Genomic DNA, 115,343 nt, shown 5'->3' on the forward strand with positions numbered 1-115,343 from the left:
AGGGTGGTCTTGATCGGGCCAATGGTCGCTATCGTGGCATCCTTAGTGATGGCGTACTGCAGAGCAAGTTCGGCCTGCTTACCCAGCGTCAGCCGACAGAGTTTAGTTACGGCATTAGTGATAATAGCATTGCTTTGGCGGCGCATTGTTGGACAGCGACAGGGATGGATAATGCTGAACAAGGGTCGCTTTGTCTACAAGACACCTTGCGCTATTCGGCTAATGGCGGTAATGTTAACTTGGGCGTTCAGAACTTAGACACGTCGGTATTCTCGGCGGTGTTACCTGATGACATTCATTGGCAATCTACCTTAAATGGCAGGGTGCAGGCGAATTGGCAGCAGGGCACAAACCCTACTGTTAATGCGGTGCTGTATTCGGACAATGGTCGTGTGGGATTGGATCAAGACGGCGCCTATGTTGAGATGCCTTATGAGCGTGTCTCTGTCATCGCCCAAAGCGTTACCGAGGGGCTAAAACTACGCGCAGACATCGCAGGTTCAGCAGCGCGTGGTTATGCTGATGTGGTAATCGATGCATTTCAGGAGAATCAAAAGCCAATCTCAGGCGCATTGTTAATTAATGACATTAATCTTGCGGTATTAAGACCGTTTTTCCCGAATTTCCAAACCCTAACAGGTACGGCTAATATCGCAGGCGGTCTGGGCGGCACATTAAGCCAACCGCTATTTTATGGTAATGCCAACCTAAGTAATGGCGTTCTTGCGCTGGCAGGCGTGCCGATTAACCTAAGTAACATTAATGCTAACGCTCAGATTCGTGGCACAAATGCTGTATTGGCGGGTGATTTTACCGCAGGTCAGGGCGATGGCGAGCTGTCGGGCGAGTTTGATTGGTCTCAGACGTTGCAGGCGCGCCTTCGCATCTTTGGTGAGGATTTGGACGTGAGTCAGCCGCCACTAGTAACGGCCAAGATGACCCCTGATATTGAAGTGATCGTTCGTCCTTTTGAAAAATATATTGACATCCAAGGCGTTATCTCTGTACCAAGCGCCATTATTCGCCCACCTGAAGCGACGGCAGACATCGTGAGTGAGTCTGACGATGTTGCGGTGTTGGATCGCCGTGCTACAGGCAACGTTGAGCAAGTATTGGCGGTAACCGCGCCTTGGAGTATTAATGCAGACATCGGTCTTGACTTGGGTGATGACGTGACTTTCCGCGGATTGGGTGCACGCTTACCATTGGCTGGCGCTCTTCATATCACGCAGGCTGATCAAGGAGTGATGCGAGGATTAGGCGTGGTACAGGTATCAGAGCGCACTACCATTGATGGCATTGGGCAGAATCTTGAGCTGAATTATGTGCAGATTCGCTTTAATGGCGATGTTATGAATCCTAGATTGTCCATCGAAGCAGAAAAAGAAATCGAGGGTCGGACGGTCGGTGTGCGCATCAAGGGCACAGCCAATAATCCTGACATTACTGTATTTAATGATGCAGGCTTAACAGAACAGCAGGCGATGAACGCCATTGTGACAGGGCGCATTACCGAGTCGGCTGATAGTCAGATTTCAGAACAAAGATTCCGCTCGCAGGTCACCAATAACCTCGCTGCTGCAGGCTTGAATCTAGGCTTATCGGGCACTCGTAATATCACCAATCAGATCGGTCAGGCATTTGGTTTGGAGGGGCTTACCATCGATGCATCGGGCAATTCTGATGATACGAGCGTGATTGTGACGGGATATATCAGCCCTGATCTATACATCCGCTATGGCGTTGGTCTGTTCAATGCCGAATCTGAGCTGTCCATGCGCTACCAGCTGACGCGACGGATTTATATTGAAGCTGCTAGCGCGGCAGAGAATACTGTCGATATGATTTATCGATGGAAGTTTTAATACAAGATAATCGCACGGATTGACTTAAGCCAAAAACCAATAACACCGCGGATTTTGCGGTGTTATTGGTTTGGAGAAATGCTTTTACTGTTCTTTGGATCCATTGCGCCAAATGACTGTGCAACGGATCATTATCTATCATTAAGTGTTAAACGATTACTGTATTATTTGGTTAAAATGAGGCGATTGTTACGTGTCAAGCGCAGACGATATTCCTCACCTTGATGCTCAATGCGCACTTCCTTGGTCAGCGCGAACAGATTCTGAGAGTGCAGGGTTGGAAGTCGAGTGGTTTCGCGGTTACTGAAGTAGCGGGCGATTGTCGTAGTCATGGCGGTTTTCCTTTTGGTTGGTGGGTTGCGGGTTTTTTCCCGAGCCACTTTTGGCTTAAACTGTGGACATAAAGCGCTTGATTAATTAAAATTAAATACTTAAACAGCGCAAAATGATAATTCACATAATTTGTTTTAAAATTGCATCTGTTATTTATTTTTAAATAACAATAATTATCATTTGTGCCAATAATAGCAAATTTTTCAAAGATTGCAAATAATAATTTCAAAATTTGAGAATTTTTATCATATTTCTGACAAACGGTATAAAAATAATGACAAACGGTAATTTTAAAGTTAATCTGGATCTAGATTCAAACAAAACCACTCATGTTGCAGTGGCTGTATTTAGGCATGGTGATGAATTTTTGCTTGCTAGGCGACATACACATCAGCATCAGGGCGGGAAATTGGAATTCGTAGGGGGAAAAATAGAGCAATCCGAATCACCGATATCTGCTCTGATTCGAGAAGTTGATGAAGAGTTGGGCTTGGATATTCATGGGAATGTCATCACAAAGATGGGTCGCATTTGGCATGATTATGGTGATAAGGTGGTATGTCTGCACGTATATCAAGTGTTATTGACAGATGATCAATACATAGACTTTCGTGATCGGAAGTTGGGCTGCGATGGGCAGGAGATCGGATTCTTCAAAAGAGAGGATATTCTTAGCCAAAAGCAGAATTTCCCTGCGGCGAATGCTGCTATTTTAGCTTGGCTGACGTTGCCAGATACCATCACCATCAGTCATGAGTTGAGATATTTTAATAATAAAACCGGCTGGTTGGATTGTTACAAGAATCTGCCAAAAAATAGTACGCTTCTTGTACGAACTAAAGACTCTGATAACGAGGATTTGCTAAGGCTGTTGATAGCGGCGCGTACGGATTTAAGATTGGTTTTGTCGTTAGAAGATTGGCGGAAGGTCAAGGATGGTCAGAATCTTAGCCTCAATCAAATAATAGCCATTCGATTGACTCATCATGAACTGATGAATATTAATTTATCTGAATTGAATTTGCCGCATCCGCCCATCATTGCCAGCTGCCATGACATAAACAGCCTGATAAAGGCTAACGAATTGGCGAAACTACACCCTGTTATGGCGTTGCTATTATCGCCAGTCAAGCCAACTGCCACGCATCCTGATGCATCTGCATTAGGCTGGAAAGTCTTTGAGGAGCTGGCTGAAGTGTCGGACGTGCCTGTAATTGGTCTTGGCGGGTTAAGCCCTGATGACTTGTCAGATGCACATAAGCACGGCGCGGTTGCGGTTGCGGGGATCAGAGAATTTTTATAAAAAATAGCCATATTTTAAGATAAAATAAACCTTGTTAAAACACCCAAATTCATTTAAAATTCAGGTGTTTTGTTATAACTAATATTCCATTCATTTATAAAAGGATATTGCCATGAGCATCTATCAAGACCATCTAACCAAGCGCCAAAACCAAGAAACCCAAGCGACTGAGTTACTCGTCGCCCTTGCCAAACTTGCCAGTCAAAACGCAAATGTTTTGTTTTTTGGTGAGCGTGTGGCTCTGTCGGTATCGGACATCTTGGCAAAACACGCCAAAGCAGGTCTTGACGTGGCGGATACTCTTGCCCTAGCCAAAGACATCACAGCGATTAACACCACTGTTGATTTGGGACAAGCGGTTAAAGCAGGCAAAAAAGCCAGCGATTTTGCAAACGGTGCAGAGATACCTGCCACGGACGTGGTGCTATACGGCTTTGGGCGTATTGGACGCATCTTGGCACGTCTACTTATGAGTCGTCCTGCCTCTGATAAGGGCTTGCAACTAAAAGCCATCGTGGTACGTCCTGCTGGTGATGGCGACCTTGATAAGCGTGGCTCACTACTAGAACGCGATAGTGTGCATGGCTGGTTTGATGGCTCGGTGGAGATTGACAACGCCAATAGCGGTATCATCGTAAACGGTCGCTTTATCAAATTCATCTACGCGTCTGACCCTAGTGAGATTGACTACACTGTCCACGGCATTGATAACGCCATAGTGATTGACAATACCGGCAAATGGAAAGATGAAGCAGGGCTTGGTAAGCACCTAGCAAGCAAAGGCGTAAAAAAAGTGCTACTGACCGCCCCTGCCAAAGGCGACATCAAAAACGTGGTCTATGGCGTAAACCATGATACCATCGAGGGCGACACCATCGTATCGGCAGCGTCTTGCACCACCAACGCCATCACGCCAACGCTAAAAGTGTTACACGACACTTATGGCATCGTAAACGGACATATGGAAACGGTTCACGCTTTCACCAATGACCAAAACTTGGTGGACAACCACCACAAATCCGACCGCCGTGGTCGTGCCGCCCCCTTGAACATGGTCATGACTTCAACGGGAGCTGCGTCTGCCGTATCCAAAGCCATTCCAGAACTCAAAGGCAAACTCACAGGCAATGCCATTCGTGTGCCAACGCCCAATGTGTCTTTGGCGATTTTAAACCTAAACTTTGACAAAGCGGTTGGTTCTGCTGATGAGCTAAACGCTTTTATCAAAGGCAAGTCAGAAAGTATTGAATGGCAAGAGCAAATTGACTATTCAGACAGCCCCGAAGCGGTATCTACTGATTTTGTGGGTTCTGAAAAAGTGGCGATTTTTGATGCTAAGGCAACCATCGCCACTGACAACCGTGCAACCCTTTATGTATGGTACGACAACGAGATGGGATACAGCACTCAGGTTGTCCGTGTAGCGGAAGTCATGGCAAATAATGGCTAATTGCCAATCTGCCATCAAAAAACACGCTCAACATTTGGGCGTGTTTTTTTTATTTCGCCAATTTGGTCAAATATGGTGATTGTTGTCTTTGGTCGCATGATTACAGTTGAAGCCATTCGATAACTTTAATTATGCACATAAATCGACTAAATTCCAATCAGCAAGAGAAATGTGATAGAATACAGGATAATTTTATTTGAAAAAAGAGTTTAGTAATGCGTTTTATTGATGAAGCTGTAATCAGCGTGAAAGCAGGCGATGGCGGTAATGGTATCGTAAGCTTTCGCCGTGAAAAATTCGTCCCAAAAGGTGGGCCAGACGGCGGAGACGGTGGCAAGGGTGGCGATGTTTATGTGATTGCCGATGACAACACCAACACGCTTGTGGACTTTCGCTATACCCGTAAATTTGAAGCCAAACGAGGCGAAAACGGTCGCTCAAAAAACTGCTCAGGCAAAGGGGCGGACGATGTCTATCTAAAAGTGCCGGTGGGGACGACCATTATTGATACCGACCTTGATGTGGTGATTGGCGATTTGACCGAAGTGGGGCAAGTTGTGTTGGTTGCCAAAGGCGGAGACGGTGGGTTTGGTAATACTCGCTTTAAGACTTCTACCAACCAAGCTCCCCGTAAAGCAATCCCTGGTTTTGCTGGCGAAGCCAAAAATCTAAAATTAGAGCTAAAAGTTGTCGCTGATGTCGGTCTGATTGGCTTGCCGAATGCAGGTAAATCCACCTTTATCCGTCAAGTGTCGTCCGCTCGCCCAAAAGTGGCGGATTATCCCTTTACCACGCTTGTGCCGAACCTGGGCGTGGTGGACGTGGGAACGCATCAGTCTTTTGTGATGGCGGACATTCCAGGGCTTATCGAGGGTGCGTCAGACGGTGCAGGGCTTGGCATTCGCTTTTTAAAGCACGTTGCCCGTACTCGCAGATTACTTCATATCGTGGACGTAAAGCCCATTGATGAGTCAAATCCTGTGGACAATGCACGGATTATCCTAAATGAGCTTGAAAAATTCTCTGCTGAATTGTCCAAATTGCCCCAAATTTTGGTATTAAACAAAATTGACCAATTAGAAGATGATGAGATTGATGAAGTTTGTAATAATATCGTCAAAGAGCTAGACTGGCAAGGCGAGGTGTTTCGCACGTCTACCATTAGCGGACAAGGCGTGGATGAGATTAAATATCATCTGATGAACGAAATTGAAGAAGAGCAAGAGCGTGAAGCAGACGATGAAGAGTTTGCCAAAGCCCAAGCCGAGCGATTTGCCCGTCTAGAAGAAGAAGTTCGCCATAACACTGAAATCCAAAAAGAGGCCTACCGCGCCCGCCGTAAAGCCGAGCGTGAGGGCGTATCGGACGATGACGATGATGATTGGAATGATGATGACTACGATGTGGCGGTGGAATACGCGCCATACTGATGATGAGCTGATACAAGGAAATAGTATGGATGATTCGCCAAAACGTATCGTGGTAAAAATCGGCTCATCGCTTTTGACCAACAACGGTCGGGGGCTTGACCGCACCGCCATTTATGAATGGGCAAGACAAATCGCCATGTTGCATGCTCGTGGGATTGAAGTGGTGTTGGTGTCGAGTGGGGCGATTGCCGAAGGGGTGGTTCGTATGAACTTGCCCGAACGTCCAAAAAAGCTCCCTGCTTTGCAAGCCTGTGCATCCATTGGACAAATGGGGCTGATTGAGACATGGTGGCAAGCATTAATCCAAAAAGGTGTGCAGTCATCACAAATTCTACTTACTCATGACGATCTAGCCCACCGCTCACGCTATCTTAACATCAGCCAAACGCTCAATCAGCTCATTGATTGGCGAGTGGTGCCTGTGGTCAATGAAAACGACACGGTGAGCTTTGGCGAGATTAAATTTGGCGACAATGACACGCTGGGGGCGATGAGTGCCACGCTGGTGGGTGCTGATTTGTACATCATCCTAACCGACCAAGACGGCGTATTTACCGACAACCCACGCACCAATCCCAATGCCAAGCTCATCACCAGCGAGCGAGCCATGGCAGATTATCTGTTCGATGTCGCGGGCGATGGCGGTAAATGGGGATCGGGTGGTATGCTCACCAAAATCCGTGCAGGGCGCTTGGCGGCAATGGCGAACTGCCCGACCATCATCGCTAATGGTAAAGTTGAGAACATCATTACTCGTCTGGCGGATGGCGAGGCGATAGGCACACGATTGACAACCGACCATGCTGACCGCCTTATCGCCAAAAAGCAATGGCTTGCCACGCACATTCGTACGGCAGGCACACTCGTTATCGACGATGGCGCGGTTAAAGCGCTCACCGAGCAGCACAAATCACTACTGCCTGTGGGTGTGATAGAGGTTCAAGGTGATTTTGATATGGGCGATGTGGTTGAGATTGTGAACGCACAAAAGGTGCGATTGGCGGTGGGGCAAGTCGGATTTGATAGCCATCAGGCCAAACAAATCACCCAAAAACACACCGATGAAGTCCTACAAATTTTAAAATTAAACGAGAATGACAAAATCATCATGGTGCACCGTGATGACATGGCAGTTCTGTAATTTTGTTAATAACTTATTAAGCATTGGAAAAGATCATGACTCAAAATTTCCCAGCATTAAAGAATGACCGTCTACTGCGCGCCTTGCGTTTTGAGCCTGTGGATACGACGCCTGTGTGGATGATGCGACAAGCGGGGCGTTATTTACCAGAATATAAAGCGACCCGCGCCGAGGCTGGTGATTTTTTGAGCCTATGTAAAGATACGGCTCGCGCTACTGAAGTTACTTTGCAGCCGTTGCGTCGATTTGAGCTTGATGCGGCGATTTTGTTCAGTGACATTCTGACGGTGCCTGATGCCTTGGATTTGGGATTGTATTTTGAGACAGGCGAGGGTCCAAAATTTCAAAGAACCGTCCGCACAGAATCACAGATTGCTAATCTGCCCAAGCTCAACATGAACGACCTATCTTATGTGACCGATGCGGTAACGAGCATCCGTCATGCGTTGGGCGGTCAGGTGCCACTGTTTGGGTTTAGTGGCAGTCCGTGGACGCTGGCAACTTATATGATTGAGGGTGGTTCAAGCCGTGAGTATCGCCACGCCAAGGAGATGATGTACGCACGCCCTGAGCTGCTGCATGCACTGCTTGCCAAAATTACTGAAGCGGTGACAGAATATCTGAATGCCCAGATTGTCGCAGGTGCGAACCTTGTGCAGATTTTTGACAGTTGGGGTGGAGCATTGGGTCATCGCCAGTTCGCTGAATTTAGCCATGCCTATAACCGTCAAATCATCGCTAGTCTTAAAGCTAAACATCCTGATGTACCCGTGGTGATGTTCACTAAAGGTGGCGGTCTATGGGTGGACACTCAAGCTGACAGTCAGGCAGATGCGCTGGGCTTTGACTGGACAATGCCACTAGATAAAGCCCGAGCGGCATTGGGTAGGGATAAAGCAATTCAGGGCAACCTGGATCCCGCCACCCTATACGGCACGCCTGACAATATCCGCCAAGCTGTCAAGCAAATGCTGGGCGATGTCTATGGCGGCGGTATCCACACCGGTTATGTGGCAAACTTTGGACATGGCATCACGCAGTGGGCGAATCCTGATCATGCCAAGATTTTCGTTGATGCGGTGCATGAATTTAAATTGGGATAAACCATCGATAAGCTAAAAGTTTACAGATGTACTATTTTTTAGCTATTTTTAAAAAATCATGCTATAATTTGGCAAATTCATCCATGTGTTAAGGATTTTTTATGTTGTTAAAAGGCCAGCGTTTTGTGGTAACGGGCATCGCCAGTAAGCTTTCTATCGCTTGGGCGATCGCTGAGAGTTTGCATCGTGAAGGTGCTGAGCTGATCTTGACCTACCCAAATGACAAAATCAAAAAACGTGTTGACATGGCGGCAGAAGCCTTCGGTGCAACTGCGGTAATCGAGTGTGACGTAGGTTCTGATGCATCCATCGAAGCATGTTTTAATGAGATTAATCAGCTTTGGGGTCAGGGCGAAGATAGGGGTGTGAATGGCATCGTGCATGCGATTGGTTTTGCTCCTGCTGATCAGCTGGATGGTGATTTTACCAATGCTACCACGCGTGAAGGCTCTAGCATTGCGCACGACATCTCAAGCTATAGCTTTGTGGCACTTGCCAAAGCGGGTCGTGAACTACTGGCTGCACGCCAAGGTTCGCTACTAACCCTAACTTATGAAGGTAGCATCTCTGTATTACCAAACTATAACGTCATGGGCATGGCGAAGGCAAGTTTGGAGGCGTCTGTGCGCTATCTAGCAAGCTCATTGGGTGGTGAGGGCATCCGTGTGAACGCCATCAGTGCAGGTCCGATTCGCACATTGGCAGCCAGCGGCATCAAATCATTCCGTCGCATGCTAGACGTAAGCGAAAAAATCGCTCCGCTACAGCGCAACGTCAGCCAAGAAGAAGTGGGTAATGCCGCACTATTCTTACTGTCTCCTTGGGCGAGCGGTGTGACAGGTGAGATTTTATTCGTGGACGCGGGCTTTAATACCGTCGCCATCAGCGAACAAATCATGGTAATGGCAGGAGATGACGAATAACATTGTCTAAGTCATTCTAGGCGCAGAACTTATCATGGTTTTGCGCTTTTATTTTTGGCAAAAAATGATTAAAATAAGGATTTTTGCTGCTTTGTTATCATGATTGATAAACTTCCGACATGGGTGCTGTGCGGTGCGGTGGTGCTTGCTTTTTGTGCTGGCGTGCTGAACACCACAGCTCTCATGGGTTTTACACACGTCTCAGCCTCTCATGTGACTGGCAACGTCAGCTTGCTGTCAGTGACGATATTGGCAGGCGACTGGGCGAACATGAAGCTGTTTTTGATATCTATTGCGTCTTTTTGGATGGGGTCGGTATTAAGCGGTGTGATTATTGGCGGCAGTGAGTTGAATATTCATCGCAACTATGGCTATGCGATGTATCTGGAAGCGGTGCTACTTGTGGCAAGCCTGCTACTGTACATGAATGATAGCTATTTTGGTCAGATGATGATTGCGATGGCATGCGGCCTACAAAACTCCATGGTGGCAACCTATCACGGCGCAGTGGTGCGGACGACACACTTGACGGGTACGACATCTGACTTAGGTTCCATCGTGGGTAATTGGCTTGTTGGTCGCCGAGTTAAGCTATCACGCGTTTTACTGTTAAGTGCGCTGTGGTGGGGCTTCTTTATTGGCGGCTTCGTGGCAGTGATGATGTACCGAGCCTTTGGTTACTTATCCATGCTGCTGCCCATCAGCATTACCTTGTTCGCGGCGATCAGTTATCACCGCATGGAAGTGTGGTTTAAAAGTTCTGAGCGTCTCATTCGATTACAAGTCATTAAAAACAAAAGAAAAAAACGCACCAAATCCCTATAACAGCTCATTATCAGCATATTCATCCGCCTGTAGAATCTCGCCAAGTCCTGATGCGATGCGCTGGACATAATTGATGTCATTAAGCAGTGATGATGCCTGAACACCGATGAGTTTGCCTTGCCGTACCCGTTCAAAAATCATCTCGTAAAAATCTGACTCCTGCTCCGTGCGTTCAATAAAGCTTTTAATGGCAGCAGGGCGACTCTCGTCATCTCTAGGCAGTTCTTAGTGATGCAAAAAATCAATCAGCATCTCAAATACACGCTGTCGTAATGCCAGATAATCAGCATAGACAGTGCTGTCTGGTTCGGATAGGAATTTATGCATATTCTTCTGTAGGTGCTTACTGTCCTTGATGATCTCGATGACATAGAACGCACGCAGGTGCATGCGGCTCATTTCATCGCTCAGCTTTGGGTTATTCTCGATGTCCACTTTTCCCAAAAAATCAACAATCGCACCGTGCAAGGGTTTAATTTGCCAGCGATAGAGGGTTTTTTACGTCTTTTTCGGGTGGCTCGGTCGGTGCGGTCAGATGCATGGTGTTCCGATACAGTGCGTCTGGCGGCATGTACACCGCATGACGCACCAGCTCAATGCCTAGCTTGGTATAAGCCGTTGAATCTCTTGATTAGGGGCGCGCAGGGCGGTATCAGTGGCACGCAGCATGTTGTCTGCAAGATACCTCTGCTCAAGTGGCGTACGTGTGTCAGACAGGCTGTGGTCTTGGGCTTATTCGGGTAGAGCACGAACCAGGCGATTGGCAAATTTCTCCTTATATCGCCAAAACGCCAAGCAGGTTAAATATCGTATGAAATAAAGCCAGCTAAACAGCTCAGATAAATTCATTATCTTCGCCAAAAAGGCAACACCATAGGTTGATGGTAGCCACAATAGCAGCAAGATTAAGACGGTAACTGCATTAAAAATCAAATGGGCTAACGCCAATCTTTGTCCGTTTCTGTCGCTGCCAAGCATCCCGACCAGTGCGGTCGCACTAGAGCCTAGGTTTGAGCCGATGGCGATGGCAAAGCCTTGCGCAATGCTGATCTGACCTGCTGCCAATGCTGATAATGTTAGGATTGGTGTGGCGTGTGAAGATTGTAGAGCGCATGTCAATAAGAAACCCACCACCACGAAAATCAGCACTTCGGCAAAACCATGAACATTGATCTCGCTAAACGAAATGTCATTGGTGCTAGAAGAGCCGTCTTTGATGGTGTTAATTCCTAAGAATATGAGCGAGATACCAATGATGGCTTGCCCAAACGGCTTTAATCGCTTATCCAAAAAGCCCATCAATACGCCAAACATCAGCATCGGTAGGGCAAAGGCGTTGAGGCTTAGACTCTGCCCAGCGAAAGCAAGCAGCTAAGTACCGCTCGTCGCACCGAGGTTCGTACCAAAAATAATCGACGAGCCACCCGCAAGATCAATCATGCCACTGCTCAAAAAAGCAATGGTTAGTAATGATACAAGGGTGCTTGATTGTAAAATAAAGGTTGTACTCATGCCAAAGACAAAGCCTTTGATCGGGCTTTGGGTGGATTTTGCCATGAGTCGCTCAAGGGTGCCGCCAGTTGTCTGTTGTAAGCCCAGCTCAATGCACTGCATCCCAAACAAAAACAGCCGCCAAACCATAGCATAGCGTCAGCCACGCCTCGCTAAACCCGAACGAATAACCTAAAAACGCCAAGACTGACACGATGATCGCGTGGCGAATGTATTTGTTTTGCCAAAGCTTAGCAAGTAATCCTAAGACGGTTGGTTTTTGAGTGGACGTAAGCATACTTCAAAGGCTATCCACTTATTGTATAAAAAACCCATAAAAAAACAAGGATCATTGCCCTTGTTTTTTTGATAATCTGCCAAAGATTATTTTTCAGTCCAACGTTTTTGACTTTCGACGATGATTTTCTTGGCTTCGGCAGCATCGAAGAATCCTTCAACTTTGGTGGTGCCAGCTTTTTTAAGGTCTTTGTAGTGATTGAAGTGGAATTCTAGCTGTTTGATGAATTGCGCAGGTAGGTCTTCGATGCTGTTATAAGCATTGCCATTGTTGCGATCATCAGCTGGTACGACGATGACTTTATCGTCCACTTCGCCATCATCAACAAACTTCATCACGCCAAGCACTTTGGCTTTTAGGAAGATGCCCGTTGGCAGAGGTTGTTCGGTGAAGATCAGCGCATCTAGCTCATCGCCATCTTCGTCTAGGGTTTGTGGAATGAAGCCGTAGTTGCAAGGCTTGGCAAATGCAATCGGTTCAACACGGTCAAGCTCGAAGCAAGCCAATTCTCGGTTCCATTCGATTTTGTGGTTAGATCCCGCTGGGATCTCAACGACCACGTTGATAACGTCGCCATCAACATCGCCTGCGTCTAGAATTTGGTTAAAGTCTGCCATGATGCACTCCAATAATATGAATGAATAAGAATGAAAAACCTTGCTATTGTAATATCAAATGGCGCGAAGTGCAATTGCTCCTTTATGCCGCTTTTGAATATTTTTGATGAATTCGCGCATAAATTCTGGCGTGTCATTAGCATCAAACTTGCCAAAGCTTGCCAATTTCACCATACTCATGCCAGCATAACCGCAAGGGTTGATGGCATTAAAAGCTGATAAGTCATTGGTCAGATTAATTGCAATGCCGTGATAGCTGTGACCTTGCTTGACTTTAAAGCCCAGTGAGGCGATTTTACCAAGCATGTCATTGGTCTGGTTATAGATGTAGACCCCAGGCGCATCACGGCGGGCGCGTGCGATGAGCTCATCAGGTAGGTATTTGTTTACCACGTCTTCGATCGCTTGCTCGGCATGACTGACCAAGTCTCGCACGCCCATGCTAAGCGCGTGCAAATCCCACAGCCAATATACCACAAGTTGACCTGTGCCGTGCCAAGTGACTTGTCCGCCTCGGTCGGTCTTGATGATGGGTGTATCAGTCTTATATAGGATGTGTTCTTCTTTGCCTGCTTGACCTAGCGTATACACGTCTTGATGTTCAACGATCCACAATTCATCAGCGGTCTGACTGCCATTTTTTTTGGCATTGATGCGAGCTAGGGTGCGTTCTAGCATGGCGTCGTGCGTGGCATTGTATTCGGCATCTGGATGGGTAGAGATGGTTAGAGTATCAGATTGTAATTCTTGGGTGCTAAAGCTAGGCAAGCCCAAAGAGATGGCTGAGGTATTCATAGTTTAATTGGTAAAAATAAAATGTATTGTACTCTCATTCTTGGAATTTTTTAAGGTGAACTTTAAAAAAATCTGGTGAAATTTTGGATTAAAAAGATTTTTTTGAGAAAAATTCTCATAATTTTGTAACATTTCGCCCAAAAACGATGCAAATGAGCGGCTTTTTAGGTATGATAGCCGATATTTTGGGATTTATTTTGGAAAGCCATGAAAAGCACCGAACCAATCATTACTTCATTGTTGGATAATGACCTTTATAAATTCACCATGCTCCAAGCGATGCTGCATCAATTCCCGCAGACGCACGGGGTGTATCGTTTTCGCTGCCGCAATAGCGAAGATGCGGCTTATCCTTTGAGTCAGATTAAGGATGATCTAGAGGCTCAGCTTGACCTATTGTGTCAGCTGTCATTTAGTCAAGATGAGCTTGATTATCTGCGTGGGTTGAGATTTATCAAGTCTGATTTTGTGGATTATTTGGAGCTGTTTAAACTAAAACGCCGCTTTATCAAAGTATCAATCGATGATGAAAATCGTCTGAACATCGACATTGAAGGTCCGATGATTCAGGCGATGTTTTTTGAAATTTTTGTACTTTGTATCGTCAATCAGCTGTATTATGAGCATTTGAACGATCCTAATGCGCTAGCGCAAGGTCAGAAGCTGTTGGATGAAAAGGTGCAAACCTTAAAGCATTTTGAGATGCTTCAACAATCTGACCTTCAGAATCCGCCGTTCATCGTGGCAGACTTCGGCACGCGTCGCCGCTATTGCAAAGACTGGCATTACCATGTTGTGCGTACGCTGTCTAAGGAATCCCCGTCGATCTTTCGCGGCACATCTAATGTGTATCTTGCCAAGGAGCTTGGCATTACTCCGATTGGCACGATGGCGCATGAGTTCATGCAGGCGTTTCAGGCGCTGGACGTGCGTCTGCGCGATAGCCAAAAAGCCGCGCTGGAGGCGTGGGTGCGTGAATATCGTGGGGATTTGGGCATTGCCTTGACCGATGTGGTGGGGATGGATGCGTTTTTGGAAGATTTTGATTTGTATTTTGCCAAGCTGTTCGATGGTCTGCGTCATGATTCGGGCGACCCTTATGAATGGGGTGACAAGGCAATCGCGCATTATGAGATGCTAAAAATTGACCCAAAAACCAAAAGCTTGACTTTTAGTGATGGTTTAACGCTTCAGAAGGCTTGGGATCTACATCAGTATTTCAAAGAGCGCATTAAGACAGGCTTTGGTATCGGCACGAATCTAACCAATGATATGGGTTTAAATCAGTTAAACATCGTCCTAAAATTGGTGGAATGTAATGGTCAGCCTGTTGCTAAGCTCTCTGACAGCCCAGGTAAGACGATGATTCAAGACGATACTTATTTGGCTTACCTAAGACAGGTATTTGGTGTTAAAGAATGACGGATATTAGATAAATCAAAACACCACGCTCGGCAATCGGGCGTGGTGTTTTATTGTGGGAAAGGGTTATTTTTCTGATTCATCATCGAATGCTTCTGCCAATGCTTTTTCGACCGCAAGGATGCGCTCTTGGCAAATTTTATAGGCTTTGATGGATTCTTCGACAGTGGTGACTAGATTGTCAATATCCAGATCGTCTGTTTTTTCTAATTGCTCGGCGTTGGTTTTTAGGGTTTGGTAAGCATCTTTAAAGGTTGGTTTTTTTGCCATGAGTATTCTCTGTGTTTGGATGTCTTATTGTAATGGATAATTGGTGCTTTGTTAAGGGCGTCCTTATTTAGTGGAGTGATTAAATGCCTGTTAAAGATTAAATGATTGCAATTATATGCAGCCCTTGGCAAGAATAAAACTTGCCAAGGGTTAATCAATTAACTGACATCTACACACCAGTATTTGGTGCTGATGTATTCATCCATGCCGTATTTTGAGCCTTCGCGACCAAAACCTGACTGCTTCACACCACCAAAAGGTGCAACCTCTGTGGACAGCAGACCTGTGTTTTGGGCGACCATGCCATATTCTAGACCTTCGGAGACTCGCCAGGCGCGTGCATGATCCTTAGTATAAAAATATGCTGCCAAGCCATAGATGGTGTCATTGGCTTGCTTGATGACTTCTTGTTCATCATCAAAGACAAAGATGGGCGCGATGGGCGCAAAAATCTCCTCGTGAGCGATGTCCATGTCATCGGTGATGTCTGTGATGACGGTGGGCAAGAAACAAGTGTCATGCGTAGGATGGGAGGTGCCACCCGTGATGATGGTTGCGCCTTTGTCTGTGGCATCTTTGAGGAGCTTTTGAGTTTTTTCTAGGGCGCTTTGGTTGATTAGACAGCCAACATCTGTACTGGCATCAAGACCATTACCAACGGTTAAGCTTTCCACTTGAGCTTTGAATTTCTTGATGAATTCATCTTTGATATCTCGGTGGACATAGATGCGGTTTGCACACACGCAGGTTTGTCCCGCATTGCGGTATTTGGAGGCGATGGCGCCATCTACTGCCTTATCGATATCAGCATCATCAAAGACGATGAACGGGGCGTTACCACCAAGCTCTAGCGAGAGTTTCTTGATGGTGCTGGCGCATTGCTCCATCAGAACGCGACCAACTTCAGTAGAGCCGGTAAAGGAGAGTTTCTTGATGCGCTCGTCTTGGGTTAGGACTTTGCCGATTTCGCTGGATTTGCCTGTGATGATGGAAAGCACACCATCAGGAATGCCAGCTTGTTTGGCAAGGTGCGCTAAGGCTAGAGCAGAAAAAGGCGTCTGTGTAGCAGGTCTAACCACCATCGTACAGCCTGCTGCCAGTGCCGGCGCGACTTTTCGAGTGATCATCGCCGATGGGAAGTTCCAAGGCGTGATGGCAGCGCAGACGCCGATGGGTTGTTTTAGCACCACGTAGCGCAGGCTTTTGTTGGCGCTTGGAATGACATCGCCATAGATACGCTTGGCTTCATCGGCGAACCAGCGTATGAAGCTGTTGGCGTAATTGATCTCACCACGTGCTTCTTTTAGGGGTTTGCCTTGTTCTGTGGTCATGATGATGGCAAGATCATCAGCGTTGTCATCGATCAGATCAGCCCAGCGATGCAGAATGGTTGCGCGTTCGCTTGCGGTTTTGGCTGACCAGTCGGCGAGCGCCAGCTCCGACAGTCGAACAGATTCTTTGGTCTCGTCGGCGCTTAAACTAGGCACAGAACCGATGCGCTCACCTGTAAATGGGTTTTTGACTTCTAGGGTCTCGCCAGAGCTGGCAGACTGCCAAACGCCTGCGACAAATGCCTCTTGGCGAAATAATTTGGGGTTTTTTAATGATTTATTCATTACGACACCTGTTGGCTTTAAGTGTATTTAATTGGCGTTTTGCTTTTTTGATATGCACGCTACAACACAACTTAGCACCGTTTTTTGTTTTATACAAGTGCTTTATTGCTTTTATGTTCCGTTGTGCATGCGATGATTGGTGCAAATATAATGATTATTTAAAATGATATTAATGCAAGAAAACCTTTACATGACGGACTGATCAATACTTCTGTTTAACGATTTGTTTTATCGGTTCGCTTTTATCAATCTTATTTAGCGCTTCTTGAATCTCATCGCTGTCAGCAATGGGTTCTTCTTGGGTTAGGACTGCTTTGGGATGGTATTGAAATTTACCATAGACAGGGAAATGATCCGAGCCAACACTGGGCAGAACCTTAATCGTGTGCATCATAAAGTCATGACTATGGAAGATGTGATCAAGCGGCCAGCGAAATAGGGGGTATTTGGCATGAAATGTATTAAAAAATCCACGTCCTTTACGCGGGTCAAGCAGTCCGCTAATCTCTTGAAATAGCTGCGATGTGGATGACCATGCCACATCATTAAGATCCCCAAACACCAAAACAGGCTCATCCATGAACTCAATCTCGCGCCCCACCAATAAAAGCTCAGCATCCCTGCCCGTGGCAGTGGCTGACTCGGTTGGGCTTGGCGGCATGGGATGCAGGCAGTAGATGCGTAAATATTCGCCTGATCTAAGCTTTACTTTTGCGTTGATGGATGGGATGTCTTCGGTGACCCAATGGCGCACTTCGACATCTTCTAGGGTGAGCCTGCTGTATAGATGCATGCCATATAGATTATCCAGCGGAATCTTGACAGTGTGCTCATAGCCATCTTGTTCTAGCACGTCCATTTGGCTTTGCCACCAGGCATCGCTCTCAAGAGTCAGCACGATGTCTGGCTGATGATCGTGAATCTGTGTTAATAATAGGTGGGATTTTTTGTTGGAGGTTAGAACATTACAAATCAGCACGGATAGAGTTCTATCGTCTTCATTACCTTGATAAATCTGCACTTGTGGGCGAGCCAGCGGGGTGTAGGCGATGATTTGCGCTGTCTGATAAATTAAGCAGATGACATTAACAATGGCAAGCGCCCAAAACACAGAGCCAATGTGACTGGCAAATAATAGATTTAAAGGAATGCTGATTAGGCTGACGACCGCGATCTGCAGGCGTGGAAAATCAAAAATACGAAATACCCAATGATCGTGTTTAATCAATGGCAAAATCGTTGTGATGATTGGCACAAACATCACGCTTGTTAATATCCAGTCTGCTGCTCTCAAGATCGTCTCCAAATTGGTTTTTTAGTATAAACAAAGTTCTTGTGTTGGTAAAGTTAAATTAAAACGAGAAGTCCACCAAAACCATCAGTAACCTTACTTTAATTAGTCTGTCTAAATTAAATTGTCACAGTAATGATAAATTATTTTGCTAGTTGTAGCCTTTATGTTATTATAGCGTAATTACGTGCGTGTGAAACTATTTACGCGTAAGAATTTTGCATTGTTTGAGTGAATTTGCATAGAGCCATGGACGAATTTTACCCATGGTTATTTTTTAAGGAACGAATATGGTTCAATCAACTCAAGAAAAAGAGACTGATTTTTCGCTTAGAACCGACTATCAGCATAACGACGACCAAACGCCGCCATCTGGCAAGGTGCGCTCTGATGCGGTAAAAGGCATTGTCATTACGGCAATCGCTGCGATCATCGCATACTTTTTAGCAACGAGTATTTTGCCGTTTGAGCCATTGGTAAATAAAGGTCTGGCGCTTACTACCTTTATTGGTATTTTGTGGCTGACAGAAGCCATCCACATCACCGCAACGGCAATCTTAGTGCCAATGCTTGCCATCTTTATCGGCATTCCAGAATACAACACCACAAAAGCATTAACCAGCTTTGCTCATCCGATTATTTTTGTATTCTTTGGTGGTTTTGCGCTTGCTGCTGCCATGCACGTTCAGAAGCTTGACCGCAAGATCGCCTTTGGTCTTGTGGGCTTGGCGGGTGGTCATCTTGGTCGTGCGATTGTGATGATTTTTGCGGTAACTGCATTTTTGTCAATGTGGATCAGTAACACAGCAACTGCTGCGATGATGCTGCCGTTGGCAATTGGTCTATTGAGCCATGTTGACGTGAACAAAGATCGCAATACCTTTATCTTTGTACTTTTGGGTATTGCATACTCAGCGTCTATCGGCGGTATTGGTGCACTGGTTGGTTCACCGCCTAACGGCATCGCTGCCAAAGAGCTTGGTCTTGACTTCATGGGCTGGATGAAATTTGGTGTGCCAGTTATGCTGGTATCTTTGCCAGTTTTACTGGCTGTGATGTACCTGATTCTACGTCCAAACCTTAGTCATAAAGTTAGCCTTGTTTATGAAGACATTCCTTGGACAATGCCACGTGTGATGACCATTGTTGTCTTTACCATCACTGCGACTTCGTGGATCTTTGGCAAGCAGCTGGGCGAGATGTTCGGCTTTAAATCGCCAGATACAGTGATTGCACTGTTTGCTGCTGTGGCTGTACTGATGCTAGGTCTGGTAAGCTGGAAGCAAGTGTCTGATAACACTGACTGGGGCGTACTCATGTTGTTTGGTGGTGGTATTGCGCTATCAGGTATTATGAGAGACACAGGTGCGTCAGCAGTATTGGCTGAGCAGATTTCTGGCGGTCTTGCAGGATCATCAGCGATCATCGTGATTCTAGTGGTGGCTGCATTCATTATCTTCTTGACGGAGTTCACCAGTAATACCGCATCTGCTGCACTGCTTGTGCCACTGTTCGCACCTATTGGTACTGCACTTGGCTTGCCGCCAGAGATTCTTGTGATGGTGATTGGTATTGGTGCGTCGTGCGCATTCATGATGCCTGTTGCGACCCCGCCGAACGCGATTGTCATGGGTACAGGTCATATCAAGCAGGGCGACATGATGAAAGTCGGTTTCTTCTTGAACTTGGCTGCTGTCGCTATCGTAACCGTCATGGCGTATTTGCTTTGGATGTAATATCATTCAAACTCAAAAGACATCCCAAATGGGGTGTCTTTTTTTTATTGCTTGTTAGCCTTTGGTTGCTTTTGTGTAACAATGTATATCAAAGCGTAAGCTTGACTGACTTATCTGGGCTGTCGTGATATACTGCGCCAACTATTTTTGGCATGTTTAAGCTTTATTTTATTGTGATATTTATTGTCAAAATACCCATCTTGTGAGTAGCCTGTGCAAAAAATACCAACAATATTCCTAGCGATGTGCATACCGATGTTTTCACTGCTCGGTGCACCTGCGTGGGCGAATACCACTACCGATGATGTCGATAGCCTTCTACAAGCGTACGATCGTGCCGAATTTACGCAAACTCGTACCAAAGCCATCCGAAAACTTCAGGAGCGTGGCCATCAAGTTCACAGTATCGAACTGCAAACACACCATGGCGAACCCGCCTTTGTCAACCATACCTCAAAAAACGGCGTGCGTTATACTGTCACCTTAACCTACCCGAATCTAAAAATCGTCCAAGAGCGCCGCGCTAATTAAGAATTTATCTAAAAATACGACTCGATTTTTCTTGTAAAGCTCAATCAAACACCTGCCTGTCACATTTAGTTTTCATCAAAAGAAAATTATCCAAACCGCCCAAAATGTGTTAAAATTATGACAATTTGTCTAGTAGCTCTAGACAATTTATTGTTCAATATCAATCGGGGTCGGTATGTCTGATAAAAATCCAAAATTCTCTCGCATTCTTTTAAAATTGTCTGGTGAGGCCTTAGCGGGCGGCCGCGACATGGGGATTGATGCATCTATCTTGGATCAAATGAGCCTATCAATCGCGCACCTGCGTGGGCTTGGTGTACAAGTGGGCATCGTTGTTGGTGGCGGCAACCTATACCGCGGCAGTACCCTTCAAAAAGAAGGCTTGGTAGGTCGTGTTACTGGCGATCAGATGGGCATGCTGGCGACCGTTATGAATGGTCTTGCCATGCGCGATGCGCTGGTGCGCCGTAACATCAAGACACGCCTGATGTCTGCACTGTCTATCTCGACCATCGGAGAGCCTTATTCTAGCCGTGAGGCGATTCGTCACCTTAATAATGGCGAGGTATGTATTTTCGTTGCGGGCACAGGCAACCCATTTTTTACCACTGATACGGCGGCTTGCTTACGTGGTATTGAGATCGAAGCCGGTCTAATTCTAAAAGCAACCAAAGTCGATGGCGTATATGACAAAGACCCAAGCGTGCACGAAGATGCAGTCAAGTATGACAGCCTGTCATTCGATGAGGTGCTTGAGCGTAAATTGGGCGTGATGGATCTGACTGCGATCGCACTTTGTCGTGAGCACAATGTTCCTCTTCAAGTCTTTGACATGAATAAGCCAAATGCGTTGCTTAATGTCGTCATGGGTGAAGCTGAAGGCACGCGCGTTTATCACTAATTAGGTTTTGAGTATTGTTAATTTAAGGAAATTTATATGTTAGATGACATCAAAAAAGACGGTGAAAGCCGTATGCAAAAATCACTAGAATCATTGGAAAATGCCTTTGCAAAACTGCGCACAGGACGCGCTCACCCGGGTGTTCTATCAGGTGTGATGGTAAGCTATTATGGTTCTGACATGCCGCTCAACCAAGTGGCAAGCATCAACGTTGAAGACAGTCGAACATTATTAGTTCAGCCGTTCGATCGTTCAATGGTACAAGCTGTAGATAAGGCAATCCGTGAGGCAGATTTGGGTCTCAACCCAATGACTGCAGACGTGATTCGTGTACCAATGCCTGCACTGACTGAAGAGACTCGTAAAGACATGCAAAAAATCGCTCGTGCTGATGCCGAATCTGCTCGTGTGTCTGTACGCAACATCCGCCGTGACATGCTGGGCGACATCAAAAACTTGGTCAAAGACAAAGAAATCTCAGAAGATGATGAGCGCCGCGCTGCTGACGTTATCCAAAAACTAACCGATGATTTCGTTAAAACCATTGATACGCGCTTGGCCAAAAAAGAAAGCGAGTTGATGGAAGTTTGATAATTTTGGCTTAATTTTATACCAATAAAATTAAGCCGCAAGACTTATGCAAGTTATGATGATCGGCTTGGCTGATTTGATATAATATTGTGTAAGTCTTTGTTTTTATTATTTATCATAAAAAGTGTGATTATGTCTGATACCCATTTACCGCCGCTTAGCATCACCCCAAAGCACATCGCCATCATCATGGATGGCAATAACCGCTATGGCAAGTCCCAAAACTTAGCCACTGGGCAGGGTCATGTCAAGGGTAAAGACGCACTTGATCCGATCGTGGAGCATTGTCTGGAGCGTGGTGTGCAGGTGTTGACGGTATTTGCCTTTTCGTCGGAGAATTGGGCAAGACCTAAGGCGGAGGTGGATCTACTGATGGATCTGTTGGCGCAGACCATTCATGAGCAGATGCCTAGAATGCATAAATATCGCATTCGTCTAAAATTCATCGGTGAGCGTGAGCATTTAAGTGATAAGCTGGCTACACTGATGGCAGATGCTGAGCGTGAGACTGCGCAATTTGATGCGATGACATTGGTGATCGCCATCAGCTATGGCGGTCAATGGGATATTGCTAATGCTGCAAAAATCTTGGCGAAAGATGCTATTGATGGCAAGATTAATATTGATCAAATTGATGCTGACGCTCTTGGTAATCACATCCAATTATCAGACTATCCACCAGTGGATATGTTGATTCGCACAGGTGGGGATTATCGCATTTCTAACTTTCTTTTGTGGCAGATTGCCTACGCTGAGCTGTTTTTTACCCCGACGCTTTGGCCGGAATTTGGCTGTGATGAGCTTGATGAGATGATGCAGGCATTCGCCAATCGTGAACGTCGATTTGGCAAAACAAGCGAACAAATCGCCAGTGATGGACAACATATAAGGAGCTGACCGTGTGGCAACGTATTAAAACTGCCATTGTTTTGGTGTTGATTGTGGGTTTTGCATTATTCGCAAGCTCAAAGCCTATTTTTGTCATTCCTTTGTTGTCGTTCGGTGTGCTCATCGCTGCGCACGAATGGACGAAACTCATGCCAAAGTGGAAGCAGCCAATGCTGTTCGTGCTGATCGCATTGATCGTGACGATGGTGTCGATCTTTGTGCCGCAGACTTGGGCATTCTGGTGGGGTGCGTCGCTCATTATCTGGACGATGGCGTTACTGTGGGTGAAGCAGTACCCGAATAAAGAAAAATGGTATGGACGTCGCTTGGTCTATATGGGCGGCGTGATACTGACTGCAGCGATCACGGCCATGTATGGGCTTTGGCAGATGTCGCCTTGGTGGCTCATGTATGTGTTCTTATTGGTGTGGTGTGCTGACAGTGGTGCGTACTTTGTGGGACGTAAATTTGGTAAACGCAAGCTTGCACCTAATGTCTCTCCGAATAAAAGTGTCGAAGGTTTGATCGGAGGGCTTGTGACATCAGGTGTTGTTGCAGCCATTGTGGGTCAGTATTTGCAGTTATCTGGTGGTGCTTTGGCGTGGTTCTTGGCATTATCTGCGGTGACGGTGGCAGCGAGCGTGCTTGGCGATCTTTTTGAATCGATGTTAAAACGACGTGCTGGCATTAAAGACTCAGGCAATATCTTGCCAGGTCATGGTGGTGTCTTGGATCGTATTGATTCGTTATTGTCCGCTACGCCTGTGTTTGCGCTGAGTTTTTGGTCACTGCTTGAGATGGGTGTATTCACTGAAGTTTGGATAAGAATGCACATGGCGAGTTTATCGCAGATTTTATAATTTACTGCTTGCCGATACTATTTACAATTATAATAAAGAAAAATTAGCTAATATGAGTCAGCCAATGAATACAACACGAGAAAATCTTGCTGTGCTGGGTGCAACCGGCTCCATCGGTGACAGCACGCTTGAGCTTGCACGCTTGCATCGTGACAGATATCGTGTCTATGCCTTGTCAGGATTTAGTCAGATTGATAAATTGTTGGCGCTTTGCCAAGAGCTTCAGCCAGAATTCGTGTGTGTCGCGGCTGAATATGTGGATGAATTTCACCAAAAATTGAACCAGTATGATCTAACTACGACCGTGCTGTCAGGTGATGAAGGCTTGATTCGTATTGCATCAGAAGAAGCGGTGGATACTGTAGTTGCAGCGATCGTGGGTGCGGCAGGGTTGTCTTCAACGCTTGCGGCGGCGCGTTCAGGTAAGCGCATCTTATTGGCGAATAAAGAATCTTTGGTCATGGCAGGTCACTTGGTAATGACGGCGGCTAGAGAGTCAGGGGCGGTGATTTTACCGATTGATAGTGAGCATAACGCCATTTATCAATGCTTGCCCGCAGTGATTCAAATGGATAATCGTGCCATTCATGAGGATTGCCATGGCATAAAAAAACTATGGCTTACCGCATCAGGTGGTGGATTTTTGCATAAATCCATCGATCAGATGCGTCAGGCGAGCGTTCAAGATGCCGTTAAGCACCCGAATTGGTCAATGGGACAAAAGATATCCATTGATAGCGCCACCATGATGAATAAGGGGCTTGAGCTGATTGAGGCTTGTCACTTATTTAACCTTTCTGAGGATCGCATCAGCATCGTCATACACCCTGATAGTGTGGTGCATTCACTGGTAGAGTATGTTGACGGTTCATTTTTGGCGCAGCTTAGCAATCCCGACATGAAGACGCCAATTGCGCACGCGCTTGCTTATCCTAATCGCATGAATGCCAACGTTAAGAGTCTTGATCTGTATGATCTGTCTGCGCTGACGTTCATCAAGCCTGATGAAGAGAAATTTGTCAGCTTGGCACTAGCGCGTTTCGCTGCCAAGCGTGGTGTGGGCGCTTGCATCACATTAAATGCCGCCAATGAAGTTGCGGTTGCGGCATTTTTGGATGAGAAAATTCGCCTAACCGACATTGCAACCATTGTACGTCAGTGCTTAGAGGACTTAACATTATCGAGTCATTTTGATGATAAGTTTGAGAATTTGGACGAAATTTTAAATATGGATGATAAAGTGCGTCAGACGGCTGTACGTTATATAGATAAAGGCGTGACAGCATGACAATCATATGGATGTTCTTGGCGGCAGTATGCGTATTGGGTCCGCTCATCGCACTACATGAGTGGGGTCATTACATCGTGGCGCGATTGTGCGGCGTGAAAGTTTTGACGTATTCTATTGGCTTTGGTCCCAAATTATTCGGCTGGACAAGCAAAAAATCAGGCATTGATTATCGCATTTCTGCCATTCCATTGGGTGGCTATGTTAAGATGTTAGATGAGCGCGAAGGCAATGTGGATGTGCATGAGCGGCACTTAGCCTTTAATAATCAGCATCCGTTAAAGAAAATCGCCATTGTTGCAGCGGGTCCCTTGATGAATTTTATCATCGCGATTGGACTGTTTTTTGTGCTTTTTTTGCAGCCGAGCGAGCAGTTAAATACGCGCATTGGCAAGATTCTGCCTGATTCGCCAGCGTCTAGTGTGCTTGTGGTCGGCGAAAAAATAACCGCTATTGACGGTAAAGACATCACCACATGGGAAGAGGTGAATTATGCCTTGGCTCATCGGATGGGTGAGACAGGTCAGCTTGACATCCGTACTGAACAGGGTGGTAAATACACCCAAAAAAGCGTCCCGATTGCTGCATTCATGCAAGGCGAGCAAAAGGGGCAGGACGCCGTCACAAGCTTAGGTGCGCTGCCTTATCAGCCCGTGATTGAACCTGTCTTATCACAGATAGTGCCACAGAGTGCCGCAGCGCTCATGGGGCTGCAGGTGGGTGATAAAGTCGTCGCCATTGATGATAAGCCCATTACTAATTGGCTAGATGCCACGAGCATCATTCGTGATAATCCTGAGCAAATGCTGAATTTTGCCATCATCAGAGATGGCACGCCCATGAATGTCAAAGTTATGCCAAAAGGCGTCAAATCTGGCAATAAGATCATCGGGCAAATCGGCGTCAAGGTCGCTTATGATGGCAAAAGTAGCATTCCAAGCGACTATCGCACGACGATACACCACACACCATCAGAGGCGATTGCTAAGTCATTCATGAAGACCTATGATCTTGCTAAGATGACGGTTAATGCCTTAGGCAAGATGGTTACAGGGCTGATCGGCATTGAGAACATCTCAGGACCAATCACCATCGCTGAGGTGTCAAAGACGAGCTTTGAGATTGGTTGGCAGCAGGTGTTATCAACGGCAGCGATCATCAGCTTATCATTGGCGGTGATGAATCTTTTGCCGATTCCTGTGCTAGATGGCGGTCATTTGGTGTTCTACACTTATGAATTATTACGTGGCAAACCGATGAGTGAAAAGGTGCAAATGGCAGGTTTGCGAGTTGGCATGACCTTGCTTTTATGTTTCATGGTGCTTGCAATTGGTAACGATATCATGCGTTTATTTGGCTGATTGGTTAAAAATTGACATGCTAATGCCTAGATTGCATTATTTTTCATAAAAAGTGCGAATAAATCTCTTTTAGGGCTTGCCAAAATTGCTTTTTTCGCTTAATTTAGCACAATTATTTACACGCTTATCAAAAAATCATGGCGGTTTTTGCCAAATACCAATGTTTTTTGATGGCGTCTTATTCAAAGCTTTATTTTAAAAATTTCCAAAATTTGGAATTTATAAATCCAATATTTTAATTGTTTTACGTGGATATGGTTTATGCGTATGTTTAATTTTACTGGTTTTGCGACCACTTCGATAACTGCGGCAGTCATCATGGCAATGAGTGCCTCTGCTCATGCAGAAACTTTTATTGCCAATGACATTGCCATTGATGGGTTGCAGCGTGTTACTGTAGAGAGTTTGCAGACCACTTTGCCAATCCGTATCGGTCAGAGCGTTACCGATGAGCTGCTTGCAGACAGTATTCGTGCGCTGTACGCAACCGAGCATTTCTCGAACGTACAGGCTGATGTGCAGGGCGATCGCGTGGTATTCTATGTGACCGAACGTCCTGTAATCGCTGAGCTTAACTTTGAAGGTAATAAACTCATCCCAAAAGCAGGCCTTGAAGAGGGTCTAAAAACAACGGGTCTGATGGTTGGTAATGTACTTAAGCAGTCAACCGTAAACTCTATCGAAAATGAGCTAAAAAACCAATACATTTCACAAGGTTATTACAATAGCGACATCAAGGTTAAGCAGACTCAGCTTGATGGTAACCGTGTTAAATTGGACATCGAATTCATCGAAGGTAAAGCAGCTCGCGTTGTCGATGTGAATATCATCGGCAATCAGCACTTTAGCGATGAGACCATCAAGGATGAATTCGCACTAAAAGACAAAAATTGGAATCCGCTGTCAAAGTCTGATCGATATAGCCAAGAGAAACTAAATGCCAGCCTAGAAGCGCTACAGGCATTGTACATGAATGAAGGCTTTGTTCGTTTTAAAGTAGATAATTCTACGCTAAACATTGACGAAGAAAAAAATAAAGTCTTCGTTGAAGTTGCCTTAACCGAAGGTCAGCAGTATAACTTTGGTAAGACGCAGTTCTTGGGTAATGTGACTTATGACGTCGCTGAGCTTAATAAATTGGTAAATTTCAAAGAAGGCGAAACATTCTCACAAGCCAAGCTTGAAGAAGTGACCGCCAACGTCGCCAGCAAGTTCGGTGATGACGGTTATTATTACGCTCAAATCCGCCCAATCACGCGCATCAATGACGAGACGCGCACCGTTGATATTGACTACTATATTGACCCTGTGCGTGCTGTGTATGTTCGCCGCATTAATTTTAGTGGTAACATAAAAACCAAGGATGAAGTTCTACGCCGTGAGATGCGCCAATTAGAAGGTGCACTGGCTTCAAATTCTAAGATCCAGCTGTCGCGCGCTCGTCTGATGCGTACGGGATTCTTCAAGAACGTGACAGTGGACGTTCGCCCTGTGCCGAATACCCCTGACCAGGTGGACATTAACTATGTTGTTGAAGAGCAACCATCTGGTTCATCGACCATTGCAGCAGGTTACAGCCAATCGGGTGGTATGACATTTCAAGTGGATCTGTCTCAGTCGAACTTCATGGGAACAGGCAATCGTGTCAATGCGTCATTCTCACGTTCAGAGACGCGAGAAGTATATAGCCTGGGTGTGACCAACCCATACTTCACCGAAAATGGCGTATCTCAGAGCATCAGCGCCTATTCTCGTAAAACCAAATACGATAAGAAAAACATCAGTAATTACGTCCTAGATTCTTATGGCGCGTCACTGACTTACGGTTATCCAATTAACGAAAATCAGCGCATCAGCGGTGGTATTAACATTGATAATACCAAGGTTCGTGGTGGTCGCCAAATGCGAATCAGCAATGTTAAGCAGCTTTTGGATGATGGTGGCTCGATCGACACATCGGGTAGTGTAGCAAGCTTCTCAACAGATTACAAAACCTATAACGCCATGCTAGGCTGGAGTTACTCAAGCCTTGATAAACCAGTATTCCCAACCAAGGGTATGAGCCATAGCGTTGATCTGACCTTAGGCTTTGGTGATAAGACATACCAAAAAGCCGTCTATAACGGTAATATCTATATCCCATTCTGGAGGGGCAGCACGCTACGTGGTTATACACGTCTAGGCTATGGTAATAATTTGCCGTTTTACGAGAATTTCTATGCCGGTGGTTATGGCTCGGTACGTGGCTATGATTCATCTAGCTTAGGTCCTCGCTCGCAACCTTATGAAGTAGCAAGTGTTGGTAAGCGTTATGCGCTTGGGGAGAGCGTAGGTGGTAATGCGCTGGCTACCTTTGGTACTGAGTTGATTTTACCAATGCCGTTCAAGGGGGATTGGGTGGATCAGGTTCGTCCTGTGATTTTCTTTGAGGGTGGTCAGGTGTTTGATACCACAGGCATGGATAAAGAGACGGTTAACCTTAATGAGCTTACCAATGGTGCAGCCACCTCAACCAGATACCCAGTGCTTGAACAAGACAAAGATCTGCGTTATAGTGCGGGTGTTGGTGCAACATGGTACACACCGATTGGTCCATTATCTATCAGCTATGCCAAGCCAATTGGCAGCAAAGACGGTGATAAGACAGAGAAAGTTCAATTCCAAATCGGCAGCGTGTTCTAATGGCGAACATCGCTCAACTGATTGATATCATAGAACAAGTGCAGCCTGTCATCAATAAGGCTGCACTTAGTGCTAGTGAGGCATCTAAAGACATCACAGGTGTGGCGAATCTATTGGGTGCTCGTGCTGATGAAGTGGCATTTTTATCCAACGCCAAATATATTGATGATCTTACAAACACACGCGCAGGCATGGTGCTGATCAATGAAAAATTTATGAATCATGCGCCTACAGATGTGACTACTGTCATTGTCAAAGACGCATATTTGGCATATGCGACCATCAGTGGTCTGTTTGCTTATAAGAACATCGTTAAGCAAGCCATTCATCCCACCGCCATCATTGCAGACAGCGCCATCATCGCAGACGGTGTTGAGATCGGTGCGTATTGTGTCATCGGAGAGCGTGTGCAGATAGGTGCAGGAACGATCATTGGTCAGTCTGTGAGCATCGAAGACCACACAGTGCTTGGTGAAGACTGTCATATCGCACATCATGTGAGCATCGCGCATCATAGTCAGTTAGGCGATCGTGTTCGCATCCATGCAAATTCAAGCATTGGCTCAGAAGGTTTTGGCTTTGCGCCAAATCCCACCGCTCAAGGTCTAAAATGGCAGCGCATCGCACAGCTTGGTCGAGTGATTATCGGTGATGACGTACGCATTGGTAGTAATACTTGTATCGATCGTGGTGCGGTTGGTGATACCGTCATTGGCAATCATGTCATCATTGATAATCTGGTGCAGATCGCCCATAATGTCCATATTGGCGACAGTACAGCCATCGCTGCTAAGGTTGGCATCGCCGGTTCGACGCATATTGGACGTAATTGTATCATTGGCGGTGCTAGCGGTGTATCTGGTCATCTGGTGATTGCAGATGGTGTGACTTTGACGGGCATGTCAATGGTCACGGGTAATATCAAAGAATCTGGCAGTTATTCATCAGGCACGGGACTTCTACCGTCAATGCAATGGCGACGCGCGGCGGTGAGATTCCGCCAATCTGGTGAAAAGTAACCAGAGAATTGTCCATCAGCCAACCAAAACTTATTAATAATCATACTTAATATCTTAGGAAAAAAAACCATGTCAAACACCCATCTTGATGTTGATTTACTTAGCCAAGAAGATCTAGACGCGCTGTCAGAGCGCGGCGTTACTTTGCCACTCAAATACGACCAAATTAAGCATTATCTGCCGCATCGCTATCCGTTCATGCTCATTGATCGTGTTACAGCCTGCTCCCCGAATAACTGGATTACAGGCTATAAGAACATTACCATCAATGAAGAGCTGTTCAATGGGCATTTCCCTGACAACCCAATCATGCCAGGCGTTCTCATGGTTGAGGCGATGGCACAGATTTCTGGGATTTTGGGCTTTATTAGCGCAGGACAAACTTCTGAAAGTGGTTATCTGTATCTGTTCGCGGGTGTGGATAAAGTCCGCTTCAAAAGAATGGTCAGCACGGGCGATACATTAGTGATCCGCTCAAAGGCGACCAGAAGCATGCGTGACATTTATAAATTTGAATGTACCGCGCATGTTGATGGTGAGCTGGCTTGTAGTGCTGAGATTATGATTGCTCGTCAAAAAGTGGCTGACTTATAAGTCATTTGGTATTACAATAATGACATATAAGAACGTTAATAAAGTTTTGGGATAAGCATGAATATTCACCCAACCGCCATCATTGATGACTCTTGCATCATTGATGACACCGCCGTGATTGGTGCGTATTGCATCATCGGCAAGAACAGTAAAATTGGCGCGCACAGCGTCCTAAGAAGTCATGTTATCGTTGGTGAGAATACGACGATCGGTCAGTATAATGAGATTTATCAATTTGCCAGCGTTGGTGAGAATCCTCAAGATCTAAAATACGCAGGCGAAGAAACTTATCTTGAAATAGGCGACCATAACCGCATTCGAGAGTCTTGTACACTGCACCGAGGTACTGTACAGGATAATGCATTAACTAAGATCGGCAGTCATAACCTGCTGATGGTTAACACGCATATCGCCCATGACTGCATGGTCGGCGATCATAACGTACTGGCTAACAATGTGGGTGTGGCAGGGCATAGCCATATTGGCAACTATGTAATCATCGGCGGTCAGTCTGGCATTCATCAATTTTGCAAGATAGATGATTACAGCATGATTGGCGGTGCCAGCCTTATCCTAAAAGATGTGGCTGCATTCACCATGGTGTCGGGCAATCCTGCCAAAGTGCACGGCATTAATAAAGAAGGTATGCGCCGCAAAGGTTGGAGTGGCGACACCATCAAAGCGCTTGATGAAGCATATCACGTGATTTTCCGTTCTGGGATGATTCGCGATCAAGCGCTGACCGAGCTTGAAAAAATGCTACCCGCAGAGCCTAAGGTTCAGTTATTCATCGATTCATTAAAGAATAGTGGGCGAGGATTAACGCGTTAGGCTGATTTTAACGCACCGTCACACATAAAAACCCATAACTCGACGTTATGGGTTTTTGTATTTTATTTCTCTTGACTTTTTTGCGTTAATAAATCAGACTACGCTAGCAACATTATGGCAATGTTATGTACACAAAGCATTGTCTTGTATAGAAGTGGTGTCGGGCGGTATTGGCTTGGCATTCGTAGCCTTCCCTAAAATCGTCTCTAGCATGGATGAGGCAGGTACGATCATTGGTGTGTTGTTTTTTGCTTCGCTATTCGTGGCGGGCTTGACGTCGATGGCAAGTATCATCCAAGTGCCAATCTCTGCAGTTGAAGATAAATTTGGCTGGTCTCACAAGAAAGCCGTTACTGTAGTTGGTGGTATCTCTGCATTGATTTCTTTGGCGCTATTCTCAACCAAAACCGCGATCACTTTCGTTGACGTGATTGACCACTTCGCTAATAACATCGGCGTTGTATTTGGTGCAGTGCTGTCTATCATCTGGGTAACATGGCTAAACCGTGGCCTACTTGATAAGCTAATCCGTCATATCAATGGCATCTCAAGCATCAAGATTGGCAAAGGCTGGGCGTTCATGCTAACCGTCATCATGCCGATTTCATTGATTATCGCACTTCTTTTAAGTATTAAATCACTACTGACAGAAGGTTATGATGGTTATGACTTTGTGACCCAAGCAGTATTTGGCTGGGGTGTCGTGGCTGTGTTTGCCCTTGGTGCACTGCTATTGACAAAAACTAAAGGTCACAGCTCACATGATGCACAAAAAGGAGATTATCATGAATAGTACAGCATTGATGATTATGATTGTTGCTTTGTCAGCGATTTGGGATGGGTTGATTCTATCGGCCATCCATCTGGTAAAAAATCCTGACATTGATATGGATAAAGTGCCAAACGATCAGTAATTAAAATCAAAAAAACACACATCCAATTGAGCGTGTGTTTTTTATTGTGGGTGGATTGTAAGATGATAATAAGCTAAATGATTTATTTTAATGAAAGGGCAGGTGCTTGTAAACCTTGCTTGGCGTAAAATGTCGCCACAAATTCATCAAACGTCTCATTTTCTAGGCTTTCACGAATGCCTTTCATGAGATTTTGATAATAGCGCAAATTATGAATGGTATTGAGCTGGGCTGAGAGCATTTCGCCACATTTATGCAAATGGTGCAAATAGGCACGGCTAAAATTCTGGCAAGTGTAGCAGTCGCACTCGCTATCTAGGGGATTTTTGTCGTGGCGATGAACGGCATTTTTTATCTTAACCGCCCCCGTGCTGGTAAACAGATGTCCATTACGGGCGTTACGGGTCGGCATGACACAGTCAAACATATCCACACCCCGTCTTACCGCCTCCACGATGTCGGACGGTGTTCCCACGCCCATAAGATAGCGTGGCTTATCAGACGGCATACGGTTTGGTAGATAATTTAATACTTTTATCATCTCATCTTTTGGCTCACCCACCGACAGTCCGCCAATGGCATAGCCGTCAAAGGGCATGTCGGTCAAAGCGGTCAAGGACTGCATCCGCAAATCTTCGTACATACTGCCTTGCACGATACCAAACAGAGCGTTTTTGTTGCCCAGTTTGTGATGTTCCTCAAGGCAACGTTGCCCCCAACGGAGTGATAATTCAAGCGATTTTCGGGCGTCGGTGTACGTGGCAGGATAGGGCGTGCATTCGTCAAACTGCATGACGATGTCGGAGTTTAGGGAGTGTTGGATTTGCATGGAAATCTCAGGCGACAAAAACACCTTGGAGCCGTCCACAGGCGAACGAAAATGCACACCTTCTTCGGTGATTTTTCTCATCGCCCCTAGGCTGAACACCTGAAAACCGCCCGAGTCGGTCAAAATCGGCTTATCCCAACCGATAAACTCATGCAATCCACCAAACTCATCAATCACGCTTGTGGTCGGACGTAGCCACAGATGAAAGGTGTTGCCCAAAATAATGTCCGCCCCAATGGCGTGAATGTCTCGTGGGAGCATGCCCTTGACCGTGCCATACGTCCCCACAGGCATAAAGGCAGGGGTTTGAACTTCGCCATGAGCTAGGTGTACCGTGCCACGACGGGCTCGGGTTTTTGTGTCGGTTTTATGTAGCGTGAATTTCATGAATATCCGAATAATTAATTTTCAAAACTGGCTATTATAGCATAATTTGACATTGAAATAATGCTAGGGTATGCCGCTTTCTCGCTGTTTGATGTCATCAGAGCTAAGCTTGACATCATGGCGATTCACTCCGTCAGATTCGATGATGATCTGTGGGATGAAGCGAACTTGTAGGCTGATGGCTTTACCGTCTTTGAATCTGTGGTTAGCGATGTCTTGAATTTGTTGTTCAAGCTGTTTGACCTGCGCCTGTGTTGGCGGTGTGGTACCTTCTAGCACTAAGCGAACGGTTCGAGTGTCCTTATTTTGAGAGAAATTTTGGGACATGAGATGGTTTGGTTGATTTTGAAGGTTTTCTTCGATCAGTGCGATGCTTTGGCGTTCAAAGTTTTGCTCATTTAAAGTTTGCTTTAGATTCATTGACAGATAGCCGCCAATGAGCACAAGTGCAAGAAGTACCGCGCTGTTTCGTTTTAGGAACAATCCAATTTGACCAAGCTTACTGACGTCCTTATCATCAAGGGTGCGGCGAAATCCTGCAAACCACAGAACAAGCGCGTTGGTGAATTGGATGGCGAGCATGTTGGTAATGGCAAGTATCAGCGCGCCCATGGCAAGCCTTGCTTCGCCCGCTGATAGGAGGATGCCGCTTGCTGTCAGTGGCGGAACTAGGGCGGTCGCTACCGCAACGCCAACGACTGCCACCGATAGATTAGGGGATATCATGGCGTACGCACCTGCCGCGCCACCAGCTAAGGCCACTATTAGATCCATTGTTGTTGGTGCGGTTCGAGATAGAATCTCGGACGTCATCACGTTGTCAGGGTATAACAGTCCAAGCACCATACCAACAGCATAAATGACAAACACGCCGCCGAATAACGTCATTAGGGAGGTTTTTAATAATGACAGTCGCGCATCAATCGCGGCAAGGGCGGCACCGGTGATGGGCGATAGCATCATGGCGACCAGCATGGCGCCAATCACCACCGCGGGTGAATTGGCAAGAAGCCCATAGCCTGCGATGATGGCGGATAGACCATTCATGATAAAGAACATCTTGGTTGGTAGGGCGCCAGCCTCGATATTAATGCGTACGCTCTTGTGGTCTACGGTTTTTTCGCTGTGTTTTTTGGCAAGCATGGTGCGGACGATGTCAGCTTGTTTTTGCTTGTCATCGTCGCTTTCTTTCTCGCCATCAGATGTTTTGGTAGAGTCGCCTTTGTCTTTGGTGTTGTCTGTAACGTTTGAGAGTTTGGGTGGTTTATCAGCAGTCTTATTTGGCGTTGTTGCTGATTCTGTGGACTGCTTTTCGCTAAGTGTCGCTGCTTTATCGCCTTTACTGTCTTTGTCGTCAGTTTTGCTCTTTTTCTTAGGTTTGTGTTTAATTTCAAAGAAATTAATCGCGACATAGACCGACATCAATGGTGTGCCATCTGCATGATAAGGGGTGAAATCCATCTTATCATAGGCGGTATAAATCTCTTTGGCGTTGGCGTTGTTAGACAGTGCTTCATTGACTGATTTGACGATGTCATCAAGCTCATCGTCATCGATGCCTTGTTTTTTGAGTTCTTCAAGCTCGTCTTGACTAAACTCAATCTCATCGTCTTGGGTGTCTTTGTTGTCGCTCATGATGTGTTATTTTTTAGATGGGTGGTGGTTAAAAAAGAGTTATCAAGACTTATCCAAAATCATCGCATCGCCATAACTAAAAAAGCGGTATTTCCTATCAATCGCATGAGCATAGGCGTGTTTGATGTTATCCGTGCCTGCAAAGGCGGATACGAGCATCAGAAGCGTGGATTTTGGCAAATGAAAATTGGTAATCAGCCTATCCACCACACCAAAATCATAAGGCGGATAAATAAAAATCTGCGTATCGCCAGCGAACTCGGTAAGCTGTCCGTCCACACGGTACAAATGGGCAGTTTCAAGCGTGCGAGTTACGGTCGTTCCCACGGCGATGACCCTTCCGCCTTGTGCCTTGGTGGCGTTGATTTTGTCGGCAGTCACCTGTGGCAGGTGGGCGTATTCGGCGTGCATGATGTGGTCAGTCAAATCGTCTGCTTTGACAGGGGCGAACGTACCTGCCCCCACGTGCAAGGTTACAAAGGCAATCTCTACCCCTTTATCGCTAAGACATGCTAAGGTCTCATCATCAAAATGTAAACTGGCGGTCGGGGCGGCAACGCTTGCCTGCTTGGCAGGGTCGTGAAATACCGTCTGATAACGGGTGTCGTCCGTATCGTCTGCCGTGCGTTCAAAATAAGGCGGAATCGGCATTTGCCCATAACGCTCCAAATTCGCCAAAATCGGTGCATCAAATTGCAGGATAAACAAATTTTCCGCCCGTCCGCACATGGTCGCCGTCATGCCCCCGTCTGCCAGACTCACCATTTGCCCCACCTTTAACGCACGGCTAGAGCGTACATGACAATGGGCGATGTGATTGTCGTGGTCGGTAATGCGTTCTATCAATACTTCCACTGCTCCGCCTGTGTCCTTAACCCCAAATAGACGGGCTTTCATGACTTTGGTGTCATTAAGAACAAGTAAATCGCCTTTGTTTAACAAATCAGGCAAATCGGTAAAATTCAAGTCGGAAAGCGTGTCGCCTTGCACGTGCAACAGGCGAGAACTTGACCGTACGGCAAGCGGATAACGAGCGATGAGTTCATCAGGCAAATGGTAGTCAAAGTCAGTGGTAAGAAGTGGCATGTCTATTCTTCATGATAAAACTGTATATTTTATCAAAAAATCAGTGCACCGCCTACCGCTTTTGGATAATTTGAAAATGCCATATATAAGGCGTATCATATAAAAATAAAACTGCAAACATAAGGCACTCGCCATGCTCATGAATATCCAAAATACCGCCAAACGTCCCACGTCGCCTCACCCGATTTTAAATCTTGGATTTAGGATTTTCTTTGTGGGGTCGGCGCTGTTTGCAGTGGTTGCCATGCTGTTATGGCTTGCGATCTTACAAGGATTTGCGCCATTTAAAGGTGTAATAAATCCTTTTTATTGGCATGGTCATGAGATGGTGTTTGGCTATGCTTTGGCGGTGATTACAGGATTTCTACTGACGGCGGTCAAGACATGGACGAATCAGCCCATGCCTTATGGCTGGAAGCTTTTTGCGATATTTTTGCCGTGGGCACTGGCGCGTATTATGTGGGCGGGCGCGCATGCTGTACCAAGCAATGCCATGCTTGTGGTGGCCTTTGTGCTTGATATGCTGTTTTGGGGATTGACTTCGTTTGCTGTGATTAGAGCAGTTTGGGCAGCACGCCAAAAGCGCCAAATTGGCGTTGTTGCCAAGCTAACCTTGCTATACATCGCGCAGTTGGCATTTTATGCGGGTGTATTTACCAATCATCTGAGCATGCAACAAGTATCTGTATATGCGGCGTTATACTTGGTGATTGGGGTGGTTTTCACCATCGGTCGTCGTGTTTTGCCATTTTTTATTGTTAAGGGCATCAGTGTTAATAACGATGGTAAGTCGAATGGCATCAATGTGAAACAAAAAAATTCTGCGCTGCTAGACAGGGTGAATCTCGTGGGACTGTTTGGCTTTATTGTGTTTGATTTATTTGTCGTCATGCCGAAGGTTGCAGCGATTTTTGCTTTAATTTGCTTTATTGTTAATGCGCTTCGCCTCAAAAACTGGTATCATGCAGGCATCTGGCAAAAACCCTTGTTGTGGTCACTTGTCATTGCATTTGCAGGTATGACGGTGAGTATGTTGATTTTTGTGGTTTATCCGTTCATTGATAGCAGCATGAATCTGCATGCCTTGGGGCTGCATGGATTGGCGCTGTTCGGTGTGGGTCTGATGACGGTTGCCATGATGGCACGAGTGGCGTTGGGGCACACTGGGCGCAACATTCATCAGCCACCCAAGACAGTGGGCGCGATTTTTATATTGATGATTGTGTCAGCGCTCTGCCGAGTGTTGCTGCCGATGTTTGGCGGTGATTACATGACTTGGGTGCTGGTGTCGCAAGTGGCTTGGGTGTTGTCGTTCATGTTGTTCTGTGTGTCCTATGTAGGCATCTTATCGAAGGCGCGCGCTGACGGATTATTTGGTTAATCATTATAATAAGGCAAATCATGTTTAATATTTTTAAGAAAAATAAGTTCTCTCAGGCGGATGTGGATGAGAGCATGGCTGAATTTAACCTATACGGACAGCCGCTCAATCATCATGTGACAAGCAGCGAAATCGTCGGCGATGTGGTGAATTTATCACTAAAAATCCACAAAGATGCAGATCAAAAGCAGCTCGAGAACGTCTATCACGCGCTTCGCACGCGTCTGCACACGATCGGTGTTGAGGAAGTTAATCTAAATGTCGTACTGTCCGATACTGCGCCAGCCTCTAGAGATGGGGCGGCTCAGACCTATATTTCAACCGAGTCCAAAGAAGCAGAACCTGCCCCCGTCAAGCGTGCACCCACCCAAAGCGACATCGCGCCGCATCCACGCATTCGTCACATCATCGCTGTGGCATCAGGCAAAGGCGGTGTGGGTAAGTCCACTACGACGGTGAGCATCGCCCTTGCGCTTCAAAGACTTGGTAAAAAAGTCGGTATCTTGGATGCTGACATCTATGGACCATCCATTCCTGATATGCTTGGCATGGCAGGGGTAAAACCCAATGTTGAAAATGACCAATTCGTACCAATCGAGGCGGACGGACTTGCCATGCTGTCAATTGGTAATCTGATTGAGACGGACAATACACCGATCGCTTGGCGCGGTGTTAAGGCGACAGGCGCGCTGATGCAGATGTACAATCAGACCAATTGGCCAAATCTGGATTATCTGATCATCGACATGCCGCCTGGCACAGGGGACATTACACTGACTTTGGCGCAGCGCATTCCTGTCACGGGTGCGGTCGTAGTGACTACACCTCAGCATATTGCGTTACTCGATGCCAAAAAAGGCGTTGAGATGTTCCATAAAGTTAACATTCCCATACTTGGTATTGTTGAGAATATGGCGCTGCATGTATGTAGCCAGTGCGGGCATATCGATCATATCTTTGGCGCGGATGGTGGTAAGAACATGGCGACCATGTACGACGTACCACTGTTAGGGCAGATGCCCGTTAATGCGCACATCCGTGAGCAGATGGATAATGGCACACCAAAGCTCATCGGTTCTAGCATTGCGCACATCTATGATGACATCGCTAAGAACATCGATGAAGGCATTGGCAAATTCGCCAGAAGTCGCAAAGACGGTCGCATATTTTAACTGATGGCTGCATTGAATAACTTAAGCTTATCCATTATAATGACGGCAAATTAATGACAAATTCATACTGGGAAATAATATGTCCATTAAATCCGACCGTTGGATTCGCCAAATGGCAGCTGAGCATGACATGATCTCGCCATTTGAGCCGAATCAAGTGCGACACAACGAAAGTGGCGATAAGATCGTAAGCTATGGCACCTCAAGCTATGGCTATGATGTGCGCTGCGCCAATGAGTTCAAAGTATTCACCAATGTGCACTCTGCCATTGTCGATCCTAAGAACTTTGATGAGCGCAGTTTCATTGATGTGGTGGGTGATGAATGCATCATTCCACCAAACTCATTCGCTTTGGCGCGTACGGTTGAATACTTTAAGATTCCACGTGATGTATTGACCATCTGCTTGGGCAAATCCACCTACGCACGCTGCGGCATTATTGTTAATGTGACCCCGCTTGAGCCTGAATGGGAAGGACATGTGACACTAGAGTTTAGTAATACCACAAACCTACCTGCGCGCATCTATGCAGGCGAGGGTGTGGCTCAGATGCTATTTTTCCAAAGCGATGAAGTGTGTGAGACATCCTACAAAGACCGTGGCGGCAAATACCAAGGTCAAACAGGTGTTACTCTACCAAAGACCTAATGGCAACCTTAAGATTATAATGTTTACATATTTTATATCGTAATTGCCAAAAGATTGTTCTACAATGAGCAATCTTTTTTATTGTGTTTATTTATTGGAGAGATTATGCCTGACATTCGCATCGAGAAACGCCACAATTTTGACTTAGAAACGGCGCGCACTCAAGCCAAAAAATGGCTAGAAGAAGCTAAGGCGACTTTTGGGGTAGATGCCACCTACGAGCAGGGCATTGATACGGATACTGTCGCCATCAAAAAATCAGGTGTGGACGGGCGTGCTTTTTTGGATGCGGATAAGGTTATTTTTGAGGCGGATTTGGCATTTTTGGCGAAGCCATTAAAGGGTGTGATCAGTTCAGGCATCCAAGAAGGCTTGGATCGTTATTTTGCTTAAAGTATTTGAGTTTATAATCTGAATAATGATTAGGCTCACTATGTATCATAAACGTGTGCGGAGTATTTATGTATCGATGGCTGATGGCGGCTTTTGGTGTTATGGCGACAACGTCATGGGCGAATGAGCCGAGCTCTAACGTGGTCAATGATTCTATGGCGACTGTTGTCACCTATGATTTGCCTGCGGCCACACTCCCACAAAGCATCCGTGAAAAGATGGCGGTTGCAGGACTGTCTGATGATGAGGTGAGCTTTTGGGTTGAGCCATTAGATGGCGATCTTTCTAATACTGCCAATGCCAACACCAGACTTGAACCCATCATCCGCCATCGTGCTGATAAGCTGCGCACACCTGCCTCCACCCAAAAACTTGTCACGACATTCATCGCCTTGCACACATTGGGGGAGAACCATCGCTGGATAACGCGCGTTCATCCTAAAGGTGTGGTTATGAATGGCACGCTGTACGGTGACCTTGTGATTCAAGGGTTTGGCGATCCTGCCATGACGCATGATCGTCTGCGCGCCATGTTAAGACAGGTTGAGGCGAGGGGCATTCGACACATCCAAGGCGACATCGTCATCGATAACTCTGCATTCCAAGATGTTAAATTTAACATTAATGCCTTTGATGGGCAGGGAATGCGTGCCTATAATGCTGCGCCGAATGCTTTTTTGGTGAATTTTGGCACAGTTGAGATTGATGTGTTGCCATCAGGGCGTGATGAGATTATTCAGACGCCAACAGGTCAGACGACCAAGTTTATCCCAAGCGATCATCAAAGTGCTGCCTTGCAGGTACTGCCACCATTGGCAGATTTTAGTGCACCAAGTCAGGTCTCTGCCAATGATACACGCTGCTTAAGCGAAAATAAATTTCACCTAAATGATAAGAAGCTGACCGTATTTGGTGGTACGCGTGCTGATTGTGGTCGTCAATCGTATTGGTTGACGTTCAGCGATGCTGACACTTTGGCAATCAAGGCGGTAAAAGGAATATGGCAGTCGATTGATGAGAGGTTTGCAGGGCGGGTGCGTATTGATGATGTTGTAAGCCCTAGCATTGCTTGGTTAATTTATCCTTCCAAGCCTTTAAGCGAGCAGATTTATCTCATCAACCAACACTCTAATAACGTGATGACCGAGCAAGTGGCGCTGTCTTTGCCATTATCAATGGGGGTGGCAGGAGTGAGTGACCCAGCCTCTGACTATCCGAGTGCGCTTAACTTTATTAGCAAATGGTGGCAGACGCACCTAAGTAGCCAGCCGCCCATGATGAGCCGAGCATCGGGACTGTGCCGAGACTGTGCGATAACACCAGCAGCGATGGCTGAACTGCTTGCTTTCGCTTATCAGCAGCCGAATTTTGAAGTGTTTAAGGCTTCTTTGCCAATCGCTGGTCAATCTGGCACGATGATGTCGCTATCGGAGCGAGATCCTGAGCATCCTGCCATTGGGCATGCGCATATTAAGACGGGTACGCTGAATAATGTTAAGAGTCTGGCAGGCTACGTTATGGACACCCAAGGCAGGTGGTATGTGTTTGTTGGCATGATTAATGCCCCTGGTGCGGGATATAGTGATCATGCCACTGCGGTTTTGGATGAAGCGCTGTCTTATGTTGCGAAGCTTTAATAAAAAATCCAACCTTATAATTTAATGGTTGGATTTTTATTGCCTATTTGACTTTTACTGCTTGGACGAAGTTTCTTTGTTTTTTGGATTTTCTTTACTGTCCTCGATTGTTTCATCTAGTGTATCAGCTTCATCAGTCTCTACCTCTATAGCTTGGCATTCTCTGGGTGTGAAGATCGTTTGACCATGCTCATCACCAACGTATCGCCAGTGCCACGACTCTTCAGATACGCCGCTTTTTTCGCTATATTCCTTGGTAAAGGTCTGCTCCCAACCGTATTCATGGGCGTGCTCCATCAGCCATTTATAACCCTTGCCTTTGGCGAATTTGGCATCAATCGGCGCAAAATCCACCGCATAGCCTGTGTGATGCTCAGAGTAGCCTGCAGGCGATGACGTGTGATAGATGGTCTTGGGTGGTTGTTTTTGACGAATTTTGCGTTTAATGATGGTGTCTTGCAGTCTCACTGAGCGGAAAATTGAGCTGGGATATAGCGCAACTTTATCTTTAGCGGCAGCATTGACCAGAGTTTGCAGTGGCTCTTTGACGTCTTTGTGGATTAGCTTGTTTTCTTCATTTTTGCCACCATAGCCACTCCACACCAAATCCTCAGCAAAAATCTCATCATAAGAAAAATGCTGAATGCCTACCGCCAGCGCGTCAGGTGAGCAGATCGGACGTTCTGGTTTTTCTTCGTTGTCTTTGGCATCTTGGCTGTCTTGATTGTCTGTATTTTCTAAATCTGACGCATCAGATTCTGATTCATCAGAGCGACTTTCGTCCAGATCATCATTGTTGTTTTTGACAAGTTTATCTGGTGTGGCTTTGTCATTATCGGTTGTTGGCGTGACTTTTTTGCCATCTGTAATAACAAAAGCGTGCGCACTGCCTTGAATGACAAAACAAATCGACAGTGCAAGTAAGGAGAGTTTCTTTGACATATTAAATTGTGAATTATCTATAATTAAATAAAATAAATGCCCCTATTATAGCGGGTGAATCTGTGTATTGCGTGACAATTTGTTCATAAAATGTGATAAATCACACCTGTCTGCGAGTAGGTTCATTCAAGTTGTGCGCAAGGGCATAAAGCACCACCGTGGCGAATGCACCTTTAGGTAGTTCAAAATTTAGCTCTAGATTGCCATCGATCCATTGCCAATTCATATCACTGATTAATAATCGTGTGGCGCGTCTTGATGCTTTTACACCTACCTTTTGTAGGCCTTGGATGAGCGTATTGTATTTGACATCGTTAAATACTTGATTTTCAAGAGCGAGCGCATCGTCAGTGGCTTTATTATCGCCCATGCCATATAGCGAGATGGTAGGGTGAATGTCTTTGGCGTCAAGGCGGGCTCGTATCTCATCATCGAGTTGGGCGGTGAATACCGAGCCTGTACCGTTCAGGTTAAATACATCGCCTGTCAGACCTTTATCCCATGTGTGATTGGCGACCCTCAATGCCAAAATTTCATTAAACAAATGGCTGCGCGTGGCAGAGATGAGCATGCCATGACGTTCTAGGTCTTTTTTGTGGGGTTTATAGGGTTTGGCGCTGTTTATGATTTTATCAAAAAAATCCTGCGACTTGGTTAGATTACCGCCATCATGCCCAAATCGTTGTTCTCCAAAATAATTTGGCACCCCGTGAGCTGCGATGTCTGACAGCTGGGCCTCGATATCATCTACCTTGCCTTGCACGTCTCTTAAAGTAATCGTGAAGTAGTTGGATTTATGCGTGCCGCGATTTAATTTTCTGCCATGCCAATGACTTTGCAGAATCTCAATCTTCTCATCTTGTTGTAATTTATCAGCAATAAAATCGCCAAAATCCACACTGGGCGCAGTTTTCTTGGGCAAGCGTAGGCTGTACCATTGATGAGTCTCGGCGTGACGGTCTTTTAGCCCAGAATAGCCCACATCGCGCACAGGAATCTCCGCCCATTCAGACAGCAGACGTGCGACGAAGACGGTATTCATGTTAATCTTTTTAATATTCAGCCACAGATGCTCACCCGCACCATCAAAATCAATGTCCATACGTTCGGTGACGATAAAATCGGCAGGTGATTGTTTAAAAGTGGCGCTGATGATGGTGGGTGTTTTCATGGGCGGCTTGATGATTAAAATTTATTATTTGGAATAGTGGTTTATTAAAGTGGCTATTAAAGCATGAAATGATTTATTTGCCAAATTTTTTACTCCTTAAAAGTGCATTTTGGGAAATAAAAAAAATGAAAATCAACAAACCTATTGGCAAGCGCATAAAATGACTGCTGAGTCTGTCTAAGCGATTGCAAGTTTAAACCCTTTGTTTTAGAGTAAATAATTAGTAAGTGATTTAGACAGTTGCCCGCCGAATCTTTATCTTGACCGAGACATTAAAATATGTTTTTATAAAGGATAAAGAGTGGCTCTAAAAAAGGAAGTTTATTATGACGTTAAATTATTCAGCACCGCTAGATGAGATGCGTTTTACCCTAAAGGACGTGTTCGATGCCCCGACGTTTTGGAAAAATACACCCAGCCTGTCGCACATGGATACAGATACGGTGGACATGATTTTAGATGAGATGGCAAAATTTAGCCGTGACGTATTATTACCACTGAATCAGTCAGGTGATGATGAGAGTGCAAAATACTTAGGCGACGGCAAGGTCTCCACACCGAGTGGCTTTCAAGATGCATTCAAGCAGTACAGCGACATGGGCTGGATTGGCTTGGGCGGTGATCCAGACTTTGGCGGGCAAGGCATGCCAAAGATGGTGACCATGCTCACCGAGGAGATGATGTTCTCTGCCAATCAGGCGTTTGCGCTGTATCCGAACCTGACAGTCGGGGCGACGCTATGCTTGTTGGCTAACGGCAGCGATGAGCAAAAGGCGCTATACCTGCCAAAACTATACTCAGGAGAATGGTCTGGCACGATGTGTCTGACCGAGGCGCATGCAGGCACGGATCTTGGCATCATCAAGACGCGAGCCACGCCGAATGATGATGGCTCCTATGCGATCACAGGCACCAAAATTTTCATCACAGGCGGTGAGCATGATTTGACAGAAAATATCGTGCATCTGGTGCTTGCCAAGACACCGGATGCACCCGCTGGTTCTAAGGGTATTTCGCTTTTTATTGTGCCAAAATTCCTAGTTAATGACGATGGTGCATTAGGCGAGCGTAACGGCGTAGCAGCTGGATCGATTGAGCATAAGATGGGCATTAAGGCATCGGCAACTTGTGTGATGAATTTCGATAATGCCAAAGGCTATATGGTTGGCGCTGAGAACACGGGACTTGCCACGATGTTCGTCATGATGAACTATGAACGCGTCACGATGGGACTTCAGGGTCTGGGTGCAAGCGTATTGGCTTATCAAAATGCCGCCGCCTATGCCAAGGATCGCCTACAGGGCAGACATGATGATGGCATCAAAAATACCGATAAAGCCGCTGATCCAATCATTGGGTTCGGTGATGTGCGTCGCATGCTCCTAAATGCCAAGACCAATAGTGTCGCCTCACGAACTTTCGCCATGTATGTGGCGCGAGAGCTAGACATTGCCAAATTCAGCGACGATGCGCAGGCGAAATCAGCTGCCGCTGCCAAGGTTGCATTATTAACCCCGATTGCCAAGGCGTTTTTGACAGACATGGCGTTCAACGCCACCATCGACTGTCAGCAGGTATTTGGTGGTCATGGTTACATCAAAGAATGGGGTATGGAGCAGATCGTGCGTGACACACGCATCAGTCAGATCTATGAAGGCACGAATGGTATCCAAGCTTTGGACTTATTGGGCCGTAAGGTGGTTAAAAACAATGCGGTAGCGATCTTTGCGCTGATTGACGAGATTAATGAAGCTTGTCAAGATATTGATCACGCCATCAAGGATGCGACCATCTCGGCCGCCAAGCGTGTTAAATTCTTGACCGAGCAGCTACTGACTACTGCCAAGACAGACGCTCATGCCATCAATGCCTCAGCCGTGGATTATCTGCATACCGTGGGTTATCTGTGCTATGCTTATATGTATGTGCTTATCGCACGGGCATGCCAAGGCAAGCCAGGTGAGTTTTATGAAGAGCGCCTAAAACTCGCGGAATACTTTATCCAAAGGATCTTGCCAAAACTTTATGCACATGCCGACATGGCGCAGGCAGGCTCATCAAGCATCATGGCATTTGATGATGAGTTTTTTGTTTGACTGAATAAACTTAACAAAAGGGCAGAGCGATCTGCCTTTTTGTTTTGGATGCTTGATGATCATTTATGTTCACAAGTTAAAGGTTTTAGTTCACCATCAACCAAATCTACCAGCATCGGTTTACCGTCTTTATCAATCTTTCGATGAGCATAATTTGCCTGTGCATAACATTCTGCCAAGCCTTCAGCGAACAGATAACTGCTGGCGGCAGGGTAGAGTGAGGTGATGTAATTGTGTGAATTTTTGAGAATCGACGGTTGAAGATTGACTTGTTCTTCAGGCGAGAATTCTGCCTTGGTGAAGGCGGATTTGACCAATCTGTCCTGTTTGTCCTTTAGTATCCAAACTTTCACGCTGCTTTTATTATGGTATTTATCCTGATGAATGTTCATAAGCATCCCATCATGTCGGCTTATTGTGAGGCGTTATTATGTTATTGTATCATGATTTAAGGTTGACCTTTTTTTGATATTTTATGATGAGTCTACAGACGAAAAAAAACGCCCCGATTTACGGAGCGTTTTTTTAGATCAGAAATTATAGAGCTTGCACGTCATTTAGCAGTTTGGCTTGATGATTGATCAAAGCCTGTGGCATGCGCTCGCCTAGTTTATTGAATAGGTCTTTGTGATCTTGCAGTTCTTTAACCCATGCAGCCTTATCTTGGCTAGTTACTAGGTTGAACTGCTGTTCGCTGAAGTCTGATTCTGCCCAGTTAATGTCGTTGTAGGTAGGAACAAGACCGATCGGGGTAACAACAGCATTAGCCTTGCCTTCGCAGCGGTTAATGATCCATTCTAGAACACGCATGTTCTGACCGAAACCAGGCCAGACGAAATCACCATTCTCGTCACGACGGAACCAGTTCACTTTGAACATTTTTGGCATTTGAGTGCCGTGTTCAGCGGTTAGTTTTTCAAGTTTTTCGCCCATTTCTAACCAGTTGGTGAAATAGTCTGCCATGTTGTAACCAGCGAATGGTAGCATCGCAAATGGATCGCGACGAACCACGCCTTGAGCACCTGTAGCGGCAGCAGTGGTTTCAGAACCCATGGTTGCGGCTTTATATACGCCGTCCACCCAGTCAAGGGATTCAGATACCAATGGCACAGTGTCAGCGCGACGACCACCAAAGATAAAGGCAGAGATAGGCACACCTTCAGGGTTTTCCCATTGTGGGTCGATAGATGGGCATTGAGCGGCAGATACGGTAAAGCGTGCGTTTGCGTGAGAAGCTTTCTCTTCGCCTGTATGTTTTTCACGTTTCCAGTTGATTAGGTTTTCTGGTGCTTCTTTGGTTTTGCCTTCCCACCATACTTCACCATCTTCAGTCATGGCGACGTTGGTGTAAATAACGTCTGAGCCTAGGGTGCTCATGCAGTTAGAGTTGGTTTTGGTATTTGTTCCTGGTGCTACGCCGAAGAAGCCTGCTTCTGGGTTGATGGCGTAAAGTCTGCCGTCCGCCGATGGCTTGATCCATGCGATGTCATCACCCACAGTTTCAACTTTCCAACCTTCGTAGCCTGCTGGTGGAATTAGCATGGCGAAGTTGGTCTTACCACAGGCAGATGGGAATGCTGCAGCGATGTAGTGTTTTTTGCCTTCTGGATTAGTAACGCCTAGGATTAGCATGTGTTCAGCCAGCCAGCCTTGTTCACGACCCATCACAGATGCAATACGAAGGGCTAGGCATTTTTTGCCAAGTAGAGCGTTACCGCCGTAACCTGAACCATAAGACCAGATTTCACGAGTCTCAGGGAAATGTACGATGTATTTGTCATCGTTGCAAGGCCATGCGACGTCTTTTTCGCCATCGCTTAATGGCTTACCAACAGAATGCACGCATGGTACAAATTCACCATCTGTTCCTAGTACATCATAGACAGCCTTGCCCATGCGAGCCATCTTACGCATACTGACGACAACATAAGGGCTGTCGGTGATTTCAACACCGATGTGGGCAATGTGGCTACCCAGCGGACCCATGCTAAACGGCACAACATACATGGTGCGACCCGCCATGCAGCCATTAAACTTCTCATTTAAAATTGCTCGCATTTCATCGGGGGCTTTCCAGTTGTTGGTAGCGCCAGCGTCAATTTCTTGTTCAGAGCAGATGAAAGTGCGGTCTTCAACACGCGCTACGTCTGATGGATCTGAGAAGGCCAAATAAGAATTGGGGTGTTTTTCTTGGTTTAATTTCACCATGGTGCCGTTATCAATCATTAGATTGATTAGGCGTTTGTGTTCTTCGTCTGAACCGTCACACCATTCGATGGCAGCAGGCTTAGTAAGCTGCGCAATCTCGTTGACCCAGTTTACTAGGGCTTGATGACGGACAAATTCTGCAGCATTAACGATGGTAGTCATGTGATATCTCATGAAAAATAAAGAATTAACCAACCAAAAAGGCGGGTTTAAAAAGTTTAATCTTGCCGAAACGAGACGGCTATTTTAATCATAAAGAGCTGACAGTATCGACTGATTTTGTCTGGCATTGTTGTTAAAACAATATGACAGCCCTTAATTTTCTGCGTATTAAAACATATTTTGATACAATTGATAATAGATATTCATAAAATAAATTATGGTATTTCTATATTTTATAATTAAATGGGGGATTGGTAGGCCATACATTTAACCAATAAATTGTAAGAAAATTTAAAAACTTGGCTTGTTTCCAACCAACATATGACAAAGCCTAAATTTCGTTAATTTAGGCTTGCTAGAGTCATTCGCTTGGATAAGGACGCAGCTTGTCAGCATTTACCCAAGACTGCACCCATTCGTCAGGCGGCATGTTAATGTCGGATAGATTTAATGCGCTTAATACGGTTTTGGTGTCTATGGTCTTGCCCGTTTTGATGTTGGTGACGGCGGTGCGAAGCAGGGCGTGGCAGGTGCATTTACCCTTAACCCACATGGTCTGCTCAATATAGAACCAGCGTTCATCGACGGCGCACAGCCTGGTCTTCATGATGACGTCATCAAAGGCACGAATTCTCTTGCGATACTGGATGGTGCTACCTGCCACCACCAGCCCCCATCGGTTTTGGATGAGTTTTTTACCAAGCCCTGTACGAATGGCAAAATCTGTTCGACCTAAATCAAATAGGGTAAATATTCGCCCGTTATTCATCTCAAGAAAGTTATCGATGTCGTTTAAGCGTGCCTTGAAGTGATATTCACTGGTGTCGGTCAGATTCAGTGTGTCGCCTTGTTTGAAGTCGATTGAGCTTTTGACGATGGTTTTGGCAAGACGTAAAAAAGGATACATAAACAATTCCAAGTTCAAAAAGACAAACCAAAAGGCGATGATCTCGCCTTTTTTGGATTATGCTTTGTAAAAGTTGCGTTTTTTAGATTTGGGCTGCGCTGACGGCTGTCGCTGCTTGGGCGTTTTTTGTTACCGGTACGCTGTCTGCGCTTTTCTTCACGCTCATGGCGTTCGTGTTTTTGGCGACGAATTTCGCGAGATTTTTAGTGGTTTTTTGTGAATGCGTGCTTGTTTTTCTTTGGCGGCGGTGTTTAGACCTGTACCTATGCGTGGGCGCAATCCGACTGTCTCGATTAGTTTGCCGATCTCTTTGGCATCAAGTTCAATGAATCGTCCTGTGCGCAGCTCTTTTGGTAAAATTACCGTGCCGTAGCGAGTACGAATTAGGCGCGATACTTTAAGTTCTTGAGACTCAAACATACGGCGAACTTCACGCTTGCGACCTTCTTTGATCTTAACGTGATACCATTTATTGACGCCTGTGCCGCCGCCTTCTTTGATGTCATCGAACTTTGCCATACCGTCTTCTAGCTCGACGCCACGGGTCAAATTCTGAGAAATCTTGGGGGTAACTTCACCAAGCACACGCACGGCATACTCACGAGTTACTTCACTTGATGGGTGCATGAGGCGGTGCGCCAGCTCACCATCGTTGGTGAATAGTAATAGTCCTGATGAGTTGATGTCTAGGCGTCCTACCATTACCCATCTGTCGCCGGTTAGCTTGGGCAGACGGTCAAAAACAGTGGGGCGACCCTCTGGATCTGAAGCTGATGAAATCTCGCCCTCAGGCTTGTAATAAGCGATGATACGGCGGCGTTTTTCGCGTTCTGCCTTGATGTGTACTAGGCGACCATCGACACGAATCTCATCCATCGCGCTGGCACGATCGCCAAGCGTGGCTATGCTACCGTTGATAGAAACACGTCCTGATTTGATGATCTCTTCGAGTCCACGGCGAGAGCCTAGACCCATGCGGGCAAGTAGTTTTTGAAGTTTTTCGCCTTCTGGGCGTGCATTATCGGTGGGGGTTTCGATGATGTCTGGCGTGTCGGTCATGATGGTGTCCTGTGGTTGGAAAATAACATTTCACAATGTTAAAAGATCAATGATAAGACTTTTGGGTTAAATTAGCAAGTAAAATCTGTATTGATGTGTAAGTACATTAATTAACAGGTGATTTAGCCATTTACTTTTAGACTCTGTAAGTCAGGCAATGGCGGCAATTCATCTAGGCTTGCCAATCCAAATGCATCCAAGAATGCTGGTGTGGTATGTAGCAGTGCTGGGCGACCGAGTGTGTCTTTATATCCTTTCTCCATGATCCAGCCCTTATCGAACAGCTGTCTTAGGATGTTACTTGACACGGTAACGCCACGCACCTGCTCGATGTCAGAGCGTGTGACGGGCTGCTTGTAGGCGATGACGCTCAAGGTCTCAAGTAGGGCTTGGCTTAGGCTTTCAAGACGCTCTGGAAAAATCTGCTGAATGAGCCGAGAATAACTGTCCTTGATCTGCAGGCGGTATCCGCTCGCGGTCTTGCCTAGGGTGAGTACGCTACCCGACAGTCGCTCTTTTAGGATGATTAGCGCCATTTGGAGCTCATCACTACTCATAGATAGGTGTTTTTTTAGATCTTGATCGGTTAGGGGTGTTTCGCTTGCGTGTAGTAGCACCTCGATATAGCGACTTAGTGCTTCGGCGGTGGCGTGCGACTCGAGCAGCTCTTTATGGCTGTCTTGTTTTGTTGATTCAACATCTAAAGTAAGTGGTGTTAGGGTGTTTTGCATGGGTTAATGTAGCCAGTATAGGGTTTGTTCGCCGATGGCATGACCGGTGTTGTCGATGCTTGACAGGGTGTTTTTGGCGCGTTTTTCGGTGGTTTGAAGTGCGTAGTTGTGCGCACTTTCGTCATCGAAGTCATCGCTGTACTCACTAAGACCGACCAAGCCGCGCTTAATCAGCTCAAGCACCGCCACGAAGCTTACCACCACGCCAAGCTTGCCTTGGGTGGGTTCTAGCAGCTCTTTGAAAGTGGATGAGCCTTTTTCGCTGAGCATTCGGGTGATGTTGGCGATGCGCTCGGGCAGTGGCACGGGATCCACATTGACTGTGTGCATCTGATAATCAGGCTTAATCTGCATGGTGACGAGGCTGTTAACGAGAATCTGCGGAGAGTATTTTGGCAGTTCGGCGCGCATCGCCTCGATGCTGGGCAAGCTGGTAAATGCCAAAAACACATCTCTTTCTAGTCGTATCAACCTATCAAGCCTTTGAGCAGCTTCTTTGATCTGAGCGTATTCTTCGAGTTTTCTGATGAGTCTTGCTTTGGGGTTTACCCCTTCATCATCAATATCTGGCTGTGGCAATAACAGCTCACTCTTGATGGCGATGAGCGTGCCCGCCATCAACAGATAATCGCCCGCCAATTCAAAATATTCTTCATCCAAGTCTTTGATGTAGCTTAAGTATTGTTCCGTAATGGGTAAAATGGCGGTCTCGGTCAGATCGAAGTTGTTTTTCTTAACCAAATACAACAAAAAATCAAGCGGGCCGGCAAATTGCTCAAGCCAAATCGCAAAAGCCTGCGGGGGGATGTATAAGTCATCGGGCAGGCTCTCAACAGGCGTATCAAAGATGCGAATGGTCTTAGCATCTTGTACTTGGGCGGTATCCATCACGTTATTTAAGCTTGGCAAGAGGCTTGATGCCGATGGCGCGGCGTGTCTTATCCAGTTGCTTTTGGGCGACTCGACGAGCCTTGACGGCACCCATTTGTAGGATTTCTTCAAGCTCTTTTGGGTTATTCATGAGTTCAAAATAACGCTGGCGCATCGGCGCAATTTCGTCATTAATTTTGTTGAACAAGATTTCCTTAGCTTCACCCCAGCCGATGCCACGACGATAGTGGGCGGCTAACTCTTCGATCTCTTCTTTGGTGGCGAAGGCGCGATAAATCTCAAAGATGGTACATTCGTTACAATTCTTAGGTTCTTCGGGTGCTTGTGAATTGGTGACGATTTGAGAGATCGCTTTTTTTAGGGCTTTTTGTGGGTCAACTTGCGGATTGCCATCGCCGAATAATGGAATGGTATTGCCATAAGATTTGCTCATTTTGCGACCGTCAAGCCCAGTTAATAAGGGAATGTCTTCATCAACGACGGCGTTTGGCTGAATGAACAGGGGCTTGTACTTAAAATTGAATGTGCCAGCAATGTCTCTTGCCATCTCAATATGCTGTACTTGGTCTTTACCGACAGGTACATGAGTGGCGTTAAACATCAAAATGTCAGCCGCCATCAATACAGGATAGCTGAACAATCCCATGGTAATGCCAAAGTCTGGATCAACATCTTCTTTGGCGGCATTGATATCAACAGCGGCTTTATAGGCGTGGGCTCGATTCATCAAGCCTTTGGCACATGAGCAATTTAGCACCCAAGCCAGCTCTGGAATTTCTGGAATGTCTGACTGGCGGTAGAAAGTTACCGCTTGTGGATCCAGACCGCAGGCGAGCCAAGTTGCAGCAATGGCACGAGTGGAGCGATGAATCTCATCAGGATCGAAGCATTTAATTAAGGCATGAAAATCCGCCAAGAAAAAGAAAGCATCACCGTCGCCACGTGCGATCGCCTCGTTGGCAGCGGCAATCGCAGGGCGAATTGAGCCGACATAGTTGCCTAAGTGTGGAATGCCAGTGGTGGTAATGCCTGTTAATACGCGCTTTGGGGTGGTTGGCTGAGTGCTGTCAGTCATGAGATTCCTTGTTATTTCTAATGAATAAAGCGAATAATTATAACAGAATTATGATTTATTTTGTCATCTTAAATGCATCATCTTGTGCCATTAACTTTGGGTTTTTAGGACGTCTAGGTCATCTTTACAGATTAGTTCGATGGCTTGACTGCAAAACTCAGGATCTAGCTTGCAGATGGCGTTTTGTAGTTCATCGATGCGTCTGTCTTGATTCTGAATGTGCGCTAGGAGTGCCGCGATGCTTGTGGCCACGGGGTCCTGAGTGTCGGGCTTAAGCCCGTAGGCGTTGAACAGTTCATCCGCTGCCTGCGTCTGTTCTTGGCTGACCTTTGGTGCGTCTTTTTTGCTGTTCTTGTCGATCATGCGGGCAGCGGAGCCGACCATGGTGGCATTTTCTGGTACGGGCTTTACGACCACGGCGTTTGAGCCGATTTTGGCGTGATTACCCACGGTGAAGCCGCCTAGGATTTTGGCACCTGCGCCCACGACCACATGGTCGCCAAGCGTGGGGTGGCGTTTGGCGCCTTTTTCCCATGAGACACCACCCAAGGTGACGCCATGATAGAGTGTCACATTATCGCCGATCTCAGCAGTCTCGCCGATGACCACGCCCATGCCGTGATCGATGAATAGGCGCTTACCGATTTTGGCGGCAGGGTGAATCTCGATGCCTGTCGTGACGCGGCTGATGTGCGACAAGCTTCGTGCTAGGAATTTGTGGTCGTTCTCCCACAAGGTATGAGCGGCGCGGTGTAGGGTACGCGCGTGTATGCCGGGGTACGTGATGAATACTTCTGCCTTGGTGCGAGCGGCAGGGTCGCGATCTAATACGGCTTCTAAGTCATCATTGATGGCGTTTTTGAGATTTTTGATTCTTTGAATGAATGACACGAATGATCCTTAAAATAGTTATAAGACAATCAAGCTATTATCAAGACAACTTGGCTAATCTGGCTGGTTTTGGCTGATTTTAACATGAATTTTGGCAATTAATGCGCGCAGTAGGGCAAATTCTTTTTGGTCAAGCTGCACCCGACTTGTGAGCCTTGATAGGCGCATGGGCGGATGCTTTAAGTCCTGATCGTCTGCCAAGTCAAGCTTAATAAGCAAATCGATGAGACTGCTGTTAAGGTTTTGCTGCTGAGCGTGTGTGATGGCAGGTTCATCCCAGTCTTGGCGGATATTTAGGTTAAGCTGATGAGTTTGGGAGAGGTCGTCTTCTGATTTTGATGCATGATTTGACAGTGCATCATAGATGAACGCACCAATCACCTGTACGGCGGCGGCGACATTAAGAACGGGATATTCAGGATTGGCGGGGATTTGGATGTGATAATCCGCCAGCGAAAGTTCATCGTTCGTTAGACCGCGATCTTCACGCCCGAATAAGATGGCGATCTTTGGGATGGGTTCGTTAGGATTGTTATGTGCCTGATGAAAATTCATCATTAGCTCTGCTGCCATCTTTGGGGCGATGACGGGACGTGGCATATGACGAACGCGCGCGGATGCTGCAAATACCATGTGACAGTCTGACAAGGCTTCATTCAGGTCGTTGACGATGCGCGCAGAATCAAGCACAGAGGTCGCACCTGCAGCATTGGCAACACTAGTGTCATCAATGGGTAGACGTGGATTCACGACAACCAGATCGGACAGTCCCATTGTGTGCATGGCACGAGCAGCCGAGCCGATGTTAGCGGGTAGGGTGGTGCCAATCATGACGATGCGAATGCTCGCCAGTTGAGAGATTAAATTCATAACTTATCTTAATAATACATTCTGCGATGGCAGTATTGCTCTTAGCTCATCAAGCACGTCATCACTGGGATATAGGCGGAATCGATCATTGACCGAGACGCGTGAGATGCTGCATTCATCATACAAAAACAGCGATACCGGCAGACAGCCATCTCTTAATACTGTAGGTGCTGTGGTCGTAAGGATATTACCTTCTTCGTCATAAGCCACCGCATCTTCGATCTCCTCCTCATTGTCGTCAGTAGGCGATGGGATGAGATTGGCAGCAGGTGGTGTGTTTTCTTTTAGAAGTGGTATTAGTCTGCTTAGTCCTTCCATGTCATGAGCGTATAGTTTAATGTTTACCGCCGATAGGTGCTTTAATCGCGCTTGGGTTAGCGTCATGGCGTTCTGCATTCTGGCAAAAACACGACCATCATTCTCACGCACGCTTAGCGTGGCGATGATGATTGCGCCATTTAGGTTGGAGATGTATTCCCAGTCGGTTTTATCTTCAATTTTGCGCAGGGTTTGGGCGTTGAGATCTTTTGGTTTAAAGTTCTTATCGCTACTAAGATGAGCGTATTTATCCAGCAGTCGATCGCTAAGTGCGATGTTGGTCTCTAGGATGGGTTGTAGACGTGAGAATTTGTCGGTAAAGCAGCTAACTTCCACGCGCGCACTGCCATCATCAAGCGTGATGGCGACACGGTTGCCGAAGTTGGCGACATCGATAACCAGACCTGCCACACGGGCAAACTTATTATAACCAGTGTCCGACAGCTCGCTTAGGTGGCTAACATTGGTGTATTTTTTTAGTTCATCACGGTATTTATCCAGCGGATGACCTGTTAGGTATAAGCCTAACGTGTCTTTTTCGCCCTTTAGGCGGGTCTGATCACCCCAGACGATGTCGGGCAGTTCGGGCGCGACAGACAGACCGTCGTCCACTTCGCCAAATAAATCAAAAGTGCCAGCCAGCGCGTTTTGGCGGTTTTGCTCAGCGACTTGCATGGCAGCAGGCAGCTGTGCCCACAGTCCACCGCGGATATGATGACGCAGTTCTTGTTCGGCAAATTCTGGCTTAATCTGTATAGCCAAATCATCGAAACAGCCCGCGCAAATCAGCGCTTCTAAGGCGCGTTTGCCGACTTTTTTGATGTCAACACGATTACAAAAATCATAAAGGTCTTTGAATTTACTTTCTTTTCGTGCTTTGACGATGCTTGCCACCGCGTCCTCACCCACGCCTTTGATGGCACCAAGACCATAGATAATGGTTTTTTCGTCTTGTACGACAAAGTGCCAATCACTATGATTCACGCTCGGTGGGATGACAGACAGATCAAAGTTCTCTTTGCAATCAGAAATCAAGAACACGATGGTGTCAGTGTCATCCATCTCCGATGAAAGTACGGCCGCCATGAATTCGGCAGGGTAGTAGTACTTAAGATATGCGGTCTGATAAGCCAATACGCCATAGGCAGCAGAGTGCGATTTGTTAAAACCATAACCTGCAAATTTCTCTACCAGATCAAAAATCTGACCTGCCAAGTCGCCGGATATGCCTTGTCCGATCGCACCTTCTACGAAGATGCTGCGCTGCTTTGCCATCTCTTCAGGTTTCTTTTTACCCATGGCGCGTCGTAGCATATCAGCACCACCTAAGGTGTAGCCTGAGAGTACCTGAGCGATCTGCATGACTTGTTCTTGATAGACGATGACACCATAGGTCGCTTTTAAGGGTGGCTCTAGCCATTCATGCTGAAAATCAGGATGGGGATAGGCGGGTTCTTGGATGCCATGTTTACGATCGATGAAGTCTGTCACCATGCCTGATTCTAGCGGGCCTGGGCGATACAGGGCGCACATTGCGATGACGTCTTCGATGTTGGTGGGCTTGAGCTGCTTTAGGTATTTTTTCATGCCTGAGCTTTCAAGCTGGAACACGGCGGTGGTATTACCTGATTGTAGCACAGACTGATAGACGTCGCTGTCATCTAAGGGGAGCTTTTCAAGGTCAATGGGTTCTTGACCGAGCTTGGCGCGAGTGATGTTGATGTTATCAACCGCAGCTTGGATGACAGTAAGGTTTCGAAGTCCTAGAAAGTCAAATTTCACCAAGCCTACTGCCTCGACGTCGTCCTTATCGAACTGGCTGACAGGGTGTCCTTTGTCATCGCAGTACACCGCGCTAAAATCGCTGATTCGATTGGGTGCGATGAGTACGCCACCTGCGTGTTTACCGACGTTGCGCGTGATACCTTCTAGTTTTTTTGCCATCTCCCAGATTTCTGTGGCGGCTTGATGGTCGGGGTGTGTTGAACCTTCTTTTAGGAGTTCTTCGAGTAGCGGCTCTTCTGAACGTGCCTCATCAAGTGAGATGCCAGGTGTCTTTGGGATGAGTTTTGAGATTTTATCGGCAAGACCATATGATTTGCCCTGAACTCGTGCCACGTCGCGCACCACCGCACGCGCCGCCATGGTACCAAAGGTAATGATCTGTGAGACGGCCTGTCGCCCGTAGGTTCGCGCCACATAGTCGATCACGCGGTCGCGCCCTTCGATACAAAAGTCGATATCAAAGTCAGGCATCGACACACGCTCAGGATTCAAGAAACGCTCAAATAGTAAATCGTATTTGAGTGGATCAAGGTCGGTAATGTTTAGGCTATAAGCCACCAAAGAGCCAGCGCCCGAGCCACGTCCCGGACCGACAGGCACGCCATTGGCTTTTGCCCAGCGGATAAAGTCCATCACGATCAAAAAATACCCTGGAAAACCCATCTTAAGGATGATGCCAAGCTCATAATCCAATCGGTCTTTATATGATTGATAAATCGCATCCCAGTCATCTTCGCGCTTATCTTCAGGATACAGCTTGGCAAGTCGTTGGTGAAGACCATCTAGGCTGACCTTTTTAAAGAAACTCTCGATGGTGTCGCCTTCTGGAATGGGAAAGTCGGGCAGGACGTTAATACCTAGGGTAAGCGTGACGTTACAGCGACTGGCAAGTAGGTTGGTGTTTTCGATGACTTTCGGGATGTCTGAGAATAACTCTTCCATCTCTGCTTGGCTGCGAAAATACTGCGCTTCGGTGTAATCTCTAGGTCGGTTTGTATCTTCTAGAGTGTAGCCTGTTGCGATACACACGCGAGCTTCGTGCGCATCAAAGTCACTACTGGCGTTGTTTTCTTTGGCTTGTCCGACATCTTGTGGTACTGGATTGATAAATCGCACGTCATTATGAGCGATGATTGGAATGCCTGCCTTTGAGCCTTGAATGATCACTTCGCGGTTATAGGCGTTGTCCGATTCGTGTGTGCGCTTAATGCTAAGGTACAGGCGATCACCAAAAGCATCGTGCCAAGGCTTAACAGGTGTAGCGAACATCTCAGGATGATTGCCTTTTAATATGGCGGCAGTCTCTGAGCGATCGGTCAAAATGGCGATGATACCGTCGTTATTGGTAAATAAAGCTTCCTTGGTGATGATGGGCGTGTGCACCGTCACTGAGCCGTCCTGCATGGGTCGGTTGGTATAGGCATCGGACAATAGGCGCAGTAGGTTTTTGTAGCCGTCATTATTCATGGCATACAGTATCACCGAATGATTATTCTCTTCGGCGAGGCGATCAATGTCTTCACCGATCGTGGCTTCCACGCCGATGATAGGCTTAATGCCAGCTGCCGTGCAAACCTTATAGAACTTAACCGCAGCGAACATGTTGTTCACATCTGCCAAACCCAGTGCGGTCTGACCATCTTCACTGGCTTTTTTGACCAGTTCTTTGATGCGTACAATGGAATCAACGATGGCGAACTCACTGTGCACGCCCAAATGTACAAATGCCATTAATGTCTCTTTTTATTGGATGTCTTTATGAATAACTTGTTTAAAATGCTGTAAAAATGAGAGGGAATTATGGGGTGAATTATAGCATTGATTGGGTGGATTTTTAAGTGTTAATTTTAGATTGGGATGAGTGGATGGGCGGTGGATTTTTTATTAAAAATAACCAGGCTTGGCATGGATAATTAAAGCGATTCAAGGTACAATTTAATTTTTAGTTCAGCTTGGATTTGCCATGTTTCAGATTATCCAATCTAATGACACTGATGTCTTGGTTGATGAATTGATTAATTTTTACAAGAATCCGCATCAAAATCAGGCGGATTTTAGTGCGATGATCTTTACGCCGTTTGTGGTGATTGTGCCATCGATGGTGCTTGGGCATTGGCTTGAAAAACAAGTCGCTCTAAAGGCGGGTATCAGCACCATGATGACAGCTCAATTTTGGGGTCAGTATCAATGGAAGATGATTAAGCAGACGCTAGAGCTTGATGGTGCGATGGATCATAATGACGCCTTGGCGGTGCCTGAGGTAGCGATGCTGTCTGCCTCGGTCATGCGCTGGCGATTGTTTGGTTTTTTAAGTGCTAAAGCAAAACCTCAAGAATTATTAGAAATTCTAAATAATGATCAGCACGAATTGTATTTTCTTTTTAGACCATTGGCAGAGCAGAGCCAAGACCAATACGAGATACCAGACCATCGCTTGTGGCAGGCGTGTGATGAGTTATCTCGGCTGTATGTGCGTTATCTAGTACATCGCCCAGAGTGGCTGGATGCATGGGGGGATAATGAAAGCCTTGAGAATTTGGTCGAAGAAATGATCGCCGGCAAAGATCGATTTGGCGATGAATATGGTCAAAAAGAAGCCACACCTGATTGGCTGGTGGCGCATTATAAAAATCTAGAAAAGCTACTGCGCCATTTATGGTATGGGTTATTTAGACATGTCTATCAGATGCGCCAAAAGCTTGAGCATAGATTCTGGGATGTATTAGAAGGCAGGCGCAGCGGTGAATTGCGCCAAGCAGTGCTAAATAAGTTACCTAAAGATTTGTATTTATTTACCGTACAGCAGCTGCCACAGGTGGAGCTGTTATTCCTAAAAAGACTGTCGCTGGCAATCAACATTCGCCTGCTGCATTTTAACCCATCCAAGATGTTCTGGGCGGACATTGTTGATAAAAATTGGCTATTAACTCAGAACATCATCAATCCAAATGCTGTGTATAAAAAAGACTACGGGCATGGGTTATTATCTCGACTTGGTAAGGAATCGCGTGAGACTTTTGCCATGCTTGCTGATATGTCTGGCGGTGAATTTTATTATGAAGATGGCAATCAGCAGTTAAATCATGTAGATAATCTAAATAATAAAAGTGTACTACATCAGATTTATTGGCAGGATAAGTTCCAATCAAAAACCAGTGGCGAGAATGACAGTATCCTAAATCAATTAAAGCAAGACATCCTCATGCTTGGGGAGGATGAAGATGTCAAAGGCATGGCGATGGGGGAGGTGCTACAGATACTAAGCGACAAAAAACGCCCAAAATCAGTAGCGACTTTATCAGAGCTTAGCAAAACTGACAAAGAACTACTGCCAAGCTTAAGCGTTCATGCTTGCCATGGATTAAAAAGACAGCTTGAGATTGCTCGTACGATGATCGCCAAATATCTAAACGATCACCAAAAAAAACCATCTGATGTGGTGATATTACTGCCTGATGTGGAGGAAGCTCAGAACACCATTCGGGCGGTGTTCCCTGATGGTGTGGGTGTTGATGGGCTGTATTTGCCCATCAAAATCACAGGCACGACCGCGCGTGAAATCGATGAGCTGCTTCAGGCCATGCTTGGCTTTTATCGTTTGTGCGGTGTAAAACATGCGCGGTTTTATGCCGATGAATTTTATGAATGGCTCATGAATCCTGCAGTGTATGAGAACTTTGGATTAAGCTTTGATGAAGCGTATCGTGCAAGGTATCTGCTCGAGGAAGCTGGCTTTCGCCGTGGCTTTGATGCATCTCATATCGGTCAGACATTGCATGACAGTGACACTGATTATCGATACACGTTTAGCTATGCCTTGGATCGCATTGTCATGGGATTTGTTGCACCAAATGAGCAGTTGCCAAGTGAGCTACTATATCCATTTGACTGGACGGATGGCGCTAGTGAAGCGACTCTGGCTCTGGGCGGGATTGTGCTTAATGATAAAAACATCGTTCAAGCGCTGTGCCGAATGCATGAGGCTTTGGCGTATTTTGGCGGGCAATATCAGCAGCGTGACAAAGTGCAGCATTGGCTAAATAGGATTGAGCATGAGCTGATTGATGATTATTTTTATGCCATTAAGCAAACCACGAAGATGCGTGCGATCTTTGAGGCGAAGAATGCCATGCTGGCAAGCCTAAGAGCGAACGCTCAGCACGGCAGTGATGATGATATTTATCTGACCTTAGAATTTGTATTAGAGAGTCTGTCAGAGGCAGTGGGGCTACAAGCTGTCGCTGCTGAGCCTGCAGATGTAATCACGGTGGCACGTTTTGGTTCGCTAAGAAGTGTACCGTTTGGGCTGACTGTCATGCTGGGTATGAATCTATCAGCATTCCCACGTCAAGACAGAAGCATGAGGCTGGATCTGATGCGCGCAGGGCTAAAGCGGCGCGGCGATCGCTCGAACGAAGACGATGATAATGGCGCGTTCTTGGATGCACTGCTATGTACCAAAGACACGTGTTTGATTTTTTACGATGGTATGAGTGCTGATGGTAGCACGGCACTGCTCCCGGCATCGCCTGTGACAGAGCTGATTGAATTTTTAAAGTCGGGCATGGATTGGCAGCTGCCTGATTCAGCTGATGATTTGACCAGACGAGTTGGTGAGCGACTACCTGGCTTAATTGAGCATTATCTGCTGACTAGGCATGAGGCGATGAGCTTTGAGCGGTCGTTGTTTTATCGTGATGATGGCGTGATTAACGATGATGATCCTGTGTCTGCCTTAACGAGCGTCATTGATGACAAAAAGCGTGAACTGCAGTCATTCCTACCGCCTGCACCACTTTGGCAAAATGTGCGTCAGGTGCTTGACGATAGATTGCGCGATACAGAAGATAAGTCGTTTGTAACACTGCCGACTGATGATGAGCTGGCAAGGATTCAAGCGGTCTTTACTAAGGTGATGACTGGGTCGTCAGATGCTGATCAGTCGGTGGATGATCTGCTGTCAGCTTGCCACATTGAGCTACCAAGTTACCTTACCGTACAGACGATCAACAGCGCCATCAAATCACCTGCCAAATCTTATCTGCAAGGTAAACTTATGGTATTAACTGCCTTGGAGGGGATGGATCGAGATGAGCCATTATCGATGGGTGGTCTGGAGGGTTGGCGGCTCAGCGATACCATCGTTCAGACCTTGGCGACAGGGGTGTTCGATGGCAAGAACATCAATGAGATGGATGTAAAAGCGCTGTTTGACGTGGCGATGCCATCTGACTTGACACCCCAAAGACAGCAAAAGCTTACCCAGTTCAAGGCGCTTCGTCACGAGCCGCTACTGCCTGCAGGCGCAACCAAATACGCACGCCTAAAACAAGACATTGAGCTGGTAAGTGGTGTGGTTGATGAATTTTGGACTCAGCTGAATAATGCGAATGGTAGTCTAGTGGGGCAGTTGGAGGTGGATGGCGGTAGTAGTCTGAACTTTTCGGCGCTCATCACATCCACCCAAGAGCAGGCGATCCCGCTACATATCGGCACAAAGCCGCTGAAGATCTTGGCTCAATTACCAGATTTCTCAAGCGATCATTGGCTTAATGTCTTGGTAAGTAGTACTTCATCGGATAAGCTGCTTGGGTTCTGGGTGCAGCATTTGTTATGGCAGATTCATCGCCAAACAACCGCTCAAGACGAACGTACCGATCGCGGTATGAGTATTTGGCGTTATAAAAAAGGACGAAAGCTGATTAAGCCATTTTCTGAGGTTGCTACCATCGTGATGCGCCCGATTTGTGCCGATAAGGCGATGCGGTATTTAAAAAATCTGATACTATTCGCCGTATTGACTCGCGTGACGCCATTGGTGATAACGGCAGATAACGCCTTAAAAATTCTATCTTTGGATGATGCGCCGGTGGAGGATTTAAGTCTTGATGACTGCATTGGCAAGGATACAGATTATTCTAGTAAAGATCTGCATTGGGAGGCGCTGCTTCAAGGGCAGAACGTAGATCAAGCAATGAGACAGGCAGCGATATTGGCTAAGCCTTTATATGGTGATGTTTTGGCATACATGACAACTTTAGAGAATCTAAATCGCCCATCAGCACAAGGAGATGCTCATGAGTGATATTCGTAGCACGCCTGCCACGGCCTGCACGCTATCAGGCGCTTATCTGATCGAGGCATCTGCAGGTACGGGCAAGACTTGGACGCTTTCGGGCATTATTTTACGCTTACTGGTTGAGAAAAAGTATGCACCAGAGCGGATCATTGCCACCACATTTACCCGCGCTGCCGCCGCTGAGATGCAGGAGCGAATTCAGGCGCGCTTGACGACTTTTTATCGCTATTTGACTTGGATGAAGTCTAAGCAGGCCACTCATGAGTCATGGTTTGACCGCAAGATACCCACTTCAGATCGTCTTAATGAGATTGTCACAACTGCCAAGCAGGCGGGCATTGATGAGGCGGATGATATTGTCAATCAGCATTTGATTGAGTTCTTGATTAACCATGAGGATGATTTTGCTTTTGATGAGGCGTTTCGTCGGGTGGGGCTATTGCTATCAATGCTCGATAAGCTCTTTGTGGGTACGCTCGACAGTCTGGCACAAAAATGGCTCAAAGAGTTCGCCGCTGAAATTGGTCATCAGGCAAAAGCAGAAATCCAATACGACAGCGATGACGTCACGACCGCCATCATTCATGACAGCCTGCGTAAGAAGCACGCACAAATCATCACTCAAAACCCCAAGCTATACGCATTCATTGCGCCCAGTAATGTACTTAGTGACATTCATGGCACCAAAGTCACCATCAATCTTACCACACAGTTTTTTGATGCGCCGATTGACTCGATGCCCGATATTGATGATGCTTATGTGGAGAGTCTTGAGGCTGAACTGGATGAAATTTTAAGTTATGATTTGGACGAGATTCATCAATTCTTGGATGATGACTATCGAAAAAAAGTAGGGATTAATGGTCATGCCAACCTGCCCAAATCTTTGGATAAGTTGACCGAAATCCAAGCACTGATTCGTGAGCATGGCATTGGATTTGTCAATCATTTGGAACCATTGAAAAATTGGATTAAAAATATCGAGAAAATCAAAGACATAACAAATCTGACGAACAAAAATTACGATCACGATGCGGTGATGATGCTGTATGATTTTATCCAAAAAAAACTGATCAACATTCCGCCAATCATTGAGAAGATTCGTGATATTAGTGTTCAATATCGAGCTTATCTATATCGTCAAATCGCTGAGGATGTCCGACGGCTGAGCCCGTCATGGCTTGAGGGCATGGGTAAGACGACATTCACCTTGCAGATGAAGCGTTTGAATGATGCGCTGGCAAGCAGTAAGGATTTGGTGCGTCGCATTCGTCATCACTATCCTGTGGCACTCATCGACGAGTCGCAGGACGTGAATGGCGCTCAGGTAGCTCTGATTAAGCGGGTATATATCGACCCCTTGCAAGACGAATTACAAAATAACAAAACACCCAAGGGATTTTTGTTACTGGTGGGCGACCCTAAGCAGGCGATTTACCGTTTCCGTGGCGGTGATGTGAGCAACTATAACTACATAAAATACTTGGGAAATGCTCAACATCAACAAGACAAACAGCGTCAGATTATCAATAAAGACTTAACACTAACCGTAAATAGGCGCTCTAACAAAGCCCTGATTGATGCGTTAAATCAATGGTTCGTGAATGAGTCGTTTGATGGCTTGAACCCTGCCAAACTCGGTGAAGGCATCTATTATCAGCACATCGAAGCGCACAATCAAACCCAAAGACTGTCTTGGCAAAATAAATCAATGCAGGCAAGCTACCTAGATGAAAAGCCATTAACAGTATTGCACACGTCTTATTTAAATGGCGATGATGCTTGGCAAAAACATCAGGCGATTGCCCATCATATTAATAGCCTTCTACAAAATCCGCATTGCACGATGGATGATAACGGCAGGTCAAGACCCATCGTCCCCAGTGATATTGCTATCTTGGCTAAGACCAAGGCTGAATTCTCAGCGGTTAAAGGTTATTTAGATAAACTAAACATTCCTGCCATTGCTATCAAAGATGAGAATGTCTTTGCCATGCCTGCCGCTAATGATTTATACGCCTTGTTGGCTGTGTGTCTGGATGCGGGCAATCTTGAGAAAGTAGGTCGGCTGCTAAGCGGGTATTTGTTTGGATTGTCTCTTGACGACATTACGACTTTATTCACTGATGAGTCGGATCAAATGAGCCAAGATGGTGCAGAGCAGAAGATTCGATTGTTCGGTTATCTTGCCAAAATGCGCGAACAATGGCAAAAGTACGGCATCGCCAGCGCGATTTGGTATGCACTATCGATTAACCCGCTAAACGACAAACGCAGTCTATCTGATGGCTTATGGCTAAATGCTGCCAAAGCCGGTGAGCGATACTTGGCAGACTTGTGGCAAGTGGTTGAATTGGTAGGTGAGCAGTCGCATCTGCACGAGACCGCGCTGTTAGAATGGTTCGAGATTCAAATGCAAGAGGGTGCAAGTGAGTACAACAAAAGAAGGGTGCTGCCCAGCGAAGCAGGCGTGAATCTGATGACCATCCATGCATCAAAAGGGCTTGAATTTCCCATCGTATATGTGCTCGGACTTGAAAAGTCGGTGAAGGGCAATAATGCGTTATTTTACCCTTATAGCGATGATAAATATCAAAGACGCATCTCGCCCGTTCGCAATAGAGGTGATGTGGATTATGGGGCGCTTGATCTTACGGAGAGTGTCGATGAGGCTAAGCGCATAGGCTATGTCGCCCTAACACGTGCATCTGAGCAGGTGTATGTGGTGGCTTCGGACAGCTATTATGCAGATAATAGCACATCCCCCATGTTCATATGGTGTCAAGCTAGTAAGCAAAAAGCGCTGACGTTACCGGAGCGAATGCAAGGCAAGATGGGCTGGATTGAGCTTTTGGATTGCGAAGACTTAATCAAATCGCGCTATAATGCCAATGATAAGCCTCAATCTTGCATCAATTACGTGGATTGGCACGTCGCCATTCCCAAGCAGTCTTTTGAAGGCATACATCAGGCGAGCTTTACAAGGTTAATCAATCAGTTAGAGTCATCACAGGGGATGATGGATGATGACAAACAAGACGTTCATGACGAAATGGTGATCGATGACTCATCTGATGAGGTGGTTGAGCGTATTCAAAACACCTTTGTCCGTGGTGCGACAGCGGGTGAATTCTTGCATTTGGTATTACAAGAAGTGGGTACATCCATGCCCATCACTGACAGGTCAGGTCAGCTACTCGCCATCAGTCAGGAGATTGATCGTCAGGCGCGCAAATTAGGCTTGGCTGAGTATCTAAGCCATAAGCACCAATCTATGCCTTTAGAATCGGATAAAAACACGCCGCATCGTCAGCTGGTGCTTTGGCTGTATGAGGTGATTCATGCCAAATTTGGCGCATCGGGCACCAATCTAAAATCACTGCATAATGGCAATAGTGTGCGCGAGATGAAGTTTGTGCTTGGGTTAAAGCATGGCTTTGGCGTGGCTGACATTAATGCAGTTTTTGAAGAACACAGCGACCATGCGTTGGAATTAACCCCCGACCATAACGATCGCGTGTATCATTATCTTAAAGGTGAGATTGATTTATTATATGAGCATGAGGGCAGGTTCTTTGTGCTGGATTATAAGTCGAATTTTTTGGGTGATGATTGGCGTGATTATGATAGACAGTCGCTCATATCAGCGATGTATAAGGCGGGTTATTGGCTGCAAGCAGCGTTCTATCAGGTGGCGCTACATCGCCTATTAAAGATGAGAATCGCTGACTACGTGGGTAATGAATCGCGCTATCTTGGTGCGACAGAATATCTGTTCTTGCGTGGTATCTCATCTGACGATGAGCGCGGGGAGTGCGGGCGCATGATATGGCAGATACCGTTAAATCTAACCTTGGCATTAGATGAATTATTTGAATAGGACACACCATGAACGATACTGCGATCAGTCATTACATCACCAGTCGCATCAGGGCAAATGCCGATTGGTATGAGGGCAAGGGAATGGTTTTGCCATATCAGTACGATTCATTGGCATCTGATGTATTCCTTGTGCTGAATTTTAACAGCATGCTTGCCTTGGATGAGGGGCATACTGTGATGATGGTTGCCAATAATGGTACGCTATCAGACATCAAAGGGCTGTCTCATTGGCAGGCGACACTGTTGTCTCCTGCGATGATGTCCTTGGCAGGGCAATTTAAAGATGGGCAAAGCCCACTTGAGTTTGAGCGTTATTTTGATGAGATGGGTGAACTGCGCAGACAGTCACCTCATGAACTGCCTAATTATCTTAATCGACAACATCACGAGTTCAAGCAGGCACTGCTAAAGTCGCCACGCCTTAGCGCTTCACCAGCTGAGCTAAGCTTATTATTCATGGCGGTTCTTAGGGTATTTGATGGTGTGAGTCATGAGCTGAATGATGATTTTGAGCGGTTTGTGACGTTATTGGCTGATAGTATATATTTTGCTGACTTTGAACATAAGCCGACCATTGGCACGCCATTGATGATAAAACGAGGTGATTCTGGCGAGTTATATATCTGGTCAAATAGAGCATGGCGAGCTGAGCGCATGACGATGCATCACATTGAGCGTATCTTGGGGGCGAAAGTCGAGCCATTCGATGTGAGTGATTTGCCAAAAGGTATGAAAGCTGCACAAGAGCAGGCCGTTAATCTGGTGAGTTGCTCGCCATTTGCCATTATCACAGGCGGACCAGGCACGGGTAAGACATATACGGTGGCTCAGATTGTGCTGGCACTGCTTCGCCAAAACCCACAAATTAACCTAGCGTTGGCAGCCCCTACAGGTAAGGCAGCTCAGCGTATGGGCGAGTCTTTACAAAAATCACTAGATGGCGCTCAAATCGATCTGCCAGAGCCAAAAACCATCCATCGACTGCTTGGTATCGGTCGTCATGGCAGTCCGCGCTACCATGAATATAATCCACTGTCCCAAGACATCATTATTATTGATGAGGCATCCATGTTGGGTGCGGAGCTGTCCTGTTCGCTACTGGCAGCAGTCAAGACGGGTGCCAGATTGATACTGCTTGGGGATGCGCATCAGTTGTCAGCGGTGGAAGCAGGGGCGGTGCTTGCTGATCTTTGTCGTGTGGATAAGCTACAACAATCTCGTGTGCATTTATCGGAGTCAACTCGCTTTACGTCCACATCGAGTGTGGGTAAATTGGCGACATTCATCAATGACTATAATGCAAAGGGCAGTGCCTTGCCACAGATTGAGGCGTTAATAGATAGCGAGGCGAATTTATCATGGGTCAATTTACAGCATAATAAGGATTTTCTAGAAAGATTAATCGAGCCTTATTCCACATATTTTGAGCAAAGTAAAAATCTACTAAGACAAATCAACCGATACAGCGATGACCAAAAAAACAATCAAATCAAAGTGCTAATCGATGAGCTGAATCGCTATCGCATTCTCACGGCATCGCATGTCGGGGTGGCGGGCGATGTGATGATCAATGAATACATCGCCAAGAAGCATCGCGATGAACTGCGTGCCTCTACATGGACGCTGCCATGGTATCATGGGCGAGTGGTGATGGTGCAGACCAACCGATATGATTTGGGCTTGTTCAATGGCGACATTGGTGTATGCATCCAAGAAAATGGCGAGTTGTTCATATATTTTGATGGCGCGATACTCAAAAAAGTCTCTGTGAGTGTTCTGGGTGGCGAGACGGTGACAACAGCCTACGCCATGACTGTTCATAAATCGCAAGGTTCGGAGTTTAATACAGTGGCGGTGGCTTTTGATGATTCTAACAGTCGACTGCTGTCAAAAGAGCTGATCTATACTGCTGTCACGCGAGCCAAAGACAGTGTGCAGATTTATGCCACACCTACTGCGCTAGACATCGCCATCAAAACGCCAACCATCCGTACTACAGGACTTGGGCTGTTGCATGAATTGTGATTGGCGCTAACCGCACTATAATTTTGATGGTGTAATTGTTTTATCTGATTTCAAACGAATGTCTGGTTTAAATTTGCATTGATCTGATTAGGATGCATTCAATTTAATGAGTCATGTCGTGACTGCGCAAAAATTCATCCGCAACAGCAAACTGCCCAGCAGTGGTGTCTTTGCTGTACATCGCTTCACGAAAGGCGTTGGAGTTGGGCAAACCACCTGTGTACCAAGCGATGTGCTTACGAGCAATGCGGCAGCCTGAATATTCACCATAGAATTGATATAGCTCTTCTAAGTGAGTGAGTACAATCTCGCGAAGCTCTGATATGCTAGGCGATGCAAGAAGTTCACCTGTTTGTAGGTAATGATGAATGTCACGAAAAATCCACGGCTTGCCTTGAGCGGCGCGTCCGATCATGATGGCGTCCGCGCCTGTTAGTTCATAGACGGCTTTGGCTTTTTGTGGGCTGTCGATGTCGCCATTGACGATGACAGGGATTTTGACTTGTTGTTTGACTTGCTTGATAAGGTCATAGCGTGCCTCGCCCGTATAAAAATCCTCTCTGGTGCGCCCATGGATGGCAATGGCAGCAATGCCTGCTTTCTCGGCGATGTCGGCGATTTTTAGGATATTTTCTTGACCGTTGGCGAAGCCCAGCCGAGTTTTTAGGGTGACAGGCACATCCACAGCATCTACGGCGGCCTCTAATAGCTGTCTTACCAGGATTTCATCTTGTAGTAATGCCGAACCTGCCAGTTTTTTGCAGACTTTTTTGGCAGGGCACCCCATGTTAATATCAACAATCTGCGCACCATTAGCCACCTGAAAACGAGTCGCTTCGGCAAGCTTGTCAGGTTCTGCGCCTGCGATTTGAGCAGAGATGGGCGCAATTTCACCGTCAAAATTAGCACGATAAAGTGATTTTTTGCGTGCGTATAGAGCAGTATCAGCGATGATCATTTCACTGACTGCGTGACCTGCGCCAAATGACTTGGATAGTCTTCGAAACGGATTATCAGTAACGCCTGCCATTGGGGCGACGATCAGCCGATTGGCGATGGTTTGATTGCCGATATTGAGCGGCGTTAGTAGGGGGTGTGTTGTCATTGCCAAACCTAAAGATCTAAGAAAAGGACCACCAAAATGGCGGTCCTTTTATCATTAAAGCAAAATTACTTGATTTTTGCTTCTTTGAATAGAACGTGTTGGCGAATTTTTGGATCAAATTTTTTGATTTCCATTTTGCCAGGCATGGTACGCTTGTTCTTAGTAGTGGTGTAGAAATAACCAGTACCAGCGGTAGAAACTAGTTTAATTTTATCTCTCATGATCGTGTCCTTAAAACTTAATCTAAATGGAAAAATCTAAAATTAGATTTTTTGACCTTGTGCGCGTAGGTCGGCAAGCACTTTTTCGATGCCGTGCTTGTCAATGATGCGCATACCTTTAGATGATACACGAAGACGTACGAAGCGGTTCTCAGACTCTACCCAAAAACGATGGTTGTGTAGGTTTGGTAGGAAGCGACGACGGGTTTTGTTGTTCGCGTGTGATACGTTGTTACCCACTAGCGGGCGCTTTCCAGTCACTTGACATACTCGAGACATGGTGAACTCCTAATAATACATGGCGCGGATATTGAGCGGTATCGGGTGCGCCGTTTGGACAAGGTGCCTTATAAATGGTATGGACATAGCACAAATTTGACCAAACTATAAGGTTACACCATTCTTTTTTGTTGTTAAAGGCGACAACAATCAAGAAATGGCAGAAAAATTAAAGCCCAAATTATATAGCAAATTTACTCGAATTTCAAGTAAATTCTATCTAATTTGGGATTTTTAGCATTTATTTAATAGTTAAAATCAAATGTTAAGCATTAACGAGCGGTTAGAGCGTTCTTTTGAAGTCCGATGCCTTGCCAACCATAATGCATAAAATTACGAATATTGGCATGATCAGTGCCGTCAGGATTGCCCAATACAGATTGATAATGCTCAGCGAAAAGTTTTAGCGTGTCCACTTGATTCAATCCGTGCAGCTTGGCTAGGCTAAATACTTTAGCAGAACTTTCGTTGGTACCAGCTGCATTCACAACTTCGCCATTGCTAAATTCAACAGGCGTGTAGTCATAATTGCCATCGATGAATGCAATCACGTCAGCGAATTTTAGTGCGCCTGTTTCGATGCCATTTAGCATAGCAGAGATACTCGTGGTCATGATGTCATCCTGTAATTATCGGTTGAAGTAATCATCATCATCGAATGATGGCGGTGCGAAGTTGCCTTGTTCTAGGTGGCTCATGTGTGCCTGCATAGAACGCTCATGTTGAATGCGCTGATATATCTCTTCGCGGTGAACAGCGATGTCTTTTGGGGCCTTCACACCTAGGCGAACTTGGTTGCCTTTGACACCAAGAACGGCTACGCTGACTTCATCACCAATCATTAAAGTTTCACCAACACGGCGAGTTAGGATTAACATAAATAGCTCCTTGCACTATAAAAATAAAGTAAACTCGATTACGATATACGTTGAAATTCACTCACACAAAAATAAAAAATACCCAAGTTGCTATTATAAGGCGCGTTGGGTATTTTGTCAGCAGTTTTTAGAATAAGTTATGTAAATTTTTCTTATTAATGATTTACAACCATGCTAAAATCGTTACTATTGTTGATGGAATTTTAAGCAATTATTTGATTAAAATTCCATCGGTTGTCAGGCAATTATAGGCCAGCAACTTTACTTTCACCATCTTCACGATCTAGACCAAAAGCGGTGTGTAGTGATTTCACAGCTTTTTCTAGGTGCTGTTCTTGGATGAGTACAGAAACTTTAATCTCAGAAGTTGAGATCATTTGTAGGTTGATGTTCTCAGATGCCAGTGTGTCGAACATCTTGCTGGCAACGCCTGCGTGAGAGCGCATGCCCACACCAACGATCGATACTTTGACAACTTTATCATCGCCAACAATTTGGGTTGCACCGATGTCGTCTTTTACTTTCTCGTTTAGGATTTTTAGGGCTTTATCATAGTCGCCACGAGGTACAGTAAAGCTAAAATCAGTCACACCGTTCTCAGAGATGTTTTGGATAATCATGTCCACTTCGATGTTAGCGGCACTGATTGGGCTTAGGATGGCAGATGCAATGCCTGGGCGGTCTGGCACGCCAAGCAATACAATTTTGGCTTCATCGCGGTTAAAGGCAATGCCTGAGATTACGGCACGTTCCATATCATCTCCTTCGTCAACGGTAATTAAAGTACCGACATTTTGTTTAAATTCACCATCAAATGCACCATCAGTGCCTTCATCAAAACTTGACAGCACTCGTAAAGGCACTTTGTATTTGCCTGCAAATTCTACCGAACGAATTTGCAATACTTTTGAACCAAGAGATGCCATTTCTAGCATTTCTTCAAAAGTGATTTTTGAGAGTTTTCTGGCTTTTGAGGTAACTCGTGGGTCGGTGGTGTATACACCGTCCACATCGGTGTATATTTGGCATTCATCAGCACCGATGGCAGCGGCAATCGCAACACCTGTTGTGTCTGAACCGCCACGACCCAGTGTCGTTAAGTCATTATGTTCGTTCACACCTTGGAAACCTGCCACGATCAGAACTTTACCATCGGCAAGTTCGCGTTTTAGATTGTCAGCGTCAATGTGCTCAATGCGCGCCTTGGTATGTGTGGTGTCGGTCTTAATGGCGACTTGGCGACCAGTCATTGATTTGGCATCTAAGCCTAGGTCTTTTAGCGCCATGGCAAGTAGGGCGATAGAAACCTGTTCTCCAGTAGCAACCATTTGATCATATTCGCGTGCATCTGGATCATTGCTGATTTCATGAGCCAGAGCAATCAGTCGGTTTGTTTCACCACTCATCGCTGATACCACAACCACAACTTGATGTCCGTGGTCATGCCAGCGCTTAACTCGGGCTGCGACATTTTTGATGCGGCTGGTGTTACCCATTGAGGTGCCGCCGTATTTTTGTACGATTAACGCCATTGTGTCTGCCTTTTAATTGCTAATAGAAAACCCAAAGGTTCTCAATAAATTGTAAAAATTATAATCCAAATCATTCTTAAAATAAACTGATAAATTCATCAAAAAAATTAATGAATCACTGTCTATTTAGTATGGTTTAATCATTCGGATGACTTTAATGTTGATGTTCTGATAATTTCAAATGATCAAAATATCGCCACAAGCTTCTGCTAGATCTGTCAGATTTTATCCAGTTCTGTCAAAATCTCAACCGCTGCACGATAAGCTTCTTGGGTAGCTGGTGCGCCACAATAAGGCAAGCTGTGCAGTAGTACTTCTTGGATTTCTTCAACACTGGCGCCATTATTGATCGCGCCGCGAATATGACCCTTGAGCTCGGTTGGTGACTTCTGAGCGATTAAAAAAGCCATCGTAATCAAGGAGCGTGTTTTGTTGTCAAGTACACCGCGCTGCCAAGTAGAACCCCAAGCGTGCTCATTGATCCAGTCTTGCAAGGGTGCAGTAAAGGGCGTAACGTTGCCCATCGAACGCTTGACATGAGCGTCGCCCATCACAGCCTTACGCATGGCAATGCCATCATTGTAGGTATTGTTACCGTTTGACATAGAACGCTCCACTGATATATCAATTTAACTTAAATTTGCAATCAGTATTGATATACCGACATCAATAATAATTAAGCTTTTGCCATTGCCCTCATCAACCAATCCAGAATGGATCATGCTAATGTATCGCTCAAATTGGCTTTCAATGCACTTAGTACAGCACCTAGCTTATCCGACTTCTCAGCACCGCCCTGAGCATAGTCTGGCTTGCCGCCGCCTTTGCCGCTGAGCTCTGCGGCCAGATGACGAATGATATCACCTGCTTTAACTTTATCTGTCAGACCCTTGGCGACACTTGCCGCTAGTGCTAGGTCGTTCGTCTCACCCACTAGAACGATGACGGCATTATCAAGGCGTGATTTGGCAGTGTCCATCAGACCGCGAATGGCTTTACCGTCGATGCCATCAGCTTTCGTTACTAGTAGATTTACGCCATTATCAAGCTTGATTGCGCTGCTAAGTAGGCTGGCGGCTTGATAGCTGGCAAGTTTTTGCTCGGATTTCTCTAGCTGTTTCTCGAGTTCGCGACTGCGCTCACTTAGGCTGGTCACACGCGTTTCGATCTCGCCACGTTTTGCTTTGAAATTGGTGGCAAGATTGCCCAGAATAGATTCGCCTTGTTGAACGTAGCGAATCGCTCCCATGCCAGTTAGGGCTTCGATGCGGCGCACACCTGCAGCGATACCGCTTTCAGCAACGATCTTAAACAGACCGATATCACCAGTATGAACCACGTGCAAACCACCGCATAGCTCGATAGAAAACGGCGTCTTATCAGCATTCTCGCCCATGGTGAGCACGCGCACAGTCTCGCCATATTTCTCCCCGAATAGTGCCATCGCGCCTTTTTTCATGGCTTCATCGATTGGTAGATGTTCGATTTGCACAGGGCTGTTTTTTTGGATTTGTTCATTAACCATGCGCTCGATGGTTAGTAAATCTTCTTGGCTGATCGGCTTATCATGCGAGAAGTCAAAGCGCAATACCTCTGATGATACCAATGAACCTTTTTGGGCAACACCTGTGCCTAGTACAGAGCGTAATGCCGCGTGTAGTAGGTGGGTTGCTGAGTGGTTCTTGGCAGATGCGCGGCGGATGTCTTCGATCACTTGAGCGTGCGCGCTTTGGTTTGGTTTGATGCTGCCCATCTTTACGGTGCCGTAGTGGATGATGGCATTGCCTGATTTTTTGGTGTTTTGCACTTCGAACACGCCTGATTCGGTGCTGATCTCGCCAAGCTCACCCACTTGACCACCGCCTTCAGCATAAAATGGCGTGGCTGACAATACGATAACGCCTTCATCACCTTCGATAAGTTCGCTGGCTTCTTTACCATCTTGATATAAACCGATGATTTGGCTGTCGTGCTGAGCCAGTCCATAGCCGACGAACTCGGTCCGGCTATCCACCTTGATGGCGGCGGTATAATCCACGTCGAATTTGCCTGCGTCACGCGCACGTTCACGCTGCTCTTGCATCAATGCTTCAAAGCCGTCTTCATCAATGTTCATGTCACGCTCACGAGCGATGTCGGCGGTTAGGTCGGTTGGGAAGCCATAGGTATCGTATAATTTAAATACGGTTTCACCTGATAATGTATCACCTGAATTAAGCTTATCAAGCTCGCCTGATAGCAGACGTAGACCTTGCGCCAGAGTTTTGGCGAATTGCTCTTCTTCTTTTAGGATGATGGCTTGAATGTGTTCTTGCTTATTAGCCAGTTCTGGATAAGCGTCGCCCATCTCCTTGACCAGTGCAGGCACGAGCTGATAGAAGAAGTTGTCTTCTGCGCCAAGCTTATTGCCATGACGTACGGCGCGGCGAATGATGCGGCGCAGCACATAGCCACGACCTTCATTACTTGGGCGAACGCCATCAGCGATCAAGAACGACACAGCACGGATGTGATCGGCAACAACCTTAAATGACGGCTCGTAAGTATTGGGTACGCCAATCACTTTGGCAGCAGCATCCATCAGATTAACAAAAAGATCAACTTCATAGTTGCCTTGTTTGCCTTGCATGATTGAGCTGATGCGCTCAAGACCCATGCCTGTATCGACTGAAGGCTTTGGCAGCGGCTCTAGCGTACCATCTTTTTGGCGGTCGAACTGCATGAATACGCAGTTCCATACTTCGACATAGCGGTCGCCATCTTCTTCGGGGGTGCCAGGTAGTCCGCCTTCAACGTGCTTGCCATAGTCATAAAAGATTTCACTGCTAGGGCCACAAGGGCCTGTATCGCCCATTGTCCAGAAGTTATCAGACTCGTACTGCTTGCCTTTGTCGCCGATACGAATGATGTGCGATGGATCAAGACCGATTTCTTTATGCCAGATGTCATAAGCTTCGTCATCGGTATGATAAACGGTAACGTACAGTCGGTCTTTTGGCAGGGCAAGCCAATCTTCGCTGGTCAAAAATTCCCACGCGAATTTTAGGGCGTCTTGCTTGAAATAATCACCAAAAGAAAAGTTGCCGAGCATCTCAAAAAATGTATGATGGCGAGCGGTGTAGCCAACGTTGTCAAGGTCGTTATGTTTACCACCTGCGCGAACACATTTTTGGGAAGTGACGGCGCGGTTGTAGTCACGTTTTTCAAGACCTAAGAAAGTATCTTTAAATTGGTTCATGCCTGCGTTGGTGAACAGCAGGGTGGGATCGTTATGAGGGATGAGTGATGAAGAGTCAACGTGCGTGTGATTTTTGGTCTTAAAAAAATCAACAAAAGCTCGGCGTACTTCGTTTAGTTGTAGGGTCTTTTTGAGATGAGTCATAACAAATCCTTGGCAAAAAATGGCAAATAAATCGTGCTTTTTAAAAGTTTTTGGCTCTTTTGATTAATAAATCTGCAATTAGATTGTTACTAAGCTTAAAATCACTAAGCGTTATAACAAACGTCTAATTTTAGCATAAACCACGTCAAATTAAAGCGAATTTTCTCCAAAATCACGCACCATTTAACGAAAATTTATGAATTTTTTAAATTAACAAAAATTTTAGGGATTTTTTGTGAAAAACACTTAACATTTGTGCAAAAAAGGTGTATAAATAACATATTAATTTTATTCCGTAAATTTTTTGGGGAATTGCCATGAATATTCCATTATTCACAGCCATGTTATCGATTGCGTCTACCGTTGCAATTGGTGTATTGATGATTGTTGCTTTCGTGACAGGCTATGACAGCAGTAAGTTTATCATTGGTTCGGTGATTGTGGGCATATTGATTAGCTTGCCGATCGCCTTGGCTGTCACCAAAAAAATTAGTGCGCTAACAGGTGCGCCAGACAGAGCCCCTAAAGCGTAATTTAGTTAAGATTTTCATCTAAAAATATAAAAACACGGTTCTGTATGACCGTGTTTTTTGTTGTTAAAAATAGGTGAAAAGTAAGCAAAAAATGACGATCATGTGACCGTCATTTTTTATGGGATTATTTCAAATAATCTTTCAATGCCTTCGCCTGCTCATCAGCATTGCCGATATAGGTTGCTGGGGTCAGTTCAGCCAAGCGTGCACGCTCATCGGCAGGAACAGCTACCAGCTCATCACCATTGACAAATCCCACCATCATCTCACGAGTCATCGCTTGTCCGCGAGTCAGTGCTTTTAGTTTCTCGTATGGCTTTTCGACGTTGTAGCGTCTCATTACGGTTTGGATGGGTTCGGCCAGCACTTCTTGCGCTTGGTCGAGATCTTCGGTCAGTCGGGCTTCATTAATTTCAAGTTTGCCAATGCCTTTTAAGCATGCTTCAAAAGCAATCAGACTCTGAGCAAAACCCACACCCATGTTACGAAGGACAGTCGAGTCAGTCAAGTCACGCTGCCAACGTGAGATAGGCAGCTTCTCGCCGAGATGAGCAAGAACTGCGTTGGCGATGCCAAGGTTGCCTTCTGAGTTTTCAAAATCAATCGGGTTTACTTTGTGTGGCATGGTAGATGAACCAACTTCACCGTCTTTTAGCTTTTGTTTGAAATAGCCCAGCGAGATATAGCCCCACACGTCACGGTTAAAGTCAACCAAGATGGTGTTAAAACGACGCAGTGCATCAAACAGTTCCGCCATGTAGTCGTGCGGCTCAATCTGTGTGGTATAAAGGTTAAAGGTTAAATCTAGGCTCTCAACAAAACCTTGAGAGTGCTTCGCCCAGTTGATGCTTGGATAGGCGGACAGGTGAGCGTTATAGTTACCAACGGCGCCGTTAATCTTACCAAGCAGCTCTACGTTCTTGAACTGCTTTAATTGGCGGTGCAAGCGATATGCCACGTTTGCCATTTCTTTACCTAGCGTGGTAGGACTTGCCGTCTGACCATGTGTGCGTGACAGCATCGGCGTGGCAGCGTAGGTGTCTGCCAGCTTGGCGATTTCATCGATGATGGTTTGCATGGATTTAACCAAGACATCACGACCTGATTTTAGCATAAGGGCGTGCGATAGGTTATTGATGTCTTCAGACGTACAAGCGAAATGGATAAATTCGCCAGCATCTTTAAGTTCATCAATGTCAGCAATCTGCTCTTTTAAGAAATATTCCACCGCCTTAACGTCGTGGTTAGTGGTGCGCTCGATTTCCTTGATGCGCAGGGCATCATCTTCGTTAAAATTCGCCACAATCGCATCTAGCTTGTCATTGGTAGCCTTGCTAAATGGTGCGACCTCGCTGATCTCTGGGTGATTGGCAAGGGCTTGTAGCCAGCGGATCTCAACAGTAACACGAGCGTGAATCAGTCCAAATTCAGACAAAAAAGGGCGAAGAGCATCGCATTTAGATGCATAACGACCGTCAAGGGGGGATAGGGCGGTTAGGGCGGATAACGACATGGAATTTCCTTAATGTTGGGTAGGGGTAAGAGTTGGGTGATTATATCAAATTGTCAGATTTATTTAAACCATCAAAGCGCACGATTATAACGGGTTAATAAAAAGGAGCCACCAAGGCTCTTTGTAATGTTTAATTGATTTGGGTGTTGGTTGTTTGTATCACGCCCCCACCAAGACACACATCATCAACATAGAACACGACAGACTGCCCTGCGGTAACGGCACGCTGTGGCTCATCAAAGACCACACGCACGCCCGTATCGGTGACAAAAACGGTGCAAGTTTGGTCGGGTTGGCGATAGCGGGTCTTGGCGGTGCATTTTAGTCCGTTGTCATGGATTTGGGGTGGCTCGCCTGTTACCCAGTCCAATTTATAAGCGGTAAGTTTGGTGGATTGTAGCCAAGGGTGGTCATGCCCTTGCCCGACTATTAGGCGGTTATTTACCAAATCTTTGTGCAAGACAAACCACGGCTCTTCGGGGCGGTTTGCCACGCCACCAATGCCAATGCCCCCGCGTTGCCCAAGCGTGTAGTACATGAGTCCGTCATGCGTGCCAATTTTTATGCCATCATCGGTATAAATATCGCCTTGTTTGGCAGGTAGGTAGGTTTGTAAAAAGTCTTTGAATTTACGCTCACCAATAAAGCAAATGCCTGTTGAGTCCTTTTTCTTGGCGGTGGCAAGCTCGTATTTTTCAGCGATGGCCCTAACTTCACTTTTTTCAAGTTCGCCCACAGGGAATAAGGTTTTGGCGATTTTGTCGCCCCCTACCGCGTGCAAAAAATAGCTTTGGTCTTTGTTATTATCCAGCCCGCGAAGTAGGCTTGCCTTGCCATGCGTCTCAAAACTTCGGCGGGTATAATGCCCTGTGGCGATGTAGTCCGCCCCAAGGGTCAAGGCATGGTCCAAAAAGGCTTTGAATTTGACTTCTTTGTTGCACAAAATATCAGGGTTTGGTGTGCGACCTGCTTTGTATTCTTCCAAAAAATGCTCAAAGACATTGTCCCAATACTCCGCCGAAAAGTTGGCGGTGTGGAGCGGTATGCCCACTTTGTCGGCAACGGCTTGGGCATCAGCTAGGTCAGTCATGGCGGTGCAGTATTCGGTGCCGTCATCTTCTTCCCAGTTTTTCATGAACAAGCCTTCAACATCAAAGCCTGCTTCTTTTAGCAGGACTGCCGACACTGAGCTGTCCACGCCGCCAGACATACCTACAATGACTTTGATTTGATTGGGATTTTTGTTGTGAAATTGGGCGACATCGGACAGACGGTAGGGGGTGGTGTTCATGTTGTTATCTTACTAAATTAAATTTGCCATTATATGGGGTTTTGGGATTTATTTTCAAGGTGTTGGGCGTGTTGATGAAGGCATTTTTTGGTGATATACTATAAAGTAAATATGCAAGGAGCTAAGCATGTGCATTGCCCATATTCGTAAATCCGACAAAGCCATTCAATCGCTTCAAACGCATTTAATTGAGACTTCCCAAATCGCTCGTGTATTAGCAGGTAAATTGAATTTATCACAAGCGGGTGAATTATTGGGTCTTATGCATGATTTTGGTAAATATTCACAAGATTTTCAAGAATATATTCGGGCAATGACAGGTATAGATGTTGATATAGACAATGATTATGTTCTGCCCAATGGCAAGAAGATTGATCATTCTACCGCAGGGGCTCAGTGGGTTTATCAAAATTTACGTCAATTCGATACCAAAAATGGTATTGGTGAATTAATTGGGCAAATACTTGGTTTGTGTATTGCGTCTCATCATGGATTGGGATTGATAGATTGTTTAACGCCTGACGGTGAATTAAATTGGAAACGCCGTTTTGATAAATCAGATGAATTAACGCATTTATCCGAATGTCAATCAAAAGCCGATACAGAAATTTTACAAAAAGCCCATGCTTTGGTTAATGACAATCTTATCAAAGAATGCCTAAAATTTATTTTACCAATTTTTAAAAATACTGATATTAAAAATAACTCAAAAATCCAAGAATTTTATTTAGGATGTTTTGCTCGGTTTTTATTTAGTTGTTTGATTGATGCTGACCGTATCAATAGTGCAGATTTTGAGCGTGAACACCAAAAATCTTTACGCCGTTTTGATGAAAAACCCAATTGGCAACAAGCCATTGATTTATTAGAAACACATTTGGCAAATTTTACCATCCAATATCCCATTGATAAAATTCGCCAAGACATCTCGGAGACTTGCCTATCCCGTGCCAATGACTCACAAGGCATTTACACCCTAACCGTACCCACAGGCGGAGGCAAGACTTTAGCCAGTCTGCGTTATGCACTTCATCACGCCAAAAAACACAATCTCGACCGCATTATCTACATCATTCCTTATACCTCTATTATCGACCAAAACGCCAAAACCGTGCGTGATATTTTGGGTGATGATTGGGTATTAGAACATCACTGTAACATCGAACCTGACAAACAAAACTGGCAAGACAAACTGTTGTCCGAAAATTGGGATAAACCTATTGTGTTTACCACAATGGTGCAATTTTTGGATGCATGGTTTGGTGCTGGTACTCGGGGCGTGCGCCATGTTCACGCCATGACAAATAGCGTGTTGATTTTTGATGAAATCCAAACTTTGCCGATTAAATGTGTGCATTTATTTTGCAATGCATTAAATTGGCTCAATCAATTTGGCAAAAGCAGTGCCATTTTATGCACGGCAACCCAGCCTTTATTACATCAATTAAAAAATTCACAGTTAGGGCAAATCAAATTATCAGACAATCATGAACTTATGGGCTTGGATAATTTAAATCAATTATTTGATGATTTATCACGAGTACAGATAACTTATCATCCAAAAGTCGGCGGTTATGACATAGATGATGCAGGTGATTTTTTATTAAAGCAATTTAATCTAACTCCAAGCTGTCTATTTATTGTCAATACCAAGCAATGGGCAAAAGACTTATATCAATATTGTCAAAAAAATAATGTCCCAAAAGAAGCCCTATTTCATCTAAGCACCAATCAATGCTCGACTCATCGCAGGGCTATTTTTGATAATATCAAACACCGCCTAAAAAATAACGAACCTGTTATTTGTATCAGTACTCAGCTTATTGAAGCGGGTGTGGATATTTCTTTTGCGTGTGTCATTCGGGCATTAGGCGGATTAGATAGCATTGCCCAAGCTGGCGGTCGCTGTAATCGTCATGGCGAAAAACAAAATAAAGGGCAAGTTTTTGTTTTAAATTTAAAAGAGCCAAGTTTTGAAAAAGTATTGCCCGATATTTATCAAGGGCAATTATGTGGCGAAAGGGTATTGCGTGAATTTGACGATCAAGATATTTTACAACCCAATGCTATGAATCAATATTTTAATTATTATTTTTATAATCGAAGTGATGAGATGCGTTACGACATCAAAGATAAAAATCAAACATTGGGCAATTTATTAGATTGGTTGTCAGACAATAGCCAAAATATTTATACACCAAAAAATAACAAACGCACCAAACCATTTCCGCTACTCATGCAATCTTTTAAAAGTGCAGGACAGTTTTTTAATGTCATTGATGCACCCACTCGTGCCGTGATCGTGCCTTATAATAAAGGAAAAGAGATTATCGCTCAATTATGCGGTGCGTGGAATCCCAAACAAATGTATCAGGCATTGTCAGATGCTCAGCAATATAGCGTGAATGTGTTTCCCAATGTATTTAAAAAACTTATGGATAATCGCGCCATTTATGAAGTTCAAGCAGGTTTGGGTATTTATTATTTGGACGATAAATATCATGATGACAATTATGGGTTGTCGCTTGATGAAACAGGCGAGATGACTTTTTACAATCTTTAAAACGCAATAAAAAAGGTATGATATGACTAATGGCAATACATTTAAAAGTGAGCTGTTTAGCTTACGAGTATGGGGTAGGCAAGCGTTATTCACCGACCCCATTACCAAGATTGGCGGTGAGAAATTTACCTATCAAGTACCCACTTATGAAGCCATAAAAGGCATTTTAAAAAGCGTGTACTGGAAGCCTACAATCATTTGGCATATTGATAAAATTCGTGTCATCAAGCCCATTCGCACCCAAAGCAAATCCACCAAACCCCAAGACTGGAATGGCGGTAATACGCTTGCCATTTATACATTTTTGCAAGATGTGGAATATCAGGTGCAGGCGTATTTTACTTGGAATGAGAATTGGGACGAGTTAAAAGATGACCGCAATGCAGGCAAACACACTGCCATTACCAAACGAATGCTAGAACGTGGCGGACGACAAGACATCTTTTTGGGAACTCGAGACTGTCAAGGATATGTTGAGCCGTGTGAGTTTGGGGCGGGGCAAGGGTTTTATGATGAGATTGATAATTTGGACTTTGGGCTGATGTTTCATAGCTTTGGCTATCCTGAGGAGACGGGCAAACATGAGCTTGTCAGCCGTTTTTGGCAAGCGAATATGGCGTATGGCGTGATTGATTTCCCAAGTGTTAATGATAATGTGCTAAAAACTCGCTTTATCCGTGAGATGAAACCTGAAAAGCCCTTTAAGCGTGGTGAGAATGTCAAGCCTGTGGAGAGTGAGGCTGGGGAGCTTGATGTATGAGCTGGATACAAAAACTTTATCGGACTTATGAGGCGGTCTCATCAAAATCATCTGATGATGATACGCCCTTGACACCCATTGGGCATACTCAGCAAACCGCCCATATTGTCATTACTATCAATGGTAATGGTGATTTTTTGACGGCAAGTGTCATGCCCGCCAAAACCGCCATTATGCTACCTGCTACCGAATCATCAGAAAACCGCACCAGTGGCGAAGCCCCACACTCATTGGCGGACAAATTACAATACGTTGCCCAAGATTATCCAGCGTTTGGCGGTAACAAAAAAGCCTATTTTGACGGCTACGTGGCACAGCTAAAAGCTTGGTGTGACAGTCCTTTTGCTCACCCAAAAGTCCAAGCGGTGCTAAATTATGTCAAAAAAGGCAAGGTTGTTTCTGATTTGGTGCAAGCAGGCGTGTTGCCCGTGGATGTACAAGGCAGGGTTCTTAGTAAATGGGACGAACCAAGCGAAGCCCCTGCCATTTTTTCGGTATTGACAAAAACCAAAGGCGAGATTGAATTTGGGTCGGCTTTGGTGTGTTGGCGTGTTGAAGTGGCAGGCGATGCCCAAGCCGATACTTGGGCGGACAGCGACATTTGGCAATCTTGGGCAGAATATTTGTCGTCTGCAGACAGTGAGCAGGGTTTTTGTTTGGTAAAAGGCGAGATGCTTGCCATTGCAACCATGCACCCTGCCAAGTTGCGACATACGGGTGACAAAGCCAAACTCATCTCATCGAACGACACGGCAGGTTATACCTATCGTGGGCGGTTTGTCTTGGCAGAAGAATCGGCAAGTATCTCGGCTGACGTGTCGGCGAAGGCACACAGTGCATTACGCTGGCTCATCGCCAGACAAGGCATTCGTAACGGTGAGCAGGTAACGGTTGCTTGGGCGGTTAGCGGAAAAGAAGTGCCGTCGCCTTTGTTGGATTATTTTAGTCAAATTGATGTTGATGATATTGACGCTCTTGATATTACTGCTGATGAGACACCGCAAAATACTCAGCAAGATGTTCAGCAAGACTTATCAAGCAATAAAGACTGGTCGGCAGACTTTGGGCGTAAAGCGTCTTATTTTATCAAGAAAAAATTGCACGGTTATCAAGCCAGATTGGCCGAACATGAGCAAATTTCTCTACTCATGCTCGATTCTGCGACCCCTGGTCGTATGGCATTGACTTATTATCAAGAATTTTTGCCCAGTGGTTATTTTGCCAATTTGGATGCTTGGATAGATGATTTTTGTTGGTATCAACGCCACAGTATCGAAAACCTCAATGTCAAAAAATCTGATAAAAAACAAACGCTTTGGGCAGTCGTTCCGCCTTCGCCTTTTGTGATTGGGCAGGCGGTCTATGGCGTGTCATTAAGCGACAATCTAAAAAAACAGCTCTATGCTCGCCTGTTGCCTGTGATTGCAGGCGGTCAAAACGTGCCAATCCCTTATGATTTGGTGCAAAAAAGTTTTCAAGTTGCTTGTAATCCCAACGGCTGTGAAAATTGGGAATGGCAACGCAATATCGGGGTTGCTTGTGCTTTGTACAAAGGCTGGCGAGCCCGTCATCACGATTTATCACAACGGAGAATTTATGACATGAATTTAGACAAAGAAAATCGTTCACGAGATTATTTATTTGGTCGGCTGTTGGCAGTGGCAGAAGCCCTAGAAAGCAAAGCCTTGCAAATTGCGGATGAGAACCGCTCAACCAATGCCGAACGCTATATGCAACGCTTTGCCACAAGACCGCTTAGTACATGGCTTCAAATTGAGCTGGGGCTTGACTCCTACAAAAATCGCTTGCGTAACAACCGCTACATGGGCTTTTTGAAAAACCGTGAAAAAGAGATTGATGAAATCGTCTTTGCCCTAAACAACCTAGACGGAGACAAAACTTGGCTAGATAAGCCATTGGACGGCGAATTTTTACTTGGCTATCACAGCCAAAAAATGGCATATCGCACCAAATCTGCCCAAACCGACCAAACCAATCAAGACAACGAAACCGAATAATCCCAATAGGAGTATCTTATGAGCTTAACCAAAAAAATTGATTTTGCCCTTATCATTCAAGTACAAAACGCCAACCCTAATGGCGACCCACTAAACGGCAACCGCCCACGCACCGATTTTCAGGGCTTTGGCGAGATGACTGATGTCTGCCTAAAACGCAAAATCCGAGACCGTTTGCAGGACGCTGGCGAGAGCATTTTTGTGCAATCCGATGAGAAAAAGACGGACGGCATGACAAGCCTTGCCAATCGTGCCAAAGATAAAGAAGTTGGCTTGGGGGCGGACGCATTTAACGCCAAAAAATCAAGCCGTGATGAAACCGCCAAAAAAGCCTGTGAGAAATGGCTTGATGTGAGAAGTTTTGGGCAAGTGTTCGCCTTTGGCAAAAGTGATGAAGGTTCGGGTGTATCCATTGCTGTGCGTGGACCTGTGAGCATTCAGTCGGCATTTAGTGTTGAGCCTGTTAGCGTAACCAGCACCCAAATCACCAAAAGCGTGAGTGGTGAGGGCGATGGCACCAAAAAAGCGTCCGACACTATGGGTATGAAACACCGTGTGGATAAGGGCGTGTATGTGGCGTTTGGGGCGATGTCGCCACAGCTTGCCGAGCGGACGGGATTTAGTGATGACGATGCCCAAAAAATCAAAGACGTGCTTGTCAAGCTCTTTGAAGGCGATGCGTCATCGGCTCGCCCCGAGGGGTCTATGCAAGTTGTCAAACTCATCTGGTGGGAGCATAACTGCAAAGCAGGACAATACTCATCGGCAAAAGTACACGCCAGCCTAAGCGTAAAGGCAGACGGCAGTTATGAGCTAAACAACCTAGCAGGGCTAAAACCAGAAGAAATTGATGGATTCTGATAAACGCCTTATCTTGCTCTCCGCCCTGCAACATTACGCCTTTTGCCCGCGTCAATGCGCCTTGATTCACAATGAACAAGCATGGGCGGAGAATTATCTGACCGCACAAGGCAAACTGCTCCATGAGCGGGTGGATGGCGGTGAGCCTGAAACTCGTCAAGGCACCCGTTTTGAGCGAAGTGTACGCGTCTTATCGAATACGCTCGGGATATCAGGCGTGCTTGACATGGTGGAGGTATCCAAAAATGGCGACATGCACCCTGTTGAATATAAGCACGGCAAGCCCAAGCCTACCGACATGGATAAGATTCAGCTTTGCTCGCAAGCGATGTGTCTAGAAGAGATGACAGGGCGGACAGTGGCAAGTGGCTCGCTGTGGTATGGCAAAACCCGTCATCGCTTGGCGGTGGTCTTTGATGATGAACTGCGTGCAAAAACGCTGGCGACCATTGATAGTGTTCGCACCATGCTCCAAAGCGGACAAACGCCATTGCCGATTTATGACAAACGCTGTAAGGCGTGTTCACTTGTGGATATTTGTGAGCCAAAAGTGTTTGGGAAAGATAAGTCGGTGGGGTATGTGGCGGGGTTGTTTGGGGAATAAAGATTGACTTTTTAAATACAGTATTTTTTAGAATATACAAGGAAAAACAAAATGAGCATTGCCATAATGTTTGAAGAGTTTATTGAAAATTTAGCTATTTCTAATAAAGAAACAATAAGTAACCGTTATGCTGAAATAACAAAAGTGTTAAATAAGCATTTTCGAAATTCAGATTCTGAAACTGCTAACAGTTTGCAAGTTGGATCCTTTGGAAGGAAAACAGGGATTAATGGTATTTCTGATTTAGATATGCTGTATATCATGCCAAAGTGTAAGTGGGATACTTATAACAATGCTCAAAATGGACAATATAAATTACTTGCTGACACAAAAGAGGCAATTTTGAAACACTATTCACGAACAGATGTTAGTGTCGATAGATTAGTTGTTTCAGTTGCATTTTCTAATTTTTATATTGAAGTTCAGCCTGTTTTTGAACAAGAAGATGGTAGTTTTAAATATCCTGACACAAAAGATGGGGGTAGTTGGAAAATCACAAAACCAAAAGAGGAAATTCGTAAAATATCTTCTGTCGATGAAGCTAAAAATCGGAACTTACGCCGTTTGTGTAAAATGGCTCGCGCTTGGAAAAATAAGCATGGTGTAGCAATGGGAGGATTGCTTATTGATACGTTGGCTTATAATTTTCTGAATTCCACAGAATATTATGATGATAAAAGCTATCTTGATTATGATTGGTTAAGTAGAGATTTTTTTGAATATCTTTCAAAACTTCCAGAGCAGGATTATTACCTAGCATTAGGTAGTAATCAGCGAGTTAATGTGAAGAAAAAATTTCAAAACAAGGCAAAAAAGGCACACAAACTTTGTTTGGATGCGATTGAAGCAGAAAATCAGAATAATGTGAATGATAAATGGAAAAAGGTTTATGGTCGTCCATTTCCTGCCGCTGAAAAAGTGGTTGTGGAATCGCTTTTAGCAAGTTATGAGCCAAGCTACCAAAATACAGAAGAATTTATAGAAGACAAATTCCCAATTGATATTCGTGAATATTTGAAAATTGATTGTGAAGTTAAACAGAATGGTTTTCGAAAATTTTTCCTTAGAGATATTTTGAGGTCAAAAATTCCATTGAAGTCTCAAAAAGATTTATTGTTTCAGATAAAAGAAATTTCTGTGAAACAACCATACCAAATTTATTGGAAGGTCTTAAATCGCGGAGATGAAGCAAAGCGAAGAGACTGTATTCGCGGACAAATTACGCCAGATGCTGGAAATAATTACAAAAAGGAAGCTACGAACTTCTTAGGAGATCACATTGTTGAATGTTATTGCGTAAAAAATGGTGTAGTGGTGGCAAAAGATAGAATTCATGTTCCAATTGTTGCTGATGGGAGCGATTATGACTGATGAAGAGAAGATGCTGGAAGGGCAATTGAGAGAGTTTTATGGACGAGTTGTATATACCCATAAGACGCAGGAAAAGTGTGCTGATATTTTATTGAAATGGAATTCCCGAATTAAATGGGGACAAATTATTTTATCAGCTCTTCTTTCCGGTGGATTGATTAGTCTATTTTTGGATGGATTTGTTAATTACAAAAAAGGAATTGAATTCTTTTCGGTACTCATATCTACCGCATTACTTGTATTGAATTCTTATACAAAAGACTACGATTTAGGAGCTATTGCACAAAAACATCGACAGGCTGCCACAGAGATTTGGCTTGTTCGTGAAAAATATCTATCGCTTTTGACTGCTCTTCACATGAAAGTTTTACCGATTGATGAAATTTGTAATCAAAGAGATAAATTAATGATGGATTTGCATAGTGTTTACACAGGTGCACCCAGCACTAATTTTAAGGCTTACAAAGAAGCACAAAAAGCATTGCAAGAAATGGAGGATATGACGTTTTCCGATGACGAAATCGATAAATTTCTTCCTAAAGAGCTAAAACGGAATCGTAAGTAAAAAGTGCGGTCAAAACCAAGGGAATTTTCTAAATGCGCAAACTTCAAAACACGCTCTATATCACAACCCAAGGCACTTATTTACATAAGGAGCGAGAAACGCTCGTGGTGGAGCAAAACCGCCAAAAGGTCGCTCAATTGCCCATTCATGCCATAGAACACATTTTTTGTTTTGGTAATGTGTTGGTGTCGCCATTCTTATTGGAATTTTGTGGGGAATATGGCGTGAATTTGGCGTTCTTTACCGAGCATGGGCGGTTTTTGGGTCGTTTTGTTGGTCGCCAAAGTGGTAATGTGTTGCTAAGGCGTACCCAATATCGGGTGTCGGATTCAAACCCTGTGCCGATTGCCAAAAACATCATCGCTGTCAAAATCGGTGCCAGCAAGCGTGTATTGCAACGCCATATCCGCAATCATGGCGACAATGATGAGATTCAAAATGCCATTATCGCCCTAAATCAAGGACTTCACGCCCTAAAACAGGCACAGAGTTTGGAGGTGATTCGTGGGATTGAGGGCAATTGTGCGTCTTGTTATTTTGCCGTTTTTGGGCAGATGATTGGGCGTGCGACTGGGTTTAGCTTTGAGGGCAGAAACCGCCGACCGCCCCGTGATGGTGTGAATGCCTTGATGTCGCTCCTTTATAGCGTGCTTGGCAAGGAGATAAGTGGGGCGTTGCAGGGCGTGGGGCTTGACCCGCAAGTGGGGTTTTTTCATGCCGATAGGTCGGGGCGAGACAGTTTGTCGCAGGATATGCTTGAAGAGTTTCGGGCGTGGTGGGTGGATAGAATGGTGCTGTCGCTCATCAATCGTGGGCAGATTAAGCCTGATGATTTTCGCCAAGAGATAAGCGGTGCGGTGATTTTAAAAGATGATGCAAGACGGACGGTGTTTCAAGCCTTGCAAGCCAAAAAGCAAGAGAAAATCACGCATCCATTTTTGGGCGAGGAAATTGCAATCGGGCTACTTCCCCATGTGCAAGCGATGCTACTGGCTCGGCATTTGCGTGGGGATTTGGCAGAATATCCGCCGTTTTTGATGAGATGATGAGATATGTTAATGTTAATCAGTTATGATGTGGCGATGGACGATGGCGGACAAAAACGCCTAAGGCATATCGCCAAACATTGCCAAGATTATGGCGTGCGAGTGCAGTACTCGGTGTTTGAGTGCGACATCATGCCCGACCAGTGGGTGGTATTAAAAGACAAGCTATTAAAGGCGTACGACCCTGACAAGGACAGTTTGCGGTTTTATCATTTGGGCAGTAAATGGCGTGGCAAAGTGGAACATCATGGGGCAAAAAAGAGTGTGGATTTGTTTCAAGATACGCTGATATTGTGATGAAAAAGAGGTAAATCATGGCTCGCTAACGGGCAGTTCTCATCAAAATACAGGCAGGTTAGCGATGAGCTAAGTTTTTGAATTATTTAACAATTGAAAAGAAAGATAAGTACATTTATAATAAATGGCCTTTTTAAGGCTTAGGTTAGCGATTTTACCCAGTCTAAGCCTTAAAGATATAGCCTTTAAACAAAGGCTATCGCACCCCATACGGGTGCGTGTGTTGAAACAATGGACTGGCTTTAAGCTCTACATACGGCAAGCATCGCACCCCATACGGGTGCGTGTGTTGAAACTCTCTTTTCATTCTTGATATCTCGATGAACAAAAATCGCACCCCATACGGGTGCGTGTGTTGAAACCAATGTCTCTAGTGGCCATGCCAAAGCCCAAAACATCGCACCCCATACGGGTGCGTGTGTTGAAACGCTTGAGCTTCGTATTCCTTTTTCAGCTCCGCTTATCGCACCCCATACGGGTGCGTGTGTTGAAACAAAGTGTCGGTGCGTTTCTGCAATTTGCGCTTTTATCGCACCCCATACGGGTGCGTGTGTTGAAACCAAGTCCTTTTCTACACGCAAAAAGAATACCTCGATCGCACCCCATACGGGTGCGTGTGTTGAAACACCGCGGTACTTACCGCACATTGCCCAATGGCAAATCGCACCCCATACGGGTGCGTGTGTTGAAACGGTTGCCCTTGCCTTTGGATTTGTTCGTTGTGAATCGCACCCCATACGGGTGCGTGTGTTGAAACGCTTTAAAGGCACTTGCCCAGAGCTCTAGCACAAATCGCACCCCATACGGGTGCGTGTGTTGAAACAATAGCAATAGAGAGTCCATCACTCGTTACTTGTATCGCACCCCATACGGGTGCGTGTGTTGAAACTCCTGTTTGGCGGTTGTGTTGTGTTCGTTAACCTATCGCACCCCATACGGGTGCGTGTGTTGAAACTGCCAACTCAAATTTTACTCGATGTTCAAATAACATCGCACCCCATACGGGTGCGTGTGTTGAAACTGTGTCATCATTGCATTGCACCACGATCAGATCGATCGCACCCCATACGGGTGCGTGTGTTGAAACGGCATTTTCAGGCTGCGAGAAGTACTCAAGCCCATCGCACCCCATACGGGTGCGTGTGTTGAAACGTTAATGATAAATAACTCTTTGACCGCATAACTCAATCGCACCCCATACGGGTGCGTGTGTTGAAACTATTGCGTGTGATAAGTGCGTAGGCATTGCCCCACATCGCACCCCATACGGGTGCGTGTGTTGAAACCATTTCGTGGCCGCTTGAGCTGACAAGTTGATGCATCGCACCCCATACGGGTGCGTGTGTTGAAACAATAGACAGACAGCGTTTGAAAGCATGGTTGGGAATCGCACCCCATACGGGTGCGTGTGTTGAAACCCCGCTGCTTAATGCGAACTTGCTTGTTTTATATCGCACCCCATACGGGTGCGTGTGTTGAAACCCACTTATTACAAATCTGCTTGTTTTTATTTTTGATCGCACCCCATACGGGTGCGTGTGTTGAAACAATCAACAAGGTCAAAAACTGCTGGACAGCGATATCGCACCCCATACGGGTGCGTGTGTTGAAACAAAAACTCTTGGCTGGGTTTTTGGGGGATATTTTATCGCACCCCATACGGGTGCGTGTGTTGAAACAAGGTCTTGAATATCTGGTTTTTGTCTTTGATTAATCGCACCCCATACGGGTGCGTGTGTTGAAACTAATGGTAGATTGTCAGACGCTGAGCTTGCCAAGATCGCACCCCATACGGGTGCGTGTGTTGAAACATCATCTACCATTGCCGCCTTAAGTGCGTCTATGATCGCACCCCATACGGGTGCGTGTGTTGAAACACTGTTGTGTTGAAGTCATTCGCCAGCTTCGTTATCGCACCCCATACGGGTGCGTGTGTTGAAACATCCCCCAAAACAAAAAGCCACCAACATTTTGTTATCGCACCCCATACGGGTGCGTGTGTTGAAACGTACTTATAATAGGGCAGGTCAAAAACTGTTAGACATCGCACCCCATACGGGTGCGTGTGTTGAAACAGGCTATCCGCTAATAATGCGGTTTCGCGGGCGATCGCACCCCATACGGGTGCGTGTGTTGAAACTTTGTCATTTCTACAGAACAATCAAAAAGGAAAAATCGCACCCCATACGGGTGCGTGTGTTGAAACGCGCTAGGGGGTTTTTGTTTGTCTGTCAGCATGCATCGCACCCCATGCGGGTGCGTGTGTTGAAACATTTTTTTAAATTCAATATCTTAATCTGATTCAAAAGTCCTAGCGGGATTGGAAAAGGCAAGGCAATAATTCACTTGATTCTTCTTCATCTTTTGTTTGATTTATTTTTCTATTTTACTGGATTATTTTCTAAGTTAATGCCTGAGCAATAAGAGGGGTTAAATCGTTGCATCTAAGTTTTTAATAATCACCATTATAAGAGCGGCAAACAAGTGATTTTATTTAGCTTAATTTAAGAAATGCTTTGTTGTTTTTAAGTGTTTGCTTTAAGTTGATGGTCATATTGAAGTCATATGCAAGGCATACTATAATGTGACCTCTTAAAACATATATTGATTGCAAGGTTGGATCATGATAAAAATCGGTCAAGGTATAGATGTTCACGCTTTTACGACAGGCGATTTTGTAACGCTTGGCGGTGTGCGTATTCCTCACACGCACGGCATTAAGGCTCACTCAGATGGCGATGTGTTGTTGCACGCTTTGGCGGATGCACTGCTCGGAGCGTTGGCACTTGGCGACATTGGACAGCATTTTCCCGATACCGACCCTGCGTTCAAGGGGGCGGATAGCAAGATTTTGCTAAAGCACGTCTATGAACTTATCAAATCACATGGCTATACGCTTGGCAATGCTGACATGACGGTTATTTGCGAGAGCCCAAAAATCGCCCCACACAACACCGCCATGCGTGAGACCATCGCAGGTGTGCTTGGTGCAGGTGTGGACTGCGTGAGTATCAAGGCGACCACCAATGAAAAAATGGGCTGGATAGGGCGTGGCGAGGGCATTTGGGCGAGTGCGGTGGTGCTATTGATTAAAAAATCCTAGCTTAACATAATTGTAGATTTAGTTGCCAATAAATACAGGAAAATCAAATGATTGTCAAAAACACCGCCTTATTACTCATTGACTTACAACAAGGTTTTTATGATGAAGCCTATTGGGGTGGCAATCGCAACAACCCAAACTGTGAGCAGGTTTGTTTTGAGTTATTGAGCCATTGGCGAGAGCAGGGTTTGCCGATTTTTCACATTCGTCATTCATCAACCACGCCCCAATCACGCCTACACCCTACACACCAAGGCTTTGACTGGATTGAGCTGACCAAACCGCAAGCTCATGAAACCGTCATTACAAAGCATGTCAATAGCGGTTTTATTGGCACGGATTTGCATGAGCAACTGACCAGAGCGAACATCACCACCCTTGTTCTTGCAGGGCTTACGACCAATCACTGTGTATCCACGACCGCACGCATGGCAGGCAATCTAGGCTTTACCACTTTTGTGGTATCGGACGGCACAGCGACTTTTGATAGAATGGGGGCGACAGGCGAGCGGTTTGACAGCCAGCTTGTGCATGAAATCAGCCTTGCCAATTTGCATGGCGAATTTGCGACCGTGCTGACAAGCGATGAGCTTTTAGGGCGTGCTGAACTTTTGTATTTGCAATGAAAAATGAGAAAAATCGCACGTTTTTCAAGGAAAAAGTGAAGTTTGATAGTCATTCTATCAAACGAGCTTTTGACGAAGAAAAACAAGAGTTAGCCATTTTTCATGCAAAAACAGTATTTTATCTCTAAAATATTTCTACATTACAAATAGTGTTATAAAGGTTCAGCACGCCCTATACAAAAAATTCTTGTAAAAATCCCCATTTGCCCCCATAATAACTCAAATTTTCCAAATCGGAGCAATCCTATGACCGACATCAATCCCCAAATCAAAACCTTGATTGAAAACCAAATTAAAGACCATGCTGTCCTACTATATATGAAAGGCACGCCACAATTTCCCCAATGCGGATTTTCAGCCCGTGCGGTGGAAGTTTTGACCCAAATCGGTAGACCATTTGCCTTTGTTAATATCCTAGAAAATCCTGAAATCCGTAGCACCTTGCCACTGATTGCCAACTGGCCAACTTTCCCACAGCTATGGGTAAATGGCGAGCTGATTGGCGGTAGCGACATCATCCTACAGATGTACCAATCAGGCGAATTAAAGCCACTGATTGAAGAGCATAGCCCAGAAGTATAAAGCTATCCAAAAGAGCGTAAATTTACGCTCTTTTTTATTTGGCTGCGGTGTTAAAGTGCCTTATCATTAGGTAATATTTGTATCCTTGATTTATCTTGGCGGATTTATATTTAAACATTGGACATGAGATTGTCTATAAAATATCCTATGTTTTTGCTAGAAATTTAGTTGAATGTATGCTATAAAAGCAAGGTTATTACACCAAAATTTTCAAGGAGAAAATCATGATCAAACGCTTTATTGGTGCTTCTTTATTTGCCATTACTTTAGGCTTTTCTGCTAGTGCAAGTGCTGCTGTTGATGGCGATGCTTGCACATTTAAATTAGCAGCTAACAAAATTTACCAAACTAGTAGCACCGCCAAGTTTACATGCACAACATTATTCAATGGGGAAGCCTTAACAATCAATGAAATCTACTCAAGAGGTTACAAGGTTGTAGCTTTCAGTGATAACGCTAGCCCAAAAGAACTGTTTATCATTATCGAAAAACAAAAATAATTGTTATTCTAGGCTGTATGTAAATTTAACGTACAGCCTTTTTGTTAATAATGCCTCATCCATTTTTGGATTTTTGCAGGGTAATCGCGCGTTTCGGCTGGCAATCTTCCACCTTTTTTGAGGCGACCATTTTTTAAGTAAGAATATATATTGTCTTACTGCCATGTTGTAAACCATCAACGTAAGTTTATTATTTTTCTACACCTAGTGAATATGATGGTTTATTTGTTTGATTGAATTCGATGTTGATGTGGGGTTGAAACTTTTGATTTTATGATTATTATAAATAGGACGTTCAATAAAGACGCGATATTTTTCTAATTTTAAGAGTTGTATTATGCCAAGCATTTCTGAACAAATTATCAGCCTTTGCCAGAAGCCAAATACCGCCCTAGGAGCTATTCATCTTTTGATTGCCAATAATGGGGCGAGCGAATCGGCTTTTCGTGCCGTTTATGATAGGGTCATTGTGGATAATGACGTGGATGGGGCGTATTATTTGGCAAATTTTGCCCAAAAGGTAGATGATTTGCCTTTTGACGGTAAGCCGCTTATTGATATGGTAATGAATGGCGATGATAAAAACATGAAATTGGCATTGATTGAAAAACTGCCAAAAGAGATTCAGTCGGAGTATTTGAATAAGATTTAAGGGCGTTGATCCGCTCTTTTTTAATGCCCAATGATTAAAATTATGCTAAAATAATCGGTTTCTTTTTAAGAATATATAATCTTATGAGCTTTTTAACCAAAACATTTGATGTCATCGTCATCGGTGGCGGACACGCAGGCACAGAGGCCGCTCTTGCGTCCGCTCGCATGGGGGCAGATACCCTACTTATCACGCACAACATTGAGACGCTAGGTCAGATGAGCTGTAACCCTGCCATTGGCGGCATTGGCAAATCGCACCTAGTAAAAGAAGTGGACGCACTGGGCGGGGCAATGGCACTGGCAACCGACAAGGCAGGCATTCAGTTTCGGGTGCTAAATAGCCGAAAAGGGGCGGCCGTGCGAGCGACCAGAGCCCAAGCTGACCGTACTTTATACAAGGCAAGTATCCGTCATACGCTTGAAAATCAGCCAAATTTGACGATTTTTCAGCAACCTGTGGACGATATTATCGTGGAGAACGGGCGTGCGGTGGCGGTGATTACAGCCACGGGCATTCGTCTAAATACCCGTGCGGTGGTGCTGACATCGGGGACGTTTTTGGGTGGGGTGATTCATGTCGGGCTAGACCACCAAAGCGGTGGACGGGCAGGCGATATGCCATCCATTCGTCTTGCCGACCGTTTGCGTGAGCTTAAACTGCCAGTCGGACGACTAAAAACAGGTACGCCTGCTCGTATTGACGCTCGTACGGTGGATTTTAGTGTGATGACCCCACAACCAGGGGATACGCCCTTGCCTGTGATGAGTTATATGGGCGATGTTGCCATGCACCCACGCCAAATCATGTGTTATATTACGCACACCAACGCACGCACGCATGACATTATCCGTGCCAATCTTGACCGCTCGCCCATGTTTAGCGGTAAGATTGAAGGGGTGGGGCCCCGTTATTGCCCAAGCATTGAGGATAAAATTCATCGCTTTGCCGACAAAGACAGTCATCAGATTTTTATTGAGCCTGAAGGCCTCTCCACGCATGAGCTATACCCCAATGGTATTTCAACAAGCCTGCCCTTTGATGTGCAAATTGAGTTTATCCATTCTATGCGTGGGCTTGAAAATGCTCATATCACACGCCCCGGCTACGCCATTGAATACGACTATTTTGACCCGCAAAATCTCAAACCCACGCTAGAAACCAAATCCATTGACGGCTTGTATTTTGCAGGGCAAATCAATGGCACGACAGGCTACGAAGAGGCGGCGGCACAGGGACTACTGGCAGGGCTGAATGCAGGACGCATGGCACTGGGCAAGGCATCGTGGATACCACAGCGGCATGAAGCGTATCTTGGCGTGTTGGTGGACGACTTGATAACTCACGGCACCAAAGAGCCGTACCGTATGTTTACAAGCCGTGCCGAACATCGCCTCTTACTGCGTGAAGACAATGCGGATGAACGCTTGACTGCCATTGGGCGAGAGCTTGGGCTTGTGGACGATGAACGCTGGGCGAAATTTAATCAAAAAATGGAGTCCATCGCCAGCGAAACCGCCCGCCTAAAAGACATCTGGGCAACGCCAAATAACGCCATTGGTAAAGCCTTTATGGAAAATACAGGCGAGATTTTGACCAAAGAAAACAGCCTACTTGACCTTTTAAAACGCCCAAATATCACGTTTGTCGACATTGCCAAAGTGTCAGACAGTACGGTAGGCGATGACGTGGGCGAGCAGATTGAGATAAGTGTTAAATATCAAGGCTATATTGACCGCCAAAATGATGAGATTGAGCAGATGAAACGCCTTGAAAATACAGCTCTGCCGCTTGATTTTGATTATGCCAGCGTGTCAGGCTTATCCAACGAAATCGTGCAAAAACTCACCCAAGTCCGCCCTGCAACACTAGGGCAAGCAAGCCGTATCAGCGGTGTTACCCCTGCGGCGGTGAGTCTTTTGGCGATGACGGTTAAGAAGCTCAAAAAAGCACAAGTAGTCATTGCTGAATAAGCGTGTTAAAGGGCGAGGCATTCGCCCTTTATTCTTTGGTGGTTTTTTATTATTATATGCAAGTTTTTTTTATAAGCCCATAAGAATTTTCGATGAATGTCCAAGAAATTTTACAAGCCATCAGCTTCGCCTTCATGATTGCCTTTCCGAACCTAGCCTTGATGGGGCTAGGTTTTTATATGAAAAGGGCGGGCAAGATTGATGGGGATTTTATTGATACCGCATCTAAGATTGTTTTTAATTTTGGCTTGCCGTGCTTACTGTTTTTTAGTGTGATAAAGAGCGAAGTGGATTATGCTGAACAACTACCGCTCATCATGGCGGGGTTTGTGACGACTTTTGTACTGTTTTTTGGGGCGGAACTGTACGCCAAAATGCTCATCAAGGACGTGCGTGATAAAGGCGTGTTCGTACAAGGGGTATTCCGCTCGAACATGGCGATTATCTCACTGTCGGTGGCGAACAATGCTTATGGCGCGGTGGGGACGAGCGTGGGGGCGGTGTATATGGGGATTTTGACGATCTTATATAATATTCTGTCGGTCATTACATTGTCGCGCACCCAAGAGGGTAAGAACTTATCTGCACAAAGTGTTGATATTGTTAAGAAAATTTTTACCAATCCATTAATCATCGCTTTGGTATCAGCCTTTGCTTATAAAGCGGTCAACCTACCGTTGCCACCGCAGCCCATCACGAAGACGGGCGAGCTTTTATCTAATATCGCTCTACCGCTTGCCCTGATATGTGCAGGCGCGACGCTGGACATTAAGTCCATGTTGGGGCTGTCGGGCGTCTCCATGCAAGCAAGCATTGGGCGGATTATTATTGCGCCGCTGCTTGCGGTGCTGACTGGTGTGGTGTTTGCGCTGCCGCCTGTGCAGTTTGGCGTGTTGTTTGTCATGGTGGCAAGTCCTGCCGCTGCTGCCAGCTATGTGATGGCAAAGGCAATGGGTGGTAATGACGTGTTGGCGGCGAATATTTTGACGTTTACTACGGTGGTTAGCATGGTAGGTATGGCGGTGGGCATGGCATGGCTTCGGGTGCTAGGGTGGGTATAAAATATACAAAAAAATGAGCCTGCTTTAGGCTCATTTTTATTGGAGGGGATTAATCGGGTGTTTCAAGTAGCGCGCGGTAAATTACACCACCTAGCACACCACCGATGATTAGTGCTACCTAGAACAACCAAAACTGTTCAATCGCCCAGCCACCTTGGAAGATTGCCACTGCCGTACTACGTGCAGGGTTTGCCGAGGTGTTCGATACCGGAATGCTGATTAAGTGGATTGGCGTTAGAGTCAGACCGATCGCGATAGGCGCAAAGCCTGCTGGTGCGCGCTTGCTAGTTGCGCCATGGATGATGCTTAGGAAGAACGCGGTTAATACAACTTCTGCCACCAATACCGCCATCATTGAATAGCCATTTGGTGAATGTTCGCCAAAACCATTCGAGGCAAAGCCGCTTGCCACAGCGTCAAAACCTGCCACTCCTGAAGCGATAACATGCAGCACAGCCACCGCTGTGATACCGCCGATTACTTGCGCTGCGATATGGCTAAATGCGTCTTTTGCGCCGAAACGACCGCCTGCAACCAAGCCTAGCGTTACTGCAGGGTTAAAGTGACCGCCTGAAATATGACCCACAGCATAAGTCATGGTCAAAACTGTCAGACCGAATGCCAAAGAAACACCAGCAAAACCAACACCTAGCTCTGTAATACCAGATGCCAAAACAGCACTACCACAACCACCAAAAACCAACCAAAACGTGCCGAAAAATTCTGCACCTAGCTTCTTAGACAATGAAACATGACTCATTGCATGCCTCAATATTAGGATAAGAAGAAAATAGAACGCTTGCAAAATAAATCTATCATTCTAATGTTGCCATAAGAAGACAAGGCGGAATTTAGGACTTAGCTTGCAAAAGAACTGAAAAAAAATTAATCAATTTAAAAACATTCATTAATGCTAATTCATAAACACGCGTATTCTAAAGTTATTTATCTAGTAACAGTAGGGGATTTGTGTACAGTTATGTGGTTTTAGTGATAATTTTTATAGCGATATGAGGGTTTTTTTTGTGAAGTTTTGTATTTATAATTAGGTGATTGGCTAAATAAAAGCCCAATGCATAGATTGGGCTTGATTAATGATAGACGATATCAGAGCAAAATCAGCCAATTATCATTAAGCCAATTTGTACTACTTGCCAATAACTCATTGTCTAAGTCGTTAAACGTAATCACGTCATTATCGGTAAAGCGGTTAATAAGAACCCATTCTTTATCATTAAAACACACGCATTCGCCATTGATGTACCACTCATCGTTTTGTAGGACGAAACGGCAGGCGGGATTTATCATCAAGCATTCGCCATTTTGCAAGCGTTCGGCAAGCTCATCAGGGGCAAGTTCGTCATCAAAGGCGACTAGGTCATACTGGCGTTTGCTAACCAATTCACTCAATGCTTGGGTTAAAATGGCGTTGCCTTTATCAGAATTTAGCAGATTGATAAGTTCGTTCTTTATGGCAGAAATACTGTCGTCCGTGAGTTCATAAGCATTGTCTTGCAGGGCTTGGGGTAGCATAAGCGGAGAGAATAGGGCGTGTTCGCCTGTGGCAACGTCCGCTATTTCGTCTAGGATTTGCACCATGTTAGGACGGCGAAACCCAAAGCTAAACGTCAAGCAGTCGTCCATAGCAACCCCATAATGGCTAAGGCGTGGCGGTACATACAGCACGTCCCCTGCTTCTAGGATTTCATCAAAAATAATCTGCCCCATGTCGTCAAGCAGGCGAATGGGCTGACCTTCGACAAATGGCGTGTCGCTATCGCACATTTTGCCCAGCGTCCAACGGCGAGAGCCATGGCCTTGTGCCAAAAACACGTCATACTCATCATAATGCTCGCCGACCGAGCCGCCTGCCCCAGCGAACGATACCATGATGTCGTCTTGTTGCCATTTTGGAATAAAATCAAAGGCTTGCCACAGCTCGCCAAGCTCGGGCGACCACTGTTCTAGGTTTTGTACCAATACCGTCCACAGGCGTGGCGTGTTTTGCAGGTCTTGCTCAGTCAAAGGCGAATTTTTGAGCGTCCACTCCTTTGGATTGTCTTCTTTTTGGGTAATAAGCCGTGCTGATACGCCGTCTTCTATCGCCAAATCAAGCACATCGACAGGTTCAAACATACCCACAAGGGCAGGCAAGCCGTTTTTGATAAGTAGGGGCTTTTTTTGCCAGTATTCTGCCAAAAAAATCTCGGGCGTGATGTCAGTAGGCAGGCAAAAGGGCAATTTGTCAGTCATGGGTGTCTCTTATGGATGTTGAATATGGTTAATTTGATTATTTTAACAACTTTCAGTCAAAAAAACTATTTTTATGCATCAAACCTTCCTAAAATCGGTTTTAAAATCAGCCATTTTTCTTTATAATGATGATTTTATTTATCAAGAGAATACCATGTCAGGCACACACCAATTTAGCGATGAATTTGCGGGCGATTTTGACCAAGACTTTGATCAAGGCCTTGAACACGAGTTTCAGGATGAGGACTTGACTGAGGGTAAAATGAGTCAGGCTCAACTTGATGAGCTGTATGCTGAGCTGGACGAGGCAGGTAGAAATCTGCGGACGATTCGTGACTTTATCCGTTTTTGCGTGAGTAAATTGCGTGCCTATGACGTGGTGGTGGCTCAGGGTACGACCGATGAATTTGCTGAAGCAGCGGCAATAGTCTTGCACACATTATCGCTAGATTGGTCTGCGGACCCTGAGATTCTTGATTGTCGATTGACAGACAGCGAAAAACAAGCGGTACTTGAGCTGCTATCTGCCCGTATCACGCAGCGTAAGCCGTTATCATATTTGATTAATTTGGCGTATTTTTGTAATTTGCCGTTCTATGTTGATGAGCGTGTCCTTATCCCGCGCTCGCCAATTGCTGAGCTAATCAATCAAAGATTCTATCCGTATTTTGATGTGGATGATGCCAATAAAGCTGATTACTATAATCACGGTTTGCAGGAATTACAGCTGACACCACCTGAACGTATTTTAGACCTTTGCACAGGATCAGGTTGTATCGCCATTGCCTTGGCGGTAGCATTCCCCGATGCCAACGTCGACGGGGCGGACATTGATAAAGATGCCCTAGAAGTGGCATGGACGAACGTCGAGCATCATGAATTATCTCATCAAGTGAATCTGGTTGAAAGTGATCTATTTGCCAAAATCCCTGCCGAGAATCAGTACGAACTGATTGTAACCAATCCGCCTTATGTGGATGCTGCGGTCATGGCGGAGTTGCCGCCGGAGTTCTTGCATGAGCCAGAACATGCCTTAGCGGCAGGGCAGGATGGGTTGGATTTGGTACATCAAATCTTGTACCACGCCCCTGACTATCTGACAAAAGACGGGCTGTTAGTGTGCGAAGTGGGCGACAGCGAATGGGCGTTACGCCAATCTTATCCTGAGATTCAGTTTGACTGGCTGACTTTCCAAAAAGGCGGAAGTGGGATCTTTGCCATTACCTGCGAGGAGCTTTTGGAATATCGTGATGAGTTTAAAAGACAGGTGGATAGGGTTAAGGGAGTGTAACATGGCAGGCAACACAATAGGACAACTTTTTACCGTAACCACCTGTGGCGAGTCGCACGGTGTGGGGCTTATGGCGATCGTGGACGGTGTACCGCCCAATTTGGCGCTGTGCGAGGCGGATCTGCAAGCCGAGCTTGACCGTCGTAAACCGGGGACGTCCAAATTCGCCACTCAGCGTAAAGAAGATGACGTGGTGGAGATTATCTCTGGGGTGTTTGAGGGGCGTACCACAGGCACACCGATCGGACTGCTCATTCGCAACACCGACCAAAAATCAAAGGACTACGGCAATATCGCCACGACTTTCCGTCCCAATCATGCTGACTACACATACACAATGAAGTACGGCTTTCGGGATTATCGTGGCGGTGGGCGTTCGTCTGCTCGTGAGACTGCCATGCGTGTGGCGGCAGGGGCGATTGCCAAAAAATACTTAAAAGAACGCTTGGGCGTGGTCATTCGTGGTCATGTTACCCAAATCGGCACCGAAAAGGCTGAGAAGCTCGATTGGGATATTGTAAACCAGAACCCGTTTTTTTGTGGGGATATTGACGCTATACTACGTTTTGAAAAACTGGTTACGTCTTTGCGTGAACAAGGTACAAGCTGTGGGGCGAAATTAGAGATTTTTGCCGAGAATGTCCCTGTTGGGCTTGGCGAGCCCATTTTTGACCGCCTAGATGCCGATATTGCCCATGCGATGATGTCTATCAATGCCGTTAAGGGCGTGGAGATTGGCGATGGTTTTGCGGTTGCCGAGCAGTTTGGGCATGACAGCCGAGACGAGTTGACCCCTGAGGGCTTTTGTGCCAATCACGCAGGCGGGATTTTGGGTGGGATTAGTAGCGGGCAGGCCATTCGTGTCGCCATTGCCCTAAAACCGACCGCCAGTATCACCACCGCAGGCAAGACGATTAACCTAGATGGTGAGGCGACAGGCGTGATTACCAAAGGTCGTCATGACCCTTGTGTGGGCGTGCGAGCCACACCGATTGCCGAGGCGATGCTTGCGATTGTCCTACTTGACCATTATTTGCGTCATCGTGGGCAAAATGCCGATGTGGTACAACCGTTAAAGCCGATTGAGTAATGTCATGACCCCTGCCATTCGCCTTCTGCAGAAGCAAAAAATCGCCCATAGCATCCATGAGTATGACCACGACCCAGATAATACTAACTTTGGGTTGGAGGCGTCCAAAAAGTTAGGGTTATCGCCTGATACGGTGTTTAAAACCTTGCTTGTTACAGACGGTAAGGCGTATTTTGTGGCGATACTGCCCGTGTGTCATTTGCTTAATTTAAAGAAAATGGCAATGGCTGTCGGTGTAAAAAAGCTTGTTATGGCAAACCCTGCCGATGCTGAACGCTTAACGGGCTATATCGTGGGTGGGATTAGTCCCATTGGGCAGAAAAAACACCTAACAACCGTGATACATTCGTCCGCCCAAACCCTTGATAAAATGTATGCCAGTGGTGGCAAGCGTGGTCTAGATATTGGTGTCGCTCCTCATGATTTGACGAATCTTTTGACAGCTCAATTTTTTGACATTGTTGATAATTAGTCTTGTATTTTAAGAATATGTTATGAAAAAATTAGCTGTATTTGGCGTGGTTGCATTGTTATTATCTGGCTGTGCAACTGGCGGCAATGGCGGCATGTTGGGCGATATTGGCAACAGTCTATTCAAGGAGGCTGTCGATCATCAATGCCGAAATCAATTGAATGCCAACTGAGTTTACAAAACTGCCAGCATTCTCATGAGCGACGCACAAAAGACCAAAATTGAAGATCAAGTGTGTGGCTGTGTGAGTGAAAAAGCACCCCAAAGCGTAACCTTGAATGAAGTTGGTCAAGCGGTAATCGATCCGGCTGCCCGCACCCATATCGCTGTCAAAGCAGTAACTAAGACGTTAAATGCTTGTGTGAATGAATTTTTGTCAGGTCAATAATGATCTGTTCGGCGGCTTATTTGTTTTAGTTTTGTAAATCTTATGTTATAATTTGTATTCTTTAGATTTATTTGTACTCTTAATGACTAAAAGTATGCATACTGGTAAATGATTGCTTTTCACCCAAAACACAAATCTATGGCTGATCTCTCAAAAGGGCGATGGGCCTTGGGATTTTTTTTGCTGCTTACTGGCTGTGGTACTGAGAGCGCAGAGATGGTTAAGGCAGAGCAATCGGCTGTCATCTTAGAGAATTACACACCCGCCAGAAACGATAAGTTGCAGCAGAGACGGGCAAACGTGGGCGACGAATGCCCTAAATTAGTACAAAAACGTGTTGATCACACTGCTGTCTCTCGTCAAGATAGTATTATGGGTAATACTTGTGATTATTTTATTTATCCAGCTGTGGGTGATACGCTGACAGTCTATGTATCCGATGGGCGCATGAAGCCTTTTTTAAATACGCCATACTATCACGATTTTGCCAACGGCAGTTATAAAGTAATCGCGAACGGTAGGCATGTCATGCGCTTGGAATACAATGCGCTGGAACATAAGCCTGCCGTGATGGATTATGTGCTTGTGGTGAATATCGCATCGCCAAAGTAAGTCGTTAAAGTATTGTCAAATATATCAAAAAGCCTAGGTATTCCCTAGGTTTTTTAATTTGTGAGCTTCAATGGCGGCAAATCCACTAATCTTATTTAAGAAATCTCGTATTTGGGGTGAAGGAGTGGAGCGGCTAGGGTGATTGTTGTATGATTAATATTCTGCAAAATAGCCAGTTGTATTAATGTATGTTTGAATAAGCAATAAAAAAACCCTTGAATATTCAAGGGTTTGTGTTGGTACCAGTGGTCGGACTCGAACCGACACGCTTTTAAGGGCAACGGATTTTGAATCCGTCGTGTCTACCAATTTCACCACACTGGCATAAGTGGTTGTCGTTAAACATGAAGCGTATTATATAGGATTTTTTAAAAAGGTCAAGTGTTTTTAATGATATTTTAAAAAAATCCGACTTTTATTTAACCACCGCTAATGACACCGGCGCCACTCAATCGACTTGTGCCATTAGCGCCTTTATGAACGAGAATCTGAGTGCTGATGCGCTCCTTTAGCGTGGCGACATGTGAGATGATACCAATCATTTTCCCTTCTTCTTGAAGTGCGGACAAGGTGGATAGGGCGATATCCAGTATCTCTTCATCGAGCGTGCCAAAGCCTTCATCTAGGAATAATGAGTCAATCGCAACCTTGTCACTGCTCATCATGGAGAGACCCAAGGCGAGCGCAAGACTGATGATGAAACTTTCACCACCTGATAGGTTCTTTGTGCTGCGCTCTTCATTACCTTGATGGGTGTCGATGATGCTGATTTCCAGTGAGTTTCTGTCATCGGCATTGCCATGTTTTAAAATATAGCGTTCGTTCATTCGGCTAAGTACTTGATTGGCGTAGTATAGCATCAGATCTAGTGTTAGCCCTTGGGCGAAGTTGCGGTATTTTTTGCCATCTGCTGAGCCGATCAGCTCGTTTAACTTTATCCAGATTTGAATGTCCTGCTGCTTGCGCTTGATGTTATTGGTTAGTGTGTTTTGTTTTTCGCGGGCAATAGCAGCACTTTGTAAGATTTGTTGGTTTTTACCCAGGCTTTGTAGGGACTCGCGTTCTTGTTGTTGCAGATCATCTCGTCTGCTGTAGAGTTCATCAAGTGTTTCTTTGTTGGTGATGGATTGGGTGAGCGTGTTTAAATTGTCATGCTCTTCTTCTAGGCTTTCTTTGCTGCGCTTAATAGCGTATAAGATGGCATCCGCTTCTTGGCTTAACTTTGCTCTGTCGTTGTGATTTAAGCAAGCCTGTAAGAACGCTGCCTCATCATCAAATCCCTTTTTGTGTAAGGTGAACGTGAATTGATCGGCCGCTTGTTTAGCTTCTTGAGATAGATTGTTTAGTTTGTTATTAAGTGATTGTAGCTGTTCGGTCAATAATAATGCATTGTTTTGATGATGGTTGTGCGCATTGACAGCTTTATTTAGCATCTCATTGCCGCGCTGAATTTTTTGCCTTAGTAGTAGGGCTTCATCATCAATAATTTTATCGCCAAATATCGTCCGCCTTTGTGCTTGCAGGCTGCTGATGTTATCTTGAATATTGGTGTACTTTTCTTGATATGAATGGCTATCTAAGCTTAATTTATCAAGTTGCTGCTGCTGATTATCAAGGCTGATTTTAATGCCATCAAGCATGCGAGTAGATTCTTGATATCTGATTTTAGCGTCTTGATGGGTTTGATATTTTTGATTGAGTTTATTAATTTTATCTAAAATATCATCTGATACGTTTGATAAGATTTCAACAGTGAATTGTGTATTGAAGTCACCTTTGCGTATTGTTAAGTCATACTTATCTAAAGTGTGCGCGATGTTGAAATGGCTTTGCTTAAATTTATTCAAGGCGTGATTAAGATGTTTGGTCTGTTGATTGATGATGTCTTGGGTGTTGGCAATGTTGCCCTTTAAAGTCTCGCCTTCGACTTTGATATTGCTAAAGTACTGTGTGTATTTACCTACATTATTAATCGCTTGGGTCAATTCAGGTTCTTGTGCTTGGTACTTGGCATGCGTACTATTTAGCTGTGCTAGTGTTTGCTGATTCTGTAGGATTAGGTTGTTTAATAGATTGTCATCCAATTGATTAATATCAAAACTAAAATCATTCTTAATGCTTGATAGCTCATCAAGCGCTTCTTGCATCTTTTGTTTTAAAGTGGGTTGCTGCTTGATGATGTCGTCGAGGTTCTTATTTAGATTATCTAAATTGTTATTACTGACGGCAAGTTGTTGGTTGTTACTTTGCATTGAGCTATTTAGGGTGCTGATTTTGTCTTTGGTGTGTTTAATCGTCTCTGCATCCAAGCTCTCTTCTTCGTGCAGGTGCGGGTGCTTATCAGCATAAGGGTGATCAATGGCGCCGCACAGTGGACAGGGTTTGCCATCTTGTAGATTGCTAAGGTGCTTTTTGAGAATGCTGACTTCTAGGCGTAGGGCGTGCGCATTCTCAAGTGTGATAAGGGTTTTGTTTTCTTTGTCCAGTTCATCGCCAAGCTGCTGGGCTGTGTTTTGTATTTCGCCAATCTGCTTGGTGAGGTTGCCGATTTGAGTTTGTAGCTTAGCGACTTGCTCTTGGTTGAGCTGATATTGATCATAAGGGTCTTTTAGGGCGGTTAGTGTGGATTTGATCTGTGATTGCTGCTGAATTTTCTGGTTGATGGACATACCGTACCGCATGATGGCTTCAGCAGTGATGGGGCTTTGTATTCTCGTCAAGGTGATAAAATCAGCCTGTATTAGCTCAAGGTTTTTCTGACTGTTGGTTAATCGAGTCTTAGCGTCTTGGTAATCAATACGCTTTTGGGCGATGGTGTTTTGTAGGCCCTCAAGGGCAGCTTGATGATGATTAAGGTCTTGATTAAGTATTTGAATTTCTTGGATTTGACTATTAAGCTGTATGTGTTCTGCGTTCAGGCGACCCAGATCCTGCCCAAGATCGGCAACATCATAACGAAGCGTGTCTTGTAGCTCTTTTAAGATTTCGTTTGTTTTGGTTTGATCATTGAGTAATGATTGGATGTTGTTGTTTAATGCTTGAATGTTTTGATTGTTTTGGCTGATGGTTTGATTAAGCCGATCCTTTTGTTCATTTAGATGCGATAATTGACCATCAAGCTCTCGAACTTGCTTAAAAATAGGCTGTGCGGCAGCCTCTTCGCTCTCGACGTCTTTTAAATTTTTGGCTGCATTGCCTTGTTCTATCGAGCTTTCGGTGATGCTTTGCTGAGCGTGATTAAGATCACTTTCAAGCTTTAGAATATCATCTCTGACTTGGTTTTCTTGCTCACGCAGATGAGAGAGTTTGGTATATTCGTCGTGGATGGCAAAGGCATTATTGGCAAGCTCTAATGCTGCAAATTTTGGCTTAAAATGTTCTCGAGCCTGCTCATGTTCGACAAGCGATTGAGTGAGTTTTTGAATTTTTTGTTCGATTGTTTGTTTTTGTTCTAGTTTTTTTATGTGAGTTTCGGTGTCTTTTAGGGTGTCTTGATTTTTATGAAGTGCAGCTTTATCCGCCTCGATGCTTGCTTTTAGGGCGTTAAACTCATCGTCAGCCATGATCTCACTGTCGTCAAGCCTGTCTTGTAGTGCGGTGAGTTCTTGGCGTTTTTGTTTTTGAAGTTCAAAGGCTTTAGTACCGATTCTACCGTAGATTTGAGTGCCGGTGATTTGTTCTAGAATTGCGCCTTTTTCACCAGCATCCGCCTTCAAAAATGCCGCAAAATTTCCCTGAGCAAGCATGACAGAGCGGGTAAATTGCTCAAAGTTCATGTGCATGATTTCGACAGCTTTTTTTTCGCATAGTTTGATTTTGCTCTCTAAGATCTTGCCATCATCGCCCACGTGCTTAATTTGGCTGATTTCACGTTTGACGGCTTGTAATTTACCGTCTGCCTTGCCACCAGCGCGGCGCTGCTGCCACGTAAATCGATACATCTTACCACTGATTTGTAGTTCAACTTGTGCGCCGCATTCACCTGCGCCTAGGCTCATGAGTTCGTTTTGGGTGGTGCTAATTTGATTGATGCGTGGTGTCTCGCCGTAGATGGCAAGGCAGATGGCATCCAAAATCGTTGTCTTGCCCGCGCCCGTCTGACCGATGATGGCAAAAATACCATCGCGTACGAACGCATCATCGGTGAAATCAATGTGCCAATTGCCTTTAAGGGAGTTAAGGTTGTTAAATTTTAGGCTTAAAATTTTCATGTCATTCGGCGCTGTGATCGGTGTCGTGTAGGTCGGTAAGTAGAGTTTGGTAGGCTTGTCTTAACGCCTGCTGTTCAGCATCCTCTATGTCGTTTTGATTGAGCAAGGTTTCAAAAACTTGCATCTCGGTCAGCTGTTTTAGATCGATTGTTCGATGATGTAAGCTAAGGCTTTGCTGATACAGAGTTTTGTTTTGGATGTTTAATGCGGTGACGAGGCTGTATTCAAGCAGGCTACGAATGTCCTGTACGAGTGTCGGACGAATCTCGTTGCCTGTATAAATAATCTCAACCCAGATGCTCTGACCATATTCGATAAGTTTGCTCAGTTCTTTGGTGATTTGATCCCAGTCGCCATTGATGCGTGCAAGCTTTTGAAACACTGGAACGGGTAATGCCGTGATACTAGGCTTGGTATTGGCATCATCAAAATCAACCAACAGCACTTGCTTGGCTTTACCCGCCTCGCCAAAACCCATCGCAATCGGCGAGCCACAGTAACGTATGTGATCGTAGCCGGCAACTTTTTGTGGCGCGTGAATATGCCCCAGCGCCACATAGTCAATGCATTCATCAAAGGTGTTGGCGGATATTTGACCTAGCGTACCAACATACAGATCGCGCATCCCGTCGTCCTTGGATGAGACGCTGGCGCCTGCGGCGAAGAGATGCCCTGTGGCGATGATGGGGATTTTTTTGTTGAATTTATTGAGAATGTCGGCTTGCGTTTGTTTGGCTTGTTCACTTAGCGTCTGATAATGATTGGTAATGCCTTGGATGGTGTCACACTCTTTGGTGGTGATGTCATCAAAGCTTTTACTAGCGCGAACGTCTTTGTCGCGCAAATAAGGCACAGCAAGGATAATGGCTTCAGGGGTGTCGCCTTTGTGTAATATCAGAAGCTCATCGCTAATATCATCGCTTGCGATGCCGATGACTTGAATATTCAGCGCGCGCAAGATTGTCTTGGGTGCATCTAAGAAAGTTGGGCTGTCGTGATTACCAGCAGTGATAATCACATGACGGCAAGCGCTTTCGGCAGTGCTGCCTAGGAATTTATAATAAAGCTCTTGGGCTTTATTACTTGGTGTCATCGTGTCAAAAATGTCACCCGCCACAATCAAAACATCCACCTCATGCTCATTAAGTACATCAATGAGCCAATCCAAAAATTGCGCAAATTCATCATAGCGCTGCTCTTGGTAGAGTCGTTTGCCAAGATGCCAATCAGAGGTGTGCAGAATGCGCAGGGTGGATTTTTTTGGGATGGTGTTTGATGTCGTCATGTAAAAAAATCATTAAATACGGTAAGCTATAAAAAAGACCGCCTAATTGCGGTCTTGGCTTGATTTATTATAACATCAATCAAGGAGATTTATACCACTGTTTTGACCGTTTTGGCCTTGTCTAATGCGGTATATAGGTGATTCACTTCATCCGCACAAGTGAGATAGAGTCTTGCGCGTAGGGCGTGGAATTTACCTGTTTTGGATGGCTTGACCATGATGCTTGCGGCATCAAAATCAGGGAAAATCTCTGCCAGAATCAGCGTCACTTCGTTGCGCAATGTGTCATGCTCGCCTTCATGTCCGATGATACTGATAGGGTAATCCATTGGGAAGTTCCACAGTTCTGGATTTTGGATCTCGGTGCGCTTAGCATTAGGTGCGGTGGGTGCACGATTTAGATTGGTAAATTTGGTCATGATGACTGCCTTTTAGATAATGATTGAAGATAAAATGGGGCAAGCTGCCCAAATTTCAAGGTGTGTCGATGCTTGGCTGATATCAATAAAAATAACCACACGAAGGTGGTTATTTTTATTGATGAAATGAAATCAATCATCCTCAAGGAATGAGCGTAGGTGTTCAGAGCGTGAAGGGTGGCGCAGTTTACGTAGTGCCTTAGCTTCGATCTGACGGATACGCTCACGGGTGACATCGAACTGCTTGCCGACTTCTTCTAGGGTGTGATCAGACGCCATGTCAATGCCGAAGCGCATTTTTAATACTTTGGCTTCACGTTCGGTTAGGTTGTCCAGCACTTCTCGGGTGGCTTCACGCAAACCTTCGGCAGTGGCACTATCTACAGGGCTTGAGATGGTGCTGTCTTCGATGAAATCGCCCAAGTGGCTATCTTCATCATCGCCGATTGGCGTCTCCATGGAGATGGGCTCTTTGGCAATTTTTAGGACTTTGCGCACTTTGGCTTCGTCCATGTCTAGACGTTCGCCAAGCTCTTCGGGGGTGGGCTCACGCCCCATCTCTTGGAGCAGCTGACGACTGACACGGTTGATTTTATTAATCGTCTCGATCATGTGCACAGGAATACGAATGGTGCGTGCTTGGTCGGCGATAGAGCGTGTGATCGCCTGACGAATCCACCAAGTGGCATAGGTTGAGAACTTGTAACCACGGCGATATTCAAACTTATCAACCGCTTTCATGAGCCCGATGTTGCCCTCTTGGATAAGGTCAAGGAATTGTAGGCCGCGGTTGGTGTATTTTTTGGCGATGGAGATAACCAGACGTAAGTTGGCTTCAACCATGTCTTTTTTGGCGCGACGGGCTTTGGTTTCCCCGATTGCCATTTGGCGCGCCACAGCTTTCATGTTTTTTACGTCCATTTGCAGGTCGTTCTCATGAGCTAAGATTCTCTCTTGGAGGGCGACGACCTCGGGTAGGACTCTTTGTAGCGTCTCAGCAAAAGCAGGCTTACCGCTGATGCGTAATGGTAGCCACTCTAGGTTGGTTTCGTTACTTGGGAAGGTTTTTTTGAATTCCTCAAGAGGCATCTTACCGCGGCGCACGACCAAGCGCATAATCTTGCGTTCGCTGTTGCGCACGTCTTCATAAACCTCGCGCATGAGTGTGATGACTTGCTCAGATAGGCGGTTATTTAGCTTAATAAGCATAAAGTGAGACGCCAATTCATCGTAGGCGGCTTTTGCTTCTGGGCTGCCGCGTCCGTATTTTTCTAAAGCTTTTTGGGATTGGTTGAATAGCTGTTCAATCTCTTCAAAACGTGCGCGTACTTCTTCTGGATCTAGATTGCTGTCATCATCACCGCCACTTGCACCATCTAGATCTTCTTCGTCTTCTTCCAAATCATCAATGTCGTCCTCTTCCTTAATGTCTTCTGGCTCGATGTCGTTGTCTTCTTTGAGTTCAAACTCGTCATCTTCTAGATTTAAGAAGCCTGAGACGATGTCGGAGATTTTTTTCTCGCCGGTTTCGATTTGTGCGTATTCATCCAGCACGAACTTTACGGTGCCAGGCCAGTAGGCCATGATGTACTGAACTTCGCGCGTGCCTTCCTCGATGCGCTTAGCGATGCTGATTTCACCTTCGCGAGTTAATAGATCAACGGTACCCATCTCGCGCATGTACATACGCACAGGGTCGGTGGTGCGACCAGGTTCGGTTTCTACGCTGGCGAGAACCGCTGCCGCTTCATCAGCTGCCATCTCATCTTCGCTACTGGTATCGGTAAGTAAGATGTCATCATCATCAGGAGCAACTTCATAGATGGGAATGCCGACGTCGGTCAGCATCTGTACGATGTCCTCAATTTGATCGCTTTCGGTGACCGATTCTGGAAGTTGGTCATTGACCTCAGCATACGTCAGATAGCCTTGTTCCTTGCCTAACTGAATCAACGTTGCTAATTGAGAATTTGAGTGTTGTTCGCTCATGAGTGCTCGCTTTTTTATGCTGTAAACTGATGAATCTAATGAAAATGGCGCTTATTATAACATAGTTGACTGTTATGTGGGGATGCTTGCGGTATTTTAAAAGGTGAATTCATACAATTTTGTTTTTTAATAAGTTTTATTAAAAAACGTGTGTCAAAATATATGAATAAAAACATCGCATGATCTATTTATCACTGGCAAAATCACATAAAAATAAGGTAAAATAACCATTTTAAATTTAGAACCCAATCTATCGGTTTGTGGTGTTGATGATTAGCATGAAAGATTCTTTTTCGTCGTTAAAATATTCTTGTGCTGCGGGGCTACTTATTGCCTTGACGGCATGCGAGCCTAAAGTTAATCATGATGCCTCATCAGATGCTAAACCTGTCGCCACATCATCAAGCGATCTTATTGGCTGCTATACGGTAAGCCACGAAGAGTCTGCACAGATTAAGATTAATCAGGTCGAAGGCGGCTTTAACATGCAAATGAGAGAGCTTGAAGGCTCGCCTAACGTTTGGGATAAGCCTGCACCTTTGGCAGTTATTGACGTGGATAAGGGTTGGGATTATTTTAAAGTAAATACGCTGGATCTGAATAAGAATGATGTGGATGCGATGATTGGTAGGTCGGACGGTATGATGGTTCTTGCTAAAGTCAAAGACACCGCCATAAACATCAATCCACGACTTGACAGTAGCTATGTCATGTATATCGTACAGGGCTCTAACACTGTCTATAAAGTGGCGTGCGACTAAGGGGCTGTTATGGGATTATTTGGTTATTTGATATTGGGTGCGATCATGTATCTGGTTGGCTTTATGATAAACCAAAAGCTACTAAAAAAACATCGCACCAATGAAGCGCAGCTACCCATCAAGCACCCAATGATCATAAAATGTGTCGCGGCCTGCTTTATGATTATGCTGGCAGTGAGTGCGCTGATTGGTCGATATGTGCTGCATCATGATGGATTTGACTGGGCGTTTATTATTGTGAATAGCCTAGTGGCGACGGTGGTATTTTATTTTGGATTGAACCCTGATACTACGAAGATGAAGATGCCTAATTAGTGCTTTTGACTGATTTATTAATACAAGTTATTAATAAATCGGTTTTTTTGATAAGTTTTTATAAAATCCGTCATATTGTCGAAAGTGATTGACAGATGACAAGAAGGGTTTTAATATCGTAATGTTTGGTTTGGCTTATATTTTTGATTTTTTGGAGTGAGTTATGTCTAATAAGCTATTTGATTTGATTGAATCATCAGGCGCAAAATGGGTGGATTTCCGTTATACCGACACACATGGTAAGGAGATGCACCTAACTTTTCCTGCGTACAGCGTTGATGAAGACACGCTAGAAGATGGTAAAATGTTCGACGCGTCGAGCGTGGCAGGCTGGAAGGGCGTGGAAGCATCCGACATGATCTTGCTGCCAGACCCTGATACTGCGTATGTTGATCCATTCTTTGAGGCGCCGACCGTGGTGGTGACGTGTAATGTCATCGAGCCAGACACACTACAAGGCTACGCCAAGGATCCTCGTTCTATCGCTCGCCGCGCTGAGACTTACCTAAAATCAACAGGTATTGGTGATACTGCCCTGATCGGTCCTGAACCTGAGTTTTTCGTATTTGACGAGGTCAAGTGGGACATCGACATGTCTGGCGCGCGTAATACCGTGATTTCAGAAGCGGCGGCATGGAGCACCAACAAGGACTATGCGTGGGGTAACAATGGTCAGCGCCCTGCCGCGAAGGGTGCTTATGCGGTGGTTGCGCCAGTGGATCATTATCATGATATGCGTTCTGTCATGTGTGATCGCATCGAAGAGGTAATGGGTACAGGTCGTATCGAAGTGCATCACCATGAAGTGGCGAGCAGTCAGCTTGAAATTGGTATCTCTTTCAATACGTTGGTAAAAAAGGCAGACGAAGTTCAGCAATTTAAATACATCGTTAAAAACGTAGCTAACCAGTTTGGCAAAACTGCCACCTTTATGCCAAAGCCGCTCGTTGGTGATAATGGTTCAGGCATGCACGTAAACATGTCTATCTCTAAGGATGGCGTGAATACATTCTCAGGTGATGAGTATGCTGGCCTATCAAAGACGGCACTGTATTTCATTGGTGGCATCATCAAGCACGCACGAGCGCTAAACGCCATCACCAATCCAAGCACCAACAGCTACAAGCGTCTAGTGCCGCACTTCGAAGCGCCAATCAAGCTGGCTTATTCTGCATCTAACCGCTCGGCATCGATTCGTATTCCGCACGTGACCAGCCCTAAGGCAGTTCGTATTGAAGCGCGATTCCCTGATCCATCAGCGAACCCTTATTTGTGCTTTGCAGCGCTACTAATGGCAGGTCTTGATGGTATTGAGAATAAGATCGATCCAGGCGAGGCAGCGGATAAGAACTTATACGATCTACCGCCAGAAGAGGAGGCTTTAATCCCTACAGTGGCTGAGAACCTTGAAGTGGCGCTTAATGCTCTGCGTGATGATCATGACTTCTTACTAAAAGGCGACGTATTTAGCAAAGATATGATCGAAAGCTATATCGCGCTTAAGATGAAAGAAGTTCAAAAAATTAACGAAGCAGTACACCCACTTGAGTTTGACATGTACTATCGTGTGTAATGACTTAATCATCCAAAAAGCACAAAGTTGTCTTTGTGCTTTTTTGTTATCCATGAATGGATAATTGATTTATTGTCAAATAAGGGTAATTTTGGGTACAATGATAGGTATTTTTTATAAGCGAGCACACGCATGAGCGCACTAAATTCATCTAAAATAGATACCGATGTTTTAATTGTCGGTGGTGGTGCCGTGGGCATGTGCCTTGCCATTGGCCTTGCCAAGCTTCATCAACAGGTGGTATTGATTGACATTAAGCCTAAGCTTAGTGCTGTGGATAGACAGTCGATGCTCGCCAAAAGAGATGCTCGTGTGTATGCGCTAAATTTATTAAGTCTTGAGCTATTTAAGGATATTGGCGCAGATGATTTTGTGCGGCGTGCTGACTATATACAGATGCACGTGTGGCAAGGTGACGGGCGTGGCGAGCTTAATTTTGCCAAATCATCATTAACGCCAAGCTTAATGGGTAGCATGGTCGAGCCTAATGTGATCGATGATGCGCTAGACAGACGTGCCTCTCATGCAGATGTTGCGCCATTTTTAACGATATTAAATGCAACTCATATCGATGAGCGGCTCGGTATCGATGCACGCCATGATGGCGTCAGCGTCCGAGTGTGTGATGCAGGTGGCGCTAGCAGCATAATCAGCGCACGCCTGATGGTCGGTGCGGATGGTAGGGGTTCTACAGTGCGTAGGCTGGCTGGGATTGAGGTGGATCGCTTGGATTACCGT

The 115,343-nt window shown here is 45.5% G+C and carries 98 protein-coding genes, 1 tRNA gene, 2 pseudogenes and 1 CRISPR repeat array (2 of these 102 cut by a window edge); of the genes and pseudogenes, 59 read left to right on the forward strand and 42 right to left on the reverse strand.

The window, feature by feature from the left end; genetic code table 11:
• Positions 1–1,865: the 3' end of a translocation/assembly module TamB domain-containing protein gene (locus MBO_RS00705; protein WP_036363030.1), read on the forward strand. It extends 3,175 nt beyond the left edge of the window; only the last 1,865 of its 5,040 coding nucleotides appear in the window; its start codon lies off the left edge, out of view; its stop codon occupies positions 1,863–1,865.
• A 164-nt stretch (positions 1,866–2,029) separates the two neighbouring features.
• Here the strand turns inward: MBO_RS00705 and hemP are convergent, their stop codons facing one another.
• Positions 2,030–2,197: a hemin uptake protein HemP gene (hemP, locus tag MBO_RS00710; protein ID WP_080702126.1), complete on the reverse strand. Its 168-nt coding sequence runs from the start codon at positions 2,195–2,197 to the stop codon at positions 2,030–2,032.
• Between the two features lie 275 nt (positions 2,198–2,472).
• Here hemP and MBO_RS00715 point away from each other — a divergent pair, with 275 nt between their 5' ends.
• From MBO_RS00715 to MBO_RS00745, 7 genes are all read left to right on the forward strand, one after another.
• Complete coding sequence (locus MBO_RS00715; RefSeq protein ID WP_052585196.1) at positions 2,473–3,501, forward strand: NUDIX domain-containing protein; 1,029 nt, start codon at positions 2,473–2,475, stop codon at positions 3,499–3,501.
• A gap of 112 nt (positions 3,502–3,613) precedes the next feature.
• The gene (locus tag MBO_RS00720; RefSeq protein WP_036362044.1) at positions 3,614–4,951 is read left to right on the forward strand and encodes a glyceraldehyde-3-phosphate dehydrogenase; all 1,338 of its coding nucleotides are present in this window, start codon (positions 3,614–3,616) and stop codon (positions 4,949–4,951) included.
• 215 nt (positions 4,952–5,166) lie between these two features.
• Complete coding sequence (cgtA, locus tag MBO_RS00725) at positions 5,167–6,381, forward strand: Obg family GTPase CgtA (RefSeq protein WP_036362047.1); 1,215 nt, start codon at positions 5,167–5,169, stop codon at positions 6,379–6,381.
• Between the two features lie 25 nt (positions 6,382–6,406).
• Complete coding sequence (proB, locus tag MBO_RS00730) at positions 6,407–7,522, forward strand: glutamate 5-kinase (protein WP_227712637.1); 1,116 nt, start codon at positions 6,407–6,409, stop codon at positions 7,520–7,522.
• A gap of 35 nt (positions 7,523–7,557) precedes the next feature.
• On the forward strand, positions 7,558–8,625 hold the full coding sequence (hemE, locus tag MBO_RS00735; RefSeq protein WP_036362049.1) for a uroporphyrinogen decarboxylase: 1,068 nt from the start codon (positions 7,558–7,560) through the stop codon (positions 8,623–8,625).
• A 101-nt stretch (positions 8,626–8,726) separates the two neighbouring features.
• Positions 8,727–9,548: an enoyl-ACP reductase FabI gene (locus MBO_RS00740; RefSeq protein ID WP_036362052.1), complete on the forward strand. Its 822-nt coding sequence runs from the start codon at positions 8,727–8,729 to the stop codon at positions 9,546–9,548.
• A gap of 99 nt (positions 9,549–9,647) precedes the next feature.
• Entirely contained in the window at positions 9,648–10,373 is a 726-nt protein-coding gene (locus MBO_RS00745; RefSeq protein ID WP_036362055.1) for a YoaK family protein, read from the forward strand.
• On the opposite strand, the gene MBO_RS09890 is transcribed toward MBO_RS00745, so the two are convergent.
• From MBO_RS09890 to lipB, 6 genes and pseudogenes are all read right to left on the reverse strand, one after another.
• The gene (locus MBO_RS09890) at positions 10,368–10,514 is read right to left on the reverse strand and encodes a hypothetical protein (RefSeq protein WP_197971968.1); all 147 of its coding nucleotides are present in this window, start codon (positions 10,512–10,514) and stop codon (positions 10,368–10,370) included. The genes MBO_RS00745 and MBO_RS09890 overlap by 6 nt on opposite strands.
• A gap of 84 nt (positions 10,515–10,598) precedes the next feature.
• Positions 10,599–10,841, reverse strand: coding sequence for a hypothetical protein (locus tag MBO_RS09895; RefSeq protein WP_052585197.1), 243 nt, complete (start codon positions 10,839–10,841; stop codon positions 10,599–10,601).
• A gap of 264 nt (positions 10,842–11,105) precedes the next feature.
• A pseudogene (locus MBO_RS09995) lies at positions 11,106–12,014 on the reverse strand (Na/Pi cotransporter family protein).
• Entirely contained in the window at positions 11,974–12,162 is a 189-nt protein-coding gene (locus tag MBO_RS09910; protein WP_052585200.1) for a hypothetical protein, read from the reverse strand. The pseudogene MBO_RS09995 and the gene MBO_RS09910 overlap by 41 nt, the downstream one beginning before the upstream one ends.
• An 86-nt stretch (positions 12,163–12,248) precedes the next feature.
• Complete coding sequence (locus MBO_RS00755) at positions 12,249–12,779, reverse strand: inorganic diphosphatase (RefSeq protein WP_036362059.1); 531 nt, start codon at positions 12,777–12,779, stop codon at positions 12,249–12,251.
• 54 nt (positions 12,780–12,833) lie between these two features.
• Positions 12,834–13,574, reverse strand: coding sequence for a lipoyl(octanoyl) transferase LipB (lipB, locus tag MBO_RS00760; RefSeq protein ID WP_036362062.1), 741 nt, complete (start codon positions 13,572–13,574; stop codon positions 12,834–12,836).
• Positions 13,575–13,781: 207 nt separating this feature from the next.
• On the opposite strand from lipB, the gene pncB reads away from it, so the two are divergent.
• Positions 13,782–14,996, forward strand: a complete 1,215-nt coding sequence (pncB, locus tag MBO_RS00765; protein ID WP_036362065.1) for a nicotinate phosphoribosyltransferase — start codon at positions 13,782–13,784, stop codon at positions 14,994–14,996.
• 66 nt (positions 14,997–15,062) lie between these two features.
• Here the strand turns inward: pncB and xseB are convergent, their stop codons facing one another.
• The 3 genes from xseB to MBO_RS00780 form a co-directional block, all read right to left on the reverse strand.
• Complete coding sequence (gene xseB, locus MBO_RS00770; protein WP_036362068.1) at positions 15,063–15,266, reverse strand: exodeoxyribonuclease VII small subunit; 204 nt, start codon at positions 15,264–15,266, stop codon at positions 15,063–15,065.
• Between the two features lie 158 nt (positions 15,267–15,424).
• On the reverse strand, positions 15,425–16,882 hold the full coding sequence (locus tag MBO_RS00775; RefSeq protein ID WP_036362071.1) for an NAD-dependent succinate-semialdehyde dehydrogenase: 1,458 nt from the start codon (positions 16,880–16,882) through the stop codon (positions 15,425–15,427).
• 202 nt (positions 16,883–17,084) lie between these two features.
• Positions 17,085–18,176: an endonuclease/exonuclease/phosphatase family protein gene (locus tag MBO_RS00780; RefSeq protein WP_265013575.1), complete on the reverse strand. Its 1,092-nt coding sequence runs from the start codon at positions 18,174–18,176 to the stop codon at positions 17,085–17,087.
• Positions 18,177–18,463: 287 nt separating this feature from the next.
• On the opposite strand from MBO_RS00780, the gene MBO_RS00785 reads away from it, so the two are divergent.
• The 14 genes from MBO_RS00785 to MBO_RS00850 all read left to right on the forward strand — a co-directional run bounded on the left by MBO_RS00785 (position 18,464) and on the right by MBO_RS00850 (position 32,369).
• The gene (locus MBO_RS00785) at positions 18,464–19,909 is read left to right on the forward strand and encodes an SLC13 family permease (RefSeq protein WP_036362073.1); all 1,446 of its coding nucleotides are present in this window, start codon (positions 18,464–18,466) and stop codon (positions 19,907–19,909) included.
• Positions 19,910–20,122: 213 nt separating this feature from the next.
• Positions 20,123–20,440 (forward strand): PepSY domain-containing protein, encoded by a 318-nt coding sequence (locus MBO_RS00790; RefSeq protein WP_152545073.1) that lies wholly within the window; start codon positions 20,123–20,125, stop codon positions 20,438–20,440.
• A gap of 175 nt (positions 20,441–20,615) precedes the next feature.
• Positions 20,616–21,341: a UMP kinase gene (pyrH, locus tag MBO_RS00795; protein WP_036362078.1), complete on the forward strand. Its 726-nt coding sequence runs from the start codon at positions 20,616–20,618 to the stop codon at positions 21,339–21,341.
• A 36-nt stretch (positions 21,342–21,377) separates the two neighbouring features.
• Positions 21,378–21,932 carry a ribosome recycling factor gene (gene frr / locus MBO_RS00800; protein WP_036362080.1) on the forward strand — a complete coding sequence of 185 codons (555 nt, stop codon included), beginning with the start codon at positions 21,378–21,380 and terminating at the stop codon, positions 21,930–21,932.
• 132 nt (positions 21,933–22,064) lie between these two features.
• The gene (gene uppS / locus MBO_RS00805) at positions 22,065–22,829 is read left to right on the forward strand and encodes a polyprenyl diphosphate synthase (RefSeq protein WP_036362083.1); all 765 of its coding nucleotides are present in this window, start codon (positions 22,065–22,067) and stop codon (positions 22,827–22,829) included.
• A 2-nt stretch (positions 22,830–22,831) separates the two neighbouring features.
• Entirely contained in the window at positions 22,832–23,680 is an 849-nt protein-coding gene (locus MBO_RS00810; protein ID WP_036362086.1) for a phosphatidate cytidylyltransferase, read from the forward strand.
• A 64-nt stretch (positions 23,681–23,744) separates the two neighbouring features.
• Positions 23,745–24,968 (forward strand): 1-deoxy-D-xylulose-5-phosphate reductoisomerase, encoded by a 1,224-nt coding sequence (gene dxr, locus MBO_RS00815; protein ID WP_036362089.1) that lies wholly within the window; start codon positions 23,745–23,747, stop codon positions 24,966–24,968.
• Positions 24,965–26,329, forward strand: a complete 1,365-nt coding sequence (rseP, locus tag MBO_RS00820; RefSeq protein ID WP_036362092.1) for an RIP metalloprotease RseP — start codon at positions 24,965–24,967, stop codon at positions 26,327–26,329. The genes dxr and rseP overlap by 4 nt, the downstream gene beginning before the upstream one ends.
• 261 nt (positions 26,330–26,590) lie before the next feature.
• Entirely contained in the window at positions 26,591–29,011 is a 2,421-nt protein-coding gene (gene bamA / locus MBO_RS00825; protein ID WP_036362096.1) for an outer membrane protein assembly factor BamA, read from the forward strand.
• Positions 29,011–30,030: a UDP-3-O-(3-hydroxymyristoyl)glucosamine N-acyltransferase gene (lpxD, locus tag MBO_RS00830; protein ID WP_036362099.1), complete on the forward strand. Its 1,020-nt coding sequence runs from the start codon at positions 29,011–29,013 to the stop codon at positions 30,028–30,030. Before bamA ends, lpxD begins: the two co-directional genes overlap by 1 nt.
• A 69-nt stretch (positions 30,031–30,099) precedes the next feature.
• Positions 30,100–30,624 carry a 3-hydroxyacyl-ACP dehydratase FabZ gene (gene fabZ / locus MBO_RS00835; protein WP_036362102.1) on the forward strand — a complete coding sequence of 175 codons (525 nt, stop codon included), beginning with the start codon at positions 30,100–30,102 and terminating at the stop codon, positions 30,622–30,624.
• Positions 30,625–30,681: 57 nt separating this feature from the next.
• Positions 30,682–31,455 (forward strand): acyl-ACP--UDP-N-acetylglucosamine O-acyltransferase, encoded by a 774-nt coding sequence (lpxA, locus tag MBO_RS00840; RefSeq protein ID WP_036362105.1) that lies wholly within the window; start codon positions 30,682–30,684, stop codon positions 31,453–31,455.
• A 139-nt stretch (positions 31,456–31,594) separates the two neighbouring features.
• Positions 31,595–32,248, forward strand: a complete 654-nt coding sequence (locus MBO_RS00845) for an SLC5/6 family protein (RefSeq protein ID WP_227712638.1) — start codon at positions 31,595–31,597, stop codon at positions 32,246–32,248.
• Positions 32,241–32,369, forward strand: coding sequence for a methionine/alanine import family NSS transporter small subunit (locus MBO_RS00850; RefSeq protein ID WP_118873342.1), 129 nt, complete (start codon positions 32,241–32,243; stop codon positions 32,367–32,369). The genes MBO_RS00845 and MBO_RS00850 overlap by 8 nt, the downstream gene beginning before the upstream one ends.
• A gap of 82 nt (positions 32,370–32,451) precedes the next feature.
• On the opposite strand, the gene tgt is transcribed toward MBO_RS00850, so the two are convergent.
• The 3 genes from tgt to queA all read right to left on the reverse strand — a co-directional run bounded on the left by tgt (position 32,452) and on the right by queA (position 36,306).
• Positions 32,452–33,585, reverse strand: coding sequence for a tRNA guanosine(34) transglycosylase Tgt (gene tgt / locus MBO_RS00855; protein WP_036362110.1), 1,134 nt, complete (start codon positions 33,583–33,585; stop codon positions 32,452–32,454).
• A gap of 63 nt (positions 33,586–33,648) precedes the next feature.
• Positions 33,649–35,220 (reverse strand): DUF389 domain-containing protein, encoded by a 1,572-nt coding sequence (locus tag MBO_RS00860; RefSeq protein WP_227712639.1) that lies wholly within the window; start codon positions 35,218–35,220, stop codon positions 33,649–33,651.
• 42 nt (positions 35,221–35,262) lie between these two features.
• A complete protein-coding gene (gene queA, locus MBO_RS00865; RefSeq protein ID WP_036362113.1) occupies positions 35,263–36,306 on the reverse strand; it encodes a tRNA preQ1(34) S-adenosylmethionine ribosyltransferase-isomerase QueA in 1,044 nt (347 codons plus the stop codon).
• Between the two features lie 133 nt (positions 36,307–36,439).
• Here queA and MBO_RS00870 point away from each other — a divergent pair, with 133 nt between their 5' ends.
• The 5 genes from MBO_RS00870 to dacB all read left to right on the forward strand — a co-directional run bounded on the left by MBO_RS00870 (position 36,440) and on the right by dacB (position 41,538).
• Positions 36,440–37,687, forward strand: a complete 1,248-nt coding sequence (locus tag MBO_RS00870; RefSeq protein WP_036362116.1) for an NnrS family protein — start codon at positions 36,440–36,442, stop codon at positions 37,685–37,687.
• Positions 37,688–37,707: 20 nt separating this feature from the next.
• The gene (locus tag MBO_RS00875; protein WP_036362119.1) at positions 37,708–38,859 is read left to right on the forward strand and encodes an Mrp/NBP35 family ATP-binding protein; all 1,152 of its coding nucleotides are present in this window, start codon (positions 37,708–37,710) and stop codon (positions 38,857–38,859) included.
• A gap of 79 nt (positions 38,860–38,938) precedes the next feature.
• Positions 38,939–39,508: a dCTP deaminase gene (dcd, locus tag MBO_RS00880; RefSeq protein ID WP_036362122.1), complete on the forward strand. Its 570-nt coding sequence runs from the start codon at positions 38,939–38,941 to the stop codon at positions 39,506–39,508.
• A 105-nt stretch (positions 39,509–39,613) separates the two neighbouring features.
• Positions 39,614–39,901 carry a polyhydroxyalkanoic acid system family protein gene (locus tag MBO_RS00885; RefSeq protein WP_036362125.1) on the forward strand — a complete coding sequence of 96 codons (288 nt, stop codon included), beginning with the start codon at positions 39,614–39,616 and terminating at the stop codon, positions 39,899–39,901.
• 68 nt (positions 39,902–39,969) lie between these two features.
• Positions 39,970–41,538, forward strand: coding sequence for a D-alanyl-D-alanine carboxypeptidase/D-alanyl-D-alanine endopeptidase (gene dacB / locus MBO_RS00890; protein ID WP_036362129.1), 1,569 nt, complete (start codon positions 39,970–39,972; stop codon positions 41,536–41,538).
• Between the two features lie 54 nt (positions 41,539–41,592).
• Here dacB and MBO_RS00895 read toward each other — a convergent pair whose 3' ends face one another.
• Both MBO_RS00895 and truD read right to left on the reverse strand, forming a co-directional pair.
• Entirely contained in the window at positions 41,593–42,480 is an 888-nt protein-coding gene (locus tag MBO_RS00895; protein ID WP_052585204.1) for a M15 family metallopeptidase, read from the reverse strand.
• A 100-nt stretch (positions 42,481–42,580) separates the two neighbouring features.
• The gene (gene truD, locus MBO_RS00900) at positions 42,581–43,651 is read right to left on the reverse strand and encodes a tRNA pseudouridine(13) synthase TruD (RefSeq protein ID WP_036362132.1); all 1,071 of its coding nucleotides are present in this window, start codon (positions 43,649–43,651) and stop codon (positions 42,581–42,583) included.
• Between the two features lie 326 nt (positions 43,652–43,977).
• On the opposite strand from truD, the gene MBO_RS00905 reads away from it, so the two are divergent.
• Positions 43,978–45,747 (forward strand): acyl-CoA dehydrogenase C-terminal domain-containing protein, encoded by a 1,770-nt coding sequence (locus MBO_RS00905; protein ID WP_036362136.1) that lies wholly within the window; start codon positions 43,978–43,980, stop codon positions 45,745–45,747.
• Positions 45,748–45,806: 59 nt separating this feature from the next.
• Here the strand turns inward: MBO_RS00905 and MBO_RS00910 are convergent, their stop codons facing one another.
• The 10 genes from MBO_RS00910 to dnaE all read right to left on the reverse strand — a co-directional run bounded on the left by MBO_RS00910 (position 45,807) and on the right by dnaE (position 58,375).
• Positions 45,807–46,139 (reverse strand): hypothetical protein, encoded by a 333-nt coding sequence (locus tag MBO_RS00910; RefSeq protein WP_052585205.1) that lies wholly within the window; start codon positions 46,137–46,139, stop codon positions 45,807–45,809.
• 145 nt (positions 46,140–46,284) lie between these two features.
• Positions 46,285–48,117 carry a phosphoenolpyruvate carboxykinase (GTP) gene (locus MBO_RS00915; RefSeq protein ID WP_036362139.1) on the reverse strand — a complete coding sequence of 611 codons (1,833 nt, stop codon included), beginning with the start codon at positions 48,115–48,117 and terminating at the stop codon, positions 46,285–46,287.
• 361 nt (positions 48,118–48,478) lie between these two features.
• Entirely contained in the window at positions 48,479–49,024 is a 546-nt protein-coding gene (locus MBO_RS00920; RefSeq protein ID WP_036362142.1) for an acyl-CoA thioesterase, read from the reverse strand.
• Positions 49,025–49,186: 162 nt separating this feature from the next.
• Positions 49,187–50,083, reverse strand: coding sequence for a 23S rRNA pseudouridine(2605) synthase RluB (rluB, locus tag MBO_RS00925; protein ID WP_052585206.1), 897 nt, complete (start codon positions 50,081–50,083; stop codon positions 49,187–49,189).
• Positions 50,084–50,205: 122 nt separating this feature from the next.
• A complete protein-coding gene (gene scpB, locus MBO_RS00930) occupies positions 50,206–50,814 on the reverse strand; it encodes an SMC-Scp complex subunit ScpB (protein ID WP_052585207.1) in 609 nt (202 codons plus the stop codon).
• A gap of 3 nt (positions 50,815–50,817) precedes the next feature.
• Positions 50,818–51,702: a segregation and condensation protein A gene (locus MBO_RS00935; RefSeq protein ID WP_080702128.1), complete on the reverse strand. Its 885-nt coding sequence runs from the start codon at positions 51,700–51,702 to the stop codon at positions 50,818–50,820.
• A 4-nt stretch (positions 51,703–51,706) separates the two neighbouring features.
• On the reverse strand, positions 51,707–52,780 hold the full coding sequence (gene trpS, locus MBO_RS00940) for a tryptophan--tRNA ligase (RefSeq protein WP_036362147.1): 1,074 nt from the start codon (positions 52,778–52,780) through the stop codon (positions 51,707–51,709).
• A gap of 90 nt (positions 52,781–52,870) precedes the next feature.
• A complete protein-coding gene (gene cysE, locus MBO_RS00945; RefSeq protein ID WP_152545074.1) occupies positions 52,871–53,671 on the reverse strand; it encodes a serine O-acetyltransferase in 801 nt (266 codons plus the stop codon).
• 54 nt (positions 53,672–53,725) lie between these two features.
• Positions 53,726–54,541: an RNA methyltransferase gene (locus MBO_RS00950; protein ID WP_036362150.1), complete on the reverse strand. Its 816-nt coding sequence runs from the start codon at positions 54,539–54,541 to the stop codon at positions 53,726–53,728.
• Positions 54,542–54,544: 3 nt separating this feature from the next.
• Positions 54,545–58,375 carry a DNA polymerase III subunit alpha gene (gene dnaE / locus MBO_RS00955; RefSeq protein ID WP_036362153.1) on the reverse strand — a complete coding sequence of 1,277 codons (3,831 nt, stop codon included), beginning with the start codon at positions 58,373–58,375 and terminating at the stop codon, positions 54,545–54,547.
• 232 nt (positions 58,376–58,607) lie between these two features.
• Between dnaE and MBO_RS00960 the strand changes: the two genes are divergently transcribed.
• From MBO_RS00960 to recD, 3 genes are read left to right on the forward strand one after another with little or no spacing between them, the layout of a single operon-like run.
• Positions 58,608–62,729, forward strand: a complete 4,122-nt coding sequence (locus MBO_RS00960) for an exodeoxyribonuclease V subunit gamma (RefSeq protein WP_052585208.1) — start codon at positions 58,608–58,610, stop codon at positions 62,727–62,729.
• Positions 62,722–66,603 carry a UvrD-helicase domain-containing protein gene (locus MBO_RS00965; protein WP_052585209.1) on the forward strand — a complete coding sequence of 1,294 codons (3,882 nt, stop codon included), beginning with the start codon at positions 62,722–62,724 and terminating at the stop codon, positions 66,601–66,603. The genes MBO_RS00960 and MBO_RS00965 overlap by 8 nt, the downstream gene beginning before the upstream one ends.
• A gap of 8 nt (positions 66,604–66,611) precedes the next feature.
• Entirely contained in the window at positions 66,612–68,630 is a 2,019-nt protein-coding gene (gene recD, locus MBO_RS00970; protein ID WP_036362156.1) for an exodeoxyribonuclease V subunit alpha, read from the forward strand.
• Between the two features lie 103 nt (positions 68,631–68,733).
• Here the strand turns inward: recD and dusB are convergent, their stop codons facing one another.
• From dusB to alaS, 8 genes are all read right to left on the reverse strand, one after another.
• Positions 68,734–69,735 (reverse strand): tRNA dihydrouridine synthase DusB, encoded by a 1,002-nt coding sequence (dusB, locus tag MBO_RS00975; RefSeq protein ID WP_052585210.1) that lies wholly within the window; start codon positions 69,733–69,735, stop codon positions 68,734–68,736.
• A gap of 65 nt (positions 69,736–69,800) precedes the next feature.
• On the reverse strand, positions 69,801–69,956 hold the full coding sequence (gene rpmG / locus MBO_RS00980) for a 50S ribosomal protein L33 (protein ID WP_003659281.1): 156 nt from the start codon (positions 69,954–69,956) through the stop codon (positions 69,801–69,803).
• 42 nt (positions 69,957–69,998) lie between these two features.
• On the reverse strand, positions 69,999–70,235 hold the full coding sequence (gene rpmB / locus MBO_RS00985; protein WP_036362158.1) for a 50S ribosomal protein L28: 237 nt from the start codon (positions 70,233–70,235) through the stop codon (positions 69,999–70,001).
• Positions 70,236–70,507: 272 nt separating this feature from the next.
• On the reverse strand, positions 70,508–70,852 hold the full coding sequence (locus tag MBO_RS00990; protein WP_227712648.1) for a HopJ type III effector protein: 345 nt from the start codon (positions 70,850–70,852) through the stop codon (positions 70,508–70,510).
• A 12-nt stretch (positions 70,853–70,864) separates the two neighbouring features.
• Positions 70,865–71,113 (reverse strand): carbon storage regulator CsrA, encoded by a 249-nt coding sequence (gene csrA, locus MBO_RS00995; RefSeq protein ID WP_036362162.1) that lies wholly within the window; start codon positions 71,111–71,113, stop codon positions 70,865–70,867.
• 245 nt (positions 71,114–71,358) lie between these two features.
• On the reverse strand, positions 71,359–72,645 hold the full coding sequence (locus MBO_RS01000) for an aspartate kinase (RefSeq protein ID WP_036362165.1): 1,287 nt from the start codon (positions 72,643–72,645) through the stop codon (positions 71,359–71,361).
• A gap of 218 nt (positions 72,646–72,863) precedes the next feature.
• Positions 72,864–73,250, reverse strand: a complete 387-nt coding sequence (locus tag MBO_RS01005) for a carboxymuconolactone decarboxylase family protein (RefSeq protein WP_036362167.1) — start codon at positions 73,248–73,250, stop codon at positions 72,864–72,866.
• A 113-nt stretch (positions 73,251–73,363) separates the two neighbouring features.
• A complete protein-coding gene (alaS, locus tag MBO_RS01010) occupies positions 73,364–76,027 on the reverse strand; it encodes an alanine--tRNA ligase (protein WP_036362170.1) in 2,664 nt (887 codons plus the stop codon).
• Positions 76,028–76,344: 317 nt separating this feature from the next.
• Between alaS and MBO_RS01015 the strand changes: the two genes are divergently transcribed.
• On the forward strand, positions 76,345–76,560 hold the full coding sequence (locus MBO_RS01015; protein WP_036362172.1) for a hypothetical protein: 216 nt from the start codon (positions 76,345–76,347) through the stop codon (positions 76,558–76,560).
• 124 nt (positions 76,561–76,684) lie between these two features.
• Here MBO_RS01015 and purB read toward each other — a convergent pair whose 3' ends face one another.
• Complete coding sequence (purB, locus tag MBO_RS01020) at positions 76,685–78,073, reverse strand: adenylosuccinate lyase (RefSeq protein ID WP_036362175.1); 1,389 nt, start codon at positions 78,071–78,073, stop codon at positions 76,685–76,687.
• A 130-nt stretch (positions 78,074–78,203) separates the two neighbouring features.
• Entirely contained in the window at positions 78,204–79,364 is a 1,161-nt protein-coding gene (gene mnmA / locus MBO_RS01025; protein ID WP_036362178.1) for a tRNA 2-thiouridine(34) synthase MnmA, read from the reverse strand.
• A gap of 127 nt (positions 79,365–79,491) precedes the next feature.
• Here mnmA and MBO_RS01030 point away from each other — a divergent pair, with 127 nt between their 5' ends.
• The 16 genes from MBO_RS01030 to MBO_RS01105 all read left to right on the forward strand — a co-directional run bounded on the left by MBO_RS01030 (position 79,492) and on the right by MBO_RS01105 (position 97,946).
• Positions 79,492–81,927, forward strand: a complete 2,436-nt coding sequence (locus MBO_RS01030; protein ID WP_036362182.1) for a CRISPR-associated helicase/endonuclease Cas3 — start codon at positions 79,492–79,494, stop codon at positions 81,925–81,927.
• Positions 81,928–81,949: 22 nt separating this feature from the next.
• Positions 81,950–82,687, forward strand: a complete 738-nt coding sequence (gene cas5c / locus MBO_RS01035) for a type I-C CRISPR-associated protein Cas5c (protein ID WP_036362185.1) — start codon at positions 81,950–81,952, stop codon at positions 82,685–82,687.
• Entirely contained in the window at positions 82,684–84,705 is a 2,022-nt protein-coding gene (cas8c, locus tag MBO_RS01040) for a type I-C CRISPR-associated protein Cas8c/Csd1 (protein WP_036362188.1), read from the forward strand. The genes cas5c and cas8c overlap by 4 nt, the downstream gene beginning before the upstream one ends.
• An 18-nt stretch (positions 84,706–84,723) precedes the next feature.
• Positions 84,724–85,566, forward strand: coding sequence for a type I-C CRISPR-associated protein Cas7/Csd2 (gene cas7c / locus MBO_RS01045; protein WP_052585211.1), 843 nt, complete (start codon positions 84,724–84,726; stop codon positions 85,564–85,566).
• Complete coding sequence (gene cas4 / locus MBO_RS01050; RefSeq protein WP_052585212.1) at positions 85,556–86,170, forward strand: CRISPR-associated protein Cas4; 615 nt, start codon at positions 85,556–85,558, stop codon at positions 86,168–86,170. Before cas7c ends, cas4 begins: the two co-directional genes overlap by 11 nt.
• 51 nt (positions 86,171–86,221) lie before the next feature.
• Positions 86,222–87,541 carry a nucleotide-binding domain-containing protein gene (locus tag MBO_RS01055; RefSeq protein ID WP_036362191.1) on the forward strand — a complete coding sequence of 440 codons (1,320 nt, stop codon included), beginning with the start codon at positions 86,222–86,224 and terminating at the stop codon, positions 87,539–87,541.
• On the forward strand, positions 87,534–88,106 hold the full coding sequence (locus MBO_RS01060; RefSeq protein WP_152545075.1) for an SLATT domain-containing protein: 573 nt from the start codon (positions 87,534–87,536) through the stop codon (positions 88,104–88,106). Before MBO_RS01055 ends, MBO_RS01060 begins: the two co-directional genes overlap by 8 nt.
• 32 nt (positions 88,107–88,138) lie before the next feature.
• Positions 88,139–89,152 (forward strand): type I-C CRISPR-associated endonuclease Cas1c, encoded by a 1,014-nt coding sequence (gene cas1c / locus MBO_RS01065; RefSeq protein ID WP_036362199.1) that lies wholly within the window; start codon positions 88,139–88,141, stop codon positions 89,150–89,152.
• Positions 89,153–89,158: 6 nt separating this feature from the next.
• Positions 89,159–89,449, forward strand: a complete 291-nt coding sequence (gene cas2 / locus MBO_RS01070) for a CRISPR-associated endonuclease Cas2 (protein WP_036362202.1) — start codon at positions 89,159–89,161, stop codon at positions 89,447–89,449.
• A gap of 198 nt (positions 89,450–89,647) precedes the next feature.
• A CRISPR array of direct repeats spans positions 89,648–91,721; the repeat unit is 32 nt; unit sequence ATCGCACCCCATACGGGTGCGTGTGTTGAAAC.
• 351 nt (positions 91,722–92,072) lie between these two features.
• Positions 92,073–92,552, forward strand: coding sequence for a 2-C-methyl-D-erythritol 2,4-cyclodiphosphate synthase (gene ispF, locus MBO_RS01075; RefSeq protein WP_036362205.1), 480 nt, complete (start codon positions 92,073–92,075; stop codon positions 92,550–92,552).
• A gap of 47 nt (positions 92,553–92,599) precedes the next feature.
• Positions 92,600–93,178 carry a cysteine hydrolase family protein gene (locus MBO_RS01080; RefSeq protein ID WP_036362208.1) on the forward strand — a complete coding sequence of 193 codons (579 nt, stop codon included), beginning with the start codon at positions 92,600–92,602 and terminating at the stop codon, positions 93,176–93,178.
• A gap of 246 nt (positions 93,179–93,424) precedes the next feature.
• On the forward strand, positions 93,425–93,760 hold the full coding sequence (gene grxD / locus MBO_RS01085) for a Grx4 family monothiol glutaredoxin (RefSeq protein ID WP_036362211.1): 336 nt from the start codon (positions 93,425–93,427) through the stop codon (positions 93,758–93,760).
• Between the two features lie 224 nt (positions 93,761–93,984).
• Entirely contained in the window at positions 93,985–94,260 is a 276-nt protein-coding gene (locus tag MBO_RS01090; RefSeq protein WP_036362214.1) for a hypothetical protein, read from the forward strand.
• Positions 94,261–94,597: 337 nt separating this feature from the next.
• Positions 94,598–94,912 (forward strand): hypothetical protein, encoded by a 315-nt coding sequence (locus tag MBO_RS01095; RefSeq protein ID WP_052585213.1) that lies wholly within the window; start codon positions 94,598–94,600, stop codon positions 94,910–94,912.
• A gap of 83 nt (positions 94,913–94,995) precedes the next feature.
• On the forward strand, positions 94,996–96,885 hold the full coding sequence (gene mnmG / locus MBO_RS01100) for a tRNA uridine-5-carboxymethylaminomethyl(34) synthesis enzyme MnmG (protein ID WP_036362216.1): 1,890 nt from the start codon (positions 94,996–94,998) through the stop codon (positions 96,883–96,885).
• A gap of 107 nt (positions 96,886–96,992) precedes the next feature.
• Positions 96,993–97,946 carry an AEC family transporter gene (locus MBO_RS01105; protein WP_036363082.1) on the forward strand — a complete coding sequence of 318 codons (954 nt, stop codon included), beginning with the start codon at positions 96,993–96,995 and terminating at the stop codon, positions 97,944–97,946.
• Positions 97,947–98,067: 121 nt separating this feature from the next.
• On the opposite strand, the pseudogene aqpZ reads toward MBO_RS01105, so the two are convergent.
• Both aqpZ and MBO_RS01115 read right to left on the reverse strand, forming a co-directional pair.
• Positions 98,068–98,706 (reverse strand): annotated as a pseudogene (gene aqpZ, locus MBO_RS01110) (aquaporin Z); the annotation flags it as partial.
• 347 nt (positions 98,707–99,053) lie between these two features.
• Positions 99,054–100,199, reverse strand: coding sequence for a cupin domain-containing protein (locus MBO_RS01115; protein ID WP_036362219.1), 1,146 nt, complete (start codon positions 100,197–100,199; stop codon positions 99,054–99,056).
• Positions 100,200–100,461: 262 nt separating this feature from the next.
• On the opposite strand from MBO_RS01115, the gene prmB reads away from it, so the two are divergent.
• The 6 genes from prmB to MBO_RS01145 all read left to right on the forward strand — a co-directional run bounded on the left by prmB (position 100,462) and on the right by MBO_RS01145 (position 104,052).
• Positions 100,462–101,490, forward strand: coding sequence for a 50S ribosomal protein L3 N(5)-glutamine methyltransferase (gene prmB, locus MBO_RS01120; protein ID WP_265013578.1), 1,029 nt, complete (start codon positions 100,462–100,464; stop codon positions 101,488–101,490).
• Position 101,491: 1 nt separating this feature from the next.
• Positions 101,492–102,580, forward strand: a complete 1,089-nt coding sequence (gene aroC / locus MBO_RS01125) for a chorismate synthase (protein WP_036362221.1) — start codon at positions 101,492–101,494, stop codon at positions 102,578–102,580.
• A 4-nt stretch (positions 102,581–102,584) separates the two neighbouring features.
• Positions 102,585–103,052 carry a Cys-tRNA(Pro) deacylase gene (ybaK, locus tag MBO_RS01130; RefSeq protein WP_036362224.1) on the forward strand — a complete coding sequence of 156 codons (468 nt, stop codon included), beginning with the start codon at positions 102,585–102,587 and terminating at the stop codon, positions 103,050–103,052.
• 22 nt (positions 103,053–103,074) lie between these two features.
• Positions 103,075–103,224, forward strand: a complete 150-nt coding sequence (locus tag MBO_RS01135; protein WP_160169648.1) for a hypothetical protein — start codon at positions 103,075–103,077, stop codon at positions 103,222–103,224.
• Between the two features lie 24 nt (positions 103,225–103,248).
• Positions 103,249–103,440: a hypothetical protein gene (locus tag MBO_RS01140; protein WP_052585214.1), complete on the forward strand. Its 192-nt coding sequence runs from the start codon at positions 103,249–103,251 to the stop codon at positions 103,438–103,440.
• A gap of 168 nt (positions 103,441–103,608) precedes the next feature.
• On the forward strand, positions 103,609–104,052 hold the full coding sequence (locus MBO_RS01145) for a hypothetical protein (RefSeq protein ID WP_152545076.1): 444 nt from the start codon (positions 103,609–103,611) through the stop codon (positions 104,050–104,052).
• Positions 104,053–104,289: 237 nt separating this feature from the next.
• Here MBO_RS01145 and MBO_RS01150 read toward each other — a convergent pair.
• From MBO_RS01150 to rpoD, 5 genes are all read right to left on the reverse strand, one after another.
• A tRNA-Leu gene (locus MBO_RS01150) sits at positions 104,290–104,376 on the reverse strand.
• A gap of 95 nt (positions 104,377–104,471) precedes the next feature.
• Positions 104,472–108,263 carry an AAA family ATPase gene (locus MBO_RS01155; RefSeq protein ID WP_036362230.1) on the reverse strand — a complete coding sequence of 1,264 codons (3,792 nt, stop codon included), beginning with the start codon at positions 108,261–108,263 and terminating at the stop codon, positions 104,472–104,474.
• Between the two features lies 1 nt (position 108,264).
• Positions 108,265–109,548, reverse strand: a complete 1,284-nt coding sequence (locus MBO_RS01160) for an exonuclease SbcCD subunit D C-terminal domain-containing protein (protein WP_052585215.1) — start codon at positions 109,546–109,548, stop codon at positions 108,265–108,267.
• An 89-nt stretch (positions 109,549–109,637) separates the two neighbouring features.
• Positions 109,638–109,967, reverse strand: a complete 330-nt coding sequence (locus MBO_RS01165; protein ID WP_036362232.1) for a YbeD family protein — start codon at positions 109,965–109,967, stop codon at positions 109,638–109,640.
• Between the two features lie 132 nt (positions 109,968–110,099).
• Entirely contained in the window at positions 110,100–111,956 is a 1,857-nt protein-coding gene (rpoD, locus tag MBO_RS01170; protein ID WP_036362235.1) for an RNA polymerase sigma factor RpoD, read from the reverse strand.
• A 278-nt stretch (positions 111,957–112,234) separates the two neighbouring features.
• Between rpoD and MBO_RS01175 the strand changes: the two genes are divergently transcribed.
• The 4 genes from MBO_RS01175 to MBO_RS01190 all read left to right on the forward strand — a co-directional run.
• Positions 112,235–112,717, forward strand: a complete 483-nt coding sequence (locus MBO_RS01175; protein ID WP_152545077.1) for a hypothetical protein — start codon at positions 112,235–112,237, stop codon at positions 112,715–112,717.
• 9 nt (positions 112,718–112,726) lie between these two features.
• A complete protein-coding gene (locus MBO_RS01180; protein WP_036362238.1) occupies positions 112,727–113,032 on the forward strand; it encodes a hypothetical protein in 306 nt (101 codons plus the stop codon).
• Positions 113,033–113,195: 163 nt separating this feature from the next.
• The gene (gene glnA / locus MBO_RS01185) at positions 113,196–114,605 is read left to right on the forward strand and encodes a type I glutamate--ammonia ligase (protein ID WP_036362241.1); all 1,410 of its coding nucleotides are present in this window, start codon (positions 113,196–113,198) and stop codon (positions 114,603–114,605) included.
• Between the two features lie 132 nt (positions 114,606–114,737).
• Positions 114,738–115,343, forward strand: partial view of an FAD-dependent monooxygenase gene (locus tag MBO_RS01190; protein WP_052585217.1) — the 5' end (the start) only. Its footprint extends 651 nt past the window's final position; only the first 606 of its 1,257 coding nucleotides appear in the window; its start codon is at positions 114,738–114,740; its stop codon lies beyond the right edge, outside the window.

This window comes from Moraxella bovoculi 237 (assembly GCF_000696305.2).
In the GTDB taxonomy this organism is placed as follows: Bacteria; Pseudomonadota; Gammaproteobacteria; order Pseudomonadales; family Moraxellaceae; genus Moraxella; species Moraxella bovoculi.

Bases quoted from the DNA above. Each gene is read 5' to 3' on its own strand.
- hemP (WP_080702126.1), bottom strand. From the start codon at position 2,197: ATGACTACGACAATCGCCCGCTACTTCAGTAACCGCGAAACCACTCGA.
- MBO_RS00715 (WP_052585196.1), top strand. From the start codon at position 2,473: ATGACAAACGGTAATTTTAAAGTTAATCTGGATCTAGATTCAAACAAA.
- MBO_RS00720 (WP_036362044.1), top strand. From the start codon at position 3,614: ATGAGCATCTATCAAGACCATCTAACCAAGCGCCAAAACCAAGAAACC.
- cgtA (WP_036362047.1), top strand. From the start codon at position 5,167: ATGCGTTTTATTGATGAAGCTGTAATCAGCGTGAAAGCAGGCGATGGC.
- proB (WP_227712637.1), top strand. From the start codon at position 6,407: ATGGATGATTCGCCAAAACGTATCGTGGTAAAAATCGGCTCATCGCTT.
- hemE (WP_036362049.1), top strand. From the start codon at position 7,558: ATGACTCAAAATTTCCCAGCATTAAAGAATGACCGTCTACTGCGCGCC.
- MBO_RS00740 (WP_036362052.1), top strand. From the start codon at position 8,727: ATGTTGTTAAAAGGCCAGCGTTTTGTGGTAACGGGCATCGCCAGTAAG.
- MBO_RS00745 (WP_036362055.1), top strand. From the start codon at position 9,648: ATGATTGATAAACTTCCGACATGGGTGCTGTGCGGTGCGGTGGTGCTT.
- MBO_RS09890 (WP_197971968.1), bottom strand. From the start codon at position 10,514: ATGATTTTTGAACGGGTACGGCAAGGCAAACTCATCGGTGTTCAGGCA.
- MBO_RS09910 (WP_052585200.1), bottom strand. From the start codon at position 12,162: ATGCTTACGTCCACTCAAAAACCAACCGTCTTAGGATTACTTGCTAAG.
- MBO_RS00755 (WP_036362059.1), bottom strand. From the start codon at position 12,779: ATGGCAGACTTTAACCAAATTCTAGACGCAGGCGATGTTGATGGCGAC.
- lipB (WP_036362062.1), bottom strand. From the start codon at position 13,574: ATGAATACCTCAGCCATCTCTTTGGGCTTGCCTAGCTTTAGCACCCAA.
- pncB (WP_036362065.1), top strand. From the start codon at position 13,782: ATGAAAAGCACCGAACCAATCATTACTTCATTGTTGGATAATGACCTT.
- xseB (WP_036362068.1), bottom strand. From the start codon at position 15,266: ATGGCAAAAAAACCAACCTTTAAAGATGCTTACCAAACCCTAAAAACC.
- MBO_RS00775 (WP_036362071.1), bottom strand. From the start codon at position 16,882: ATGAATAAATCATTAAAAAACCCCAAATTATTTCGCCAAGAGGCATTT.
- MBO_RS00785 (WP_036362073.1), top strand. From the start codon at position 18,464: ATGGTTCAATCAACTCAAGAAAAAGAGACTGATTTTTCGCTTAGAACC.
- pyrH (WP_036362078.1), top strand. From the start codon at position 20,616: ATGTCTGATAAAAATCCAAAATTCTCTCGCATTCTTTTAAAATTGTCT.
- frr (WP_036362080.1), top strand. From the start codon at position 21,378: ATGTTAGATGACATCAAAAAAGACGGTGAAAGCCGTATGCAAAAATCA.
- uppS (WP_036362083.1), top strand. From the start codon at position 22,065: ATGTCTGATACCCATTTACCGCCGCTTAGCATCACCCCAAAGCACATC.
- dxr (WP_036362089.1), top strand. From the start codon at position 23,745: ATGAATACAACACGAGAAAATCTTGCTGTGCTGGGTGCAACCGGCTCC.
- rseP (WP_036362092.1), top strand. From the start codon at position 24,965: ATGACAATCATATGGATGTTCTTGGCGGCAGTATGCGTATTGGGTCCG.
- bamA (WP_036362096.1), top strand. From the start codon at position 26,591: ATGCGTATGTTTAATTTTACTGGTTTTGCGACCACTTCGATAACTGCG.
- lpxD (WP_036362099.1), top strand. From the start codon at position 29,011: ATGGCGAACATCGCTCAACTGATTGATATCATAGAACAAGTGCAGCCT.
- fabZ (WP_036362102.1), top strand. From the start codon at position 30,100: ATGTCAAACACCCATCTTGATGTTGATTTACTTAGCCAAGAAGATCTA.
- lpxA (WP_036362105.1), top strand. From the start codon at position 30,682: ATGAATATTCACCCAACCGCCATCATTGATGACTCTTGCATCATTGAT.
- MBO_RS00850 (WP_118873342.1), top strand. From the start codon at position 32,241: ATGAATAGTACAGCATTGATGATTATGATTGTTGCTTTGTCAGCGATT.
- tgt (WP_036362110.1), bottom strand. From the start codon at position 33,585: ATGAAATTCACGCTACATAAAACCGACACAAAAACCCGAGCCCGTCGT.
- MBO_RS00860 (WP_227712639.1), bottom strand. From the start codon at position 35,220: ATGAGCGACAACAAAGACACCCAAGACGATGAGATTGAGTTTAGTCAA.
- queA (WP_036362113.1), bottom strand. From the start codon at position 36,306: ATGCCACTTCTTACCACTGACTTTGACTACCATTTGCCTGATGAACTC.
- MBO_RS00870 (WP_036362116.1), top strand. From the start codon at position 36,440: ATGCTCATGAATATCCAAAATACCGCCAAACGTCCCACGTCGCCTCAC.
- MBO_RS00875 (WP_036362119.1), top strand. From the start codon at position 37,708: ATGTTTAATATTTTTAAGAAAAATAAGTTCTCTCAGGCGGATGTGGAT.
- dcd (WP_036362122.1), top strand. From the start codon at position 38,939: ATGTCCATTAAATCCGACCGTTGGATTCGCCAAATGGCAGCTGAGCAT.
- MBO_RS00885 (WP_036362125.1), top strand. From the start codon at position 39,614: ATGCCTGACATTCGCATCGAGAAACGCCACAATTTTGACTTAGAAACG.
- dacB (WP_036362129.1), top strand. From the start codon at position 39,970: ATGTATCGATGGCTGATGGCGGCTTTTGGTGTTATGGCGACAACGTCA.
- MBO_RS00895 (WP_052585204.1), bottom strand. From the start codon at position 42,480: ATGTCAAAGAAACTCTCCTTACTTGCACTGTCGATTTGTTTTGTCATT.
- truD (WP_036362132.1), bottom strand. From the start codon at position 43,651: ATGAAAACACCCACCATCATCAGCGCCACTTTTAAACAATCACCTGCC.
- MBO_RS00905 (WP_036362136.1), top strand. From the start codon at position 43,978: ATGACGTTAAATTATTCAGCACCGCTAGATGAGATGCGTTTTACCCTA.
- MBO_RS00910 (WP_052585205.1), bottom strand. From the start codon at position 46,139: ATGAACATTCATCAGGATAAATACCATAATAAAAGCAGCGTGAAAGTT.
- MBO_RS00915 (WP_036362139.1), bottom strand. From the start codon at position 48,117: ATGACTACCATCGTTAATGCTGCAGAATTTGTCCGTCATCAAGCCCTA.
- MBO_RS00920 (WP_036362142.1), bottom strand. From the start codon at position 49,024: ATGTATCCTTTTTTACGTCTTGCCAAAACCATCGTCAAAAGCTCAATC.
- rluB (WP_052585206.1), bottom strand. From the start codon at position 50,083: ATGACCGACACGCCAGACATCATCGAAACCCCCACCGATAATGCACGC.
- scpB (WP_052585207.1), bottom strand. From the start codon at position 50,814: ATGCAAAACACCCTAACACCACTTACTTTAGATGTTGAATCAACAAAA.
- MBO_RS00935 (WP_080702128.1), bottom strand. From the start codon at position 51,702: ATGGATACCGCCCAAGTACAAGATGCTAAGACCATTCGCATCTTTGAT.
- trpS (WP_036362147.1), bottom strand. From the start codon at position 52,780: ATGACTGACAGCACTCAGCCAACCACCCCAAAGCGCGTATTAACAGGC.
- MBO_RS00950 (WP_036362150.1), bottom strand. From the start codon at position 54,541: ATGAATTTAATCTCTCAACTGGCGAGCATTCGCATCGTCATGATTGGC.
- dnaE (WP_036362153.1), bottom strand. From the start codon at position 58,375: ATGGCATTTGTACATTTGGGCGTGCACAGTGAGTTCGCCATCGTTGAT.
- MBO_RS00960 (WP_052585208.1), top strand. From the start codon at position 58,608: ATGTTTCAGATTATCCAATCTAATGACACTGATGTCTTGGTTGATGAA.
- MBO_RS00965 (WP_052585209.1), top strand. From the start codon at position 62,722: ATGAGTGATATTCGTAGCACGCCTGCCACGGCCTGCACGCTATCAGGC.
- recD (WP_036362156.1), top strand. From the start codon at position 66,612: ATGAACGATACTGCGATCAGTCATTACATCACCAGTCGCATCAGGGCA.
- dusB (WP_052585210.1), bottom strand. From the start codon at position 69,735: ATGACAACACACCCCCTACTAACGCCGCTCAATATCGGCAATCAAACC.
- rpmG (WP_003659281.1), bottom strand. From the start codon at position 69,956: ATGAGAGATAAAATTAAACTAGTTTCTACCGCTGGTACTGGTTATTTC.
- rpmB (WP_036362158.1), bottom strand. From the start codon at position 70,235: ATGTCTCGAGTATGTCAAGTGACTGGAAAGCGCCCGCTAGTGGGTAAC.
- csrA (WP_036362162.1), bottom strand. From the start codon at position 71,113: ATGTTAATCCTAACTCGCCGTGTTGGTGAAACTTTAATGATTGGTGAT.
- MBO_RS01000 (WP_036362165.1), bottom strand. From the start codon at position 72,645: ATGGCGTTAATCGTACAAAAATACGGCGGCACCTCAATGGGTAACACC.
- MBO_RS01005 (WP_036362167.1), bottom strand. From the start codon at position 73,250: ATGTCAAACGGTAACAATACCTACAATGATGGCATTGCCATGCGTAAG.
- alaS (WP_036362170.1), bottom strand. From the start codon at position 76,027: ATGACTCATCTCAAAAAGACCCTACAACTAAACGAAGTACGCCGAGCT.
- MBO_RS01015 (WP_036362172.1), top strand. From the start codon at position 76,345: ATGAATATTCCATTATTCACAGCCATGTTATCGATTGCGTCTACCGTT.
- purB (WP_036362175.1), bottom strand. From the start codon at position 78,073: ATGTCGTTATCCGCCCTAACCGCCCTATCCCCCCTTGACGGTCGTTAT.
- mnmA (WP_036362178.1), bottom strand. From the start codon at position 79,364: ATGAACACCACCCCCTACCGTCTGTCCGATGTCGCCCAATTTCACAAC.
- MBO_RS01030 (WP_036362182.1), top strand. From the start codon at position 79,492: ATGTGCATTGCCCATATTCGTAAATCCGACAAAGCCATTCAATCGCTT.
- cas5c (WP_036362185.1), top strand. From the start codon at position 81,950: ATGACTAATGGCAATACATTTAAAAGTGAGCTGTTTAGCTTACGAGTA.
- cas8c (WP_036362188.1), top strand. From the start codon at position 82,684: ATGAGCTGGATACAAAAACTTTATCGGACTTATGAGGCGGTCTCATCA.
- cas7c (WP_052585211.1), top strand. From the start codon at position 84,724: ATGAGCTTAACCAAAAAAATTGATTTTGCCCTTATCATTCAAGTACAA.
- cas4 (WP_052585212.1), top strand. From the start codon at position 85,556: ATGGATTCTGATAAACGCCTTATCTTGCTCTCCGCCCTGCAACATTAC.
- MBO_RS01055 (WP_036362191.1), top strand. From the start codon at position 86,222: ATGAGCATTGCCATAATGTTTGAAGAGTTTATTGAAAATTTAGCTATT.
- MBO_RS01060 (WP_152545075.1), top strand. From the start codon at position 87,534: ATGACTGATGAAGAGAAGATGCTGGAAGGGCAATTGAGAGAGTTTTAT.
- cas1c (WP_036362199.1), top strand. From the start codon at position 88,139: ATGCGCAAACTTCAAAACACGCTCTATATCACAACCCAAGGCACTTAT.
- cas2 (WP_036362202.1), top strand. From the start codon at position 89,159: ATGTTAATGTTAATCAGTTATGATGTGGCGATGGACGATGGCGGACAA.
- ispF (WP_036362205.1), top strand. From the start codon at position 92,073: ATGATAAAAATCGGTCAAGGTATAGATGTTCACGCTTTTACGACAGGC.
- MBO_RS01080 (WP_036362208.1), top strand. From the start codon at position 92,600: ATGATTGTCAAAAACACCGCCTTATTACTCATTGACTTACAACAAGGT.
- grxD (WP_036362211.1), top strand. From the start codon at position 93,425: ATGACCGACATCAATCCCCAAATCAAAACCTTGATTGAAAACCAAATT.
- MBO_RS01090 (WP_036362214.1), top strand. From the start codon at position 93,985: ATGATCAAACGCTTTATTGGTGCTTCTTTATTTGCCATTACTTTAGGC.
- MBO_RS01095 (WP_052585213.1), top strand. From the start codon at position 94,598: ATGCCAAGCATTTCTGAACAAATTATCAGCCTTTGCCAGAAGCCAAAT.
- mnmG (WP_036362216.1), top strand. From the start codon at position 94,996: ATGAGCTTTTTAACCAAAACATTTGATGTCATCGTCATCGGTGGCGGA.
- MBO_RS01115 (WP_036362219.1), bottom strand. From the start codon at position 100,199: ATGACTGACAAATTGCCCTTTTGCCTGCCTACTGACATCACGCCCGAG.
- prmB (WP_265013578.1), top strand. From the start codon at position 100,462: ATGAGTCAGGCTCAACTTGATGAGCTGTATGCTGAGCTGGACGAGGCA.
- aroC (WP_036362221.1), top strand. From the start codon at position 101,492: ATGGCAGGCAACACAATAGGACAACTTTTTACCGTAACCACCTGTGGC.
- ybaK (WP_036362224.1), top strand. From the start codon at position 102,585: ATGACCCCTGCCATTCGCCTTCTGCAGAAGCAAAAAATCGCCCATAGC.
- MBO_RS01135 (WP_160169648.1), top strand. From the start codon at position 103,075: ATGAAAAAATTAGCTGTATTTGGCGTGGTTGCATTGTTATTATCTGGC.
- MBO_RS01140 (WP_052585214.1), top strand. From the start codon at position 103,249: ATGAGCGACGCACAAAAGACCAAAATTGAAGATCAAGTGTGTGGCTGT.
- MBO_RS01155 (WP_036362230.1), bottom strand. From the start codon at position 108,263: ATGAAAATTTTAAGCCTAAAATTTAACAACCTTAACTCCCTTAAAGGC.
- MBO_RS01160 (WP_052585215.1), bottom strand. From the start codon at position 109,548: ATGACGACATCAAACACCATCCCAAAAAAATCCACCCTGCGCATTCTG.
- MBO_RS01165 (WP_036362232.1), bottom strand. From the start codon at position 109,967: ATGACCAAATTTACCAATCTAAATCGTGCACCCACCGCACCTAATGCT.
- rpoD (WP_036362235.1), bottom strand. From the start codon at position 111,956: ATGAGCGAACAACACTCAAATTCTCAATTAGCAACGTTGATTCAGTTA.
- MBO_RS01175 (WP_152545077.1), top strand. From the start codon at position 112,235: ATGAAAGATTCTTTTTCGTCGTTAAAATATTCTTGTGCTGCGGGGCTA.
- MBO_RS01180 (WP_036362238.1), top strand. From the start codon at position 112,727: ATGGGATTATTTGGTTATTTGATATTGGGTGCGATCATGTATCTGGTT.
- glnA (WP_036362241.1), top strand. From the start codon at position 113,196: ATGTCTAATAAGCTATTTGATTTGATTGAATCATCAGGCGCAAAATGG.